Source organism: Streptomyces sp. NPDC003248 (assembly GCF_055563235.1).
Genome location: NZ_JBVHDT010000004.1, coordinates 288,358 through 401,577, shown reverse-complemented (window position 1 = coordinate 401,577; position 113,220 = coordinate 288,358). Strand labels below are relative to the sequence as shown.

Below are 113,220 nucleotides of genomic sequence, written 5' to 3'. Positions count from 1 at the left end.
CGAGGGCCGGAATCCGAAAGGGTTCCGGCCCTCGGTGCATAGTCGCTGCCTGGTCGGCGCGTGGTCGTGCGCGAGCCTCACCGCCGCCCGCCTGCCGCACCCGGCACTCCCCCCCCCCGCCTGCCGCACCCGGCGGAAGCCGCAGCCGTCCTCGGACAGACGGAAGCCCCGGCCCCCGTGGTGGGGTGCCGGGGCTTGCGGGAGTCCTGGCCGCTGCTGTGCCGGCCGTCCTGCGCCCTCGCGCGAAGCGGCCGTCCTACGCCCCCGCGCAGTTCGGGCATATGCCGCGGTAGGTCACTTCGACGTCCGAGACGGTGAAGCCGAAGCGCTCGGAGTCGGGGAGGTCCGCCAGCGGGTTGCCGCTCGGGTGCACGTCCCGGATCGCGCCGCACTGCGCGCACACCAGGTGGTGGTGCGGGCGGTGGGCGTTCGGGTCGTACCGCTTGGCGCGCTTGTCGGTGGCGACCTCGAGCACCTCGCCGAGCGTCACCAGCTCACCCAGCGTGTTGTAGACGGTCGCCCGCGAGATCTCGGGCAGCTTGGCCACGGCCCGTGCGTGCACCTCGTCGGCCGTCAGGTGGACGTGTTCGCCGTCGAGGACCTCGGCCACGACGCGCCGCTGCGCGGTCATCCGCCATCCGCGGCCGCGCAGCCGTTCCAGAAGGTCACTCATACGTTTCAGCCTAACAGCAGGGGGACCAGGTCCCGAATGGGTGTGACTTTGGAGCGTTGCTTGACTTAGACATTGTCCATTGTAGGATCGACCTCGGCTTCGGCCAAGCGACAGGAAGCGGCAGAAGCCAGGACCAGGCAGAAGTGACGTAGGTGCCCAGAGCGAAGCTCCGGGGCGCAGGTGCGCGCCCCGGCCCGTTCCACCGCCGCAGTTCCTGAGTTCCGTGATCCGCCCAGCCCTCTAAAGGATTACCCCCATGACCGAGAACCATGACGCGATCGTCACTGATGACAAGCCGGCGGAAGCAGGGAAGTGCCCGGTCGCGCACGGGCGCGCCGCGCACCCCACTCAGGGCGGCGGCAACCGCCAGTGGTGGCCGGAGCGCCTCAACCTGAAGATCCTCGCCAAGAACCCGGCCGTCGCCAACCCGCTGGGTGAGGAGTTCGACTACGCCGAGGCCTTCAAGGCCCTGGACCTCCCGGCCGTGAAGCAGGACATCGCGGAGGTTCTGACCACCTCCCAGGACTGGTGGCCGGCCGACTTCGGCAACTACGGCCCGCTGATCGTCCGTATGGCCTGGCACAGCGCGGGCACCTACCGCATCAGCGACGGCCGCGGCGGCGCCGGCGCCGGTCAGCAGCGCTTCGCGCCGCTGAACAGCTGGCCGGACAACGCCAACCTCGACAAGGCCCGCCGTCTGCTGTGGCCGGTCAAGAAGAAGTACGGCCAGAACCTCTCCTGGGCCGACCTCCTGATCCTCGCCGGCAACGTCGCCCTGGAGACGATGGGCTTCGAGACCTTCGGCTTCGCCGGTGGCCGCGCGGACGTGTGGGAGGCCGACGAGGACGTGTACTGGGGTCCCGAGACGGTCTGGCTCGACGACCAGCGCTACACGGGCGACCGTGAGCTGGAGGAGCCCCTCGGCGCCGTCCAGATGGGTCTGATCTACGTCAACCCCGAGGGCCCCAACGGCAACCCGGACCCGATCGCCGCGGCCCGCGACATCCGCGAGACGTTCCGCCGGATGGCGATGAACGACGAGGAGACGGTCGCCCTGATCGCGGGTGGCCACACCTTCGGCAAGACCCACGGCGCGGGCCCGGCCGACCACGTCGGCAACGACCCCGAGGCCGCCTCCATCGAGGACCAGGGTCTGGGCTGGAAGAGCACCTTCGGCACCGGCAAGGGCGGCGACACCATCACCAGTGGCCTCGAGGTCACCTGGACCAGCACGCCGACCCAGTGGGGCCACGGCTTCTTCAAGAACCTCTTCGGTTACGAGTGGGAGCTGACCAAGAGCCCGGCCGGCGCCCACCAGTGGGTCGCCAAGGACGGGGCCGGCGCGGGCACCATCCCCGACGCCCACGACCCGTCGAAGAGCCACGCCCCGACGATGCTCACGACCGACCTGTCGCTCCGGTTCGACCCGGCGTACGAGCAGATCTCGCGGCGCTTCCTGGAGAACCCGGACGAGTTCGCGGACGCCTTCGCGCGGGCCTGGTTCAAGCTGACCCACCGTGACATGGGCCCGGTCGTGCGCTACCTCGGCCCGGAGGTCCCCTCCGAGACGCTGATCTGGCAGGACCCGCTGCCGGAGCGCACGGGCGAGCTGATCGACGCCGGTGACATCGCCGCCCTCAAGGCCAAGATCGCCGAGTCGGGCCTCACGGTGTCCGAGCTGGTGTCCACCGCCTGGGCGTCGGCCTCCTCCTTCCGCGGCAGCGACAAGCGCGGCGGTGCCAACGGCGCCCGCATCCGCCTCGAGCCGCAGATCGGCTGGGAGGTCAACGAGCCCGACCGCCTGCGGTCGGTGCTGCGCACCCTGGAAGGCGTCCAGGAGTCCTTCAACGCCGCCGCCCAGAGCGCCGGCAAGCAGGTCTCGCTGGCCGACCTGATCGTGCTCGCCGGTGCGGTGGGTGTCGAGAAGGCCGCCAAGGACGCCGGCTTCGACATCGAGGTGCCGTTCACGCCGGGCCGGGTGGACGCCACGCAGGAGCAGACGGACGTCGAGTCGTTCGCCGCGCTCGAGCCGAAGGCCGACGGGTTCCGCAACTACGTCGGCAAGGGCCAGCGCCTGCCGGCCGAGTACCTGCTGGTCGACAAGGCCAACCTGCTGAACCTCAGCGCTCCCGAGATGACGGTCCTCGTCGGCGGTCTGCGCGTCCTGGGCGCGAACTACCAGCAGACGAAGCACGGCGTCTTCACCGAGACGCCGGGCGTCCTGACGAACGACTTCTTCGTCAACCTGCTCGACCTGGGCACGAGCTGGACGTCGACGACCGACGACCAGACCGTGTTCGTCGGCAGCGACTCCGCCACCGGCGAGGTCAAGTGGACCGGCACCCGTGCCGACCTGGTCTTCGGCTCGAACTCCGAGCTGCGCGCGCTCGCCGAGGTCTACGCGAGCGACGACGCGAAGGAGAAGTTCGTGAAGGACTTCGTCTCCGCGTGGGTCAAGGTCACGAACGCGGACCGGTTCGACCTGGTCTGAGCCGGGGGCCCCGCCTGAGCGTGGGGCTCGTCCGGGCGTGAGGTGAGCGACGGGCCGGATTCCCTTCGGGGGTCCGGCCCGTTCCCGTGTGCGTGCGCGCCCGTCCTCAGGCCGGTACCTGCTGCCGTGCCGGCAGCCAGCAGCGGATGATGTCGCGGACCGAGACGATGCCGGCCGGCTCGCCGCGGTCGAGGACGACGAGGTGCCGGAAGCCGCCGTGCGTCATGGCGCGGGCCGCCTCCTCCAGGGTCCAGACCGGGGTGGCGAAGACGACGGCGGTGGTGGTGTGGGCGTGGGCGGGCTCGGTGTCCGGGTCCTGCCCCAGGCCGACGGAGTTGAGGATGTCGCGTTCGGTGAGGATGCCGATGCCGCCGGCGTCCGGGTCGTGGACCACGGCCGCGCCGACGCGGCGGGCGGACATCAGGGCGGCGGCCTGGCGGAGGGTGTGGGCGGGGCCGATGGTGAGGACCAGTGTGCTCATGGCGTCGCGGACGAGCATGGGTTCCGGGTCACCTCCTGGAAGCGCTGCGACCACCGGGACGGTGCAGCGATTCACAAGTTCACAATGCGGGGGTGGCCTCAGCGTCTCAGGTAAAGCGCGGGTCAACAAGAGGGCGTGCGCGGCCAATTGAGGGCGCACACGCTCATCTGTGAGGTTTTAGGCGCGCCGGCCGAGATACCCCAGCAGCTCGTCGTGGAGCAGGCCGTTGGACGCGGCCGCGTCGCCGCCGTGCGGCCCCGGACGGCCGTCGAGGCCGGTGAAGGTGCCGCCGGCCTCCGTGACGACGATCGCGTTGGCGGCCATGTCCCAGAGGGAGAGCTCCGGTTCGGCGCAGATGTCCACGGCGCCCTCGGCGACCATCATGTACGGCCAGAAGTCGCCGTACGCGCGCGTGCGCCACACCGCGCGGGTGAGGTCCAGGAAGCCGTCGAGCCGGCCCTGCTCCTCCCAGCCGCTCAGCGAGGAGTACGCGAAGGAGGCGTCCGGCAGCTCCGCGACGCGTGAGACGTGCAGCCGCGTGGCGGAGGAGAGGCTGCGGCCGGTGTACGCGCCGTGTCCCTTCGCGGCCCACCAGCGGCGGCCCAGGGCGGGGGCGGAGACGACGCCGACGACGGGCTCGTAGCCGCCCTCCGCCGCCTCCATCAGGGAGATCAGGGTGGCCCAGACGGGGACGCCGCGGACGTAGTTCTTGGTGCCGTCGATCGGGTCGATCACCCAGCGGCGGGGGCCGGTGCCCTCCACGCCGTACTCCTCGCCGAGGATCGCGTCGCGGGGGCGGGCGCGCTGGAGGTGGCCGCGGACGACCTCCTCGGCGGCCTTGTCCGCCTCGCTCACCGGCGTCATGTCCGGTTTCGTCTCGACCTTGAGGTCGAGGGCCTTGAAGCGGGCCATGGTCGCGGCGTCGGCGGCGTCCGCGAGGACGTGCGCGAGGCGGAGGTCGTCGAGGTAGTCCGGCATGGGGAAACGGTATCCGCCGGGGTGGGGGCGGGGCCACGGGGGGTTGGACCGGCGCGGCCCGACGCACCGGACGGGTCCGGCTGACCGCATCGGACCCGGCCGGCCCGGATCGGACCTGGCCGCCCCGGATGGGACCCGGCTGGTCCGCAGGGGATCCGGCCGGCCCGGATCGGACCCGGCCGACTGCGTCGGACCCTGCCGGGCCGCACCGGCCCCAGGCGGGCTGTACCGGTCCCAGCTTGCCCGCACCCCACCCGTCCGATCCGCACCGGCCCCAGCCGATCGCACGCACCGGCCCCAGCCGATCGCACGCACCGGCCCCAGCCGATCGCACGCACCGGCCCCAGCCGATCGCACGCACCGGACCCAGCCGATCGCACGCACCGACCCGGCCGGCCGCCGTCGGACCCCTGCCCCTCCGCGAACCCTTGACAGTGCGCACAGGCCCGTCAAATCTGGGCGCAGAGTCGCTCGCCCCAGGGAGGCGATGATGCCGGCAGCCCGGGAATCCCTGCTCGACGCCGCCTTCACGGCCGTCACGCGCCGGCCGTGGGCCGCCGTGCGGATGGTCGACGTCGCCGCCGCGGCCGGGGTGTCGCGGCAGACGCTGTACAACGAGTTCGGGAGCAAGGACGGGCTGGCCAGGGCGCTGGTCAGGCGGGAGGCCGACGGGTACCTCGCCGGGGTCGAGCGGGCGCTGGCCGGTCACGGGGACACCCGGGACCGGCTGACCGCGGCCGCCGAGTGGACGGCGTCGGCCGCCCGGGGCAACGCGCTCGTGCGGGCCATGCTCACCGGTTGCTGGAGCGAGCGTCTGCCGTCACCGACGCTCTCGGCCGTGCCGTCCTCCACCTCCGTACCGGCGCAGCGGCGGGCGGACGGGCCGCTGCCCTCGCCCGGCGAGCTCGTGACGACCGTCCGCGACCGGGCCGTGGCCGTGCTCGCCGGCGGCCCCGGAGCGACGCCGGACACCACGGAAGTCGCCCGCTCCTGCGAGCTGGCCCTGCGCCTCGCGCTGTCCTGCGTGGCCGCGCCCCCCGGCGAGGGCGGGGTCGCCGACCTGGTCCGCGGCGCCCTGCACCGCCGGCCCACCGGCTAGCTGTATCGACCACGAGCGGCCCACCGGCCACCACCCGCCCACCCGCGACCACCGCCCCCGGCCACCACCGCCCCCGACCCCATTTCCTAGTGCGCCGACCCCGACAGCTGGAGTCCGATCACCCCGATGATCACCAGGCTGATCGAGACGATCTTCAGGACCGACACCAGGTCGCCCAGGAAGATCATCCCGTAGATCGCGGTGCCGGCCGCGCCGATGCCGGTCCAGACGGCGTACGCGGGGCCCACGTCGAGTTTCTTGAGGGAGAGGGTCAGCAGGCCGAAGCTGCCGAGGGCGAAGACGCAGAAGGCGATCGTCGGCCACAGCCGGGTGAAACCGTGCGACAGCTTCAGGCAGACGGCGAAGCCGGTCTCGAGCAGTCCCGCGACGATGACCAGCAGCCACGCCATGTGGTGTCCTCCCGTATGTGCGGCTCGGTGCGATTATGCACTTACCGGACTCACGCACCGACAAACAACGTGGAGGTCAGTCGCCTTCCGTGCGCTCCCGCGTGGACAGCAGCCGGCGCAGCGAGTACAGCCGCGCCGGGTCGGCGTGCCCCTCGGCCACCCAGGCGTCCAGCGCGCAGTCCGGTTCGTCGTGACTGCACGCGCGCGGGCAGCCCGCCGTGCCCGGCTCCAGGTCGGGGAAGGCGTGGATCACCCGGGACGGGTCGATGTGGGCGAGACCGAAGGAGCGCACGCCCGGGGTGTCGATCACCCAGTCGTCCGTGCCCGCCAGGGGGAGGGCCAGGGCCGAGGTCGTGGTGTGCCGGCCGCGGCCGGTCACCGCGTTCACATGGCCGGTCAGCCGACGCCGTTCCTCCGGGACCAGCGCGTTGACCAGGGTCGTCTTGCCGACGCCGGAGTGGCCGACGAACGCCGTGATCCGCCCGGTGAGGTGCTCGCGCACCCGGTCCGCCGCGTCGCCGTTCTCCAGTTCCCCGCGGCTGGTGACGACGTAGGGGATGTCGAGGTCGCCGTACAGCTCCAGCAGCTTGTCCGGCGGGGCCAGGTCCGACTTCGTCATGACCAGCAAGGGTTCCAGGCCGCCGTCGTAGGCCGCCACCAGGCAGCGGTCGATCAGCCGGGGCCGGGGCTCGGGGTCGGCCAGGGCCGTGACGATCGCCAGCTGGTCGGCGTTGGCGACCACCACCCGCTCGTAGGGGTCGTCGTCGTCCGCGGTGCGGCGCAGCACCGAGGTGCGCTCCGTGATGCGGACGATGCGCGCGAGGGTGTCCTTCGTCCCGGAGAGGTCGCCGACGAGGGCGACGCGGTCGCCCACGATCGCCGCCTTGCGGCCGAGCTCGCGGGCCTTCATGGCCATCACGATCCGGCCGTCCACCAGGCAGGTCAGACGGCCGCGGTCGACGGTGAGGACCATGCCCTCGGCCGCGTCCTCGTGCTTGGGCCGGATGTGCGTGCGCGGCCGGTTGCCCTTGCGGTTGGGGCGGCTGCGGATGTCGTCCTCGTCGGTGTGCTTCCCGTAGCGGCGCATGGCGAAAGTCCCTAGGCCCCGAGCATCCCGGTCCACAGCTCCGGGAAGTCCGGCAAGGTCTTCGCCGTCGTCGCCACGTTCTCGATCCGCACGCCCTCGACCGCCAGCCCGATCACCGCGCCGGCCGTGGCCATGCGGTGGTCGTCGTAGGTGTGGAAGACCCCGCCGTGCAGGGGGCGCGGGCGGATGTGCAGTCCGTCGGCCGTCTCCGTCACGTCCCCGCCGAGCTCGTTGATCTCCTTGGTGAGCGCGGCCAGCCGGTCCGTCTCGTGCAGCCGCAGGTGGGCCACGCCCCGCAGGGTGGAGGGGGAGTCCGCGAGGGCGGCGACCGCGGCGATGCCCGGGGTCAGTTCCCCGACGTCGCCGAGGTCGACGTCGACGCCGTGCACCGCGCCCGAACCGGTGAACACCAGGCCGTACTCGGTCAGCTCGCAGGAACCGCCCATCTCGGTGAAGATCTCACGCAGCCGGTCGCCCGGCTGGGTGGTGCGCGCGGGCCAGTCGGGGATGACGACCCTGCCGCCGGTGATCAGCGCCGCCGCGAGGAACGGCTGCGCGTTGGACAGGTCCGGCTCGATCGTCAGGTCCCGGCCGAGCAGCGCGCCCGGCGTGACCCGCCAGACGTTCGGCTCGCCGCCCGACTCCGGGGTGTCCACCTGGGCGCCGACCGCGCGCAGCATGTCCACCGTCATCCGGATGTGCGGCAGGGAGGGGAGCGTCGAGCCGGTGTGGCGGACCTCGACGCCCTGGTTGAAGCGCGGGCCGGACAGCAGCAGGGCGGAGACGAACTGCGACGACGAGGACGCGTCGATCTCCACCGGACCGCCGTCCAGCGCGCCCCCGCCGTGCACCGTCAGCGGCAGCGTGCCCCGGCCGTCGTCGTCGATCCGGGCGCCGAGCACCCGCAGCGCGTCGATGACGCCGTTCAGGGGACGTTCGTACGACCGGGGGTCGCCGTCGAAGCGGACCGGGCCGTCGGCGAGCGCGGCCACCGGCGGCAGGAACCGCATCACCGTGCCGGCGTTGCCGACGTCGACCGTGGCCGGGCCGCGCAGCCCCGCGGGCAGCACCCGCCACGCCTCACCGCCGCTCTCGGGACCGCCCGCCACGGTGGAGCTCGACGACACCGTCTCCTCGATGCCCACGCCCATCGCCCGCAGCGCGTCCGCCATCAGCAGGGTGTCGCGGGAGCGGAGGGGACGGCGCAGCCAGCACGGCTCGGAAGCGAGGGCGGCGAGGACGAGAGCGCGGTTGGTGACCGACTTGGACCCCGGCACGTGGACCGTCGCGTCGACGGCTCCGCTCGCGTGCGGGGCGGGCCAGAGGGCGGTGTGGGCGGGGTTTTCCGGCATGCGACCACTCTATAAGCAGGGCGGGATCCGGGTGCGGCGCCGTTGTGGCCGGTGCCGCCCCGCGGCGGGGACGCCGGTCGCACCCCGCGGCCCCGTGCCCCCGCGCCCGCGCGGACGCCCCGTTGACCGGCGCTCCTGGCCACGGCCCCTGCACGGCCTGGCGCCCCCCGCGCATCCGGGGCGGGCGCGTGTCACCACCGCCCCGGCGCCCCCGCGGGGACGCCTCCGGAAGCCTGCCCCCGTCGGGCGGCTCCCCGGAGCTCCCTCACCACCCCAACAGCCACCGCCCGCCCCCCATCAGGGAGCACAGGCTCACCGCGTGGAAGAGGAACAGCCACAGCCCCGCCGGTACGTGCGTCAGGCGCGCGAGCTGGTCCGCGTCCGAGTCGCCCGCCCCGCCCCGCGACCGCTTCGCCTGGAGTTCGAACGCCGGGCGCACCCCGCCCAGCAGCAGGAACCACACCACCGCGTACGCGAACGCCGCCTGCACCTGGGGGCCGGTCAGCCAGGAGACCAGCAGGAAGGCGCCGCCCGTGAGGATCACCGTCAGGGCGCCGTACGCGTTGCGGATCATGACCAGCATGGCGATCAGCAGCGCGGTCGCCAGCCACAGCAGCAGCGTGATGCGACCGGCGCCGAGCAGGGCCGCGCCGCCCAGTCCGAGCAGGGGAGGGGCGGTGTAGCCGGCGGCCGCGGTGAGGATCATGCCGAGGCCGTGCGGCTTGCCCCGGCTGACGGTCAGGCCGCTGGTGTCGGAGTGCAGCCGGATGCCGGTGAGCGTGCGGCCGGTGAGCAGGGCGACCAGGCCGTGGCCGCCCTCGTGGGCGATGGTGATCGCGTTGCGCGATATGCGCCACAAGGTGTGCGGCACCACTACGGCGAGGGCCGCCACCACGGTGGCCAGCACCACCCACAGGTCGGGGTCGGGCTGGGTTCCCGTGAGACGGTCCCAGAGGTCGGGCAGCGCGGTGGCGGCGGAGCTGTCCATGTGTCCCGGTGGCTCCCTCTCGTCTTGTGCCGGCCCCGTCCTGTGTCGACGGGGGCCGGCGGTGTCGGTGTCGGTGTCGGTGGGTCTCGGCGCTGTCGGCGCTGTCGGCGGTGTCGGGTGTCTGGGGTCGGTGGTCCGGTGCGCCGACGGGTCCCAGCGCCCGGCGTCCGGTGCCCCGGCACCCGGGCTCCCGGCGCCCCGGCGCCCCGCTCCCGGCCCGGGGGCGGTGGCCGGGGGGCGGGTGAGCCTGGCAGTGTGGCACGTATGTGCGGACGGTATGCAGCGAGTCGCAGGCCCGAGGATCTCGCAGGAATCTTTGAAATCGAGAAGTGGGAGCCCGAGGAGTCCCTGGCCCCCGACTACAACGTGGCGCCCACCAAGGAGGTCCACGCCGTCCTGGACCGTCCCTTGAAGGACGCCGGCGACCGGCGGCCGGTTCGCCAGCTGCGCAAGCTGAAGTGGGGGCTCGTGCCCTCCTGGGCCACGTCGCCCGAGGGCGGCGCCCGGATGATCAACGCCCGTGCGGAGACCGTCCACGAGAAGCCGTCGTACCGCCGTGCCTTCGCCGCCCGGCGCTGCATCCTGCCCGCCGACGGCTATTACGAGTGGGTCACCGGCCGGCAGGAGCGGGAGCTGGAGGTCGAGGGCAAGAAGAAGCGGCCCCGCAAGCAGCCGTACTTCGTGCTCCCGGCCGACGGCTCGGTGTTCGCGATGGCCGGGCTGTACGAGTTCTGGCGCGACCGCACCCTGCCCGACGACCACCCCCGGGCCTGGTGGGTGACCTGCTCGGTGATCACCACCGAGGCGGAGACGGCCCCGCTCGCCGTGGCCCCGGCCGACGGCCCGCACGCGCTCGCCGACATCCACCCCCGGATGCCCCTGATGCTCACCCCCGACCGCTGGGACGCCTGGCTGGACCCGGCGCGCACCGACGTCGAGGACCTGCGCCCCCTGCTGGAGCCGCCGCCGGCGGGTCTGATGCGCGCCTACCCGGTGTCCACGGCCGTCAGCAACGTCCGCAACAACGGCGCGGAGCTGCTGAAGGAGCTGGAGGGGCCCGAGGAGGGCACACTCTTCTGACCCGAGGAGGGCACCACTCCTGTGACCCGAGGAGGGCACACTCTTGTGATGTGACTGTGACGACCGAGACCATCCCCACCGACGCGGGGGACGCGCGCATCACCTGGCACCGGGCCGGGAAGGCGCGGCTGCTGCTGGCGGTGAGCCACGGCGCCGGCGGCGGCATCGAGGCCCGTGACCTCCGGGCGCTCGCCGCCGCCCTCCCCGCGCACGGCGTGACCGTGGCCCTCGTCGAGCAGCCCTGGCGGGTGGCCGGCAAGAAGGTGGCGCCCGCGCCGAAGACGCTCGACGTCGGCTGGCGAGGGATCTGGCCGGCCGTCGCGAAGGCAGGGCTGCCGGTGATCTCCGGCGGACGGTCGGCGGGCGCGCGCGTGGCCTGCCGGACCGCCGCCGAACTCGGCGCCCACGCCGTGCTCGCGCTCGGCTTCCCGCTGCACCCGCCGGGCCGGCCGGAGAGGTCCCGCGCCGCCGAACTCCTCGGCGCCGGGGTGCCCACCCTGGTGGTCCAGGGCGGCAACGACCCGTTCGGCAGGCCCGAGGAGTTCCCCGAGGGGCCGTACGAACTCGTCGAGGTGCCCCACGGCGATCACGGCCTGGCGGTGCCCAAACGGGCGGGGATCAGCCAGGAGCAGGCTCTGGAAACCGTCACCTCCGCCGTCGTCCGGTGGGCCGCGAGCCTGGGGTGACGGGCCGGGAATGCGGGGGGCCGGGACGCTGTTGACGCGGACAGAAGTGCTGAACACGCAGCACCGACGTCGTGGGAGAGGAAGTCCGCCGCATGGGTTCGACCATCTGCCCGCCCGCCGCCCACCACCACCCGGTGGACGGGCTGCGCCCGGGACAGCCCGATTCGAGCCGCAGCAGCCGCCCGGATCTGGACTGGACGGTGCTGCACGCGGCCAAGACCACTCCTTTCGGAGCGGCGGCAGGCACCGGTCGTCGTCTATCCTCCGAATCGAGTGGGGCCGGTGTCGGTCCCGCCCGCGATCTTGAGGAGGTGGGTCCGGTCACCGGTACCGACGCAGGGACCGACAACGGCCAGGCGGAGCTGCCCGAGGGCCAGGGCACAGGCGTGGAACCGGGCACGGAGTCGACCGCGGAGCGCAGCGCGCGCTTCGAGCGGGACGCGCTCGAGTTCCTCGACCAGATGTATTCGGCCGCGCTGCGCATGACGCGCAACCCGGCCGACGCCGAGGACCTGGTGCAGGAGACGTACGCCAAGGCGTACGCGTCCTTCCACCAGTTCCGCGAGGGCACCAACCTCAAGGCCTGGTTGTACCGGATCCTCACCAACACGTTCATCAACTCGTACCGCAAGAAGCAGCGTGAACCCCAGCGCAGCGCGGCCGAGGAGATCGAGGACTGGCAGCTGGCGCGCGCCGAGTCGCACATGTCGACCGGTCTGCGCTCGGCCGAGTCGCAGGCGCTGGACCACCTGCCCGACTCGGACGTGAAGGCGGCGCTCCAGGCCATTCCCGAGGAATTCCGCATCGCCGTGTACCTCGCCGATGTCGAGGGCTTTGCGTACAAGGAGATCGCGGACATCATGGGGACACCCATCGGTACGGTGATGTCCCGGCTGCACCGGGGCCGCCGGCAGCTGCGCGGCATGCTCGAGGACTACGCCCGAGAGCGCGGGCTGGTGCCGGCCGGCGCCGGCAAGTCGGACGAAGCGAAAGGCTCGGGCTCATGAGCTGCGGAGAGCCGCACGAGACGGACTGCAGTGAGGTCCTCGACCATCTCTACGAGTTCCTCGACAGTGAGATGCCGGACGTCGATCGCGACAAGTTCAAGCAGCACTTCAGCGAGTGCTCGCCGTGCCTGGAGAAGTACGGGCTCGAAGAGGCGGTGAAGAAGCTCGTCAAGCGCTGCTGCGGCCATGACGACGTGCCCTCCGACCTGCGCTCCAAGGTCATGGGCCGGCTGGACCTGCTCCGTAGGGGACAGGCCGTGCCCGAGCACGACGTGACGGCCACCCCGCAGGAATCCTGACGGCCACCCCGCAGGGCTCCTGACGGCGAACCCGCAGGAAACCTGACGGCGACCCCGCAGGGCCGTCACCCGAATGTGCTAATCCGCGGGTGATACGCCCGCAGAGCCACCCCCCGCCACCCTAGGCTCCGGAACCTGAACCGGAGCCTGTGGGAGGCGTGGCCGGGGGGAGGGTGGCATGGGAGAGATCCCGGCGCGGGCGCGGGTGTACGTCGTCTCCGTCACCCTCGGCGCGCTGCCCTGTCTGCTGCCGCTGCCGTCGGTGCGCGCCCCCTGGTGGGCGGTCCCGCTGCTCGCCGCCCTGTACGCGGGCGGTGAGCGGATCGCCCGCCGCCGCTTCGCCGGCACCTTCTACCCCGTGCTGCTCGCCGGGGCCTTCCTGCTGCCGCCGTACGCCGCCGCGCTCGTGCCGCTGCCCGGCGCGCTGCTCTCCGCCGTCGAGCAGCGGCCCCGCCTGCCGCGGCGGATCTGCCGTGCCGCCCACCTGGCGATCGCCGTGTGGGCGGCCGCCCATGTGCACGGCGCGCTGGACGCGCGGCACGCCGTCGAGACCTCCGACGTCCCCCAGGTGTTCCTGCCGGCCGGGGCCGCCGTCCTGGTGTTCTGCGGGGTGCTCGCCGCGCTCGACGGAACGATCCTGGCGCTGGCCGAGGGGCTGCCGCCGACCCGGGTGTGGCGCGGACTGTTCCTGGGGTCGCTCGGCCCCGTCGCGGTGCACGGGCTGGCCGGGCTGATGATGGCCGTCCTCTGGCACAGCCCCTACGGGCCGGTCGCCGCACTGCTCGTGCTCTTCCCGATGGCCGTCTCCTGGTGGATGTTCGCCCAGTACCACCGGGAACGGGCCGCCCATCAGGCCACGATCCGGGCGCTGGTGCAGGCCGTCGACATCAAGGACGGGTACACCCGCGGTCACAGCGAGCGGGTCGGACAGGCCTCCATGATGATCGCGCGCGAGCTGGGCATGGACGAGGGGCGGGTCGAGGTGCTCCGCTTCGCCGGCATCCTGCACGACGTCGGCAAGCTCGGCGTCCCCACCCGGCTGCTGCGCAAGGACGGGCCGCTGACACCCGAGGAACGGCGGGTGATCGAACTGCACCCGGAGTACGGGCACGAGATCACCCGGGGCATCTCCTTCCTCGGCGAGGCCCGCTCGGCGATCCTCCACCACCACGAGCGGGTCGACGGCAGCGGCTACCCCTACGGGCTGGTGGGCAGCCAGATCCCGGAGTGCGCCCGGGTGGTGGCGGTCGCCGACGCCTTCGACGCGATGACCTCCACCCGGTCCTACAGCAGGGCGCGTCCGGTGGCGGTGGCCCTGGAGGAGCTCCAGCGGTGCTCGGGCTCCCAGTTCGACCCCCGGATGGTGACCGCGCTGGCCCGGGTGATCGGCCGGGAGGGATGGCGGCCCGTGGTCACGGCCGACGAGCCCCGGCCCACGGCGCCGCCCCCCGCCCCCGTCCACGGCGGGTCCGGAGCGCGCCGATGACCTCCCGCCGCCCCCTGGTCGCCCTGCACGGCAGCGCCGCCGTCCTCGTCGCCGGCTCCCTCCTGGTCACCCTCCGCTCGGGCGTCGAGGAGCGGCCCGTCGCGCTCGCCTTCGGGGTCCTCGTCGCCGTCGGCGAGCTGACCCTCCCACCCGCCCGGCTCCTCCCGTCCCCGGGCGGGGCGGCCCCGAGGGGCGGGCCCGCGCCGCGCGAGGCCGCGCCCCTCGGGGCCGCCGGGGCGCTGTCGTACGCGCTGCTCGGCGAGTACGCCGGGCAGGCCTCGCACCACGGGGTCGCGCAGGTCGTCTCCGTCGTGTTCGCCGCCTCCCTGCTCGGCAGCGTGCCGCACCTCGCGCGCGGGGACGGGCCCGTCCTGGACCATCTGGCGCGCCGCGTCCTGGCCGTCGGCTTCACCGCCGTGTGCTTCCAGCCCCTTTACCACCACGGCGTGTTCGACCCCTGGAGCGGCCCGGCGTACGCCCTGCTGCTGCTCGCGCTGCTCGTCCTGACCGTGCTGTGCGACGCGGTGGTCGCGGCCGCGCTCGCGCACTCCCGCACCCGCTGGCCGTTCGCCCCGCTGCTCCGCGACGAGCTGCGGTCGGTGCCCGGGATCGGGTCGGCCGTGTGCGCGACGGGCGCGGTGATGGCGCTCGCGGTGGCCGTGGTCGGACTGTGGGCGCTGCCCGTGTTCTCGGTGCCGCTGCTGCTCACCCAGCACTCCCTGCGCCGGTACGCCGCCGTCCGCGCCACCTACCGGCAGACCATCGCCTCCCTCGCCCGCGCCACCGAGATCGCCGGGTACACCCCCGCCGGGCACGCCCGCCGGGTCGCCGCCCTCAGCCAGGCCGTGGGCCGGGACCTGGGGCTGACGGAGCCCGAGCTCACGGTGCTGGAGTACGCCGCGCTGATGCACGACATCGGCCAGCTCAGCCTGGTCGACCCGGTCCCGGCGGGGGCCACGGCCGGGCTGCCGGCCGCGGAGCAGCGGCGGATCGCGCTGCTGGGCGGGGCCGTCGTCCGGCAGACCGGGGCGGACGGGCAGGTCGCGGCGGTCGTGGAGCGGCAGGCCGACCCCTACCCCGAGCAGCCGGTCGCCGCCCGGATCGTGCGGGTGGTGAACGCCTACGAGGAGAAGGTGCGCGACGCCGGCCCCGGCGGACCGCTCACCGCGCTGGAGGAGCTGCGGCTGGGGACGGGGACGCACTACGCTCCGGAGGTGGTGGAGGCGCTCGCCCGGGTACTGGGCGATCAGGGGCGCGGCGGGTGAACGCCTCGGCCGGCAGGGCCCGCGGGCGCCGGCCGGGACGGTCTGACCTCCCCGCCGGTGGGTAACCCATGGGTAATGAGCGACCTTCCAGCCACACGTGGTTGGATGCGAGGGAGAGGGTGTCCGGGGGCACCGGCCAGCCCACACCACGGCACTGGCAGGCGGGAATCGTGAGGATCTTCGGCAAGGGACGGCACCGGCCCTCCGCCTCCTGGCGGCAGGCCACCGACCGCGCGTTCACCCTGATCGGCGACGGCCGGTACGAGGACGCGGGGGCGCTGCTGACACGTGCCGCCGATCTGGAGCCCTGGCTGTCCGAGTCCTGGTTCAACCTGGCCCTGCTGCACAAGTTCCGGCACGACTGGGAGCAGGCCCGCACCGCCGGACTGCGCGCGGTCGCCCTCCTCGACCGGGAGAGCGGCGCCCCCGACTGGTGGAACGTCGGCATCGCGGCGACCGCCCTCCAGGACTGGCCGCTGGCCCGCCGCGCCTGGCAGGCCTACGGGCTGAACGTGCCGGGTGGTGCCACCGTCGTCGGCGAGCCCCTCGGCATGGACCTGGGCAGCGCCGCCGTACGGCTGTCCCCGGAGGGGGAGGCCGAGGTGGTGTGGGGGCGGCGGCTGGACCCGGCCCGGATGGAGGTGCTGTCGATCCCGCTGCCGTCGTCCGGGCGGCGCTGGGGCGAGGTCGTCCTGCACGACGGGGTGCCGCACGGCGAGCGGACCACGTCCGCCGGGCACGCCTACCCCGTCTTCGACGAGATCGAGCTGTGGGCGCCGTCCCCGGTGCCGACCTGGGTGGTCCTGCTGGAGGCCGCCACCGAGTCCGACCGGGACGCGCTGGAACAGCTCGCCGGCGACGCGGGGTTCGCCGCCGAGGACTGGTCGTCGTCGGTGCGGCTGCTGTGCCGGATGTGCTCGGAGTCGCGGATGCCCTCCGACGAGGGCGACGGCGAGCACCTGGACCCGCACGACCACAGCGAACCGGGGCATCCCGGGCCGCTCGGGCACCGTACCGACGGGCAGTTGTGGGTGCCGGAGCGGGAGTGCGGGGTGGCCGCGCCGGCGTCTCTGGTGCGGGGCCTGCTGGACGGGTGGGTCGCCGACAGCCCGGACTCCAGGGATTGGCGTGATCTCGAAGAGGTCTGCTGAGGCCGGCTCCCGGCGGCCGGCCCGTCACCGCCGGTCGCGCCCGCGCGGCGGAACCGCACGCCGGACACGGCCGCGCGCCCCTTCCGGGCGCGTCCCCGTACCCTGTATCCGCAACTTCACCCCCCGTTTTGAGGAAGGCATCGTCGGTCATGGCGCAGCAGGACACCGATCAGCAGCACGCGGGCGTGCTCCCCGTGGACGACGAGGGCTTCGTCATCGACACCCAGGACACCGAGGAGCGGGAGCGGGCGTACCGTGAGCGCGGCACCTCGCGGCCGATCACCGTCGTCGGCAACCCCGTCCTGCACAAGGAGTGCAAGGACGTCACCGAGTTCGACGACGAGCTGTCGAAGCTGGTGGACGACATGTTCGCCAGCCAGCGCACCGCCGAGGGCGTGGGCCTGGCCGCCAACCAGATCGGCGTCGACCTCAAGGTCTTCGTCTACGACTGCCCCGACGACGAGGGCGTGCGGCACGTCGGTGTGGTGTGCAACCCCAAGCTCGTCGAACTGCCCGCCGACCGGCGCCGGCTGGACGACAGCAACGAGGGCTGCCTGTCGGTGCCGACCGCGTACGCGCCGCTCGCGCGGCCGGACTACGCCGAGGTGACCGGGCAGGACGAGAAGGGCAACCCGATCAGGGTGCGCGGCACCGGATACTTCGCACGGTGTTTGCAGCACGAGACCGACCACCTCTACGGGTACCTGTACATCGACCGCCTCTCCAAGCGCGAACGCAAGGACGCGCTGCGGCAGATGGCCGAGAACGAGCCTCGCTACCCCGTGGTCGCCAACGACTGAGCCGCGCTCCACGCTTCCGCACCCCAGACGCCTGGCCGGGATTCCCCCCGGCCAGGCGTCGTTCGTGTGTCCGACGCACGTTCGATCGCTGCTGCACATCTACTGATCCGCAATCGGTCATGCGGCGGGGGATTCTCGTCAGGTTGAGGGAGTGAATGCAGCAAATCCGTTCCCAGAGCGGTCAGTCGTAGGGCTGAATGGGATGAGCGGGGATACGCAACGGCGCACGCCCGGCATGGCGGGAGAGGTGTGCGCACCGGCGGCTGAGAGGGGTTGTTCGTGCCAGCTTTCCCATACAGCACCACATACAGCACCATATGCAGCACCACGGCGACGGTGACCGCGGTCGCGGTCCCGCCCACGCTCTCCCTCCCGGTCATCGAGGCGGTGTTTCCCCGGCAACTGCACCCGTATTGGCCCCGGTTGCAGGAGAAGACGCGCTCCTGGCTGCGGGAAAAGCGGCTCATGCCGGCCGACAAGGTCGCGGAATATGCCGACGGCCTGTGCTACACCGACCTGATGGCGGGGTACTACCTCGGCGCCTCCGAGGAGGCGCTCCAGGCCATCGCCGACTACAGCGCGTGGTTCTTCGTCTGGGACGACCGGCACGACCGCGACGTCGTGCACGGCCGGGCCGGCGACTGGCGGAGGCTGAGGGCGCGCCTGCACGCGGCGCTGGACGCGCCGGACGACCACCTGCGCCATGAGGATCCGCTGGTCGCCGGGCTGGCGGACAGCGTGGGCCGGCTGTTCTCCTTCCTCCCCGGCACCTGGAACGCCCGGTTCGCCCGGCACTTCCACGCCGTCATCGAGGCCTACGACCGGGAATTCCGCAACCGCGTCGAAGGACGGGTCCCGGCCGTCGAGGAGTATCTCGCGCTGCGCCGGCTCACCTTCGCCCACTGGGTCTGGACGGATCTGCTGGAACTGAGCGCGGGACACGAAATACCGGAACCGATACGAAAACACCCGGCCTATCGGCGGGCGGCCCTGCTGAGCCAGGAATTCGCCGCCTGGTACAACGACCTCTGCTCGCTCCCCAAGGAAATAGCGGGCGATGAGGTGCACAATCTCGGAATCAGTCTCGTCACCCATGAGGGAATGAGCCTGGAAGAAGCCGTGGAGGAAGTGCGGCGGCGCATCGAGCGATGCATATCGGAGTTCCTGGCCGTGGAGCAGGACGTACTGCGGCTGGCCGACCGGATCGACGACGGGACGGTCCACGGAAAGCAGTTGAGCACCGCCGTCGGTGCCTGTCTCGCGAACATGCGCAACTGGTTCAGCTCCGTCTACTGGTTCCACCACGAGTCGGGCCGCTACCGGGTCGACAGCTGGGACGACCGGTCCACCCCTCCGTACGTCAGCAACGAACCGGCAGGTGAGAAATGACCGTCGAGTCGGTGAAACCCGCGACGCCCGGCGCCCCGGAACTGCGAGAGCCGCCCCTGGCCGGCGGCGGGATTCCGCTTCTCGGCCACGGCTGGCGGCTCGCCAGGGGTCCGCTGGCCTTCATGACCCGGCTGAGCGACCACGGCGACGTCGTCCGCATCAAGCTCGGCCCCAAGACGGTCTACGCCGTCACCGACCCCGGCCTCACCGGGGAACTGGCCCTCGACCCCGACTACATCATCGCCGGACCCCTGTGGGAGTCCCTGGAGGGCCTGCTCGGCAAGGAGGGCGTGGCCACCGCCAACGGGCCGCTGCACCGGCGCCAGCGACGCACCATCCAGCCCGCGTTCCGGCTCGACGCCATCCCGGCCTACGGGCCGATCATGGAGGAGGAGACGCACGCGCTCGCCGAGCGCTGGAAGGACGGCCGGACGATCGACTGCACCTCGGAGGCGTTCCGCATCGCGGTCCGCGTCGCCGCCCGCTGCCTGCTGCGCGGCCGGTTCATCGACGAACGCGCGGAGCGGCTGTGCACCGCCCTCGCCAGCGTGTTCCAAGGGATGTACCAGCGCATGGTGGTACCGCTCGGGCCGCTGTACAAACTACCGCTTCCGGCCAACCGCGAATTCAACCGGGCCCTGGCCGATTTGCACCTCCTGGTCGACGAGATCATCACCGAACGCCGGGCATCCGGTCAAAGGCCGGACGATTTGCTGACCGCATTGCTGGAAGCGAAGGACGACAATGGCGACCCCATCGGGGAACAGGAGATCCACGATCAGGTCGTCGCGATACTCACCCCCGGCAGCGAAACCGTCGCGGCCACGATCATGTCTCTGCTGCTGGTCCTCGCCGACCACCCGGAACACGCCGACAAAGTGCGGGACGAGGTCGAGGCCGTAACCGGGGGGCGGCCCGTCGCATTCGAGGACGTGCGCAAGCTGGCGCACACCAACAACGTCGTCGTGGAAGCCATGCGCATGCGCCCCGCCGTATGGATTCTGATGCGGCGGGCGGTCACCGACACCGAACTCGGCGGGTATCGCATTCCGGCCGGTGCCGACATCGTGTACAGCCCGTACGCGCTCCAGCGCGACCCTCGTTCCTTCCCGCGGCACCTGGACTTCGACCCCGACCGCTGGCTCCCCGAGCGGTCGGGCGAGGTGCCGAAGTACGCCATGCGCCCCTTCGGGGTGGGCAAGCGCCAGTGCCCCGGCGACCACTTCTCCATGGCCCTGCTCACCCTGGTCACGGCGGTGCTCGCGGGCACGTTCCGCTTCGAGCAGGTCGCCGGCTCCGACGCCGCGACCCGGGTGGGCATCACCCTGCGCCCGAAGCGGCTGCTGCTGACGCCGGTACCCCGCTGACCGGTGCGCCTCCGGCGTACGGTCAGGCGGCCGAAGGCCCGCGGAACGTGCGCCGGTAGGCGTTCGGGGTGGTGTCCAGCGCCCGCACGAACTGGTGCCGCAGCGCCGCCGCCGTCCCGAAACCGGCGCGCCCGGCGATCGCGTCGACCGTCTCGTCCGTCGTCTCCAGCAGGTGCTGGGCGAGCAGGACGCGCTGGCGCAGGAGCCAGCGGTAGGGGGTGGTGCCGGTCTCCTGCTGGAAGCGGCGGGCGAAGGTGCGCGGCGCCATGTGCGCCCGGGCCGCGAGCTGCTCGACGGTGACCTCCCGGTCCAGGTGCCGCTCCATCCAGGCGAGCACCTCGCCCACCGTGTCGCACCGCGACCGGGGCAGCGGCCGCTCGACGTACTGGGCCTGGCCGCCGTCCCGGTGCGGCGGTACGACCATCCGCCGGGCGATCCGGTTGGCGACCTCGGGCCCCTGCTCCTTGCGCACCAGGTGCAGACAGGCGTCGATCCCGGCGGCCGTGCCGGCCGACGTGATCACGGGGTCGTCGTCGACGTAGAGGACGTCCGGCTCGACGCTCGTCCGCGGGTACCGCCGGGCGAGCTGCTCCGCGTGCCGCCAGTGCGCCGCGCAGCGCCGCCCGTCCAGCAGCCCCGCCGCGCCCAGCACGAACACCCCGGAACAGACGCTCAGCACCCGCGTCCCGCGGTCCACGGCCCGCCGCAGCGCGTCGAGCAGCTCGGGCGGGTAGTCGCGTGTCAGGTACGCCTCCCCGGCCGGCACGGCGATCAGGTCGGCGCTCTCCAGGCGTTCCAGGCCGTGCTCCGTGCGCACCCCGAAGCCCGCGGGGGTGGTCAGCACGGACCCCTCCCCGGAGGCGACCGCGAAGTCGTACACCGGCAGCCCCTCGTCACTGCGGTCGAGGCCGAACACCTCGCACACCACACCGAGTTCGAAGGGGTGCACACCGTCGAGGACGACCGCGACCACGTTCTCCAGCATGCCGCCAGTGTGCCGTGCGAGTGGCAGGATTTTGAAGGTGTACGGCAGTCCTGCCACTGCCATGAGCGTCACGGGCGCACGATGCTTACCCCCATGAACGCACTCGGCTCCTACCTCACGGTCCTGGTTCTCTTCCTCCTCCTCGCGGGTCCGGCGCTCGTGGGACTGGCCCGCGAACGCCGGATCGACCGTCAACTGAGGGCGGCCAGGACTCAGAAGTCCTCGTCCAGGTCGACCGTGCCCTCCACGGCCACCTGGTACGCCGACACCCGGCGCTCGAAGAAGTTGGTCAGCTCCTGAACGCCCTGCAACTCCATGAAGGAGAACGGGTTCTCCGAGCCGTACACCGGGGCGAAGCCGAGGCGCGTCAGGCGCTGGTCGGCGACGCACTCCAGGTACTGCCGCATCGAGTCGGTGTTCATGCCGGGGAGGCCGTCACCGCACAGGTCGCGCGCGAACTGGAGCTCGGCCTCGACGGCCTCCCGCAGCATGTCGGTGACCTGCTGCTGGAGCCGGTCGTCGAAGAGGTCCGGCTCCTCCTTGCGGACGGTGTCGACGACGTCGAACGCGAAGGACATGTGCATGGTCTCGTCCCGGAACACCCAGTTGGTGCCGGTGGCGAGGCCGTGCAGCAGGCCCCGGCTGCGGAACCAGTAGACGTACGCGAAGGCGCCGTAGAAGAACAGGCCCTCGATGCACGCGGCGAAGCAGATGAGGTTGAGCAGGAAGCGGCGCCGGTCGGCCTGGGACTCCAGGCGGTCCAGCTTCTCCACCGAGTCCATCCAGCGGAAGCAGAACTCGGCCTTCTCGCGGATGGAGGGGATGTTCTCGACGGCGGCGAAGGCGGCCGCGCGGTCGTCCGGATCGGGGAGGTAGGTGTCCAGGAGGGTCAGGTAGAACTGGACGTGGACCGCTTCCTCGAAGAGCTGCCGGCTCAGGTAGAGCCGCGCCTCGGGGGAGTTGATGTGCTTGTACAGCGTCAGCACCAGGTTGTTCGCGACGATCGAGTCGCCCGTCGCGAAGAAGGCGACCAGACGGCCGATCAGGTGCTGCTCGGCCGGCGTGAGCTTCGCGAGGTCGGCCACGTCCGAGTGGAGGTCGACCTCCTCCACGGTCCAGGTGTTCTTGATGGCGTCCCGGTAGCGCTCGTAGAAGTCCGGGTAGCGCATGGGGCGCAGAGTCAGCTCGAAGCCGGGGTCGAGAAGGTTCTTCGCGGTGGAGCTCATTACTGGCAGGCCTCGCAGGACTCGGGGTTTTCCAGGGAACAGGCGACGGCGTCCTCGGGCGCCGGCTGCTGGACGGGAACGGTGGCCTGCGCGGCGCGGGCGATGCGGGTCGCCGGGCGCGAGCGCAGGTAGTACGTCGTCTTCAGGCCCGACTTCCAGGCGTACGCGTACATCGAGGAGAGCTTGCCGATGGTCGGCGTCTCCAGGAACAGGTTCAGGGACTGCGCCTGGTCCAGGTACGGGGTGCGGGCGGCGGCCATGTCGATCAGGCCGCGCTGCGGGATCTCCCAGGCGGTGCGGTAGAGGGCGCGGACGTCGGCCGGGATCCAGGTGAAGTCCTGCACCGAGCCGCCCGAGTCGCGCAGCGCCTCGCGGGTGCGCGCGTCCCAGACGCCGAGCTCCTTGAGGTCCCGCACCAGGTAGGAGTTGACCTGGAGGAACTCGCCGGACAGCGTCTCGCGCTTGAACAGGTTGGACACCTGCGGCTCGATGCACTCGTAGACGCCCGCGATGGACGCGATGGTGGCGGTCGGCGCGATGGCGAGGAGCAGCGAGTTGCGCAGACCGGTGGCGGCGATGCGCTCGCGCAGGGCCGCCCAGCGGTCCGGCCAGCAGAACTCGACGCCGTAGTGGTCCGGGTGCAGGACGCCCCGGGCGGTGCGGGTCTTCTCCCAGGCCGGAAGCGGGCCGTTGCGCTCGGCGAGGTCGGCGGAGGCCTCGTACGCGGCGAGCATGACGCGCTCGGCGATCCGGGTGGAGAGGGCCTTGGCCTCGGGGGAGTCGAAGGGCAGGCGCAGCTTGAAGAAGACGTCCTGGAGGCCCATCGCGCCGAGGCCGACCGGGCGCCACCGGGCGTTGGAGCGGCCCGCCTGCTCGGTCGGGTAGAAGTTGATGTCGACGACGCGGTCGAGGAAGGTGACGGCGGTGCGGACGGTGTCGTCCAGCCGCTGCCAGTCGATGCCGTCGCCGTCGACGAAGGCGCCCAGGTTCACCGATCCCAGGTTGCAGACCGCCGTCTCCCCGTCGTCGGTGACCTCCAGGATCTCCGTGCAGAGGTTGGAGGAGTGCACGACGTGGCCCGGCGTCGCGGTCTGGTTGGCGGTGCGGTTGGCGGCGTCCTTGAAGGTCATCCAGCCGTTGCCGGTCTGCGCGAGGGTGCGCATCATCCGGCCGTACAGCTCGCGCGCCGGGATCGTCCTCCGCGCCAGGCCCGCCGCCTCGGCCCCGCGGTAGGCCGCGTCGAACTCCTCGCCCCACAGGTCGACCAGCTCGGGCACGTCGGAGGGGGAGAAGAGGGACCACTGCGCGTCGGCGTTCACCCGGCGCATGAACTCGTCGGGGATCCAGTGCGCGAGGTTCAGGTTGTGCGTACGGCGGGCGTCCTCACCGGTGTTGTCGCGCAGCTCCAGGAACTCCTCGATGTCCGCGTGCCAGGTCTCCAGGTAGACCGCGGCCGCGCCCTTGCGCCGGCCGCCCTGGTTCACGGCGGCGACGGAGGCGTCGAGGGTCTTCAGGAACGGGACGATGCCGTTGGAGTGCCCGTTGGTGCCGCGGATGAGGGAGCCGCGGGAGCGGATCCGGGAGTACGACAGCCCGATGCCGCCGGCGTGCTTGGAGAGGCGGGCGACCTGGTGGTAGCGGTCGTAGAGCGAGTCCAGCTCGTCCTTGGGGGAGTCGAGGAGGTAGCACGACGACATCTGGGGGTGCCGGGTGCCGGAGTTGAAGAGCGTGGGGGAGGAGGGGAGGTAGTCGAGGCGGCTCATGAGCCCGTAGAGCGCGGCGACTTCGTCCACGGCCCGCGTGGTGTCGTCCTCGGCGAGTCCGGCGGCGACGCGCAGCAGGAAGTGCTGGGGCGTCTCGACGACCTTGCGGGTGATCGGGTGGCGCAGGAGGTAGCGGCTGTGCAGGGTGCGCAGGCCGAAGTACCCGAAGCGGTCGTCGGCGTGCGGGTCGACCAGCGCGTCGAGCCGCGCGCCGTGCAGCGTGACGAACGCGGCCGTCCGGTCGGAGATCAGCCCCTCCCGGTGTCCCACGGCGACGGACCCGGTGAAGGAGGTCACGCCCTGGGAGGCGGCCTCGGCGCGGATGCCGAGGGTGAGCAGACGGGCGGCCAGCCGGGAGTAGGCGGGGTCCTCGGAGATGAGCCCGGCGGCCGCCTCCGTGGCCAGCTCGCGCAGTTCCGTCTCGTCCGCCCGCGCGGAGCGGCCCCGCAGGGCGGCGGCGGCGACCCGGCCCGGGTCGGCGTCGGGCAGGTCGGCGGTCAGCTCGGTCAGGGTCCGCAGCAGTGCGGTACCGGGGCCGTCGGTGTCCTGCGGGCCGGCTGAAGCCGGATCGGCTGGCGCGATGGTCACGTGGGGCTCTCCCTCGCTCGGCAAGGGGCCTGGCGGAGGGCAGGGGGCAGCACACGAGCGCGCACGGCGTCGCGTCCACCGGCCCACTCCACGAGGCCCGGACGTCAAGGCACCCGAGCCGGACGGCCGGGCGCACTGTCGGCAGGTCCTCGGACTGGACGGGTGGGCGCACATGGGTAGGGGCGCACACGAGTACACCGTTGCGGGACAGTTCCGGATTCGCACCGGATTCCCCTGCGGCGACAGCGAGCACGAGCATACATCTTGTGCTCGCCCGTCACGCCACCCCCAGATGTTGTGTTGCCGGTGATCTCAGAGCGTCAACCGGTAGGTCAGCAGAGTGAGGTCGTCCAGGTGCGGCACGGGATTCCAGTCCCGCTCGGGTGTGCGGACGAAGCCCAGCCGCTCGTAGAGCCGGTGGGCGGTGCGCATGGCCCGCTGGCTCGACAGCACGACGGCCGTGCAGCCCCGCGTGGTCCGCGCACGCTCCACACAGGCCCGCACGAGGGCCTCGCCGGCGCCCCGGCCGCGCTGCTCACGGGCGACCGCCAGCGCGCGGATCTCGGCCTCGCCGGGGCGGGCGATGTCGGCGACGGGCCCGGGGCCCGGTACGAAGGTGACCCCGCCCAGGAGCAGGTCGCCCGCCACGGCCACGAGGACGGTGGCGGCGGCCGCCCGCGCGGCCACGTCCTTCAGCACGGGCAGGTACGCGTCGCCCTCGCCGTGGTCGAGGAGTCCGTCGTCGAGATAGGCGCGGGCGGTCAGGTCGCCGAGGCCGGCGTGCTCGGAGGGTTCCGCTTCCCGGATCCGTAGGTCCATGGCGCGCAGTGTGCCCCACGCACACGACGGTGGGCCGCCGGATTTCTCCGCCGGCCCACCGAGAGCTCCGCCGCGTGCGACGTTCCGGCTAGTGGGACGTTCCGGCGGTCGCCGGCGGCAGCTCCACCTGGACGCCCGGGTCGCCGGCGTCCGCCGTGTAGTCCTCCGGGCTCGTCTCGTCGACGCCCTCCGGGGCCTTCAGCGCCTTCAGCACGAAGGTCAGGACCACCGTCACCACCACGTTCAGCACGAACGCCGTCAGACCGATGTACCCGATCTCGCCGATGCCGGGGATCTCCTTCGCCGACCCGCCGAAGTGCTTCTGGGTGGGGGAGGCCACGCCGTACGCGGCGAGCGTGCCGTAGAGCATGCCGGCGGCCCAGCCCGCGAGCAGCGCCCAGCGGTGGAACCAGCGGGTGAACAGGCCGCCGACCAGGGCCGGGAAGGTCTGGAGGATCCAGATGCCGCCGAGGAGCTGGAAGTTGATGGCGACCGTCTTGTCCATCGTCAGGACGAACGCCAGGGCGCCCACCTTCACCAGCAGCGAGACCAGCTTGGAGACGCGGGTCTCCTCCTTGGGCGTCGCGTCCGGCTTGATGAAGTCCTTGTAGATGTTGCGGGTGAACAGGTTCGCGGCCGCGATGGACATGATCGCCGCCGGGACCAGCGCGCCGATGCCGATCGCGGCGAAGGCCACGCCCGCGAACCAGGCCGGGAACATGTCCTCGAACAGCTGCGGGATGGCCAGCTGCCCGTTGGTGACCTTGATCCCGGCCGCGATCGCCATGAAGCCCAGCAGGGCCAGCAGGCCGAGCATCAGGGAGTACAGCGGCAGGATCGTGGTGTTGCGGCGGATCACCTCACGGCTCTTGGAGGACAGCGTCGCGGTGATCGAGTGCGGGTACATGAAGAGCGCCAGCGCGGAGCCCAGGGCCAGCGTGGCGTACGTCCACTGACCCGCCTCGGCCGGCGCCAGCGCGCCCCGCGGCTTGCCCGTCGCCGGGTTGGTCTGCGCGAACGCGTCACCCGCCTTGGCGAAGACGTCGTCGAACCCGCCCAGCTTGATCGGGATGTAGATGATCGCCACCGCGATCACGATGTAGATCAGCGTGTCCTTCACGAACGCGATCAGGGCGGGGGCGCGCAGCCCCGACGAGTAGGTGTACGCGGCCAGCACGCCGAAGGCGAGCAGCAGCGGCAGGTCCTTGACGAACCAGTTGGTGTTCTCGCCGCCGCCGACTCCCATCACGTCCAGCACGGCCTGGATGCCGACGAGCTGGAGCGCGATGTACGGCATGGTCGCGAGGATGCCGGTGACGGCCACGGCCAGCGACAGGCCCTTGGAGCCGAACCGGCCGCGCACGAAGTCCGAGGTGGTGACGTACCCGTGCTTGTGCGAGACCGACCACAGGCGCGGCAGGAAGGTGAAGATCAGCGGGTAGATGAGGATCGTGTAGGGGACCGCGAAGAAGCCGGACGCGCCGGCCGCGTAGATCGCCGCCGGGACCGCCACGAACGTGTAGGCCGTGTACAGGTCGCCGCCCAGCAGGAACCAGGTGATCCAGGTGCCGAACGACCGGCCGCCCAGCCCCCATTCGTCGAGGCTGTGCTCGTTCTCGGCCCGGCGCCAGCGGGCCGCGAGGAAGCCCATGACGGTCACGGCCAGGAAGAAGAAGACGAAGACGGCGAGTGCGACGCCGTTCACCTCGTTGTTCACCGGGACGCACCCCCGTCCGCGGCCTTGCGGGCGCGCTGGTCACGCCGCCACAGCTGGTACGCGATCATCGTGAGCACGGTGGAGATCAGCACCCAGGCCATCTGGTACCAGTAGAAGAAGGGGATGCCGATCAGGGTCGGCTCCACCTTCGCGTACGAGCCGACCCAGAGCATCGCCACGAAGGGCGCGAGCAGGCAGAGGGCGATGACGACGCGTACGGGCGTCACCACCGGACCTCTTGAGACGTGTGGTGCTTCCGGCATCGGGTGGCTCCATCCCCTCGTTGATCGCGCGTGCAACGCACGCGAAATGTAGGGGACGGATAAAGGTCAGCGGAAGACCTCGTCCGGATATCGGGACCTCCGCACCCGCCTACTCCTGCGGGCGCTTCAGCCGGGCCACGAACTTGTAGCGGTCCCCCCGGTAGACGGACCGCACCCATTCCACCGGCTTGCCCTCCTTGTCCAGGGAGTGCCGGGACAGCATCAGCATCGGCAGGCCCACGTCGGTGCCGAGCAGGCCCGCCTCGCGCGGGGTGGCCAGGGAGGTCTCGATGGTCTCCTCGGCCTCCGCGAGGTGGACGCCGTAGACCTCGGCGAGGGCGGTGTAGAGGGACGTGTACTTGACCAGCGACCTGCGCAGGGCGGGGAAGCGCTTGGCCGACAGGTGCGTCGTCTCGATCGCCATGGGCTCGCCGTTGGCCATGCGCAGCCGTTCGATGCGCAGCACGCGTCCGCCGGCGGTGATGTCGAGGAGCCCGGCCAGCCGGTCGTCGGCCGTGATGTAGCCGATGTCCAGGAGCTGGGAGGTGGGTTCGAGGCCCTGGGCGCGCATGTCCTCGGTGTACGAGGTCAGTTGCAGCGCCTGGGAGACCTTCGGCTTGGCGACGAACGTCCCCTTGCCCTGGATGCGCTCCAGCCGGCCTTCGACCACCAGCTCCTGGAGGGCCTGGCGCACGGTCGTGCGCGAGGTGTCGAACTCGGCCGCGAGGGTCCGCTCGGGCGGCACGGGGGTGCCGGGGGACTGGGTCTCCGTCATGTCGAGCAGGTGCTTCTTCAGGCGGTAGTACTTGGGCACGCGCGCGGTACGGACGGTAGCCCCACCCTCGTTCTCCGCACTGCTGACGTCGGTGCTCATGGCCTGCCTTCCCGGCTCCGGATGCCGAACGGCCGACATCCCCATCGGCCGCGGCTCACATCGTGGCACGGGTTCGTGGGCGGGGTGACCGGCGCGGGTGACCTCGCACGCTCCGTGATCCCCTCTGTATACCCGCGGGACCCGTCTTGGTCTAGTCCAGCACGCCGCTGGAGGGTGGTGGTCCGTTCCGCGCGGGGGCCTTCGGCGGGCGCCCCGGAAATTGAAAAGTCCCTGCATATCGCGGTCGCGTAACGGACGACTCGGCGCCTGTGAAGCACCCTTGACAGCCCTATTGGTCTGAGCCAAGCTCCCCGTACTGGTCTACACCATTGGTCCAGGTCCTGGCCCCACGGACGGTACGCGTTGACGCTCGACCGCGGCGGGGAGGCAGGGGGGTTTGTGGCATCCCTGAGGAGGATGGCGTGAAGCGCAAGCTGACAGCCGCGATCGGTATCGCGGGCATGATGGTCTCCATCGCGGCGTGCGGGGACAGCGACAACGGGGGCTCGGACAAGGGCGCCGAGGCCAAGGAGCTGACGGTCTGGCTCACCGTCGACGCCCAGAACAACTGGCCCGAGCTGGTGAAGGCCGCCGACGCGGCGGTGCAGAAGAAGCACCCCGGCCTCAAGATCGACCACGAGTACTACGGCTGGCCGGACAAGAACGCCAAGCTCGACGCGGTCCTCGCCACCGACAAGGCCCCCGACGTCGTCGAGATGGGCAACACCGAGATGCTCGGCTACATGGTCAAGGGCGCCTTCGCCCCCCTCGACGCCTCGCAGTTCGACAACTCCTCCGCCTGGCTGGACGGCCTCAAGGCCTCGGTGACCTACGAGGACAAGACCTACGGCGTCCCCTACTACGCGGGCGGCCGCGTCGGCAACTGGCGCAAGGACCTCTTCGCCGCCGCGGGCGTGAAGACCGCCCCGACCACCTACGCCGAGCTGACCGCCGCCCTGGACAAGGTCCAGAAGAAGGAGGGCGACACCTTCAGCGCCTGGTACCAGCCCACCCGCGACTGGTACGCGGCCATGTCCTTCGTCTACGACGCCGGCGGCTCCATCGCGACCGAGTCGGGCGGCGAGTGGAAGGCCAACCTCTCCTCGCCGGAGTCCCTCAAGGGCCTCAACGAGTTCAAGAAGATCGTCGACACCTACATGCACGGCGACAAGACCAAGGACGAGTCCGACCGCTACATCGTCTACGGCCAGGGCAAGTCCGGCATGATCTTCGCCCCCGCCTGGGAGGGCGCCACCGCCGCGGCCCCGGAGAACGACAAGACGGGCAAGCTCAAGGACAACGTCGAGAACTTCGTGCTGCCCGGCCCGTCCGGCAAGAACCTCCCGGTCTTCCTGGGCGGCTCCGACCTGGCCGTGCCGGTGAAGTCGGACGCGCAGGACCTCGCCGCCGAGTGGATCAACGCCTTCACCGGCCCCTCCGGTCAGAAGGGCCTGATGGCCAAGGGCAACCTGCCCAACAACAAGACCGACCTCGCGACCTTGAAGAACGACCCGGCGACGGCCGTCCCGGCCACCGCCGCCGAGTCCAACTGGTTCGTCCCGATGGCCCCCGGCTGGGGCCAGGTCGAGAAGGCCCAGGTGCTCCAGACCATGCTCCAGAACATCGGCACCGGCAAGAAGACGGTCGAGGAGGCCGCGAAGGAGGCGGACGCCGCGATCGACAAGGTCATCAACACCAAGTGACCTGAGCGCAGGGCCCCGGCCCCGACCCCCGGGGCCGGGGCCCTGCTTCCCGGACGACCGAGGGACCGCTGAGGAGCGCGCGGATGAGTGCCGCAGACACGACCACCCCTGCCAAGGTGCCGCCGACGCGGCCGTCACCCCCACCACGGGCCGACGCGGGAAAGCCACCGGGACGGCGGGGCGCGGCCGGCGCCGGCACCCCCTGGCTGCTGCTCGCGCCCTGTCTGCTGGTCCTGGCGCTGGTGATGGGCTATCCGCTGGTCCGCCTGGTCACCCTGTCCTTCCAGAAGTTCGGCCAGTCCCAGCTCTGGGGCTTCCAGCCCGCCGAGTCCGTCGGCTTCGACAACTTCTCGGGCGTGCTGGGCGACGGCGAGTTCTGGCAGGTCGTCCTGCGCACGATCGTCTTCGCCGCCGGCTGCGTGATCCTCACGATGGTCCTCGGCATGCTGATCGCGCTGCTCCTCCAGCGGGTCTCCGGCTGGGTGAAGACCCTGGTCAACATCGCCCTGGTGGCCAGTTGGGGAATGCCGGTCATCGTCGCCACCACCGTCTTCAAATGGCTGTTCGACTCCGACTACGGCATCCTCAACGCGGTCCTGAGCAGGCTCCCCGGGGTCGAGCTGATCGGCCACAACTGGTTCGCGAGCGGACCGCAGGGCCTCGCCGTCATCATGCTGCTGGTGATCTGGGGCGCGGTGCCCTTCGTGGTGATCACCCTCAGCGCCGGCCTCACCCAAGTCCCGGCCGAGCTGGAGGAGGCCGCCCGCCTCGACGGCGCCGGCGCCTGGGGCGTCTTCCGGTACGTCACCCTGCCCATCCTCAAGCCGGTCGTCGTGATGCTCACGACCCTGTCGGTCATCTGGGACATGGGCGTCTTCCCGCAGGTCTTCGTGATGCGGGGCGGCCACCCGGAGCCCGAGTTCCAGCTGCTGACGACGTACTCCTACGACCGTGCCTTCGTCGTCAACGACTACGGGCAGGGCTCGGCGATCGCCCTGATCACCGTGCTGCTCCTGCTCGGGGTGGTCGCCGTCTACATGCGCCAGATGCTGAAGATCGGAGAGGTCGAATGAGTACGGTGTCCGCTCCGAGGCGGTCGAAGGCCGGCTGGAACCTCCTCGGTCTCCTGGTCTTCGCCGTCGCCGGCTTCCCCGTCTACTGGATGCTCACCACGGCGTTCAAACCGGCGAAGGACGCCATCGACCCGGAGCCGAGCCTGCTGCCGACCGGCGTGACCTTCTCCAACTTCGGCCGCGCGCTGGACATCGCCGACTTCTGGGGCCCGGTCGGGCGCAGCCTGGCCGTCTCCCTGACGGTCGTCGCGATCGGCGTCGCCGTCGGCATGCTGGCCGCCCTCGCCATCTCCCGGTTCGCCTTCCGGGGCCGCAGGATCGTGATCGTGGGCATCCTGGCCGTGCAGATGGTCCCGCTGGTCGCCATGATCATCCCGGTCTTCCTGCTCCTGAACGACCTGAACCAGTACGACAAGCTGTCCGGCCTGATCATCACCTATCTGACCTTCATCCTCCCGTTCACGGTGTGGACCCTGCGCGGCTTCATCGTCAACATCCCCAAGGAGCTGGAGGAGGCCGCGATGGTCGACGGCTGCACCCGCACCGGCGCCTTCGTCCGCGTCGTCTTCCCGCTCCTGGCCCCCGGCATGGTCGCCACCTCGGTCTACGCCTTCATCCAGGCCTGGAACGAGTACCTCTACGCCCTGATGCTGCTCAGCCAGAAGAACCAGACCGCGACCGTCTGGCTCGGCAACTTCACCACCAAGCACGGCACCGAGTACGCCCCGATGATGGCCGGCGCCACCATGATGGCCGTTCCGATCGTCGCCCTGTTCCTCCTCGTCCAGCGCAAGATGGCCGCGGGTCTCACCGCGGGCGCGGTGAAGGGATGACGCCCCGATGACGACCATCGCCAGCGGCACCGACACGCTCACCCGGGACGCCCTGACCGTCCTCCAGCCCGGCTTCCCCGGCACCACCGCCCCCGACTGGCTGCTGCGCCGCCTCGGCGAGGGCCTGGCCTCGGTCGGCCTGTTCGGCCGCAACATCGACTCCCCGGACCAACTCGCCGCCCTCACCGCACAGTTGCGCGCCGAACGGGACGACGTCCTGGTCGCGATCGACGAGGAGGGCGGAGACGTCACCCGCCTGGAGGTGCGCACCGGCTCCTCCTTCCCCGGCAACCACGCGCTGGGCGCGGTGGACGACGTGGACCTGACCCGCCGGGTCGCCCACGAGCTCGGCCGCCGGCTCGCGGAGTGCGGGGTGAACCTCAACTGGGCCCCGTCGGCGGACGTGAACTCCGACCCGGCGAACCCGGTGATCGGGGTCCGTTCCTTCGGCGCGGACCCCGGCCTGGTCGCCCGGCACACCGCCGCCTATGTCACCGGCCTCCAGTCCGCCGGCGTGGCGGCCTGCACCAAGCACTTCCCCGGCCACGGCGACACGGCCGTCGACTCCCACCACGCGCTGCCGCGCGTCGACGTGCCCGCGGCCGTCCTCCCGGACCGCGAGCTGATCCCGTTCCGGGCGGCCATCGGCGCCGGCACCCGGGCGGTCATGAGCGCCCACATCCTGGTCCCGGCCCTGGACCCGGTCCGCCCCGCGACGCTGTCCCGCCGCATCCTCACCGGCCTCCTCCGCGAGGAACTCGGCTACGACGGTCTGATCGTCACCGACGGCATGGAGATGCGGGCCGTCGCCGGCACCTACGGCATCGAGCGCGGCAGCGTCCTCGCGATCGCCGCGGGCGCCGACGCCATCTGCGTGGGCGGCGGCCTCGCCGACGACGAGACGGTACGCCGTCTGCGCGACGCCCTGACCACCGCGGTGCGCACCGGCGAACTCCCCGAGGAGCGCCTGGCCGACGCGGCACGGCGGGTACGGGCCCTGGCCCGCTGGACGGCCTCGGCACCCACCGCGGACGCCGAGGCGGACCGGGACATCGGCCTGACCGCCGCCCGCCGCGCCCTGCGCGTCACCCGCGCCGACGGCTTCACCCCGCTCACCGGGGCCCCTTACGTCGCCGCCCTCACCCCGGTCGCCAACATCGCCGTCGGCGACGAGACGCCGTGGGGCGTGGCCGCCGAGCTCGCCCGTCTGCTGCCCGGCACCGGGACGGGCAGCTTCGCCGGCGAGCACGCGGGGCGCGCGGCGCTGGCCGCGGCGGGGGAGCGGCGCATCGTGGCCGTGGTCCGCGACGAACACCGCCACCCGTGGATGGCGGCGGCCCTGGACACGCTGCTCGCCGCCCGCCCCGACACGCTCGTCGTCGAGATGGGCGTCCCCCAGGCCGCTCCCCGCGGCGCCCTCCACCTCGCCACCCACGGCGCGGCCCGCGTCTGCGGCCGGGCGGCGGCGGAGGTCATCGCGGGCGCCCGGTGACCCACCGGTCCGCCGCACGCCGAAGGCGCCGGCCCCCTCCCGGGGCCGGCGCCTTCGGTCGCGCGCCGGGCAGGTGCCGGGCGCGCGGGCAGATGCCAGGTGTGCGGGCAGCTGCTAGATCCCCTGCCACTCCGGCTTGTTCGCGTACGTGTGCCGGAAGTACTCGGCGAGCTTGAGCTTGGCCGCGGCGGCCTCGTCGACGACGACCGTGGCGTGCGGGTGCAGCTGGAGCGCGGAGGCCGGGCAGACCGCGGCCACCGGCCCTTCGACGGTCGCCGCGACCGCGTCCGCCTTGCCCTCGCCCGTCGCGAGCAGCACCAGGTGCCGCGCCTCCAGGATGGTGCCGATGCCCTGCGTGATGACGTGGTGCGGGACCTGCTCGATGTCACCGTCGAAGAACCGGGCGTTGTCGACTCGGGTCTGCTCGGTCAGCGTTTTGATCCGCGTCCGCGAGGCCAGCGAGGAGCACGGTTCGTTGAAGCCGATGTGCCCGTCGGTGCCGATGCCGAGCAGTTGCAGATCGACCCCGCCGGCCTCGGCCAGCGTCCGGTCGTACGCCGCGCACGCCGCCGGGACGTCCTCGGCCGTGCCGTCGGGGCCGAGGAACGCGTCCATGCCGATGCCGAGCGGCTCCAGCACCTCCCGCCGCAGCACGGAGCGGTAGGACTCCGGATGGTCGGCGGGCAGTCCCACGTACTCGTCGAGCTGGGCGATCCGCGCCCGTGAGGTGTCCACGGCACCGGAGCGCACCCTGGCCGCGAGCGCCCGGTAGACCGGCAGCGGGGTGGAGCCGGTGGCCACGCCGAGCAGGGCGTCGGGCTTGCGCCGCAGGAGGTGGGCCATGGCCTCGGCGATGAGCTCGCCGCCCGACCTGGCATCCGGAACGATGACAACTTCCACGCTGGGCCTGCCGTTCTGGAAAGAGAGCTGAAGGGCTGGAAGGAGGAGCCGGAGGGGCTCGACACGGGCGACCGTGCGGCTATGTGGTTTAGACCAATTTTAGCAGAGAGGGGTCCCGCGGGCACGGCGCACGACGGCGGCCGGCCGGGGTGCGCGGCACCGTCCGGCGCACGCGGGCGGAGGCGCGACGGCGCGAGCGTGAGGAACTCGACGCGTTCGCGGAAATTGCCCCGCCCAACCGCCCCGCAGAGCAAGCCGCACAGGCTAGGCTGCGCTGTGGATACTAGGGCGTCCGACTAGTCCCCCGATTCGGGCCGCGGGCACGCTGACCGATTCCGGCGCATCACCTCCGGCGCATGGACACGGACAAGTGGTCCAGTCCACAATCGAGTGGACGTCGTGCGAAGGAGCACCACCGCACTTCCGCCTTCCCCGCACAGGAGGGCGGACCGAGGATCCGGAGCTCTCTGCCCTGACTGCCCCGGTTCCTCACCTTTCGGCCGACCGGGACCGCACACCCCACGGCCGGGATTGCTCCGGGCTGCGGTGCCGGGAGGGCTGAGGGTCCCTCTCAGGCGCCGCGGCCCGCGGGTGTTTTTCGGCCGGGTCCGGCGCACGGGTACGCTCGCAGACGTGCCCTCCATGAACGAACTCGTACGCCAGCACACCGCACTCGGCGACTCCGACCTCGAGTGGCTCCACCTGCTGGTCTCGGAGTGGCAGCTGCTCTCCGACCTCTCCTTCGCCGACCTGGTCCTGTGGGTGCCCACCCGCGACGGCACCCGCTACGTCTCCGTCGCCCAGATGCGCCCCAACACCGGCCCCACCTCCTACCAGGACGACATGGTCGGTCACCTCGTGCCCCGCGGCCGCCGCCCGCTGCTGGACGCCGCCCTCGACGAGGGCCGGATCGTGCGCGAGGGCGACCCTGAGTGGCGCGAGGAGGTCCCCGTCCGGGTCGAGTCCATCCCCGTCCGGCGGGAGGGCCGTGTCCTCGGCGTCATCGCCCGCAACACCAACCTGCTCACCGTGCGCACCCCGAGCCGCCTGGAGCTGACCTACCTCCAGAGCGCTTCCGACCTCGCGCAGATGATCGCGGCCGGTTCCTTCCCGTTCCCCGACCAGCAGATGGACATGGACGCGGCCCCCCGGGTCGGTGACGGCCTGATCCGCCTCGACGCGGACGGCATCGTCCAGTACGCCTCCCCGAACGCGCTGTCCGCCTACCACCGCATGGGCCTCGCCTCCGACCTGGTCGGGCAGCACCTCGGCCAGATCACCGCCGAACTCGCCCCCACCCGCGGCCCGGTGGACGAGGCGCTCGCCAAGGTCGCCAGCGGCTGGGCGCCCCGCGAGTTCGAGATCGAGGCCCACGACGGGGTCATCCAGTTCCGCGCGATCCCGCTCAAGCCCAAGGGCGCCCGCATCGGCTCCCTGGTCCTCCTCCGGGACGTCACGGAACTGCGACGCCGCGAGCGGGAGTTGATCACCAAGGACGCCACCATCCGGGAGATCCACCACCGGGTGAAGAACAACCTCCAGACGGTGGCGGCCCTGCTGCGCCTCCAGGCCCGGCGCATCGAGTCCGAGCGCGGCCGGGAGGCCCTGGAGGAGGCCGTGCGCCGGGTCGGCTCGATCGCCATCGTCCATGAGACGCTGTCCCAGAACCTGGACGAGCGGGTGGAGTTCGACGAGATCGCCGACCGCGTCCTCGCCATGGTGGCGGAGATCTCCCCGGGCAAGGTCACCGGCCGCCGCAGCGGACGCTTCGGCATCCTGGACGCGGAGGTCGCCACCCCGCTCTCCATGGTCCTCACCGAGATCCTCCAGAACGCGCTGGAGCACGGGTTCCGCGAGGGCGACACCGGCACCGTCGAGGTCTCCGCCGTCCGGGGCGGCTCCACCAAGGAGGCCCGGCTGCTGGTCACCGTCCAGGACGACGGCGTCGGCCTGCCCGCCGGCTTCGACCCGCACACCTCCGGCAACCTCGGCCTTCAGATCGTACGGACGCTGGTCGAAGGGGAGTTGGGCGGCACCTTCGACATGGTCCCGGCGCCGGAGCGAGGTACGCAGGTGATCCTTGACATCCCGGTGCGGGCCCAGAAGTAGCGCCGGAGAAGCAGGGCCGGAGAAGCAGGGCCGCAGAAGCAGGGCCGGGGCTCGAAGGCGGGACCGGGTACCGAAGGCGGGACCGGGCCCCGAAACAGGGGGGGCCGGAAAGCGGGGCCGCCCCCAGGTACACAGCACGAAGCCCCGGACCGTTCCAGGTCCGGGGCTCGAATGCTCGTTGCCAGCGATTGCTGCGCATCGGGGGTACTGCGCGCTGCGGCTCGGGGGCGGGAGTTGCGTACTCGCTGTACGCGCCGCCAAGCTCAGGCTGTGTGCGGGGCGGGTGTTGTCAGGCGGAGGCCTGACGGGCCCGGTTGCGGGCGGCGCGGCGCTTCATCGCGCGGCGCTCGTCCTCGCTGAGACCACCCCAGACGCCGGAGTCCTGGCCGGACTCGAGCGCCCACTGCAGACACTGCTCGATAACGGGGCAGCGACGGCAGACGGCCTTGGCTTCCTCGATCTGCAGCAGCGCAGGACCGGTGTTGCCGATGGGGAAGAAGAGCTCGGGGTCTTCCTCGCGGCAAACGGCGTTGTGACGCCAGTCCATGGCTGCTACCTCTCCTTGGTAATACGTGCAAGTTGCTTGTGAATGTGAACGCTTTCACGAATCCCTCAACAAGTGAAGGGCCACCAGCCAGGTTTCCTGGCGTGGTCCTGTGGATTGAAGAGGGGTTCTGGTGATCAGTGGAGGCTGGTGTTGCGGGCCGTCCCGATCGCCACGTAGAGACTCGCAAACCTCAGCGGCGGATACAACCCCTTCCGGAAAGTTTTTTTTGATTCCTCGGTGTCGACTAGGTCACAGCCGTACTTCCATGGGGTGGATCCTGGCCTAAACGTTCGAGTGAAAGGACTTCAGCCCTTTCTGCTCACACAATCACACGCAGTGCACGGCGTACGCCTGTGAACGTCACGCTGGTACGCAGCCCAAGGTGGTCACCGTCCATCTGGAGAGGGAGCGGCACCTTCGAATGCAAGGTGAACTGGTCCAGATCGTGCAGTGAGACGGCGTGCTTGCCGTAGGGGCCCCGCTGGGGGGACGAAGTGAGCAACTGCGTCCCATACCGGACAACCGCGGCGGTGGACAGGCGGCTGAGACCGAATACGTCGAGCCCGGTATCGAACGAAGCCTTAGGTGACGCGTACACCGGGCGATTGCCCAGATAGGTCCACGGAGCCGTGTTGCAGACGATGGACAGCACCAAATCGGTCACCGGCTCGGCGCCCGGACGCTCCAGGGTGATCGAGCCGTGCCGGCGCTGCGGTTCGCCCAGGAGCTGGCGCACGGCCTGGCGGACGTAGAGAGCGTGTGTGGATTTCCTGCCGCGTTCGCGGTGCTGCTCGACCCGGCCCACCACACCCGCGTCGAAGCCGAGCCCGGCGTTGAAGGTGAACCAGCGGGCCGGCACCGCCTCGTCCTCCGTGCCGGGCGTGCCCGAGGTCAGCCCCAGCCCGACCGTGCGCTCCCGGCCCTCGCGCAGCGCGTCCAGCAGGGCGCCGGTCGCCTCCACGGGATCGTTGGGCAGACCGAGGGCGCGGGCGAAGACATTGGTGGAGCCGCCGGGGACCACGGCGAGACCGGGCAGGCGCTCGGGGTCGGGCCCGTCGTGCAGCAGGCCGTTGACCACCTCGTTGATCGTGCCGTCGCCGCCCAGGGCGACGACCATGTCTATGTCCTCGCTCTGCGCGGCCTGCCGGCCCAGATCGCGCGCGTGCCCGCGGTACTCGGTGGTGACCGCCTCGAGCTTCATCTCGCTCGCGAGCGCGTGGATGAGGACGTCACGCGTCCGTGCACTCGTAGTGGTTGCTGCCGGGTTGACCACGAGAAGTGCACGCATGGAGGGCAGCGTACCTACTGGGTGGTACCCGGGCCCAGGCCGTTCGGAGATCGGGTGGGGGAGCCCGCCGTGAGCCTCGACACGGACGGGTCCCGGCCCCGCACGGGTACCCGCGGGCGTGCCCGCACGTGCGGGCTACCCTTCAGGGGTGAGCCGTGAGCAGACCCCCGCCGCCCCCGAAACCGCAGGCCCCCGCCCGCGCCGTCTGACGTACGCCGCCGGGCTCACCGCCCTGGAGGGGCTGGCGCTGCTGGTCGGCGGTGTGTGGGTGCTCGTCCTCGGGATCACCGGGGATCCGGACGACCGGCAGCAGGCCGTCACCGGCGGGGTGACGCTGATGGTGCTCGCGCTGCTGCCGCTGCTCGCCGCCCGCGGACTGCTGGGCCGTCGCGGCTGGAGCCGGGGTCCGGCCGTCATCACACAGATCATCGCGCTGCCCGTCGCCTACAACCTGCTCCAGGCCGACAGCATGGCGATCCCGGCCGGGATCGCGCTGGCGGTCGTGGCGGTCGCGGCACTGGTGCTGCTCGTCAACGGCGAGACGACCCGGGCCCTCGGGATCCGGGGGCCCGGCAGCGCGCGGATCCCGGAGCACGCGGAGAACCCGGAGAACGCGCGGGACAAGGGCGACGGCTCGAAGCCGGAGAACGCCCGGAAGCGGAAGTAGGGCCCGGGCCTACTCCTCCACGAGCAGCTTCTCCCGCAGCTGCGCCAGCGTCCGCGCCAGCAGGCGTGAGACGTGCATCTGGGAGATGCCGACCTCCTGCGCGATCTGCGACTGGGTCATGTTGCCGAAGAAACGCAGCAGCAGGATCCGCTTCTCCCGGGGCGGCAGGTCCTCCAGCAGCGGCTTGAGCGACTCGCGGTACTCGACGCCCTCCAGCGCCTCGTCCTCCGCGCCCAGCGTGTCCGCCACGGCCGGGGACTCGTCGTCGGTGTCGGGGACGTCGAGGGACAGCGTGGAGTACGCGTTGGCGGACTCCAGGCCCTCCAGGACCTCCTCCTCCGAGATCGCCAGTTTCTCGGCGAGCTCGTGGACGGTGGGGGAGCGGCCGTGCAGCTGGGACAGCTCGGCCGTCGCCGTGGTCAGCGAGAGCCGCAGCTCCTGGAGTCTGCGCGGCACCCGCACCGCCCAGCCCTTGTCGCGGAAGTGCCGCTTGATCTCGCCGACGACCGTCGGGGTCGCGTACGTGGAGAACTCCACTCCGCGGTCCGGGTCGAAGCGGTCGACCGACTTGATCAGCCCGATGGTGGCGACCTGCGTGAGGTCGTCCAGCGGCTCACCGCGGTTGCGGAAGCGGCGCGCGAGGTGCTCGACGAGCGGCAGGTGCATGCGGACCAGCTGGTTGCGCAGCTCCGCGTACTCCGGGCTGCCCTCCCTCAGGGAGCGCAGCTCGAGGAACATCGCCCGCGCCCCGCTGCGGTCCTGCGGGGCACGGTCCTGAGGCACGCGAACCTGGGGTGCGCGGTCCTGGGTCGCGTGCCGTGTCCCCGGCACGCCCTGGTCGTCGTCTCGCTCGTGCTCGCTCATCGTCCCGCCCGTCGCCCTCTGTCGAGCCCTCGCCTCCGCCCGGCCGGGGGTCGCCCCGATCCGCCTCTCCCGAGGTGAGCCCTGAACGGCACTGTCCGGGGAGCCGGCCGGCGTGGAGGACACGTCGTCCTCCGGGTGCGGCCGGGCCTGCTCGGGAATGCCGTCGACACCGTCCGTCATGCGTCGGGAACCGCCCGGCGAGACCGGATCCCCGGCGCTCCCGGCCGGCAGCCCCCGTGTGCCGCGCTCTTCGTCCCGCACCGGACCGTCCCCGTTCCTCACGCCGGCCCGGGTCCCGCGCCGCGCTGTTTGTAGAGGCTGATCGAAACGGTTTTGTCCTCGTCCACGGCGGAGGAGACCTTGCCGGCCAGGGCGGACAGCACGGTCCAGGCGAAGGTGTCGCGCGAGGGCGCGTGGCCGTCGGTGGTCGGCGCCGAGACGGTGACCTCCAGCGAGTCGTCGACCAGGCGGAAGACGCAACTGAGCACCGAGCCGGGCACGGCCTGCTGGAGCAGGATCGCGCATGCCTCGTCCACCGCGATGCGCAGGTCCTCGATCTCGTCCAGGGTGAAGTCCAAACGGGCCGCGAGGCCGGCCGTGGCCGTCCGCAGCACCGACAGGTAGGCACCCGCAGCCGGCAGCCGGACTTCCACGAAGTCCTGGGTCGCGGGCTCGCCTGCGATCTGGGACACCCTCACCTCCAAGGTGGTACAAGTCTTCGGGGGCCGAGGGTCGCCCCCCGGGGTAACGCGTGTGTGGTGCAGCGGTGACGCTACCGCGCCCTCAAGTGTCCTGTCCCGGGACCCCAACCCCCTGGCGTCACTCACAGTAAAGCTGTGAACACGCTCCGTGTCTAGGGGGTCTGCGGACCCAAAAGGGAAGACGGTGCGCCGGGTTGACGTACCCAGGCGTCTGATGCCCGAACCGTACCCGCCGGACGGCCGGACCGTCCCGGGCGCCCCTCAGACGAGGACGTGGTCGACGAAACACCAGCGCCAGTCCTCGCCGGGTTCGAAGGTCCGCATGACCGGATGGCCGGAGTCCTTGTGGTGCCCCGTGGCGTGGCGGCCCGGCGAGGAGTCGCAGCAGCCCACGTGGCCGCACGTCAGACACAGCCGCAACTGCACCGGGTGGGTGCCGTCCCGCAGGCACTCCGTACAGGTCTCGCTGAGCGGAACCGGATCGGGGTGCGGCAGCGCGTCGGCGTGCGTGCACTGTTTCATGATTGCCAGATTACGACGGGCGTGCGGACGCCCGCGCGGAAAAACGAGGGTGGGCGGGACATGGACGTGATGCCACTGCTGTTGCTGGTGGCGGGCAGTACGGCGATCGCCGCGGCGGCCCGGCGCACCCCGGTGCCGGCCCCGCTGCTGCTGGTCGGCGCCGGCCTGGCCGTGTCGTACGTGCCGGGAGTGCCCGACTACGCCCTCGACCCCGAGATCGTCCTCCCCCTCCTGCTGCCGCCGCTGCTCCACACCTCGGCGACCGACAGCTCCTACCTCGACCTGCGCGCGCAGGCCCGGCCCGTGGCGCTGCTGTCGGTCGGGTACGTCCTCTTCGCGACGGTCGTCGTCGGCTGGGCCGCCCACCTGCTCGTGCCCGGGCTGCCGCTGACCGCGGCGCTGGTGCTGGGCGCGGTGGTGGCGCCGCCGGACGCGGTCGCGGCCACGGCGGTGGCGCGCCGGCTGGGCCTGCCGTCCAGGATCACCACCATCCTCCAGGGCGAGTCCCTGCTGAACGACGCCACCGCGATCACCGCCTACAAGGTGGCCCTCGCCGTCGTCGTCGGCGAGGGCGTGTCCTGGGCCGGCGGCATCGAGGAGTTCCTGGTGGCGGCGGTCGGCGGCACCGCCGTCGGCCTGATCCTGATGGCCCCGCTGCACTGGCTGCGCACCCACCTGAAGGAACCGCTCCTGCAGAACACCCTGTCCCTCCTCATCCCGTTCGTCGCCTACGCGGCCGCCGAGCAGTTCCACGCCTCCGGGGTCATCGCCGTGGTCGTCGTCGCCCTCTACCTCGGGCACCGCGCGTGGGAGGTCGACTTCGCCACCCGACTCCAGGAGGAGGCCGTGTGGAAGATGGTCGCCTTCATCCTGGAGTCGGCCGTCTTCGCCCTGATCGGCCTGCAACTGCCGGTGGTCCTCAGGGGCCTTCGCGCCTACGAGGGCATGGACGCCGCCTGGTACGCGGTCGCCCTCTTCCTGGTGGTCGTCGCGTGCCGCTTCCTGTGGGTGTATCCGGCGACCTTCCTGCCGCGGCTGCTGTCGGCGCGCATCCGCGCGCGTGAGGAGAACCCGACCTGGCGCGGCCCGGTCGTCATCGCCTGGGCCGGCATGCGGGGCGTGGTGTCGCTCGCCATCGCCTTCTCCATCCCGCTCACCGTCGACCACGGCGAGGAGCCCTTCCCGTACCGCGACCTCATCCTCTTCCTGACCTTCACCACGGTCATCGGCACCCTGGTCGTGCAGGGCCTGACCCTGCCCCCGCTGATCAGGCTGCTGAAGTTCCCCGCCCGCGACCCGCAGGCCGCGACGCTCGCCGAGGCCAACGCCCAGGCGCAGGCCTCCCGGATCGCCGAGGAACGCCTGGACGCCCTCCTCGCCGACGAGCGCAACGCCCTGCCGCAGCCCCTCGCCGACCGCCTGCGCACCGTCCTGGAACGCCGCCGCAACGCCGTCTGGGAACGCCTCGGCCAGGTCAACGCGGTCACCGGCGAGACCGTCGACGACACCTACCGCCGCCTGGCCCGCGAGATGATCAGCGCCGAACGCGAGGTCTTCGTCCGTCTCCGCGACGGCCGCTACATCGACGACGAGATGCTCCGCGCGCTGCTGCGCCGACTGGACCTGGAGGAGGCGGCCGCCCACCGCGAGGCGGAGTAGGCGCGCCTGCCGCTCCGGTCAGCCGTCGAACGGCGCCCCCGTCACCACGGCCACGAGCCGGGTGCCCCGCGCGAAGGCGCCCTCCCCGGCGAGGACCACAAGTCCGTAGAGCAACTTGGCGACATAGAGACGTTCGACCGGCAGGCCGTGACGGCTGCCGAAGTCCTCGGCGAAGGCGTCGAGGGCGGGGCCGGTGCGGGCGTAGCCGCCGAAGTGGAAGCGGTCGTCCAGGCGCCAGTCGCCCCGGGGACCGCCGAAGGCCGCCGTCTGGAGCGCCCGCACCTCGTCGCCGAGGAAGCCGCCCCGGAGGACCGGCACGCCCAGGGCGCGGGTGCCGGGGGCGAGGCCGGCGGCCAGGCCCGCGAGGGTGCCGCCGGTGCCGCACGCGACGGCGACGACGTCGGCGTGGCCCGTGAGTTCCTCGCCCAGCGCCCGGCAGCCGCGGACCGCCGCCGCGTTGCTGCCGCCCTCGGGGACGACGTACGCGTCCTCGGCGCCGGCCGCGCGCAGGACGGCGGCGAGGGTGTCGGGCTCGGTCTTGCGGCGGTAGGCCGAGCGGTCGACGAAGTGCAGCCGCATGCCGTCGGCCGCGCAGCGGGCGAGGGAGGGGTTCAGCGGCCGGTCCGCGAGCTCGTCGCCGCGTACGACGCCGACGGTGGGCAGGCCCAGCAGCCGGCCGGCGGCGGCCGTGGCCCGCAGGTGGTTGGAGTAGGCGCCGCCGAAGGTGACGACCGTCCGGCCCGCCGCCGCCTCCAGGTTGGGCGCGAGCTTGCGCCACTTGTTGCCGACCAGCTCCGGGTGGATCAGATCGTCCCGCTTGAGCAGCAGCCGCACGCCGTGCCGGGCGAAACGGTCGTCGGACACCTCGTGCAGGGGGGAGGGCAGCCGGGGGCGCAGGGCGGCGGCGGGGTCGGTCACCCGCCCATTGTCGAACACCGTTCGGTGCGCGAAAAACGCGCTGTGCCCATTCCGCCGTTGATCCATTCCCGCTCTTTCGTGTAATAGCACGAGCACTCTGAGCGGTGGAAGGGTTGGCCCCGAGACAAATGCATCGGCGCATTTCGGCGCCCGTGCATGATCGGGAGGGCATTTCTCTATGTCGGTAGGCGAAGAGGTCCGCACCACGCAGGTCAAGCCGCAGCAGAGTCTCGGCACCGCGGCCGCGCGGAACCTGGCCACCACGACCAAGTCCGTGCCGCAGATGCAGGAGATCAGCTCCCGCTGGCTGCTGCGGACGCTGCCTTGGGTGGACGTGCAGGGCGGCACGTACCGGGTGAACCGGCGGCTGACGTACGCGGTCGGGGACGGCCGCATCACGTTCGTCAAGACCGGCGACCGTGTCGAGGTCATCCCCGCCGAGCTGGGCGAACTGCCCGTACTGCGCTCGTACGGCGACGAGGAGGTGCTCTCGGAGCTGGCCTCCCGCTGCCGCCAGCGGGAGTACGCCGCGGGCGAGGTCATCGCCTCCTTCGGCAGCCAGACCGACGAGGTCTACCTGCTGGCGCACGGCAGGGTCGAGAAGATCGGCACCGGCCCCTACGGCGACGACCAGATCCTCGGGGTCCTGGCCGACGGCGCCTATTTCGGCGACCAGGCGCTGCTCGACGCTGACTCCATCTGGGAGTACACCGCGCGCGCCCACACCGCCAGCACGGTGCTGATCCTGTCCCGCGAGGACTTCGAGCAGGTCGCGGAACGCGCGGACTCCCTGCGCGAGCACCTCCACCAGCAGCGCACGATCCCCCAGCAGCGCACCAACAAGTACGGCGAGAAGGCCGTCGACCTCGCCGCCGGCCACGCCGGCGAGCCGGACATCCCGCACACGTTCGTCGACTACGACGCCCGGCCCCGCGAGTACGAACTGAGCATCGCCCAGACCGTGCTGCGCATCCACACGCGCGTCGCCGACCTGTACAACCAGCCGATGAACCAGACCGAGCAGCAGTTGCGGCTCACGGTCGAGGCCCTGAAGGAGCGCCAGGAGCACGAACTGGTCAACAACCGGGACTTCGGACTCCTCCACAACTGCGAGTACGACCAGCGGATCCAGCCGCACGACGGGGTCCCCAGCCCGGACGACATGGACGAGCTGCTCAGCAGGCGCCGCGGCACCAAGCTCTTCCTCGCCCACCCGCGCGCGATCGCCGCGTTCGGCCGCGAGCTGAACCGGCGCGGCCTCGTCCCGGAGACGATCGACGTCGGCGGCAACCGGATCCCCACCTGGCGCGGGGTACCCATCTACCCGTGCAACAAGATCCCGGTCACCGAGGCCCGGACCAGCTCGATCATCGCCATGCGTCTCGGCGAGCAGGACCAGGGAGTGATCGGCCTGCGCCAGTCCGGCATCCCCGACGAGATCGAGCCGAGCCTGTCCGTGCGGTTCATGGGAATCAACGAACAGGCCATCATCAAGTACCTGGTCACGGCCTACTACTCGGCCGCCGTGCTGGTACCGGACGCGCTGGGCGTCCTGGAGAACGTCGAGATCGGCCGCTGGCAGTGACCCCTCCCGTCCGGACGCCGCGTCCCCGCCCCCCGGGGCGGGTACGTCCTGGGCGTACGCGCCGGGCGGCAGCGCATCCGCCACCGTTCGCGGACCCTGCGAGGGGGACTCGATGACCGACTTCGTGACGGAGACCAGGCCGTGCTCCGAGGAGACGGGTGGAAGGCGGGAGCCCATCGCAAGCCGTGGCGACAGCGGGTCCGCAGCGTTCGACGGGCAGGAGGCGACGGCGATCCTGGAGGAGGCCCGGGCCTCGGTCGACCCCGCCCTGCGCGCCGCCCTCGACGCCCTGCCCCGCGCACTGCGCCGGATCGCGCGCTACCACTTCGGCTGGGAGCACGCCGACGGCACACCGGCCGCCGGCAACGCCGGCAAGGCGATCCGCCCGGCGCTCGTGCTCACCGCGGCCGACGCCCTCGGCGGCCCGGCGGCCCGCGCGGCGGCCGTACCGGCCGCCGCGGCGGTGGAACTGGTCCACAACTTCACCCTGCTCCACGACGACGTCATGGACCGGGACACCACACGGCGTCACCGCCCCACCGCCTGGACCGTGTTCGGCGACGCCGACGCGATCCTCGCCGGGGACGCGCTCCAGGCACTGGCCCTCGGACGGCTGGCCGGGGACCCCCACCCGGCGTCCGCGGCAGCCGTCGCCCGCCTCGCCGCCTGCGTGGTGGAGCTGTGCGCCGGGCAGCAGGCGGACACGGCCATGGAGAAGCGGGCCCCCACCGAGGTCACCCTCGACGAGGTGCTCACCATGGCCGAGGCCAAGACCGGCGCGCTGCTCGGCTGTGCCTGCGCCCTCGGTGCCCTGTACGCCGGGGCGCCCGAGGCGGACGTCGAGGCGCTGGACGCGTTCGGCCGCCAGGCCGGGCTCGCCTTCCAGTTCATCGACGACGTGATCGGCCTGTGGGGCGATCCACGGCACACCGGCAAGCCGGCGGGCGCGGACCTCGCGGCCCGCAAGAAGTCCCTGCCGGTGGTCGCCGCGCTCGCCTCCGGCACCCCGGCCGCCGCGGAACTGGCCGAGCTGTACACGGCCCCCTACGACCAGGGCGACCTGGAACGGACCACGCGCGCCGTCGAGCGGGCCGGCGGGCGCGCCTGGGCGCTGGAGCAGGCGGCCGACCGGATGGCCCGGGCGATGTCGGAACTGGCCCGGGCGGTCCCGGAGCCCGAGTCGGCGGGCGGGCTGCTGTCCCTGGCGGAGTTCGTGACGCGGCGCACCACATGACGGCGCCGCCCCGGTGACCCCGGGGCGCCGGTCGGTGCGGCTCCTGACCCCGCACGGCGCCGGGGCCCGGCCCGCGGGCCCCGCCCACCCCACGGTGCCGCGGGACCCGCCTCGGCGCGTCCGGGGCCGCTCCCGCCCCGCCCGGTCGCCGGACCGGCCGTTCCCGTCTCGCCCCCCTGTGTGCCGGCCCGGCCGGCCGGAGTCCTCACCCGTGTCCACGCACGACAGCGGTGACCGGCCTACCCTGGTGGCATGGACAGGGAACATCAGGTCTGTCCCGCCTGCGGGCAGCCCGTGGACACCGTCGTCCGGCGCCACAAGACACTGGGCGCCTGGGTCCCGCGCTGGGTCGCGGGCCCCTGCCACAACCCCGACTGCGAGGCCTACGCCGAGGCGGGTACGGAACTGCACGGCCACCAGGAGCGGCACGGCCACGCCGGGCACGCCGGCGGTTTCGGTCCCGGCGGACCCGGCCACGGGGACACCGGCCGGCCCGGCGGCCCCGGACACGAGCCCGTCGCAGGCCGGGATCCGGGTGCCTCGGCAGACCGCACCGACCGCACCGACCCGGACGAGGACGTCGGGATCCCTCCCGCCCCGATCTCCTGACGCATGGGCGAGGGCCATCGTGGTTTCCTGGCCGGACAACGGGGAGGGGTGGGCATGACAGAGGCAGGTGAGCGACGCCGTCGCCCATGGCGCTGGGCCGTGGTCGTCTGGGCGGTGACGGCGGCCGTCGGAGGAGGTCTGACCCTCTGGCTCCAGGACACCGCCGCACCGACGGGACCGAGTGGCTGGCAGCGGGCCGACGTCCCCACACCGCTGCTGGTGAGCGAGACGACCGACGGCCCGTGCCGGCCGTACGGGTCGGACCCGCCGGACACGGCGGTCCTGTGCGCCCACGCGGAGAGGCGCTAGGCCCCGGCCGCCGCCCGCGGCAGCCCGCCCGTCTCCGGGTCACGCCCGGTCAGGCGGTACAGGCCGCCCGTCGGGTCGCGCATCACCGTCCAGTGGGAGTGGGAGGCGACGAGGGCGGCACCGAGCCGTTCGTGCCGGGCGCGGACCGCGTCGATGTCCGGGCCGCAGGCCAGGTCGAGGTGGGCGGAGAGCGGGCGTTCGTCGTCCAGCCGTTGGAGGAGGAGACGGACCGGCAGTCCGGCGGGCGGCGTGACGGAGTGGAACTCCGGCCGGGAACCCGGCCGGGACGTCCAGTCCGGCAACAGAGCCGTCCAGAAGGCGACTTCGTCGGCGAACGCGGACGGCGGGACGTCCAGGCACACCTGGTCCAGACGGCTGCCGGACACCACGGGCGGCCGTACGGACTCCCCGTGCCAGGGCACCGCGCAGAACAACTGACCGGCGGGGGAGCGCAGGACGGTCCAGCCGTCGTGCGGAGCGACCGTCTCGGCACCGAGCGGCAGCGCGGCACCGACGAAGCCGGGCACGTCCTCGACACAGAGGTCCAGATGCGCTCCACCCCCGCCCCCGGAGACCCGCTGCGCCTTCACGCACCCGTTCCCGCCCTCCGGATGCAGCGTGACGAACTCCCCCCGCTCGCCCCGCGCTTCGGACAGGCGCGTGGCCGTGACGGCCGTCCAGAACACGCAGGCCCGCTCGAAGTGCTCGGCGGGCCGGTCGACGAAGGCGTACGCCCAAGGGACGGGGATGCTCATGAGGGCGATGGTAGGCGCCGGCCACCGCGACCCGGCCGGCCTCACCTCCGTGATGCCGAAGGGGCCCGGTCGTGCGACCGGGCCCCTTGGTGTTGTCCCTCCGCCCGCGGTGGTGCACCGACCGCCGGCCGCGGGACGGCCTGAGGGTGTCAGGCCTTCTTGGTCTCCCAGAAGATCTTGTCGATCTCGGCGATGAGCTCCAGGGCCTTCTCGCCGGTCTTCGGGTCCGTCGAGGCCTTGGCGGCCGACAGGGCCTTCAGGGTGTCGTTCACCAGCTGGTGCAGCTGCGGGTACTTCTCGAAGTGCGGGGGCTTGAAGTAGTCGCTCCACAGCACGGAGACGTGGTGCTTCGCCAGCTCGGCGCGCTGCTCCTTGATGACAGTGGCGCGAGCCTGGAAGTGCGGGTCGTCGTTGGCGGCCATCTTCTCCTGCACGGCCTTCACCGACTCCGCCTCGATGCGGGCCTGGGCCGGGTCGTACACGCCGCAGGGCAGGTCGCAGTGGGCGCTGACCGTGACCTTGGGGGCAAACAGGCGGGAAAGCATGGAGCATTCCTTCCTCGTGATCGTCTTCTCAGGTGGGACATTACTCCCTGCGAGACGGGTTTTCGCGAGTGCCCCCATGGGCTTAGGACAAAAGTCCGGGGTCAGACTGAGACTGGTGGACGAACGGACCAGGGGAGGTGTCGGTGATGCCGGAGCCGTCGCAGGAGACCGGGCGGGGGAGGGCGGCCGCGCCCTTCGGGCTGGCCGAGGTGACCGGCCCGTCGATGGTGCCCACGCTGCACCACGGGGACCAGCTGGTGGTGCGGTACGGCGCGCGGGTCAGGCCCGGGGACGTCGTCGTGCTGCGGCACCCCTTCCAGCAGGACCTGCTGGTCGTCAAGCGGGCCGCCGAGCGCCGCGACGGCGGCTGGTGGGTGCTCGGGGACAACGCGTACGCCGGAGGCGACAGCACCGACTACGGGACCGTGCCCGACGAGCTGATCCTCGGCACGGTGCGGTTCCGCTACCGGCCGCTGAAGCCGGATCAGCGCTCGCCGCTCGCGGTGCTGCGCTGGGCGCTGTCGGCGGCCAGGCCGGTGCTGGCCGACCGGTCGGCCTCCAGGCGTTTGCGGGCGCGGTAGGCCGCCACGTTGGCGCGGGTGGCGCAGCGGTCGGAGCAGTAGCGCCGGGAGCGGTTCGTGGAGGTGTCGAGGTAGGCGTTGCGGCAGGGCGCGGCCTCGCACAGGCCGAGGCGGTCCACGCCGTACTCCGTCAGGTGGAACGCCAGGCCCATCGCGGCGATGGCCGCGTATCCGGCGGTCGCGTTCGACGGGTGGTCGGCGAGGTGCATGTGCCACAGCGGGCGCCCGTCGTCGTCGCGGACGTCGTGCCCGGAGATCTGCGGGCTCACCGGGAACTCCAGCAGCAGGGAGTTCAGCAGGTCCACGGCGAGGGTCTCGTCGCCGCCGTCGGCCGCCTCGAAGACCGCGCGCAGCCGGGTCCGTACCGAGCGGAAGCGGGTGACGTCCGCGTCGGTGGCGCGGCGGGCCGCCGACTGGTTCACGCCGAAGAGGTCACGGACGGCCTCCACCGAGGTCAGCGTGTCGTTGCCCCGGGCCGGCTCCTCACTGTTGACGAGGCGCACGGCGTAATCCGAGTAATAGGCCAGTTCCACTTGTAGTCCTTACGGAGGCGCTCTATGGTCGGGAGGCGGACGGAGTAACGGCCGTTCGTGGATCCAGGGTATTACGTGACCGAGGGGACGGAGGGGTTCGATGACGGACGGGCAGGCCATCACGACCGGTACCGACTGGGCGGCCTGGCAGGAGAGCTGGGACCGGCAGCAGGAGTGGTACATGCCCGACCGGGAGGACCGCTTCCGGATCATGCTCGACATGGTCGAGGCGCTCGTCGGCACCGCGCCGCGCGTCCTGGACCTCGCCTGCGGCACCGGCACCGTCACCGCCCGGCTGCTCGCCCGCTTCCCCGGCGCCACCAGCACCGGCGTGGACCTCGACCCGGCCCTGCTCGCCATCGCCGAGGGCACCTTCGCGGGCGACGACCGGGTCACCCTGGTGACCGCCGACCTCAAGGACCCGCACTGGCGGGCGGCACTGCCGTACGACTCCTACGACGCCGTCCTCACCGCCACGGCCCTGCACTGGCTGCACCGCGAACCCCTCGCGGCCCTCTACGGCCAGATCGCGGAACTCGTCCGCGACGGCGGTGTCTTCATGAACGCGGACCACATGATCGACGAGACGACGCCCCGGATCAACGCGGCCGAGCGCGCCCGGCGCCACGCCCGTATGGACCGGGCCAGGGAGGCCGGCGCCGTCGACTGGGCCGAGTGGTGGCAGCTCGCCGCCGCCGACCCCGTCCTCGCCGGGCCCACCGCCCGCCGTTTCGAGATCTACGGCGAGCACGCCGACGGCGAGATGCCCTCGCCGGCCTGGCACGCGCGCGTGCTGCGGGAGAAGGGGTTCGCCGAGGCCCGCCCGGTGTGGGCCTCGCCGGCGGACACGCTGCTCCTCGCCCTCAAGTAGGACGCGCGGCGACCGGGACGGGCAGGGGGGCGGGCACGCGGAAGGGGCGGCACGGGAGACCCGTACCGCCCCTGCGCGCCGGACCGCGATCGGTCACAGCACCTTGGACAGGAAGGCCTGCGTCCGCTCGTGCTGCGGGTTCGTCAGGACCTCGCGCGGGTTGCCGGACTCGACCACCACACCGCCGTCCATGAAGACCAGGCTGTCGCCGACCTCGCGGGCGAAGCCCATCTCGTGGGTGACGACGACCATCGTCATACCGGACTCGGCCAGGTCGCGCATGACGTCGAGGACGTCGCCGACCAGCTCCGGGTCGAGGGCCGAGGTCGGCTCGTCGAACAGCATCAGCTTCGGGTCCATGGCCAGGGCCCGGGCGATGGCCACCCGCTGCTGCTGGCCGCCGGACAGCTGCGAGGGGTAGTTCTGCGACCGGTCGGCCAGGCCGACCCGGTCCAGCAGTTGCAGGGCGCGCTCCCTGGCCTCGGCCCGGCTCACGCCCTTGACCTGGACCGGGGCCTCCATGACGTTCTCCACCGCGGTCATGTGCGGGAACAGGTTGAACCGCTGGAACACCATGCCGATGTCCCGGCGCTGGAGCGCGACCTCGCTGTCCTTGAGCTCGTACAGCTTGTCGCCCTTCTGGCGGTAGCCGACCAGATGGCCGTCCACCCAGAGCCGGCCTGCGTTGATCTTCTCCAGGTGGTTGATGCACCTCAGGAAGGTGCTCTTGCCGGAGCCCGAGGGGCCGATGAGGCAGAACACCTCGCCGGACCGCACCTCCAGGTCGATGCCCTTGAGCACCTCGACCGCGCCGAAGGACTTGTGGACGCCCTCGGCCTTCACCATGGCGGTCATGCCGCACCAGCCCTTCCGCTCGTCAGCGACGTCAGGTTCGCCTTGACCTTCTGCCACGGGGTCGGCGGCAGGCTGCGGGACGAACCACGCGCGTAGCGGCGCTCCAGGTAGTACTGGAAGACGCTGAACACGCTGGTCATGACCAGGTACCAGAGGGAGGCCACGAAGAGCATCTCCATCACCGCGTACGAGGTGGAGCCGATCGTCGAGGTGGCCCGCAGCAGCTCGTTGTACGTCACCGCGTACACCAGCGACGAGGTCTTCAGCATGTTGATGAACTCGTTGCCCGTCGGTGGCACGATCACCCGCATCGCCTGCGGGATGACGATCCTGCGCAGCGTCTTGCCGTGGCTCATGCCGAGCGCGTGCGCGGCCTCCGTCTGGCCCTCGTCGACGGCCATCAGACCGGCGCGGCAGATCTCCGCCATGTACGCGGCCTCGTTCAGGCCGAGGCCCAGCAGGGCGCACATGAACGGCGTCATGACGTCCGTCATCTCGTCCTTGTAGATCGGACCGAGATTCAGGAGGGGGAAGATCAGCGCCAGGTTGAACCACAGCAGCAGCTGGACGTAGACCGGCGTACCGCGGAAGAACCAGATGTAGACCCAGGCCACCCAGCTCGTCACCGGGTTCCTGGACAGCCGCATCACGGCCAGCACGATGCCCAGGACCACACCCACGACCATCGCCAGGACGCTGATCAGCAGGGTGCGGCCGGCGCCCGCGAGGACCGTGGAGTCGAACAGCTTGTCGCCGACCGCCGCCCACTGGATCTTCTCGGCCGTGGCGAAGGCGTTGACCAGCAGGGCCACCAGCGCCAGGACCACGACGGCGCTCACATAGCGGCCGTAGTGGCGGACCGGGATGGCCTTGATCGCCTCGGGCGGAACGGTTCCGCTCTCCTTGGTGACGCCGGCCGTCGGCTGCGCGCCCGCCGGTGTCTTGTCGAACTTGTCAGTCACGGTGACTGCCCTTCAGTGCTGCCCGGACGGTCACTTGCCGCCGTTGATCGCGGCCTTGTCGATGGCGCCGCTCTCGGCGCCCCACTTCTCCAGGACCTCCTGGTACGTGCCGTCCTCGATGATCGCGTTGACGGCCGCCTCCAGCGCGGCGGTGAGCTGCTTGTTGTCCTTGTTCACGGCGATGCCGAACGGGCCGGCGTCGACCTGCTCGCCGACGACCTCGAAGGCCTTGCCGCCGTCGGCCTTGCGGGCCAGGTCGACCGCGACCGGGTAGTCGTTGACGCCGGCGACGGCGCCGCCCGACTTGACCCGGGTCTGGGCCTCGGTGTCGTTCTCGAACGACTCGATCGTGATCTTCTTCTTGCCGCCGTCGGTACAGGCCTTCGACTGCTTCTGCAGGGCCTCCTCGTACGTCGTGCCGCGCTGCACGGCGGCCGTCTGGCCGCAGAGGTCCTCGATCGAGCCGATGTTCTTCGGATTGCCCTTCTGGACGTACACGGCGGTGCCGGCCGAGAAGTAGTCGACGAAGTCGACACCCGGGCCGAGCTTCTTGCCGCTGTCGTCCAGACCCTCCTGGCGCGCCTTGTTGTCCGTGATGGACGACATCGCGACGTCGTAGCGGCCGGAGTTCAGGGAGGTGATCAGGCCGTCGAAGGAACCGGAGGTGAACTTGAACTCCACGCCCAGCTTCTCGCCCAGCGCGGCGGCGATGTCGGGGTCGACACCGACGATCTTGCCGCTCTCCTGGTACTCCATGGGGGCGTACTCGGCGTTGGTGCCGACCTGGATGACGCCCGCCTTCTGGATCTTGGCAGGCAGCTTCGAGAAGAGCGGCGCGGCGTTCCCGCCGGCCGACGTCTCGGAGGAGCTCCCGCCATCGGTCTGGTCACCGCAGCCGGTGAGCAGCAGGGCGCCCGCGACCGCGAGGGAACCGACCGCGGCTAGCCGGGTGTGCGCGGCGGTGGAACGGCGGATGGAGCGTGCGGTCATGGTCAGTGCCTCCGGCGGATGGGTGGAGATGCCGATGGGTCGACGAGAACACACACCTTTGGGTGTCGCGACCTCGTGCGATTACGGCATCTTGCCATTCGGACGGCGCCGTTCAGGGGGCCGTCCATGTCAAAATCGGATAACGGGCGGCCCTCGAACCGCACCGGTCCGGTGCCACACGACCGGGTCGGGCCGCACCTTCTGCGGGAATCCATCCGTCCGGCCGCAATATCTCCGGTATATCTCGCCATCCGGTCGGCCGTGGTGCGGTGTGTGAGTCTTTTCGCGTCCGTGTCAAGGGTTCGGCCGGGAAATCCCCCTCCCCGCGACCATGAGTCATGTCACTGGCATATGACAGTGCGAGAGGGCTGTGGGAGTCCTGCAAGAACCAGCATGTGACCTTGCACGGATTGGACTCGTCGTCGGTGCTGTCCGTCCGGTAAGAAGGTTCTTTACACCCCTCATCCGGGGCTCAGGGCGCGTGTGCGGCGCGCCCGACGCGCAGGCGCCCGTACGTGTCACCACCGCTGGGCCCTGCGCGGTGCCCGCCCACTCCTCAACCAGGAGTGGCCACCCTCAACCATGAACACCTAAGGGGTAAGACACAGTGGCAGCGGAGATCGTCAATCCTCGCAGCGAGAGTGAGACCGACCATACGGGCCAGGAGGGCGGTGCGGAGCCCCTCGACTCGTTCGACCCGGCGTTCGCGTTGCACCGCGGCGGAAAGATGGCCGTGCAGGCCACCGTCCCGGTCCGTGACAAGGACGACCTGTCCCTCGCCTACACCCCCGGCGTCGCCCGCGTGTGCACCGCGATCGCGGAACAGCCGGAGCTGGTGAACGACTACACCTGGAAGTCGTCCGTCGTCGCCGTCGTCACCGACGGCACGGCGGTCCTCGGGCTCGGTGACATCGGGCCCGAGGCGTCCCTCCCGGTGATGGAGGGCAAAGCGATCCTGTTCAAGCAGTTCGGCGGAGTCGACGCGGTCCCGATCGCGCTGGCCTGCACGGACGTGGACGAGATCATCGAGACCGTGGTGCGCCTCGCGCCCTCGTTCGGCGGAGTGAACCTGGAGGACATCTCGGCGCCGCGGTGCTTCGAGATCGAGCGCCGGCTCCAGGAGCGGCTCGACATCCCGGTCTTCCACGACGACCAGCACGGCACGGCGGTCGTGACGCTGGCGGCGCTGCGCAACGCGGCGCGGCTGAGCGGGCGGACCATCGCGGACCTGCGGGCCGTCATCTCGGGCGCCGGCGCGGCCGGTGTCGCCATCGCGAAGATGCTGGTCGAGGCCGGTATCGGGGACGTCGCGGTCACCGACCGCAAGGGCATCGTCTCCGCTGACCGGGAGGACCTGACCGACGTCAAGCGCGAGCTGGCCGGGTTCACCAACAAGGCCGGGCTGACCGGGTCGCTGGAGACCGCGCTGGCCGGCGCGGACGTCTTCATCGGCGTCTCCGGCGGTACGGTCCCGGAGGAGGCGGTGGCCTCGATGGCGAAGGGCGCGTTCGTCTTCGCCATGGCCAACCCGAACCCCGAGGTGCACCCCGACGTCGCCCACAAGTACGCGGCGGTCGTCGCGACCGGGCGCTCGGACTTCCCGAACCAGATCAACAACGTGCTGGCGTTCCCGGGCATCTTCGCCGGCGCGTTGCAGGTGCGGGCGTCCCGGATCACCGAGGGCATGAAGATCGCGGCGGCGGAGGCGCTGGCGGGTGTCGTCGGTGACGACCTCGCCGCGGACTACGTCATTCCGTCGCCCTTCGACGAGCGGGTGGCGCCGGCGGTCACGGCCGCCGTCGCCGCGGCGGCTCGTGCCGAGGGTGTCGCGCGTCGCTGACGCGGGTCGGCGAACGGCCCCGCCCGGGCTCGGGCGGGGCCGTTTCCCTTTCCGGCTTCCTTTCCGGCTCCCTGTTCCGGCCCGCCGTCCGTCCGGGTGGCACCGGGCGGGTGGCACCGGGCGGGGGTGCGGGCGGTGCGGCAGTGCAAGAGGGCATTGCTCACAGCGCCGCCCGGTTTCCGTCGGGGGGCGCGGACCCTATCGTCGTGTGCATGTTCGCCGTCTACGCCGCTCGCATCGACCGTGACCAGCCGCTGAACGGCCTGGAGTCGGGGGAGCGCCCGGCTCCCGGGGTCCGGCCCGGCTGGAGCACCGTCCGGGTCCGGGCCGCCTCCCTCAACCACCATGACCTCTGGTCCCTGCGGGGCGTGGGCCTCACAGAGGACAAGCTGCCGATGATCCTCGGCTGTGATGCCGCGGGCGTCGACGAGGACGGCAACGAGGTCGTCCTGCACTCCGTGATCGGGCAGAGCGGGCACGGGGTCGGCCCCGACGAACCCCGCTCCATCCTCACCGAGCGCTACCAGGGCACCTTCGCCGAGCAGGTCGCCGTGCCGACGTGGAACATCCTGCCCAAGCCCAAGGAGCTCTCCTTCGAGGAGGCCGCCTGTCTGCCCACCGCCTGGCTGACGGCCTACCGCATGCTCTTCACCAACGCCGGGGTCCGCCCGGGCGACTCGGTCCTCGTCCAGGGCGCCGGGGGCGGTGTCGCCACGGCCGCGATCGTCCTCGGCCGGGCCGCCGGGCTGCGGGTCTTCGCGACCAGCCGGGACGAGGCCAAGCGGAAGCGCGCCCTGGAACTCGGCGCCGTCGAGGCGGTGGAGCCGGGGGCGCGGCTGCCGCAGCGGGTGGACGCGGTGATCGAGACCGTCGGGGCCGCCACCTGGTCCCACTCCGTGAAGTCCCTGCGGCCCGGCGGCACGCTCGTCATCTCCGGTGCCACCAGCGGTGACCGGCCCTCCCATGCCGAGCTGACCCGCATCTTCTTCCTCGAACTCAAGGTCGTCGGCTCCACGATGGGAACCAAGGACGAGTTGGAGGACCTGCTCGCCTTCTGCGCCGCCACGGGTGTCCGCCCCGTCATCGACGAGGTCCTCCCCCTCGACCGCGCCCGTGAGGGCTTCGAGCGGCTCGCGTCCGGCGACCAGTTCGGCAAGATCGTCCTCACCTCGGGCTGAGCAGGCCGGCAGCTGCGCGCCGGCCGTCGGCTCACGCCATGGGCGCCCGCAGTATCGCCCCGATGTGGGCCGCCGCCGTCGACAGATGGCGGCGGGCGTCGCGGAGCTGGTCCGCCGTGACGCCGTGGTCGCGGGCCGCGTCGCGGATGTCGTCGCGGAAGCGGTCCAGCAGACGGTCCAGGTCGCGGGCCGGGTCGCCGCTGGGGGCCTCATGGGCCCAGTCCGGCTCGTAGTCGGCGGGGAAGTCCGCCGGAGTCTCCGAGTACGCGGGCCCCTTGGCCGTCGCACCGTCCGGGCCGGTGCTGTCGCTGCCGCGTCCGAACCCGAAGTCCTTGCCGAACTCCTTCCCGACGTCCTTGCCGAACTCGCCGAACTCCTTGGCCAGCTCGGTCAGCCCCTCCCGGACACCCGTCGGCCAGTCGCCCCGGGCGAAGTGGTCCTGGACCTGTTCCTGGACGCGTCGCGCTATGCGCTGCATCTCCTCCTGGGCCTGGGCGCGCGCCCGGTCCTGGGCCTCCTTGGCCTGACGCCGGGCCCGCTGGGCCTCCTCGCGGGCCCGCCGGCTCTCGTCCTTGGCCCGGCGTGCCTGCTCCTTCCACTCCTGCTTGACGCGGCGCATCTCCTCCTTGGCGGCACGCCACGCCTCCTTGTCGCCGTACTCCCCGGGCTCCCCGAGGCCGCCGGGGGCCGGCCCGGAGCCCTGGCGTGCCTGGGAGGCCGCCGCCCGCATCTCGCGGCGCAGATCACCCGCGGCGCCGCGTACGTCGGCCCGGATCTCCGCGGCGAGCTCCGCGACCGATTCGCGGATCTCCAGCTCCAGGTCGGCCAGTTCGCCGCTGCGGTCGGCCAGCTCGGCGCGGCCGGCGTCGGTGATGGCGTACACCTTGCGGCCGCCCTCGGTGGTGTGGGTGACCAGGCCCTCGGCCTCCAGCTTGGCCAGGCGGGGGTAGACCGTGCCCGCCGACGGCGCGTAGAGCCCCTGGAAGCGCTCCTCCAGGAGGCGGATCACCTCGTAGCCGTGGCGCGGAGCCTCGTCCAGGAGCTTCAGCAGGTAGAGACGCAGGCGGCCGTGGGCGAAGACGGGGGGCATGTCAGAGCACCTTCTTGTCGGTCGTGCTGTCGGCCGGGCCGTCGGAGGAGGTCGCGTCGGCCGGGCCGCCTGAGGCATTCTCCCCCGGAGCCGAGGGTGTTCCGCCGGGCGGAGCCGCGGGTGTTCCGCCGGTGGGATCGGCCGCCTCCGGTTCCCAGGGCTCGTCCTCCGTCCGGGGGCGGCGCAGCAGGGCGATGGAGCCGGAGACCGTGGTCGCCTTCAGGCTGCCGTTGCCCGCGCCGAGCCGGCCGGTGATGCGCTTGGCCCCCCAGTGGCCGTTGACCCGCAGGTCCTCGAAGGCGTTGGAGACGGCGCCGCTCGCGGTCTGGGCCTCCACTTCCGCGTCCGCCGGGTGGGGCAGCCGGATGGCGATCTCACCGGAGACGCTGGCCAGGCTGACGGTGGTGGGGCGGCTCGTCGGATCGAGGTCGACGATCATCGACCCGCTCACCGAGTCGGCTTTCACGGAGGATCCGGCCTCGACCACCGTCAGGTCCCCGGACACCGAGTTGAAGCGGAGGTCGCCGGTGAGGGCCTGGGCCTCCACGTTCCCCGAGACCGTGTCGGCGCGCACCGGGCCCGTGAGCCTCACCAGGGTCGTGTCCCCGGAGACGCCCTTCACCTCGGCGTGCCCGTCGATGCCGGAGACGACCGTGCCGGCGCTCACCGCGCCCACCGCGACACGGGTGTGCGCGGGCACGGTCAGGGAGACGACGGCGCTGCGCCGCCAGCCCTTGGGGTCGAGCCATTTGAGGAAGCCCTTCCAGGGCAGGTCCTCGTAGGCCACCGTCAGGGTCCCGTCGCGATGGGTCACCGCCAAGGGCGGTCCCTCGATGTGCGAGACCTCAAGACGGGCGGGGCCCTCGTCGGTCCCCACCACGTTCACCGTGCCGTCGACCACGCGGACGTGCAGTTCGCGCACCGGCTCGTCGAAAGAGAGCTTGCTGGGCTCGGCGACGGACCACTCGGACATGGCAGACCTCCTCGACGGCGCGACGCGCCATATCGCGTCCCCTGTCAAACACGATATATCGCGGCAGTGGGAAGTCAAGACACTCGATGCGGTGAACAGCGCCGTCGAGCCGCCGGCCCGCAGGCCCGCACGGACCGGCCCAACGGCCACGCCGCCGCGCAGACGGACAGGCGACCAGACGCCGAAGGGCGCCCCGAAGGGCGCCCACACGTACGGCGAGAGGGGCCGACGGACCGCCGCCGGCCGCCCCGGCGGCGGCTACTCGTCGTCCGGCGGCTACTCGTCGTCCTCGTCGTCCAGCCGGGCCAGCCACGTCGCCAGCCGCTCCACCGGGACCTCGAAGTCCGGGTTCAGGTCGACGAACGTCCGCAGCTGCTCGGCGAGCCACTCGAAGGTGACCTCCTCCTCGCCGCGCCGCTTCTCGAGTTCCTCGATGCCTCGGTCGGTGAAGTACACGGGTTGTTCTCCTGGGGGATGGGCCTGGTCCGCGGGTGATACGACTCCAGGGTATGCGGCACCGCTGCCCGCCGGACCCGCCGCCGGCGCACACGGCAGCGGCCCCGCCGCCATGGAGGCGACGGGGCCGCTGCACGCGCTGCCGGTGCTCAGCGGTGTTCGGAGGCTCAGGCCTCGAACACCTCCCGCACCAGCTGCTCCTGCTCCGCCTGGTGCCGCTTGGCCGAGCCGACCGCCGGGGACGAGCCGTGCGGCCGCGAGATGCGGCGCAGGCGCTCGCCGTGCGGGACGTCGGCGCCGACGGCCAGGTCCAGGTGGTCGATCAGGTTCAGGGCGATGAACGGCCAGGCGCCCTGGTTGGCCGGCTCCTCCTGGGCCCACAGGTACTTCTCGGCGTTCGGGTACTTGGCGATCTCCGCCTGGAGCTCGGCACCCGGCAGCGGGTACAGGCGCTCGATGCGGATGATCGCGGTGTCCGTGACGCCGCGCTTCTGGCGCTCGGCCTCCAGGTCGTAGTAGACCTTGCCGGCGCAGAAGACGACCTTCTTGACGGCGTTCGGCTCGACCGAGGCGTCGCCGATGACCGGGCGGAACTGGCCGCTCGTGAACTCCTCCGCCTTCGACGCGGCGGCCTTCAGGCGCAGCATCGACTTCGGGGTGAAGACGACCAGCGGCTTGTGGTGCGGGTTGTGCACCTGCCACCGCAGGAGGTGGAAGTAGTTCGACGGCGAGGTCGGCATCGCGACCGTCATGTTGTTCTGCGCGCAGAGCTGGAGGAAGCGCTCCGGGCGGGCGGACGAGTGGTCCGGGCCCTGGCCCTCGTAGCCGTGCGGGAGGAGCAGGGTGACGCCGGAGGTCTGGCCCCACTTCTGCTCCGCCGACGAGATGAACTCGTCCACGACCGTCTGCGCGCCGTTGACGAAGTCGCCGAACTGCGCCTCCCACATCACGAGCGCGTCGGGGCGGGCCAGCGAGTAGCCGTACTCGAAGCCCATCGCCGCGTACTCGGAGAGGAGGGAGTTGTAGACGTTCAGCCGCGCCTGCTCCTCGGAGAGGTACATCAGCGGCGTGAACTCCTCGCCGGTCTCCCGGTCGATGATCACCGCGTGGCGCTGGCCGAAGGTGCCGCGCTGGGAGTCCTGGCCGGCCAGGCGGACCGGGACGCCCTCCAGGAGGAGGGAGCCGATGGCGAGGGTCTCGCCCATGCCCCAGTCGATGGTGCCGTCCTCGACCATGGCCGCCCGGCGCTGGAGCTGCGGCAGCAGACGCGGGTGGGCGGTGATGTGGTCGGGGATGTTGACCTGGGACTCGGCGATGCGCTTGACGATCTCGGCGGAGACCGCGGTGCTCACCGCGACGGGGAAGCCGTCCTGCGGCGCCTCGGAGTCGCCGGACGTCGGCTGGGAGGTGGCCTCGCGGACCTCCGTGAAGACCTTCTCCAGCTGGCCCTGGTAGTCCTGGAGCGCCTGCTCCGCCTCTTCCAGGGTGATGTCGCCGCGACCGATGAGGGACTCGGTGTACAGCTTGCGCACCGAGCGCTTCTTGTCGATCAGGTCGTACATCAGCGGCTGGGTGAAGGCCGGGTTGTCCGACTCGTTGTGACCGCGACGGCGGTAGCAGATGAGGTCGATCACCACGTCCTTGTTGAACGCCTGGCGGAACTCGAAGGCGAGCCGCGCGACGCGGACCACGGCCTCCGGGTCGTCGCCGTTCACGTGGAAGATCGGGGCCTCGATCATGCGGGCCACGTCCGTCGCGTACATGGAGGAACGCGAGGACTCGGGGGCCGCGGTGAAGCCGACCTGGTTGTTGATGACGATGTGGACCGTGCCGCCGGTGCGGTAGCCGCGCAGCTGCGACATGTTCAGGGTCTCGGCCACCACGCCCTGGCCCGCGAAGGCCGCGTCGCCGTGGATCGCCACCGGCAGGACGGTGAAGTCCGTGCCGCCCTTGTTGATGATGTCCTGCTTGGCGCGCGCGACGCCCTCCAGGACCGGGTCCACGGCCTCCAGGTGCGAGGGGTTCGCGACCAGGGAGACCTTGATCTGCTCGCCGTCCAGGCCGGTGAAGGTGCCCTCGGCGCCCAGGTGGTACTTCACGTCGCCGGAGCCGTGCATCGACTTCGGGTCGAGGTTGCCCTCGAACTCGCGGAAGATCTGCGCGTACGACTTGCCGACGATGTTGGCGAGGACGTTCAGGCGGCCGCGGTGGGCCATGCCGATGACGACCTCGTCCAGGCGGGACTCGGCCGCCGAGTCGATGACCGCGTCGAGCAGCGGGATGACGGACTCGCCGCCCTCCAGCGAGAAGCGCTTCTGGCCGACGTACTTGGTCTGGAGGAAGGTCTCGAAGGCTTCCGCCGCGTTCAGCCGGCGCAGGATGCGCAGCTGCTCCTCGCGCTCCGGCTTGCTGTGCGGGCGCTCGATGCGGTCCTGGATCCACTTGCGCTGCTTGGGGTCCTGGATGTGCATGAACTCGATGCCGGTGGTGCGGCAGTACGAGTCGCGCAGCACGCCGAGGATGTCGCGCAGCTTCATCAGGGACTTGCCGGCGAAGCCGCCGACGGCGAACTCGCGCTCCAGGTCCCACAGGGTGAGCCCGTGCTCGGTGATGTCGAGGTCGGGGTGCTTGCGCTGCTGGTACTCCAGCGGGTCGGTGTCGGCCATGACGTGGCCGCGGACCCGGTAGGAGTGGATCAGCTCGAAGACGCGGGCGGCCTTGGTGACGTCGTCGTCGTGGCTGGCGTCGATGTCCTTGAGCCAGCGGACCGGCTCGTAGGGGATGCGCAGGGCCTCGAAGATGTCGTCGTAGAAGCCGTTCTCGCCCAGCAGCAGGTTCGCCACCGCGCGCAGGAACTCGCCGGAGGCGGCGCCCTGGATGACCCGGTGGTCGTAGGTCGACGTGAGCGTCATGACCTTCGAGATGCCGAGCTTGTTCAGGGTGTCCTGGGAGGTGCCCTGGAACTCCGCCGGGTAGTCCATGGAGCCGACGCCCATGATCACCGACTGGCCGGGCATCAGGCGCGGGACGGAGTGGACGGTGCCGAGGCCGCCGGGGTTGGTCAGGGAGACCGTGACGCCGGTGAAGTCGTCCATCGTCAGCTTGTTGTCGCGGGCGCGACGGACGATGTCCTCGTAGGCCTGCCAGAACTCGAAGAAGTTCAGCGTCTCGGCCTTCTTGATGGCGGCCACGACGAGCTGGCGGTCGCCGTTGGGCTTCACCAGGTCGATGGCCAGGCCGAGGTTGACGTGCGGCGGCTTGACGAGGGTCGGCTTGCCGTCCTTCTCGCCGAACGACCAGTTCATCGACGGCATGGCCTTGATGGCCTGCACCATCGCGAAGCCGATCAGGTGCGTGAAGGAGATCTTCCCGCCCCGGGCGCGCTTCAGGTGGTTGTTGATGACGATGCGGTTGTCGAACAGCAGCTTCACCGGGACGGCGCGCACGGACGTGGCCGTGGGCAGTTCCAGGGAGGCGTTCATGTTCTTGGCGACGGCGGCGGAGGGGCCGCGCAGCGTCACGAACTCGGGGCCCTCGGGAGCCGCGGTGGCCGGCGCGGCCGGCCTGGCCGCGGGCGCGGCGGGCTTCGCGGGCGCCGGGGCGGCGGCCGCGGGCTTCGGGGCGGCGGCGGCCGGCGCGGGAGCCGGGGCGGCGGGCGCGGCCGGGGCCGGGGCCGGAGCGGCCGGGGCAGCCGGAGCGGCGGGTGCCGCGGGTGGGGTGGTGGTCCCTGCGGCCCCCGCGGCCGCAGTACCCGCCGGAGCCGGAGCGCTGGCGGCCCCCGGCTTGTAGTCGGCGAAGAAGTCCCACCAGGCACGGTCTACGGAATTCGGGTCCTGGAGGTACTGCTGATAGATCTCGTCGACGAGCCACTCGTTCGCGCCGAACGCGGCAGCGGGATTCTTGCCCGCTTGGTCTGCGTCGGTCGAGATGCTCGATGCGTTACTGGGGGACTGTGGCGACACGGCGGCAACCGCCCTCTTCCGCTTCACAAGGTGATGGACAGCGGGAATAAAGGCTACGCCTCCCAGCCCGCGAAGGTCAGGCCGGGCAGCTCCATCGTCGCGTATGTCACATCGACAACGGTGTTTCGGGGCTGGAAATGGCGGGAAACAAGCGCGGTTGACGTTCAAAACGGGTGCGTCGATGCAGGTCGCGCACGCTGAGCGTGCGGACCGCGGCCGGCCTGGGCCGGTGCTGTGCCTGATCACACGTGTCCATCAGCCGCTCGTCGGTGCGGACACTCGTGGATCTTGGGGCTCCGCTTCGCACTTTACGTCAACTTGGCACGGATGGCTCTCCCGGAAGGGTGACAAGAATCCGGCAACCCCGCTCGGATTCGGCCACTCCGATCCGGCCGCCGTGGAGATCGACCGCCCAGCGGGCGATCGCGAGTCCCAGTCCCGTGCCGCCGTCGCTGCCCGGGCCGTGCGGCCGGCGGACGGCCCCCCGGTTGAACCGCTCGAAGACACGGCGCCACTCCGAGCGCGGGATGCCGGGCCCCTCGTCCAGGACCTCCAGCTCCAGCGACTCCGGCAGCGGCCCGCGCCGTGCCTTCACCGTGACCCGGCCGTGCGGCGGACTGTGCTTGACCGCGTTGTCGATGAGGTTGGCGACGACCTGGTGGATGCGCTCGGGGTCCGCGTGCGCGGTCAGCTCCGGCGGCGAGACGTCCAGGTGCAGATGGACGTCGGTGCGCGTGTGACTGCCGCCCGAGCCCATGGTCGCGCGGGCGGAGGCCACCATGTTGGCCTCCTTGAGCACCCCCGACAGGTACGGCCACACCTCGAAACGCCGCTTGCGCAGCGGTACGACGCCGTTGTCCAGCCGGGACAGGTCCAGCAGCGTCTCCACCAGCCGGCCGAGCCGCTCCGTCTGTTTCAGGGCCGTGCGCATCGTCTCGGGGTCGGCCTCGGCGATGCCGTCGACCACGTTCTCCAGGACCGCGCGCAGACCCGCGATGGGGGTGCGCAGCTCGTGCGAGACGTTGGCCACCAGCTCCTTGCGCTGACGGTCCTGCGCCTCCAGCTCGTCGGCCATGATGTTGATCGTCTGGGCGAGGTCGCCCAGCTCGTCCCGGCGGTTCTCGCGCACCCGGCGGGTGTAGTCGCCGTGCGAGATGGACCGGGCGACCGTGTTCATCTCGTCCAGCGGCGCGGTGAGCGAGTGCGCCACGAACTGGGTGATGAGCAACGTGGCGATCATCGAGAAGATGGTGATGAAGCGCAGTTCGGTCGCGGTGCGCAGGGCGATCAGCACCAGCCCGGTGGTGATCAGCACCGAGATGACGACCAGCGCCCCCAGCTTGGTGTTGATCGAGAACGGTCGTACGCCGCCCCAGGGCTCCCCGGGGCCTCTCGGTGCGTCCGGCCCGCCGCTCATGGCGTCGGCGTCTCCAGCGCGTAGCCGACGCCGTGCACCGTGCGGATCCGCTCGGCGCCGATCTTCCGGCGCAGTGCCTTGATGTGGCTGTCGACGGTCCGGGTGCCGGAGGCGTCCGCCCAGTCCCACACCTCGGCCAGCAGCTGCTCACGGGAGAGCACCGCGCGCGGGGTGTTCGCCAGGCAGACCAGCAGGTCGAACTCGGTGGGCGTGAGGTGCACGTCCTCGCTGCGCACCCGCACCCGGCGCTGGGCGTGGTCGATCTCCAGCTCGCCGAGGCGCAGGATGCCGGAGCGGGGCGTGGCCGCCGCGAGCGCCGCCCGTTCCACGCGGCGCAGCAGCACGTGCACGCGCGCCGCCAGCTCCCGCATCGAGAACGGCTTGGTCATGTAGTCGTCGGCGCCCACGCCGAGCCCGACCAGCATGTCGGTCTCGTCGTCGCGCGCGGTGAGCATCAGCACCGGCACCGGGCGGGCGGCCTGCACGCGACGGCAGACCTCCAGGCCGTCGAAGCCGGGCAGCATGATGTCGAGGATCAGCAGGTCGGGCTGCCAGGCCTCCGCCGTGTCGACGGCCGCCGGGCCGTCACCCGCCGTTTGCACGAGGAATCCCTCGGCGCGCAGGCGGGCCGCGATGGCGTCGACGATCGTCGGATCGTCCTCGACCACCAGAACGCGGCGCTGTGCGCCCGGGGTCGCCGTCGTGCCGTTGTGCGAGGTGTGTGTCTGCTCCATCGCCCGCCCCTGAGGTGTGCTTTTCCGGGACCTGTGGGGTGATCCCTTGATTGCGCATGACTGCGGTTGACGCCTCAATGATCGACGTCAGGGCAGCAGCGTACGGGGAGTCACCACGCCTTTGCTATCCGGGTACGACGGCGAGGTGCACGACGTCCGGCACGCCTCGGGCAACCGGGATCTCTTCGGTACGCACCCGCTGGAACCCGGCATTTCTCAAGGTTCCTTCGAATTCAGGCGACGGCTGGGCGGACCACACGGCCAGTACCCCGCCGGGCCTCAACACCCTTGCGCAGCACGCGAGTCCGGCCTTCGAGTAGAGCCCGTCGTTGCCTTCGGTGACGGTCCAGTCGGGCCCGTTGTCGATGTCGAGACAGAGCGCGTCGAACGTGGCGGAAGTCTCATTGACGTAGTCGAGCAGATCCGCTTCCACGATCGTCGTGCGCGGATCGGCGAGGGCGGTGCGGGAGATCGCGGCGAGCGGGCCGTCGAGGTGCCAGTCGACGACGGCGCGTTCCCGCTCCACGACCGTGACGCGTCCCCAGCGGGGGTCGGCGGCGGCGTGCGCGAGCGAGAACCCGACGCCCAGGCCGCCGATCAGCACGTCGGGTGCGGGGCGTCCGTCCAGCGCGGTCAGGGCGGCGTCGACGAGCAGCCGCTCCGAGCGGCCGTCGGAGGTGTCCATCAGGAAGCAGCCGTTGGCGATGATCTGAAGCAGCTCCCCGTGCCGGCGCAGCACGACCTCGCCGTACGGACCCTCGCGACGGTCCAGGACTTGGGGCCGGCCGTCGGGTTCGGTGGACATGTCGGGGGAGAGGGGCATCGTCCCATCCTGGCATCGGAGGCGGGGGAGGGCGGGGGATTTCCGGGGGCCCGTCTCAGGCCCGGCCCCCGGTCCCTGGTCCGGCTCGGTCCCTGGTCCCCGGCCCGGCTCGGTCCCCGGCTCGGTTCCTGGTCCGGCTCGGTCCCTGGTCCGGCGGTCCCCGGCCTGGCTCGGTCTCCGGCTCGGTCCCTGGTCCGGCGGTCCCTGGCCTGGCTCGGTCTCCGGCTCGGTCCCTGGTCCGGCGGTTCCTGGTCCGGCCCGGCCTCAGGTTCGGCCCCCGGCCCCGCCCCGGGCCCCCGCCCCCCCCGGGCCCCCGGCCCCGGTCACGAGTCGCCGTCCCCGCCCGTCCCCAGGTACTTCGCGCTCGTCAGCGGTGCCGCCACCGTCCAGCCCAGCGACTCGTACAGCGCGCGCCCCGCCGGTGTCCCCACGAGGACGCCGGTCTCCGTGCCCTCGGCCGCCGCGGCGGCCGCGAGCGTCCGCATGACGGCGCTGCCCAGGCCGCGGCGGCGGTGCCCGGGTGCGGTCTCGATGTGGTCGAAGACGGCGGTCGCGCCGGTCGGAGCCACCTGGCCCCGCGCGGCGAAGGAGCCGTCGGGCGCGGCGACCATCACGCGCGTGACGCCACCCCGCGTCCACACGCGCAGCCGGTACCCGTCGGGCGCCCCGGCCGGCCCCGCCTCCGCCGGTCCCGGCCTCGGATCTCCTTCCGGCGGCGTGCGCAGCGGCAGCGTCATCAGCCACCCCGGCTCCGGGTCCACCCACCAGCCGGGGCCCAGCCATCCCGCGGTCACCGCCGGGTCCTGGAAGACCTTGAGCCACACGCCGGCCCCGGTCACCCCGTCCGCGACCTCGCGCACCACGCCTTCCTCGACGTCGTCCCCGATCCGGGCGAGGACGTGCCGCGACACGTGCCCGGCCTGCCCCACGTCGACGGTGAACCCCCAGGGCCGCCGCACGGGCGGAGAGGCCCCGCGCGACACGACCCACCCGTCCACCCAGGCCCGTACGATCCCGCCCACCCGACCTCCGTAATAGCCAGTAAAGGCATTCACCGCTTACGCGAAACGACTGTACGGCGCCGCACGCCGGGCCCGGCAGACGTGATCGCTCACAGCGAACGACCGTCCGGGAACATTCGAGGCCGCCCGTGCATTGAGTCGGCATAACTCAACTTGACTGCCGAAGGGGAGATCATGGCTGCTGAGTCCGCAGCGTTCACACCGCTCACCCTGCCCGTACTGCCGCTCGACGACGAGGTCGTGCTGCCCGGGATGGTGGTTCCGCTGGACCTCAACGACACCGATGTGCGCGCCGCGGTGGAAGCGGCCCAGGCCGCCGCCCGCTCGGAACCCGGGAAGCCCAGGGTGCTCCTGGTGCCGCGCATCGACGGCACGTACGCGAGCACCGGTGTGCTCGGCACCGTCGAGCAGGTCGGCCGGCTGGCCGACGGCGACCCGGGCGCGCTGATCCGCGGCCGCGGCCGGGTCCGGATCGGCGCCGGCACCACCGGCCCCGGCGCGGCCCTGTGGGTCGAGGGCACGCGGCTCGACGAGAAGGTGCCCGAGCCCCTGCCCGGCCAGGTCGCCGAACTGGTCAAGGAGTACAAGGCGCTGGCCACCGCCTGGCTGCGCAAGCGCGGCGCCTGGCAGGTCGTCGACCGCGTCCAGGCCATCGACGACGTCTCCGCGCTCGCCGACAACTCCGGCTACTCGCCCTTCCTGACCACCGAGCAGAAGGTCGAGCTCCTGGAGACGGCCGACCCGGTGGCCCGGCTGAAGCTCGCCACCCAGCAACTGCGCGACCACCTCGCCGAGCAGGACGTCGCCGAGACCATCGCCAAGGACGTCCAGGAGGGCGTCGACAAGCAGCAGCGCGAGTTCCTGCTCCGCCGTCAGCTGGAGGCCGTCCGCAAGGAACTGCGCGAGCTCAACGGCGAGAGCGAGGGCGAGGAGTCCGACGACTACCGCTCCCGGGTCGAGGCCGCCGACCTGCCGGAGAAGGTCCGCGAGGCCGCCCTCAAGGAGGTCGACAAGCTGGAGCGGGCGAGCGACCAGTCGCCCGAGGGCTCCTGGATCCGCACCTGGCTCGACACCGTCCTCGAACTGCCGTGGAACGAACGCACCGAGGACGCCTACGACATCCAGGGCGCCAAGGCGGTCCTCGACGCCGAGCACGCGGGCCTGGAGGACGTGAAGGAGCGGATCACCGAGTACCTGGCGGTGCGCAAGCGCCGCAGCGACCGGGGTCTCGGCGTGGTCGGCGGACGGCGCGGCGGTGCGGTGCTGGCCCTGGTCGGCCCGCCCGGCGTCGGCAAGACCTCGCTGGGCGAGTCGGTCGCGCACGCCATGGGCCGCGCCTTCGTCCGCGTCGCCCTCGGCGGTGTCCGGGACGAGGCGGAGATCCGCGGTCACCGGCGCACGTACGTCGGCGCGCTGCCCGGCCGGATCGTCCGCGCGATCAAGGAGGCCGGTTCGATGAACCCGGTCGTCCTGCTCGACGAGATCGACAAGGTCGGGTCCGACTTCCGCGGCGACCCGGCGGCGGCCCTGCTGGAGGTCCTGGACCCGGCGCAGAACCACACCTTCCGCGACCACTACCTGGAGGTCGAGCTCGACCTGTCGGACGTCGTCTTCCTCGCCACCGCCAACGTCCTGGAGGCCATCCCCGAGGCCCTGCTCGACCGTATGGAGCTGGTCCGCCTCGACGGCTACACCGAGGACGAGAAGGTCGTCATCGCCCGTGACCACCTGCTCCCGCGCCAGCTGGAGCGGGCGGGCCTGGACAAGGACGAGGTGACCCTCGACGAGAGCGCCCTGCGCAAGCTGGCCGGCGAGTACACGCGCGAGGCCGGCGTGCGCACCCTGGAGCGGTCCGTCGCCCGGCTGCTGCGCAAGATCGCCGCGCAGCACGAACTGGGCGAGCGGGAGCTGCCGTTCACCGTCACCGAGGCGGACCTGCGCGGCCTGATCGGCAGGCCGCACCACGTGCCCGAGTCCGCCCAGGACCCGGCCGAGCGGCGCACCTCGGTGCCCGGTGTGGCGACGGGTCTCGCGGTCACGGGCGCGGGCGGCGACGTGCTGTACGTCGAGGCGTCGCTGGCCGACCCGGAGACGGGCGCGGCGGGCCTGACCCTGACCGGTCAGCTGGGCGACGTGATGAAGGAGTCGGCGCAGATCGCGCTGAGCTTCCTGCGCAGCCACGGCGCCGAGCTCGAACTGCCGGTCGCCGACCTGAAGGACCGGGGCGTGCACATCCACTTCCCGGCGGGCGCGGTGCCCAAGGACGGCCCGAGCGCGGGCATCACGATGACGACGGCCCTCGCGTCCCTGCTGTCCGGACGGCTGGTCCGTACGGACGTGGCGATGACCGGCGAGGTCTCGCTGACCGGGCGGGTGCTGCCGATCGGCGGCGTGAAGCAGAAGCTGCTCGCCGCGCACCGCGCCGGGGTGACCACCGTGATCATCCCCAAGCGCAACGAACCCGACCTGGACGACGTCCCGGCGGAGGTCCTGGACAAGCTGGACGTCCACGCCGTCACCGACGTCCGCCAGGTCCTGGAGCTGGCGCTCGCCCCCGCGACCAGCGGGGTGACGCCGGAGGTTCCGGTCGCGGCGTGACGGACGCGTCCGGAGAGGAAGGCCCGGGTCCCCTGAGGGAGGCCCGGGCCTTCGCCCACCCGGCCGCCACCGAGCCACGGAGTCGCGGAGTCGCGGAGTCGCCAGTCAGCGAGTCGCAGGCCAGGTGCATGTCACGGCCGCCCTCGGCCCGGGGTGCGGCTACGCACGTAGAATCGGTACGGAACCGGATCAGGAGCGCTGACGTGCACGAGGACGGAAACGGCGACGGACGCGGGGGCGCATCCGAGGTGTCGCGAAGAGGTGTGGACCAGGAGTTCCTGTCCCTGGAGCGGGAGCTGACGGTGCTGCTGCGCCGCGCCCGGGCCAACCAGGGCGAGATGGCCCGCGAGGTGCACCCGGACCTGGAGCCCGCGGCGTACGGCCTGCTCGTCCGGCTGGAGGAGTGCGGGCGTCAGCGGGCGACCGAACTCGCCGCCTACATCGGCGTCGGCAAGGCCACCATGTCCCGCCAGCTGCGCGCGCTGGAACAGCTCGGCCTGATCGCCCGCGCGCCGGACCCGGCGGACGGGCGCGCCTGGCTCGTCGACCTGACCGAGGAGGGCCGCACCCGGGTCGGCCGGGTCCGCGAGGCCCGCCGGGCGCGCTACGTCAGCCAGCTCGCCCACTGGGACCGCGGGGAGGTGGCGGAACTGGCCCGCCTGCTCCACGAGCTGAACCAGGGCATGGCCAAGCAGGCCTGAACCGGCGCACGGGCCGGCCCGCCGCCTGAACCAGCGCCCGGCCGAGCCGGCCCAAGCAGGCCCGAACCCGTGCGGGGCCTTGTCAGGCCATGCCCAGGCAAGGCCCCGCCCCGCCTCACAGCTCCACGAAGACCGCCGTCGCGTCGTCGTGCCGTTTGGCGCGGCCCAGGAACTTCCGTTCGGTGTCCGCCCGCTCCAGCTCCCGCACCCGTTCCACCAGTGCGCGAGGGCCGTCCTTGCGGACGTGGCCGAACAGGTCCGCCCAGTCGCCCTCCCGGAACGTGTCCACCCACCGCGTCACCCCGTCGCTGAGCGCCGCCAGGGCGGCCACCTCGGTGCGCGGGACGGCGCCGGCGACCGCGCGGGCCGCCACCGCCGGGTCCGCGGCGGCGGTGAAGAAGCCGCCCTCCTTGTTGCGGACCCGCGTGTCGCAGATCTCCGCGCTCGCCAGCAGCGCCGGCGGCACGAGCGCCAGGCGGTCGTCCAGGACGGGGACGACCGCGCCGTCGGGCGAGGCCAGCAGGAGCGCCGAGTCGGACAGGACCAGGTACTCCACCGAGTCCGGTGACCAGCGGGCGAGAACCACCGTCGCCTGGGGCGTACGCGGGTGAGAAAGGTCACAGGTGCCGGAGTGGGCGTCGGCGGTACGCGCCAGGGCGAGGGAGAGCGCCTCGGCCAGCGGCACATCCGGGAGTGAAACGGTCAGTTCGGTCAGGGCGCCGCCCAGACGCGCCGTGTACCAGGGGACGGAATGGAGACAGCCCGTGCCGCTCCGGGGCGGCGTCACGCCGTCCAGCAGGACGAGTGAACCGCCCTGACCGGAGGCGGGAAGTCCGACGCTCGCGAAGTCCTCGTTGGGGTAGGCCCGATCACCGGGCTCCGACACAAGTTCCGTGCGCATCCCGCCAGTCTGCACGACCCCTTCACACCCTTCGCGAAAGGCTGGCAACACTCCCCGGGTGGGCGCACCGTCGCAGGTCAGGCGCCTGTTTTGGGCGGGAATAACGCACTCCGGGAAGGCGTGGCGGCGAATATTGCCAAAGCCCGCCGCCCACGTCCAACCGGCGCCCCGCGCAAGGGCCTCGCGAGTGCCGGAGTGACTTGCCCCTCAACTCCCCTCCGATGTTCACTCCTTCGGGTGGCGGGGCAGTCGATGCGCGACCCCTGCCCACCGGCACTGGGAGGGTCGGGGACCGTACCGGACGTACGCACCCGTTGACGGAGCGTCATCCGGCCCATGGGTAACACGAGTCAGGAATGCGAGCACCGGTGCAGAAGACGCGGCCTCGGCGCACAGGCAGCAAGACGGCCTCCGAGGGGGGCGCGGAGCGCACCCCTGTCGGGAAGGGCCGTCCGACCCACGTACGCAACCGGCTGATCGTCGCGGTGGCCGTGGTGGCCGCCGCCGTCGCGGGCGCCGGAGCGCCCTCCGTCCTCGACGCCTCCGGGCAGTTGAAGGACGCTCAGGATCTGGTGACCCTCGCGGAGCGGACCCAGGACGCGCTGGTCCTCGCGCAGTCGATCGCCGACGAGCGGGACGAGGTCACGGCCTACGTCGCGGCCGGCCGTACCAAGGCCTCGGCGCCCTCCACGCAGAGCAGTACCCGCGTGGACCGGCAGGTGCGGGAGCTGACCGCCGACGCAGACACGCCCGCCGGGCTCCGTACGGAGCTCGACGGCCTCGCCTCCGTCCGGCAGACGGCCCTCACCGGCAAGAGCACGGCGCTCGAGGCGCACCAGGCGTACTCCGCCGCCATCACCGCGCTGCACGGTCTCGCCGAGCGGCTCGCGGAGCAGATGCCGCCCCGCGCGGGCTCCGGCGCCCACGCCCTCGCCGACCTCGACACCGCCGTCCAGCAGGCCGACGCGGCCCGCGGACTGCTGCTCGCCGCGCTGAACGTGCCGACGTCCACCGAGAGCGTCTACGACCCCGTCACCGGCGTGTCGTCCACCGAGACGGTCTCCTCCGGCGGCGACGCCAAGCGGCGGGACGCCCTCACGGCCGCCGCCCAGCAGGCCCGGCTGCGCTCCGACGCGGCCCTGACCGCCTTCCGGGAGAACGCCCCGCAGCAGGCCGTCGACTCCTACGACTCCACCGTCACCGGCGGTGACGTGGAGGCCGCCGAGAAGTACCTGGCGGCCCTCACCGACCAGCCGGAACTCACCGACGACGAGCTCGACACCAGCGTCAAGAAGCTGGACGCCGCGCTCTCCGCCCGCGTCGACCTGATGCGCGGCGCCGAGTCGTCGCTCTACGACCGCCGCACCAAGGACCTCGCCCAGCTGCGCGACGACGACGTCACCGCGCTGGAGATCCGCATCGCCCTGCTCGGCGCCCTGATACTGGTCGCCATAGGCATCGCCACCGCCATGGCCCGCAGCCTCACCCGCCCGCTGGCCGTGCTGCGCCGCGGCTCGAAGCGGCTGGCCGACGCCGAGAACCCGGCGGCCGAGGAGCCGCTGCGGTTCACCGGCCGCAACGACGAGTTCGCCCAGGTCGTCCGCTCCGTCAACGCCCTGCACGCGCACGCCGTCGCCCTCCACGAGCGCGTCACCACCCTGGAGTCCGACCGCAAGCACCTCGTCGGCCAGCGCCAGAAGATGGCCGACGCCCGCGAGGGACTGCGCGCCGAACTCGCCGACGCCGCCGCCCGCCTGGAGCGGCTGCGGTCCAGCATCAGCGGCACCTTCGTCAACCTCTCCCTGCGCACCCTGGGCCTGGTCGAGCGGCAGCTCGCCGTCATCGAGGGCCTGGAGGAGCGCGAGCAGGACCCCGACCGCCTGGCCACGCTGTTCAAGCTCGACCACTTCGCCACGGTCATGCGCCGGCACAGCGAGAACCTGCTGGTGCTGGCGGGCACCGAGCACGTCCAGCAGCACGCCGGCCCGATCCCGCTGGTGGACGTGGTCCGCGCCGCGGTCAGCGAGATCGAACGCTACGAACGCGTCCGCATCTCCGCGCTCCCGCCGCACGCGCACGTGGCCGGCTTCGCCGCCGACGACCTCAGCCACCTGCTGGCCGAGCTCATGGAGAACGCCACCTCGTTCACCCCGCCGGACCTGCCCGTCGAGGTCTCCGGCTGGCTCCTGGAGAACGGCGAGGTCATGCTCTCCGTCCAGGACGAGGGCATCGGCATGACCGAGGAGCGCCTGACCCGCCTCAACAGCCGCCTCACCGAGTTCGACCCGGAGACCCCCTACGACCAGGAGGGCGAGGAGGGACTCGGCCTCGGCCTCTACGTCGTGGCCCGCCTGGCCCACCGGCACGGGGTGCGGGTGCAGCTGCGCGAGCAGAAGAAGGGCGGTGTCGCCGCGGTCGTCGTCGTCCCGACGCCGCTGCTGGCCACCGCGCCGGCCGCCGCGGTCCCGGCGTCCTCACCGGCGTCCTCCGCGGGCCCGTCGTTCTCCCTGCCCGGCGCGGACGCCGAGGCCAACTCCAACGTCCTGCCGGGCCGCTCCAAGGAGTCCGGCGACAGCGGCGACCCCCTGGTCGCCCTGGCCGAGAAGGCGGTCCGCGAGGCCGAGTCGTCCACCGGCGACCCGACCCCGGACCGGTCCCCGGCCGCGGCCGAGTCGCCCACCGGCGACCAGGCCCCCGCACACTCCCCGGCCCGACCGGCGCAGTCCCCGGCCGAGTCCCGCACCGACGCGCGGACCACGCCGGAGCCGTACTCCCGGGCCGAGACCACGATGGAACTCCTGCTGCCGGACCCGCCCGGGGAAGCGGACGGCACGCCGGAGGAACAGGGCCCCGCCGCACCGGCCACCCCGCGACCCGGGGCCACCGACGGCGCGGACGCCCACCAGGGGGCACCCGCCTCGGGCCAGGACACCTCACCGGGTGCACCCGCCGCAGGCCAGGACGCCTCACCGGGCCGGCCGGCGCCCACCCCCGGCGGTGGCGCGGACGGCACGGACGGGCACGGGCCCGACGCGGGCGAGGCCGAGGCGGAACACACCCGCACCCCCGACGCCCCGGAGGAGCTCCTCACCGACAAGGGCCTGCCCAAGCGCACTCCCAGGATCACCGCACCCACCACGGCCCCACGCCAGCGGACCGGCTCTGTCGACGCCGACGCCCTCCGCCGCCGGCTGGGCGGCTTCCGTCGGGGGGCGGAGGCCGGCTACCGCGACGTCGAGGCGGAGATCGCCGAACAGACGGGGCAGAACGCGGCACCGTCATCCCAAGCAGCACACGCACACGCCGAAGAAGACACGGGGGGCACAGTCGAGGAGGCAAGCAGTTGACCGCGCCCAGTACCTTCGGACTGAGCAGTGAAGCCCGTAACCTGCACTGGCTGTTGACCAACCTCGTGGAGGAGGTGCCAGGCATCCAGTCCGTCGCGGTCGTCTCCTCCGACGGCCTGCTCCTGCTCTCCTCGGACCCGGGGCGCAACGACGCGGCCCGTCAGGTGCAGGAGGCGAAACCCGCCGGTCCGCGCGGGTCCGCCGCCGACCTCGCCACCATCGTCTCCGGCATCGGCAGCCTCACCATCGGGGCCGCCAAGCTCATGGACTCCGGCTCGGTGAAGCACACCATGGTCGCCATGGAGGAGGGCAGCCTCTTCGTGATGTCGATCAGCGACGGCTCGCTGCTCGGCGTCCACGGCTCCGCCGACTGCGACATGAGCGTGGTGGCGTACCACATGGCCCTCTTCGTGGGCCGCGCCGGACATGTGCTGACCCCGGAGCTCCGCAGCGAGCTACGGCAGTCCCTGGAGTCCGCGACGGCGGGGAGCACCCGATGAGCAGCTCTCCGAAGAAGGCCGCCGCGCTCCCGGTCCGCGGCGGCGACCGCAAGCCCGCCCGGGTGCGCCCCTACTCGCTCACCGGCGGCCGCACCCGCTTCGGCCACGTCCTCCTCGTCGAGACGTTCGTGGCCACCACGGCCGAACTCGAGGCGCCCGAGGAGCGCAGGGAGCTGACGAACGGTTCCCTCACCACCCGGGTGATGCCGGAGCTGAGGGCCATCGTCGAACTGTGCCGCCGTATGCGTACGGTGGCGGAGATCGCCGCGCTGCTGAAGATGCCGCTCGGCGTGGTCCGCGTGCTCCTCAGCGACCTCGCGGACCAGGGAAAGATCCGTGTGTACGGCACCGGGACCGGTCACGGTACGGGCCGTCCCGACCGCGCTCTGCTGGAAAGGGTGCTGAGTGGACTCCGTCGTCTCTGACGCCGCTCGTGGCGTCTCCCCGTTCGTCGAGCCCGCGACCGACGAGCCGTTGCAGCCCTGGCAGACGGACCGCACCCGGGCCCCCATCGCGACGAAGATCGTGGTGGCCGGCGGCTTCGGTGCCGGAAAGACCACCCTGGTCGGCACCGTCTCGGAGATCGAGCCCCTCCAGACGGAGGCGCTGATGACCGAGGCCAGCGAGGCCACCGACGACCTCACGGGCACCCCCGAGAAGGTCACCACCACGGTGGCCATGGACTACGGCCGCATCACGCTCGACGACGACCTGGTGCTGTACCTCTTCGGTACGCCGGGCCAGCAGCGGTTCTGGTTCATGTGGGACGACCTGGTGCGCGGCGCGATCGGCGCCGTCGTCCTCGCCGACACCCGCCGTCTGAAGGACTGCTTCCCGGCCCTGGACTACTTCGAGAGCTGCGGACTGCCGTACGTCGTCGCCGTCAACCACTTCGACCACAGCGAGCGGTTCGATCCGGAGGACGTGCGGGAGGCATTGACGATTCCGCCGCACATACCTGTAATGATCATGGATGCGCGCCGCCGGATCTCGGTGATCGAGACCCTCCTGGCCCTCGTCGGCCACGCGCTCGACGAAACCCCCGAGTAAGGCCCCCGGGCCACCTAGGAGACACCCCCGCATGCGGAAGATACTCGTCGTCGGAGCCGGTCAGTCCGGTCTTCAGCTCGCCCTCGGCCTCCAGTCGCACGGGTACGAGGTCACCCTGATGTCCAACCGGACCGCGGACGAGATCCGGTCCGGCCGGGTGATGTCGACGCAGTGCATGTTCCACACCGCCCTCCAGCACGAGCGCGACCTCCAGCTGAACTTCTGGGAGTCCCAGGCCCCGAGGATCGAGGGTCTCGGCGTCTCGGTGGCGGCCCCCGGCTCGCACGACCCGGGCCCGACCCAGCGCGTGATCGACTGGGTCGGCAAGCTCGACGGGTACGCCCAGTCGGTCGACCAGCGGGTGAAGATGGCCGGCTGGATGGAGACGTTCGCCCAGCGCGGCGGCCAGCTGGTGATCCACGGCGCGGCGGTCTCCGACCTCGACTACTTCGCCCGGGCCTACGACCTCGTGCTGGTCTCGGCGGGCAAGGGCGAACTCGTGCAGATGTTCGGCCGCGACGCGTCCCGCTCCCCCTACAGCGAGCCGCAGCGCGCCCTCGCGGTGTCCTACGTCCACGGTATGGGCCCGCGCCCGGAGCACCCGGAGTTCGACGCGGTCCGCTGCAACCTGGTGCCCGGCGTCGGCGAGCTGTTCATCATGCCGACGCTGACCCTCTCCGGCCGCGCGGACATCCTGTTCTGGGAGGGCATACCCGGCGGCCCGCTCGACGTCTTCAAGGGCGTCAAGGACCCGGCGGAGCACCTCTCCCTGACCCTGGAGCTCATGGAGAAGTTCACGCCCTGGGAGTACGCGCGGGCCACCGAGGTCGAACTGACCGACGCCGGCGGCACCCTCGCCGGCCGGTACGCGCCCACCGTCCGCAACCCGATCGGCCGCCTCCCCGGCGGCGGTCTGGTGCTCGGCGTCGCCGACGTGGTCGTCGCCAACGACCCGATCACCGGACAGGGCTCCAACTCGGCGTCCAAGTGCGCGGCCGCCTATCTCGCCTCGATCCTGGAGCGGGGCGAGAAGGAGTTCGACGAGGAGTGGATGCAGGCGACGTTCGACCGGTACTGGGAGACCGCCCAGCACGTCACCAAGTGGACCAACGCGATGCTGGCCCCGCCGCCGGAGCACATCCTCAACCTCATCGGCGCGGCCGGTCAGCTCCAGCCCGTGGCGAATCGATTCGCCAACGGGTTCAACAACCCGGCGGACTTCGAGAACTTCTTCTACGACCCGAAGAAGACCGAGGGCTACCTGATGGAGGTCTCGGGCGCCGCGGGCGCGTGAGCCCTCGGCGACAGGTCCCGGGCCGGTCGGTGCCCGGCCCGGCCGATGCCCGGGCCGGCCGCCGCCCCCGGGCCGCCGACCCGCCGACCCGCTGACCTCGGGCCGTCGACCCGCCGACCCGCTGCCGGGCCGCCGCCCCGCCGACGACGGCCGCCGACCCGGCCGTCGGCCGCAGGGCCGTTCGGCCAGTTCCGCCGTGCGGCCACCGTCTCGGTTCGGGCGCCCTCCCGGTTCGGCCACCGTCCTAGGTCGGCCACCGTCCCATGTCGGCCGCCGTGCCCGGTCGTCGGCCACCGCCGCTGGGTCAGTGTGCCGAGCCCCGGCCGCCAGGGCGGCGGGGAGCTTCGTCACCACTGTCGGGTCACGGGCCTCCGTCCGTGGTCCGGCCGTAGGGCGGCAGTCCGCTGCACTTGGCCGCTCAGCCGTTCGGCCGCCGGGCCGGTCGACTGTTGCCCCGGCCCGGCCCGGCGCGCGCACCCGCGCCACCAAGGCGGCGGGGAGTTCCGTCACCGCCCGCCGCTGTCGGGTCACAGCGCCTCCGTCCCCGGTCGGCCGTAGGACCGTGCGGCGACCCCGGTCTCCGGTCGGACACCGGGGTGCACGGGCCCGGTCTCCGGTCGGACGGGGTGCACGGGCCCGGTCTCCGGTCGGACATCGGGGTGCACGGCCTTGGGTTCCGGTCGGCCGTCGGGAGGTGTGGGCTCTGTCGCCGGTGGGGCGTCGGGTGGCGCGGCTGCCGTTTCCGGTGGGGTGCCGGGTCGGGGGGGACCCGTCTCCGGCCCGCCGTCGGGGGAGGCTCCCGCCCCGGCGTCGGGGCGTACGGCTCCCAGGACCGGGGCGGCGGCGAGGGGGGTGACCTTGACCCGGCCGCCGGGGCGCGGGGCCTGGACCACGCGGCCCTTGCCCAGGTACATCGCGACGTGCGTGGCCTCGGGGAAGTAGATCACCAGGTCGCCGGGGCGCAGCTCGTCCAGCGGGACCCTGGGCAGCCGCGCCCACTGCTCCTGGCTGGTGCGGGGGATCGGTGCCCCGGCGGCCCGCCACGCCTCGGACGTCAGGCCCGAGCAGTCGTAGGACGCCGGGCCCTCCGCGCCCCACTCGTACGGCTTGCCGAGCTGCCGCACGGCGTAGCGCACCGCGCGGCCGCCCTCCTCCGAGGGGTTCCGGTCGTCGTTCAGCGCGCCCGACGCCATGAGCGTCTCCTGCGCCTCGGCGACGCCGTCGCGCTCCAGCTCGGCGAGGGCGGTGAGCTGGCCGGCGGTGAGGGAGGCGAGCAGCTTCTCCACGGCGTGCAGGCGGCGGCGCACGTCGTCGCGTTCCTTCTTCCGGCGTTCGGTGAGGGTGAGCTGGGCGTCGAGGGCCGCGCGCGCCCGGCGGGCCAGTCCGTCGGCCTTGCGTTCGCTGCCCTCCAGCCGCCCCACCGTCTCGGCCCGCTCCCGCGCCAACTGGCCGATCACATGCCCCTGGTCCAGGGCGTGCTGCGGATCGCGGGCCAGCAGCAGCCGTACGTAGGGGGAGAGGTCGGTGGTGTTCTGGTACTGCTGCCGGGCCAGGCGTCCGGCGGCGCCCCGGCTGTCCAGCAGCGTCAGACGGGTCCTCGCCAGTTCGTCGCGGAGCCGGTCGGCCTCGGCGCGCCGTTCCTTCAGCTTCTCCTCGGTGGCGTTGTAGGCCTCGGTGGCCTGCTCGGCCTCCCGGTACAGCCGCTGAAGGTCCGTCAGCAGACCGGCCACCGACCGCTCGGCGGGCTCCGGGGGCCGGGGAACGGCCGTGGCGGCCTCGGGGATCAGCAGGGTCTGCGCGGCCAGTGCCGCCGTGCAGACCGTTCCCGCCAGACGGGACATCCTTCCTGACACGTCATCACCTCCGCCGCGGGGCGGCCCCTCCACCCCGCAGGGCGAGCATCAGGGGTGCGCGGGCGGGTCGCGTGGCAGGCCTGCTCGGTTCGGCCCAACGGGTTCACCCGTCGGCGTCACCCCGCTTGCCGTCCGGGGCGGTGTGGGGCTTGGACCACGGCCACCTCGGCCGGCCGGCCGCGCGTCCCTCGGGGTCGAACTCGTACTTCCAGCCGCGCGGCAGTCCGAGCCGGCCGCCGTGCCCGCGCGGCACCCGCCGGTAGACGAGGACGGTCGGCGGACCGCCCGCCGCGTCGGGGACGGGGATGCGGTACGTCTTCGGCGGCTGCCCGGTGAGGCCCAGCAGCACGGGGAGGACGCGGCCGTCCATGGGCCCGCCCTCGAAGGGGGTGTCTTCGCTCTTCACGGCACCAGTGTCGATCAGGTCCCCGCCGCGAGCGCACCGTGCACCACGTCGGCGGTCTGCGCGTCCCGGGCCGCGGTCACCGTCAGGACGGCCACGAACTGCTCCACCAGCCAGTCCCGCAACTCCTCGGCGGGCGGCTGCTTGTCCTCGTCGAGCCAGATGAGCGAGGCCGCCTCGACGGCGGTGATCCACATCCGGACGGTCATCCGCAGCCGGGGGCCGGGGGCGGCCACCCCGAGGTGGCTGTAGATGTGCTCGGCCGCGGCCCGCCGCACACCGTCCACCAGGGCGGTCGTACGGGAGGTCTCGACGACGCTGCCGCCCTGGAGGAGGGCGCTGAACCCGGCGTCGTGCTGGTCGACGAAGGCGAGGTAGCGGTCCAGGGCGCGGGCGAGGCGGGGCAGGAGGGGGCCGTCCTGGGGTTCGTCGAAGCAGTGCTGGAGCACTTCGGCGGCGGACCGCAGCGCGGCCTCGTACAGCTGCTGCTTGCCGCCGGGGAAGTACCGGTACACCAGGGGCCGGGAGACTCCGGCCGCCTCCGCCACGTCGTCCAGGGAGACGTCCTCGGGGGCGCGGTGCGCGAAGAGGGAGAGCGCGGCGTCGAGCAGCTGACTGCGGCGCTCCTCGACGCTGAGCCTGCGGTAGGCGGGGGCGGCGGGGGTCATGACGTGCAGCGTAATCGCCCGCCCCCGCCGGGCGCCCGGCCAGGTGGCCATGGGAGCGAGGTCAGGCCAGCAGTCCGGACGACCGCCACAGCCGCCGGCCCACGCCGCGCAGCACGCCGATGTCGTCCAGGAAGTCGGTCAGCTTCCGCGCCCCGTTCTGCATCACCTCGCGGCGGTGGCCGCTGGCCTTGACCTGGGCCATCGCCTCCCGCTTGTCCAGGCCGACGTTGGTGTAGACCTCGGGGTTGACGAAGGCGACGGAGAACACGCGGGCGAACTCCCCGGAGGTCACGCGCGTGAACTCCTGGGACCACTTGGGCGCGGTCATCATCTGGCGGCGAAGCTCCTCACGGGCGTACCGCACGTGCCGGGCCTCCTCCACCACGTGGATGCGGGTGACGCCCCGGATCAGGGTCTGGACCCGCTCGTCGGGGAAGGTCAGCCGCTGCATCCAGTCGAGGACCTCCTCGCCGAGCAGGGTCGCGGTGAACGACCCGGGCGTGGTGGAGATCGTCTTGAACAGGCGGCCGAGGTTCTGGTGGACACGGCTCACCGGGTACCAGGGGGTGCCGCCCTGCGCGATCAGCCGGGCGAACATCTTCGAGTGCCGGCACTCGTCCTCGATCTCGGTGAGCGCGTACCGCACGTGCGCGCTCGTGGCCGACTTGTCGTAGATGTGCCGGCACAGCAGCTGCATCAGGATGATCTCGAACCAGATGCCGAGCGAGGCGAGGGCGGCCGCCTCGTGCTGGGAGAGCAGGATCCGCTGCTCCTCGCTCATCCGTTTCCACATCGGCGTGTCGTACAGCGACACCAGCTCCGGCGGCCAGAACCACTTGCCCTCCTCGAAGGGCGCGTCCCAGTCCAGCTCCTTGTCCGGGTCGAACGAGTGCTTGGCGGAGGAGGCGAGGAGCCGCTCGGCCACCTGCTCCCGGTCCTTGAGCAGCCCGAGCGCATCGCGCAGCCCGTCGAGCGCGTCGGCTTCCGTGAGGGTCGTCATGGCTCTTATGAGACTGCTTGTCAGCAAGACCGTCAATCCCTCGCGCACGACTTGTTGACCCGTCGTCTACCCCGTTCGAACGCGCGGCAACGGGCGGCTGTCCCGAACCGGTGGATCCGACGGGCATCGCCCCACGCGGCCGATGACCGCCGGGAAGGCGCCGGGCGCCGGTACCGCTGAGCGGCACCGGCGCCGGCGCCGATGGGCGGACTACTGGGCCGAGCAGCCCAGCCCCTCCGGCACCTCGAAGGCGACCGGCTGCGCCCCCTGGGCCGGGAACGACGTGCGCAGGGTGAAGGCGTACGGCGTCGGGCCGTGCGCGCGCAGGTGCAGCAGGCGGGCCTCCGCCTCCGCGACCGTCGGGCGGTGGCCGGCCGGGACCCACCACAGGGTCGTCATCGCCTCCTGGACCCGCTCGAACCACTCCCGCCGCCGGGAGAGCATCTCGCGGTGCTGCCCCTGGTACATGTAGGCGGTCAGGGCGTCCGTGTCCCGCCACACCGACATGTTGACGATCAGCCAGTCGTCGCCGAAGACCGCGATGTCGGTCGCGTTGCCCCCGTCCGACTGGAGCCGCCACACGAAGCCGGCCGCCGCGTCCGCGTCGGCGTTGACGGGGTCGAGGGCGTCGACGAAGTCCTTCAGTTCGGGGGAGTCCAGCGGGAACTTGAGCCGGGCGAGGTTGACTTGGGCGAGCTCGAATGCGGTGGCGTCAGTCATGACCGAACCGTAGGACGCACCTGTCCGGTCCGGAACCCCCCGTCTCACGAGGTGAGCACCGCCTCCATCACCGCCCGCGCGATCGGCGCCGCCAGCCCGCCCCCGGTGATGTCCCGCCGGTTCGCCGCCGAGTCCTCCACCACCACCGCGACCGCCACCTTCGGCTCCAGGTCCCGGTGGCCCTGCGCCCAGGACACGAACCAGGCGTACGGCGTGCCCGCGTTGCCGATGCCGTGCTGGGCGGTGCCGGTCTTGCCGCCGACGGTCGCTCCGGGGATCGCGGCGTTCGTGCCGGTGCCCTCCCGCACCACGTCCGTCATCAGCTGCCGCAGCCGCCGCGCGGTCGACGGGTACATCACCTGCCGGGCCGGGCGCGACCCGGCCGTGGCGACCGTCGTCCCGCCCCGCCGGGTGGTGCGTTCCACGAGGTACGGCGTCCGCAGCTGCCCCCCGTTGGCGACGGCCGCCGCGACCATCGCCATCTGGAGCGGAGTGGCCCGCGTGTTGTACTGCCCGATCGAGGACAGCGCCAGCTGCGCCCGGTCCACCGAGGTGTCGAACGTGCTCGGCGCCACGGAGAACGGGATGCGCACGCCGTCGGAGGAGGTGCTCCCGGGCGCGTCGAACCCGAACGCCTCCGCCGTGGCCGCCATGTTCGCCACCCCCACATCCACACCCAGCTTCGCGAACACCGTGTTGCACGACCACATGAACGCGTCCCGCAGCGAGGCGTCCTCGCACCCCCTGGACGCGTTCGCCAGCCGGGTCGTCGTCCCGGGCAGGGTGTAGGGGGCGGGGGAGTCGGTCGGCGCGTCGAGGTCCCGGATCACGCCCGCGTCCAGCGCCGCCGCCGTGGTCACCACCTTGAACGTCGACCCCGGCGGATACGTCTGCCGGACCGCCCGGTTCAGCATCGGCCGGTCCGGGTCGGCGTTCAGCCGCGTCCACTCCCGTTCCACCGCGGGCCCGTTGCCCGACAGCACGGCCGGGTCGTACGACGGCGCCGAGAACAGCGCGAGGATCCGTCCCGTCGCCGGCTCCACCGCCGCCACCGCGCCCTTGCGCCCGGCCAGCCCCTGGTACGCCGCCCGCTGTGCCCCCGCGTTCAGGGTCGTCACCACGTTCCCGCCGGCGGGCCGCGTCCGGGTGACGTCGTTCCACAGCGGGAACGCCCGCAGCAGCGGATCCGCGCCGGAGAGGACGCCGTCCTCGGTGTGCTCCAGGAACGTCGTCCCGTACACCTGCGAGGCGAACCCGGTCACCGGCGCCCACAACGGCCCGTTCGTGTAGGTCCGTTCGTACCGCAGCTGCTCCCCGGTGTCCCGGGAGCCGGTGACCGGCTCGCCGCCGACCAGGATGTCGCCGCGGGGCTGGCCGTAACGGGCGATGGAGGCGCGCCGGTTGGCCGGGTTGTCCTCGTAGGAGGTGGACCGGACGACCTGGACGCGGGCCGCGTTGACGAGGAGGGCCAGCAGGAGCAGGACGCAGAAGACGGCGGCGTGCCGGATGTGGCGGCTCACGGTGCCGCCTGCCCGTCGTACTGCCGCCGTGCCGAGTCGCTGATCCGGATCAGCAGCGCCACGATCGCCCAGTTGGTGACGACCGACGAGCCGCCCTGGGCCAGGAACGGCATCGCCATGCCGGTCAGCGGGATCAGCCCGGTCACCCCGCCGGCGATCACGAAGACCTGGAGCGCCACGATCGAGGCGAGGCCGATCGCGAGGAGCCGGCCGAAGGGGTCGCGCAGGGCGAGGCCGGCCCGGTAGCCGCGCTCCACCAGCAGGCCGTACAGGAGGAAGAGGGCGGAGAGGCCGGCCAGGCCCAGTTCCTCGCCGGCCGTCGCCAGGATGAAGTCGGACTTCGTGGCGAAGCCGATCAGGACGGAGTGGCCGAGGCCCAGGCCGGTGCCGAGCATGCCGCCGGCCGCGAAGGAGAACAGCGACTGGGCGAGCTGGTTGGGGCCCTGGCCGGCCTCGATCGACGCGAACGGGTGCAGCCAGTCCTCGATCCGGCTGTGCACGTGCGGCTCCAGCCGGCCGACGGCGACCGCGCCGAGCGAGGCCAGCAGCAGCCCGACCGTGATCCACCCGGTGCGGCCGGTGGCGACGTAGAGCATGACGACGAACAGGCCGAAGAAGAGCAGCGAGGTGCCGAGGTCGCGTTCGAGGATCAGGACACCGACGCTGAGCAGCCAGATCGCGACGATCGGACCGAGGACGCGGCCGGTGGGCAGCTGCATCCACCAGATCTTCCGGCCGGCGTGTGCCAGCGCCGTGCGGTTGGCCGCCAGGTACGCGGCGAAGAACACGGCGAGCAGCACCTTCGCGAACTCGCCCGGCTGGATGGAGAAGCTCGCGACGCGGATCCAGATGCGGGCGCCGTTGACCGCCGGGAACAGGATCGGCAGCGCCAGCAGGCCGAGCGCGCCGACCACGCTGACGTACGCGTACCGCTGGAGCAGCCGGTGGTCGCGCAGCGCGGCCACCACGAAGGCGAACAGGGACACGCCCAGCGCGGACCAGACCAGCTGGGTGGGCGCCGCCCGGTCGTCGGGGGTCTCCAGGTCCAGCCGGTAGATCAGCACCAGCCCGATCCCGTTGAGCAGCACCGCGATGGGGAGCAGCAGGGGGTCGGCGTACGGGGCGCGCAGCCGTACCGCCAGGTGCGCCAGGAGCGCGAGCACGCCGAGCCCGGCGCCGTAGCCGGCGGCACCGGGCGGGACGGTGCCGTTCCGGGCGATCCCCACGGCGCAGTACCCGTACACCGACAGCAGGACGGCCAGGAGGATGAGGGAGAGTTCGACGCCGCGGCGCCGGGGGAGGCGCGCGGCGGGCGCCGGCGTCCCGACCGTCCTGGCGATGGCTTCGGCTCCGGCTCGCGTCATGTCCGGAACCTACCCAAATGAGGCTCCTTGTGAGCCTTGGTGTGGGTCTCGGCGTGAGTGTGCCGCGCGGCTGCCGGGTTCCGGGGGGTGGGCGGGCACGGCCGGGCGGGTGCGGGCGGCGGGCCCGGGCGCATGGTCACCTCCACGCGGGCGCACACGGTACCGATCTGACTGTTCGCCACGTTAGGTGCGATGCGTGCGGGGCGCCTGCCGCACTGGGCCATCGGAGGACATGCGGGGGCGGGGAGAAACGATTACTCGGTCAGCTCCTCCAGCAGCCGGGCCGTCGGCAGGCCCGCCCTCAGGTAGGCGACGAACAGCTCGTTGTGCAGGGCCCAGGGCGAGCGCCGCGACCGGATCAGCCGGATCGCCTCCTCCGCCGAGAGGCCCCGGCGGACCAGGGTGTGGGCGACGACCAGCCCCGAGCGGTTGTAGCCGTGCCAGCAGCGGACCAGGACCGTGCGCCCCTCGTCGAGCGCCTCGCCCGCCGCCTGGGCCAGCCGTATCACGCCCGCGAGCTGGGTGCCGTCCAGCGGTCCGTCGGGGATCGGCCACACCTGGTGCCGGACACCCCGGTCGGGCCCGTGCCCCGGCACCCGCAACAGGGTCTGGACCAGATCGAACTCGTCCCGGACGACGGCGAACTCCCGCTGCCCGGTGCGACCGCGGAACTCATGGCCGCCCATCCACAGACCGGGCGTGATCTCGTTCCACGGAGCCTCCGGAGCCGGTACGTCGGGTTGCTTCCTGCGGGTCCGCAACGGCGCCTCCCCCCCACGTCCCTGACGGCATTCCCAGCTCTTCCCCCGGGCAACCGCCTTCTTGCCCCTGGAGCGCCCCACCTGTTCCCATGGTCATAGGGGTGATGGTGGATGACCGGACTGCGCGTCGTACCGACCTGGCGCCACGGCCAGGAACGGCTCTACGTCTGCCTGACCGACGGCCGGAACATCGCCTGGTACGACCGGGAGGCCGGCCGGGTCAACGTCCTCGCCGACGACCGCAGGGCCGACGTCCTGGAGGCCCTCGGCCCCTTCCTGACCGGCCCCGTCACCGTCGGCCCGCCCCCGGTGCCCACCCCCGCGGAGCTGGCCCGCCTCGCCCTCCACCCGGACGACGACCTGGCCCCCAACCGCCCCGGCGAGGCCCTGCTGGTCGCCCTGGAGCGCGACCCCGGCCCCGCGCACCGGCTGCGCCTCGACCCGCGCCGCCGCGCGCTCGCGGCCGAGCAGGCCGTCGGCGAGGTCCTGGACGGGCTCGACGGCGCAGGCTGGCACACCCTGCACTCCGTCCCGCTGCCCGGCGGCGACCGCATCCACCACCTGGCCATCGGCCCCGGCGGCCTGCTCGCCGTCCACGCGCTGTACGCCCGCCGGCAGCGGGTCCTGGTGGCCGACCCGGAGGTCGCCCTGGGCCGCCACGACCCGTCCCCCCTGCTGCGCCGCGTCCGCGCCGACGCGGACCGCGCCTCCTACGTCCTGACCGCCGAGGTCCGTCCGGTCCTCGCCCTGGTGGCCCCGGCGGACGTCCGGATCACCGCGCCGCCGCGCGAGGTCCGCGTCCTGCGGGACACGGAACTGGCCGCGCTGGTGCGCGCGGGCGGCGTGCTGAAGCCGGCCGACGTGGAGGGCCTGCACGCCATGGCCCGGGACCGCGGGACATGGAGCGCCGCCGGCTGACGGCGGCGCCGGGACCTGTCACCGGTGTGCTGGGCGGCCTGGCCGGGGTGGTGGGGCGGCTCCGGCGGTCTGCCGGTCCGGTGGGCGGCCTGGCCGGGGTGGTGGGGTGGCTCCGGCGGTCTGCCGGTCCGGTGGGCGGCCTGGCCGGGGTGGTGGGGCGGCTTCGCCGGTCTGTCGGTCTGTCGGTCTGATGGGCGGTCTCGCCGGTCTGCCGGTCTGCCGTGCTCTAGGTCTGACGGGCGGCCCGGCCGCAGCGATGGGCGTGCCTCGCCGATGCCGGTCGCGGTCATCGGCTGCTTCGCGGTCATCGGCTGGTGCGGGGCCGCCGGCCGGAACGCTCAGGTCACCTCGCCGGCGGCACCGTCGTCGAACAACTGGTCGAGCAGGTCTCCGTGGTCGCGGACGCGCGCGATCACGTCCTCCGCGTGGAAGGCCAACTGCTCCGGTGCCCCGCACTCCTCGACCTCCTCCCAGGTGACGGGCGCCGACACCGTGGGCTCCGGCCGGGCCCGCAGGGTGTACGGCGTGGCGGTGGTCTTGCGCGCCGCGTTCTGGCTCCAGTCGACGAAGACCTTGCCCGGGCGGAGGCTGCGCGTCATCCGGTGGACGACCAGGCGGGGCATGGTCCGCTCCGCCTCGACCGCGAGCCGTTTGGCGTAGTCCGTGACCCGTTCGGAGGACGCCCCGCGCACCGCCGCCAGCAGGTGCAGGCCCTTCGCCCCCGAGGTCTTGGCGTACGCGGCGATCCCGTCCGCCGCCAGCCGCTCCCGCAGCCACAGCGCGACCTCGCAGCACTCGACGACGGTTGCCGGCGCGCCGGGGTCGAGGTCGAGGACGAGCCGGTCGGCCTCCTCGGCGTTCCGGATCACCCACTGGGGCGTATGGAACTCGGTGACCAGGTTCGCCGCCCACATCAGGCTGGCCAGGTCCTGCACGAGCACCATCCGGGAGGGCCCCTCCGCCCGCGGCACCTCGGCGGTGGTCACCCACCCGGGCGTGCCGGGCGGCACGTTCTTGGCGAAGAAGAGCTGTCCGTCCGGCCCGTCCGGGTAGCGCAGGAAGGACAGCGGCCGGTCCCGCAGATGGGGCAGCAGGGCGCCCGCGACCGTCGCGTAGTAGTGCAGCGTCTCGCCCTTGGTGAAGCCGGTCGCCGGATACAGCACCTTCTCCAGATTGCTCAGCGCGAGCCGCCGCCCCTCCACCTCGGTAATCGGCGTCATACGATGAGAATCACATGAATCGCCGGAAATGTTCTCTCGTATCGCATGCGCCATCGCATGCCGAATGCCGGGAAAGGTGCCGCACGTGCGATCCATATGGAACGGTGCGATCTCCTTCGGCCTCGTCAGCATCCCGATCAAGCTGGTGAACGCCACCGAGAATCACGCGATCTCCTTCCGCCAGATCCACACCGAGGACGGCGGCCGCATCCGCTACCGCAAGGTGTGCGAGCTGGAGGACCGCGAGGTGAGCCAGGCGGAGATCGGCAAGGGGTACGAGGACGCCGACGGCACGATCATCCCGATCACCGACGAGGACCTGTCCCACCTGCCGTTGCCCACGGCGAAGACGATCGAGATCGTCGCCTTCGTGCCGGCCGACCGCATCGACCCGCTCCAGATGGACGCCGCGTACTACCTCCAGGCGGGGGGCGCCCCGGCGGCGAAGCCGTACACCCTGCTGCGGGAGGCGCTGAAGCGCAGCAACAAGGTCGCCATCGCCAAGTACGCGCTACGCGGGCGGGAGCGGCTGGGCATGCTCCGCGTGGTCGGCGACGCGATCGCGATGCACGGCCTGCTCTGGCCGGACGAGGTGCGCGCCCCCGAGGGCGTCGCCCCGGACACCTCCGTCAGCGTCCGCGACAAGGAACTCGACCTCGCCGACGCCCTGATGGACACCCTCGGCGAGGTCGACCTCGACGACCTCCACGACGAGTACCGCGAGGCCGTGGAGGAGGTCGTCGCCGCGAAGGCGGCCGGCGAGACACCCCCGGAGGCCGCCGCGCCCGAGGCCGGCGGCAAGGTGCTGGACCTGATGGCGGCCCTGGAGAAGAGCGTGCGGGCGGCGAAGGAGTCGCGCGGCGAGGAGCCGGCGGCGCAACCGGAGCAGGCGGAGGTCAGACGCCTTCCGCAGCGGCAGCCGGCCGGTACGGCGCCGAAGGAGACGGGCGGCAAGAAGTCGACGTCGACCGCGAGGAAGACCGCCTCCTCCTCGGCGAGGAAGTCGACGGCCTCCAAGAGCACCGCGAGCACGGCCAAGGGAGCGTCGAAGAGCACGGCGAAGAGCGCGGCGAAGAGCGCGGCGTCCGGCCGGGGCGCGGCCGCGAAGAAGACGACGGCGAAGACCGCCGGGAAGAAGACGGCGGACAAGACGGCGGCGGAGCAGGCCGCGGCGGAGCAGGCGGCGGCGGAGAAGGCGTCAGCCGGGAAGGCGTCAGCCGGGAAGGCGGCGGAGAAGAAGACGGCCGGCCGCAGGCGTTCGGCCTGACCTTGACCTCGGCGCGTGGATGGTCTGAACTTCTGATCACCACCGACGGGGGGCGCGGCGTCCGGTGGGACGTGCAGCGGCCGGCCGGGCCGCGGTCGGCGCCCCCGCCCGCCTTCGCGCCCAGGAGTGACCGCCCCCATGCCGCCGCCGCGCTTCGACCGACGAGTCCGCACGCTGGTCGAGGTCCGGGGCGGGCCCGACGACTGGGAGGAGGCGGAGCAGCGCTTCCAGGCCCACGGCTGGCCGGTCCGCGGCTCCTCCCCGGCCGGACGGGAGCCGTACGGCGCGGGCCTGGACCCCGACCCCGGGGCGCGGGTCTTCGACGTCGAGGTGCGCCTGTTCGGCAAGGCGGCGGGATGCGAGCGCGGGGCGGCGGCCAGGGTGCGCAAGACCCTGCGCGGTGCCGGCCTCGAAGCGTACGTCCGGTACGCCCGACTCCTCCGCCGCGACCGCGAGATGTACACGCAGTGGCGGATCGTCGACTCCGCCGCCCGGCGGTCCGCCCCGCCGCACTCCTGGCGTCGCCGCGCCGCCCGGCTCGCCACCCGCTGGGGCCGCCACGACGCCGGCGGCGTCGTCACGGGACAGCCGGGGCACGCCCTGCGCGTCGCCCGGGCGCACACGCCCGGCGTGCCGCAGGTGGGGGTCCGCCCGCTCGACGGGCGCTGGCGGGTCCCGGGGAGCTACTGGCCGGAGGAGGAGACGGAACGCCGGCTGACCCACGTGGTGGCCTGGTCGCTGGGCACGGCCGCCGCCCTGGTCTTCGCGGACGGCCGCACCGGGTTCGCCCGGTGGTTCTGGCTGGGCGCGGCACTGGCCGGCGCGGTCTGTGCCGCGCGGACGGGCGCACGACTCTCCAGGTCGGGCCGGCGGCACGGCATCGTGGCCGCCGTGGTGCTGTGCGCGTTCCTCTCCGCGATCGGCCTCGGCCTCCTCGACGGTGAGGGCCGGGGCTGGACCCCCGCACAGATCCTCATGACCGCGCTGGTCGGTGGCGTGGTGGCCGGCCTGTGGCTGCTCGTACGGCAGTGGACCTGGGGCGAGTGGGTGGCCTGGGCGGTCCCCCTGGCCGTGACCCTGGCCCTGTCCTCCTTCCTGGCCGCGGGGTCCGTGCTGCACGCCCTCTACGCCGACGGGCTGTCCTTCACACCGGGCGACTTCGAGGTGCCGGCGGTCTGGCAGGTGCTCGCGGCGGTCAAACTGCTCACCCTCCTCAGCCCGGTCCTGGCGGTCCCCGCCTGGTGGGGGATCGCACGGCACCGGCACCACTTCTACGCGATGCCGGCCGAGCGCATGAACGTCGCCCTCAACGTCCTCGTGTTCGTCTTCGTGCTGCTCGGCGGGGCCCTGCTGGCACTGCGCTCGGCCGAGACCGCGGTGGACCGGACGGTCGCCGCCGCGGAGCGTCACGCCACGCCGCCGTCCTACTTCGGCGTGGAACCGGAGTGGACGTGCGTCCAGCCCGTCGTCCCGCCGGCCCGCCTGTCGGGCGAGGGCGCCCCCCTGGACCCCTCCCGTCCGTACCTGTCCTTCGGGGTCACCGGCGGCACCGCCGTCCTCTGGGACCCGAGGACCGAGGAGCCGCTCGAACTCCGGGCCTCCCAGGTACGACTCGTCCCGGACGAGACGCCGGCCGGGCCCTGCCCGACGGGGTGAGCCGGGGGCAGGCCCTGGCACCGGCTGCCCTTCGAGTTCAGGCGGTCTCCTCCACCTGACGCCCGTCTCCAGGACCCTCGGCCGCGGCCGCCCCACCCGCGTCCTCCGCAGAGGCCGGCGGGCCCCCGCCCGCCCGTCCCCCCAACAGCACCAGCCCCGACCCCACCGCCAGCCCCACCGCGGCCGCGACGGGAAACCGGCCGCCGTCGGTGAACCCGTGCCCGGCGAAGAACGCCAGCGCCCCGGCGCTCACCCCCACACCGGCCCACATCCGCCACGCCCGTGCTCCCCGCGGCCCGGCCTCGGGGAGCACCCGTCCCGCCCACGCCGACAACACCCGCTCCAGCGGCCGCAGCACCCGTACGACACCCGCCAGGACGACCGCGAGCACCACCAGCCACGGCACCCGCATCCCCCACCAGGCCGCCGACCCGTAGCCGGGCTCGGGGGCGAGGCCGGTCAGGTAGAAGGCCGCGGCGACCACGAGCACCGGCAGCATGTGCCACAGGTAGAGGGTCATGCTGACGGCCCCCAGACCCCGCACCGCGCGCCACACCCGCTCCCGCTCCAGCAGCCGCCGCACCGCGGGCGCCACGAGCAGACACACCCCGACCTGCGCCACCGCCCACGCCAGCATGGCCGCCGACGGCGGGTCCGTGTTGCTGGGCTCCTGGCCGGTCACCAGGATCAGGCTGACCGGGTAGGGCCCGAATCCCACCAGCGCGGCGAACCCGGCCCCGCCGCCCACCGCGAGGGCGAGCGGCAGCGCCCGCCGCCCGCCCAGCCGGCCGTCCCGCCAGCAGAAGCCCAGCTGGTAGACCACGCCCCACACCAGCACGTAGTCGAGCGCCCCGACGTACGGCGCGCCCGCCGCCCCGTCCAGGACGCCGACGAGGAGGGCGGCGGCGGCCATCCCCGCCGGGACGCGCAGCCGCCACCGCCGGTGCAGGGCGTGCAGTGCCGGGGTCAGCGCGCTGAGCAGCAGGTAGACCGGCAGGAACCAGAACTGCATGGCCATCGCCCACCCCACCAGCGCCAGCGTGCCCGGGTCCACGCCGAGCACCGAGCACACCCCGACGGCCACCAGGACGAGCCCGCTGTAGACACCGGCCGGCAGCAGCAGCCGTACCGCCCGCCGCCCGACCCACCCGGCGGCCGTCCCCCCGCCGGCCCGCGCCCGCGCCCAGGACCCCGCCGCCGCGTGCCCTCCGGCGAGGAAGAACAGCGGCATGATCTGGAAGCCCAGCGTCAGCCACTGCGTCCACGGAACCGCCGCCAGCAGCTCCGGCGCGCCGATCGTCCCGTCCGGATGCCGCTCCAGCCCGGTGATCAGCCAGTGCCCGAGCACCACCAGCAGGATCGCCCACGCCCGCAGGAAGTCGACGTACCGCTCCCGTCCCATGCCCGGCATGCTTCCGCACCCCCGACTTCCCTACGCCACCGGTCACTTGTCGCAACCGATCCGTGGCCGGCGCGACATCTACCGCTACCGCTCATGGGTGGAGATTCCCCCCTTCGCGAGGGAAGGGCCGCCGATGGCCGTGTCCGAGCGTGAGGAGAGCGCCACTTCGCGGCGCGGCGGACGGTCCGCCACGGTCGAGTGACGATCCCTCAGGTGTTTCGCCACCCCCCTCCCATCTCGTCCCTTGCGCAGGGGATCTTGACGCCCCGAATGTTACCGGTAACATCGCCTGGCGTCGGAGTTCGTCATCGGCCGCCCACGCCGCCGTGGGCCTTCCCCTGGAGCCCGCGTGACCGACCGGACGACACAGCGTCGCGCCCCCGCCGCCGTCCCGGCCTTCACCCCCACCGCCGTCGTCGCGTCCTGCGTCGGCTTCGTCCTCATCGGCGCCCTCCAGGCCTTCTACGGTCCCGCCATCCCGGCCCTGCGGGAGGAGTTCGGCCTCACGCCCTCGGCCGCCGGTCTCGCCCTGAGCGCCCACTTCATCGGCGGAGTCGTCGGCGTCCTGCTCTTCGACCGCCTGTACGGCCGGACCGGCAACCGCCGGATCCTCGGCGCCTCCTACCTGCTGATGGCGCTCGGCGCGGCGGGCTTCGCGCTCGCGCCCACCTGGCCCCTCGCCCTCACCGCGGCCCTCCTCGCGGGCCTCGGCTTCGGCGGCATCGACTACGGCCTGAACCAGCTGTTCGCCGTCGGCTTCGGCCATCGGTCCGCCGCGCTGCTCAACATCCTCAACGCCCACTTCGGCGTCGGAGCGATCCTCGGCCCGGCCCTGGTCGGCGCGGTCGGCGCCGACCGACACGAGGCGGTCTTCCTGGCCTTCGCCCTGGCCGACCTGCCCCTGCTGCTGTGCCTGAAGGGCGTACGCGACCGGGCCCCCCGACCGGGCGAGGCCGACGCCGACGCCGAGTCCGCGGCCACTTCCGGTTCCCCGGCACTGGCCCGCAGCCTGGCCTCCGTCCTGGCCGTCTTCGTCGCCCTCTACGTCCTGCACGTGGGCATCGAGGCCGGCGTCGGCGGCTGGGAACCCACCCACCTGGAAGCCGTCGGCTACGGCGCCGGCATCGCCGCCACCGCCACCTCCGTCTACTGGCTGATGATGACCGCCGGCCGCTTCCTGGTCGCCCCGCTGGCCCTGCGCTTCTCGGCGCCGGCCGTCATCACCGTCTCCTGCGCCGGCATGACCGCCTGCCTCCTCCTGGCCGCCGTACCCGCCCTGGCGCCCTACGCCTACGCGGGCGTCGGCCTCTTCATCGCGCCGATCTTCCCCACCGGCCTCCCCTGGCTGCACCGGGCGGCCCCCCGGGCCCGCCGGGCCGGCGCCGTCGTCATCGCGGCGTCCATGGTGGGCGGCGTGGCGGCCGGCCCGGCCCTCGGCAAGGTCATCGAGTGGTCCGGCACCCAGGCCGTACCCCTCCTCCTCGCCGCCCTCTCGGCCACCTGCCTGGCCGCCACGCTGTGGCTGACCCGGGCGACCCGCTCGGCAGCCCCCTAGCGAGCCGCGGGCGCCCGACGATCCCGCACCCCCGCACCGGGCCGGGCGGTGAGCCCTGGCGCGTCCAGGTATCTCCGCACCACCCCCCAAGCGCCCACGCCCCGGACCTCACCCAGCAGGCAGCCCCCGAACCCACCCGCGAAGGAAAGGCCCGCCATGCCCGCCCTCACCACCACCCAGGACGGCTTCCTCCTCCACGGCCGGCCCCTGAGGATCATCTCCGGCGCCCTGCACTACTTCCGCGTCCACCCCGACCAGTGGCCCGACCGCCTGCGCAAGGCCCGCCTCATGGGCCTGAACACGGTGGAGACGTACCTCCCCTGGAACCTCCACCAGCCCGAACCCGGCCCCCAGCGCACGCTCTACGGCCCCGCCCCCGTCCTGCGACCCGGCACCAACGACCTGCTCCTCCTCGAACTCCACGCCACCACCACCCCCCGAGCCCACCTCACGGACACCCCCGACCTCGGCCACCGGCAAGAGTGACCCACTCTCCCGGAGACGGGCGTCGGCCCCTCCGGCCGCCCGCCTCGCCCGCCCCGCCCGGCCTATCCTGTGGTCTGCCGGAACCGGGGCGGCGCAGGGCGGGTTCCCCGCTGAAGGAGAACCGGTCCCCGCAGAAGAAGAACCACCCCCCCGCAGAAGAAGAAAGAGCCCCTCGATGACCACCCCCGACGCCGCCCCCGGCGCAATCGTCGCTGCGGCTGCGGCGGCAGCTGCCGACGACGACGGTGGCGGCCCGGCCGGCAAAGGACAGGAGCCCGGCAAGGGCAAGGTTCAGGGCCAGGGGCGCAGCCGGCGCAACTTCGCGGGCGCGCGTCCCGTGATGGGCGACGTGGCGAAGCTGGCCGGCGTCTCCAAGCAGACGGTCTCGCGGGTGCTGAACGACCACCCGGCCGTCCGGCCGGAGACCCGCGAGGCGGTCCTCGCGGCGATGCGCACGCTCGGCTACCGCCCGAGCCGCAGCGCCCGCTCGCTGGCCAGCGGCCGCACCCGGATGCTCGGAGTGATCTCCTTCGACGCGGCCCGGTACGGCCCGGCCTCGACCCTGACGGCCGTCAACACGGCGGCGCAGGAAGTCGGTTACCTGGTCAGTTCGATCGCCCTGGACACGGCCGACCGCGACACGGTCGTCCGGGCGGCGGACCGGCTGTCGGCGGAGGGCGCGGACGGCGTGATCGCGATCGCGCCGCAGCTGTGGGTGGCGAGGGGGCTGGCCGAGGCCCGTCTGGACACCCCGCTCGTCGTCCTGGACAACGACCTCGGCGACGGCACTCCCGTGGTCACCTCGGACGCCGTCTCCGGCGCCCGCAAGGCGACCGGCCACCTCCTCGCCCTCGGCCACGCCACGGTCTGGCACGTGGCGGGCCCGTCCGGCTGGACGTCCGCCGACCGCCGCGCGGACGGCTGGCGGGCCGTCCTGGAGGCGCACGGCGCCGAGGTCCCCGCTCCCCTCACCGGCGACTGGAGCGCCGACTCCGGCTACGAACGGGGCCGCGAACTGGCGAAGAACCCCCAGGTCACCGCCGTATTCGTGTCGAACGACCAGATGGCCCTGGGGGTCCTGCGGGCCCTGCACGAGGCCGGCCGCCACGTCCCCGGCGACGTCAGCGTCGTCGGCTACGACGACATCCCGGAGGCCGCCCACTTCCTGCCGCCCCTGACCACGGTCCGCACGGACTTCTCGGACATCGGCACCCGCTCGCTGCGCGTCCTGCTGAACCGCATCGACGCGCCGGAGACGCCGCCGCCCCCGCTGACGGTCGTCCCGGTGGAGCTCAGCGTCCGCGCCAGCACGAGCGAGCGGGCACGCGGACCCCGCTGACGGCCCGGGGCCACGCGGTCACGTGGCCGCCCGCTCGCCGTTCACTTCCGGTAGCCGAGGATGGTCATCATGCCGGACTCGGCGTGGTACTGGTTGTGGCAGTGGAGCATCCACAGTCCCGGGTTGTCGGCGTTGAAGTCGATGACGAGTTTGCGGTGCGGCAGCACCAGCGCGGTGTCCTTGCGGGCCCCGGCCGAGTCGATGCCGGCGAGGGCGAAGGTGTGGCCGTGCAGGTGCATCGGGTGCCACATGTCGGTGGCGTTGGCGAGGGTCACGCGGACCCGTTCCCCTTCCTCGATCGGGAAGCGCTGTTCGATGTCGTAGGGCCGGTGGTCGAAGGACCAGTCGAACTTCTCCATGCTGCCGGTCATCCGGAAGCGCAGCTCGCGGTCCGGGGCGCGGTCCTGGAAGGCCACGGACTCGTCGGGCACCATCCGTCTCGCCGGCACGAGCCGGCCGTCGAGTTCCCGGGGGCGCACGGAGGGCCCGGGCAGCTTCCCGCCGCTCGTCCGCAGGACCGCCAGGGCCCGTCCCTTCTTCCCCTCGGCGAGGGCGACCAGCGGGAACACGCCGTCCTTGACGGTGACGAGGACGTCGTAACGTTCGCCCATGCCCAGGATCAGCGCGTCCGTCAGGGTGTGCTCGACGGGGTAGCCGTCGGTGTGGGTCACGGTCATCCGGTGGCCGCCGAGCGCGACCCGGAAGGGGGTGTCGCCCCCGGCGTTGATCAGCCGGATCCGGATCCGGTCGCCGGGCCGCGCCCGGAACACCGAGGGCGCCCGCGACAGCCGGCCGTTGGCCAGGTAGTACGGGTAGTCGACATGCCCGCCGTCGCTTCTCAGGATGGCGCTCCGCACCCCGTGCAGGATGCGGGAGGGGCCGGTGGCCTTTCCGCCTCCCGGCCGGCCGGTGCCGGAGGGCCCGCCGTGTCCGGACCCCGTGTGCAGGTCGTCCTCGCCCATGTCCATCGGCACGCGCCGGCCCTTGCTCAGCTGGGTGAGCACGCCGTCCGGAGTGGAGCCGTCCACACCGTCCACCCAGTCGTCCAGAACGACGACCCATTCCTTGTCGTACGACAGCGGCTCCTTGGGGTCCTCGACGATCAGCGGGGCGTACAGACCGCGGTCGAGCTGCATGCCCGAGTGCGAGTGCAGCCAGTACGTGCCCGGGTGCGCCACGGCGAAGCGGTAGGTGAAGTCCGCGCCGGGCCTGATCGAGTGCTGGGTGAGGCCGGGGACGCCGTCCATGTCGCAGCGCAGACGGATGCCGTGCGAGTGGAGCGTCGTCGCTTCCGGCAGGTGGTTGGCGAGCGTCATCTCGAGGATGTCGCCCGTCGACACCCGCACCTCCTTGCCGGGCAGCGAGTCGCCGTACGCCCATGATCTGACGGTCCGTCCGCCCAGGTCGAGGGAGGTCTCGGTGGCCGTCAGCCGGAACTTGCGCACGGGTCCCTTCCCGCGCGCCTCCTCGGCGGCGACGACCTCGGGGTCGGACGGGTTCACGTATCCCTCGGGTCCCTTGGGTACGAAGCCGCCACCGTCGTGACCGTCGGTCCTGCCCGCCGAGTAGGGGTGGAGCCCCGAAGGCGATCCGGACGCCGAGTGAGGGCCGGGCCCCGCACCCGCGCTCGTCCCGGACTCCGGCCGACGCTCGGCCCCCGGGCGCGAGCCGGAACCGGAACACGAGGTCAGGGCTCCCGATCCGACGGCCGCGATCGAGGCACCGAGCAGGCTACGCCGCGTATGAGTGTGCATAACCACATAACACCTGTCTTATGGGCGTATCCGGGCGAACCGGAACGGCGCGTCTCATGAATCCCGTGCCCCGCCCACCCGATCGATGGCCACGACCTCACGGAGCGAGGTGGTCCGGGGCGGGGGCACCACCCGCCCCGGAGCCCGTCGCGGAGCCCGTTCCCGGGCCCGTTCCGGGGCCCGTTCCCGGGCCCGTTCCGGGGCCCGTTCCGGGGCCCGTCGCGGAGCCTGCCCGGAGTTCGTCCCGGAGCCTGCCCCGGAGCGCGTCCCGGAGCGCGTCCCGGAGCGTGGAACTTTCCCGCCCTGACAGCGGCCGCACTGTCGGAAATCCGGCGTCGACGGCCGCCGGCTCGCCTCACGGGCCGGGGGCGCCGCATAGTTCCCAGGTCGTTCGGCGGTCGTTCGGAGGTCGCTCGGAGGTCGCTCGACGATCGTGCGACCGAAGGTGGCCCGCAGGCGGTCGCGAAGGAGCCCGAAGTGAGTGCAGCAGTGATGGGGGAACTGATGGAGAAACACCGCGACCGGCGTACGGCGACGCTGGTCATGGCCTGTCTGGGGGTCTTCGTCGGCTACTTCCCCGTGACGACGGTCTCGGTGAGCCTGCCGGTGATCCAGCAGGCGCTGGACGCGTCGACGGCCGACCTGTCCTGGGTGTCCGACGCGTTCGTCCTGCCGGTCGCCGCGCTGATCCTCACCGCCGGCGTGTTCGGCGACGTCCACGGACGCAAGAAGGTCTTCCAGACAGGCCTGGCCTTCTGCGCGCTCGGCGCCGCGGTCGGCCTGTCCGCGCAGTCCGTCGAGATGGTCTGGATCGGCCAGGCGCTGGCGGGCGTGGGCGCCGCCGCGCTGCTGCCGATGACGCTCGCACTGATCAGCCACGCCGTCCCGGACCCCCGGGAACGCGGCAAGTACATCGGCCTGTGGACGACGTCGATGATGGGTTCCCTGGCCGTCGGCCCGCTCGTCGCCGGTGTCATCGTCGAGCACGCCGCCTGGCGCTGGATCTACCTGCTGCCCCTTCCCCTGTCGCTGATCACCATGGTCGTCGCGGCCTTCGTCCTGACCGAGTCCCGCTCCCCGGTCGAGCGCAAGCTGGACTGGCCGGGCCAGACCACCGCCACCCTGGCGATCGTCGCCCTGGTGTACGGCGTCATCGAGGGCGGGGCCACCTCGTTCGCCGCGGCCCGCGTCGTCACGGCCCTGGTGGTGGCGGTCTGCTCCGCCGTGGCGTTCGTCCTGATCGAACGGCGCAGCCCGAGCCCGATGCTGGACGTGTCGCTCTTCCGCAGCCCCGCCTTCACCGGGTCGGCGCTGGTCGTGATGATCAGCTTCCTGGGACTGCTCGGCTTCTTCTTCGTCCTCAGCCTCTACCTGGGCATGGTGCAGCGGCTCAGCACCCTGGAGGCCGGCCTGCGGCTGCTGATGACCACCGCGCTGCCCATGATCCTGGGCACCACGGTCGGCCGGCTGATGCGCTACCTGTCACCGCGCACGCTGATCACGAGCGGACTCGCCCTCACCGCCGTGGCGCTGTTCTCCCTGATGAACGTCGGCGCCGACACCTCCTTCGCCTCCCTGGCCTGGCGCCTGGCACTCCTCGGCCTGGGCCTGGGGCTGGCCTTCCCCTGCATCACCGCGACCGCCGTCTCCTCGGTACCGCACCACCAGGCGGCCATGGCGGCGGCCGGCAACAACGCCTTCCGCCAGGTCGGCGGCGCCCTCGGCCCCGCGATCCTCGGCGCCCTGCTGACCGGCAAGGCGGTCGCCGCCCTGCCCGGTCACCTCGCCGCGGCCGGCCTGACGGATGCGACCGGCCGCCGGATACAGGACGCGGTGGAAGCCGACGGCCTCGGAGCCGTCGCCGCCCTTCCCCTGGGCCGCGACACCGCCCCCGCCCTGAACGCCCTCTCCCGGTCCTTCCTCGACGGACTCCAGCTGTGCCTGCTCGTCTCCGGCGTCATCATGCTGTTCGGCGCCGCACTGGCAGCCTGGCTGCTCCGCCCCCGCCCCCGCGCCGACACCCCTCCCAGGGGCCGGATCACCGCCCGGCGCGACGAACGCACCACCACGAACGCCACGACCACGACCCCGAACGCCACGACCACGAACGCCACGACCACCAACGCCACCACGGCGACCGACTCCCGCTAGCGGCGGAACGGCCGCAGCCCTGAAGCCGCGCACGCCGCCGGACCGGAGACGTGTCGCGGCCCCTGCGGCCCTCAGGCCGGGGCTGCCGTCGGCAGTTCCACCCGCCGCCCCACCCCCACTTCCTCGGCCCCCTCGTGGCTGACGACCGCGAACGCCCCGGCGGGAACCCCGGGCAGCATCGCCACACGGGACGCCACCGCCAGCAGCTCCTCCTCGCAGGCCCCGGTGACGAAGAAGACGTAGACGTCCTCGACCTGCTCCCCGTCGTCGTAGACCTCGACGTCGCCCTCGTCCTCGACATCGACCAGGAATTCCTCGACCTGGTCGATCCAGGAGGACGGGGAGGCACCGTCCGACGGGTTAGGGACCGACGACAACGGCACGTGGACCTCAACGATCATGGTGGACACCCGGCCATCCTTCCTCACGCGAGGCCCGAACGGTACAGGCGGCCGTCGCACGCCACGAGCACCGCGAGCACGGCGAGCACGGCGAGAACCGCAAGGACCGCAAGGACCGCAAGAACCGCGAGAGCTAGGATCCGGGCCATGGCCCTGACCGTGAACGACGTGAACCGCTTCGAGGCGTCGAGGCCCCGCCTGGAGGCCATCGCCTACCGCCTCCTCGGCTCCGCGAGCGAGGCCGAGGACGCCGTGCAGGACACGTTCCTGCGCTGGCAGGCCGCCGATGTCGACCACGTCGAGGTCCCCGAGGCCTGGTTGACGAAGGTCCTCACCAACCTGTGCCTCAACCAGCTCACCTCGGCCCGCGCGCGGCGCGAGACCTACGTGGGCCAATGGCTCCCCGAGCCGCTGCTCGCCGGAGACCCGATGCTGGGCCCGGCCGACACCGCCGAACAGCGGGAGTCGGTCTCGTACGCGGTCCTCGCCCTCCTGGAGCGTCTCTCGCCCAACGAGCGGGCGGTGTACGTGCTGCGGGAGGCCTTCGACTACCCGCACCGGGAGGTCGCCGAGATCCTGGGCATCACCGAGGCCGCCAGCCAGCAGATCTTCCACCGCGCCAAGAAGCACGTCGCCGACGGCAGGACCCGCACCGAGACCGACGAGGCCACCACGCGCCGGATCGTCGAGGAGTTCCTCGCGGCCGCCACCAGCGGCCGGACCGAGCCCCTCGTGCAGCTGCTCACCCAGGACGCCGTCTCGATGGGGGACGGCGGCGGGAAGGTTCCGGCCCGCGCCAAGGCGTTCGAGGGCGCTCTCGCGGTCGCGAAGTTCATGCGGGGCCTGTTCGCCCCCGGCAAGGCCAAGCGCTCCCTGGTCGGCGGCTCACTCGAGATGTACCCCACGACCGCCAACGGCGGCCCCGCCGTGGTGGCGGTCGTCGACGGCCGTGTCATCGGCGTCATGTGCCTGGAGATCACCGCCGAGGGCATCGCCGCGTTCCGCAGCCAGGTCAACCCCGACAAGCTCGAACGCGCGACCCGGCGGTGGTCGGCCACCGACCACGGCGAACCCCTGCTGGTCACCTTCTGACCACGCGGTGAGGCACGGTGAGGCACGGTAAGGCACGGTGAGGCGCTGTGAGGCGCTGTGAAGCACCGCAGAGCGCTGTGACGTGCTTCACACTCCACACCTGTCAGGAAACGGGAGGCCACCCGGTTCAAGTGGCGAACCCGCCCCAGACAGCAGTCAGGAGTACGGACATGCAGCACCGCATCGTCGTCCTCGGAGCCGGATACACGGGAGCCATCACCGCCGGCCGCCTCGCCAAGCGGCTGCACCGCGACGACGTCGCCGTCACCCTCGTCAACGCCGAGCCCGACTTCGTCGAACGCGTACGGATGCACCAGCTCGCGACCGGCCAGGACCTCAGGCCCCGGCCGTTCAGCGAGATGTTCGCCGGCACCGGCGTCGAACTGAGGCTCGGGAAGGTCACCGCCGTGGACGTCGACCGCAGGACCGTCGCCGTCCACACCGCGAACGGCGCCGAGGAGATGACGTACGACACCCTCGTGTACGCCCTCGGCAGCGGCTGGACCGACCAGGGCGTCCCCGGCGCCGCCGAACACGCCCACGAGATCGCCAGCCGCCCAGGAGCGCTGCGGCTGCGCGAGCGCCTGGCCCGTCTGGACGCCGGACAGCCCGTGGTCGTGGTCGGGGGCGGTCTCACCGGCCTGGAGGTCGCGACCGAGATCGCCGACGCGCGTCCGGACCTCGCGGTCGCCCTCGCCGCCCGGGGCGCCCTCGGCGACTGGCTCTCCGCCAAGGGCCGCCGGCACCTGCGGAAGGTCTTCGACAGGCTCGGCATCACCGTGCACGAGCACACCGCCGTCACCGCCGTCGGGGCCGACCACGTCACCACCGCCGACGGCACGTCCGTCCCGGCCGCGGTCACCGTCTGGACGACGGGCTTCGCGGCCCACCCGATCGCACGGGCCACCACCCTCAAGACCACCGAAACAGGCCGGATCGTGGTCGACGACACCATGCGCTCGCTCTCGCACCCGGACGTGTACGCCATCGGCGACGCGGCCCTGGCGACGGGCGCCGGCGACCAGCCCCTGCGCATGTCGTGCGCCTCGGGCGTCCCCACCGCCTGGCAGGCCGCCGACTCCATCGCGGCACGCCTGACCGGCGGCAAGCTCCCGAACGTGCCGCTGCGCTACTTCAACCAGTGCATCTCCCTGGGCCGCAGGGAAGGCCTGATCCAGTACGTCACCGCCGACGACCGCGCCGTCGACGCGACCCTCACCGGCAGGCTCGCCGCCCTCTACAAGGAACTGATCTGCAAGGGCGCGGCCTGGGCCGTAGCCAACCCGACCCTCGCCCTCCCGACCCCCCGCCGCCACGCCGTCCCCCAGCCCCCGGCGGCAACCGACCGACGCGCCGCACAGGCCACCGAAGGGGTGCCGTCGCGGCGGATCACCGGACCGGACCAGCGGGCGGACGTCCGCTGACGGCCGTACAAGCAGCGCAGGAGTCCGGCGTCGACGTCGGTGACACCCGGGTCACCGCCACCGTCCACGGCACGGAACGCTACGAGGCGGAGCCGGCCCTGGACGAGCCCGGCGGCCGCGCCCGCCCCGGAGGAACTCGCGCACTGGCTGGCCGGCCACGTACCCGGCGACGCCGACGACTTCACCGACATCGATCCGCTCGACTGCGAAGACGTCCTCGGCGACCCGGGAATGACCGCCCTGCGGAAACTGGCGGTCGAGGCATGGCGGGGCAACCGCATGCGCACAGGCTTCGGTGGCCCTCGGAGTGTCCCTGCCGCGGTTCGCGCGCGAGGACGGTGGCCGTGGGTGAGGTGTCAGCTCTCAGGCAGTGCCTGTGCCTGTGCCTGTGCCGGTGGGGCGGGCGCGGAGAGCGCACGCAGATCGTCGAAGGCCTGGAGGAGCTGTGCGTCCAGGCTCTGTGAGGGGTCGTCGATCCAGGCTCGGGCCGCGTGGTGGAAGGCGGCCCAGCCGGTCTGAGCGGCCAGGGCGGCCAGCCGGTCGGCGACATCGCGCTGACGCAGCGCCTCCGCCACGGCGTCGGTGAGCGACGCGGCCTTGGCCAAGTCGCGTTCGCGGAGCGCGGGTGTCTTGGCGATGACTTCGAGTCGTGGTTCGGAGAAGGGGCGGTTGTCCTCGAGGATCCGTCCGGCTTTCCGGAAGGCGTAGAGCAGTATCTCGAGCGGCTGGAGACCTTCGGGCGCTTCGGCCACCTCCCGCATCAGCGCGGCGCGCAGGTCGGCTTCGCCGTCGAAGAGCACCTCACGCTTGTCCGGGAAGTGCCGGAAGAACGTGCGCTCGTTGACGCCGGCCCGGGCGGCGATCTCAGCCGTGGTGGTCTGGTCGAACCCTCGTTCCCGGTACAGCTCCAGGGCCGCCTGCTGAAGGCGGCGGCGCGCTTCTGCTCCGCTCCGTGGCACCCCACGACGATACCGCACACGTCAGTGACCGGCACTACTTGACGCCAGTGACTGGCGCTACCGTAGAGTCAGTGACTGGCGCTAAGTAGTGCCAGTCACTGGCATGTGGGGAGAACGTTCCATGCGTGTATTCGTCACCGGTGGTTCCGGCCTGACCGGCCCCGCCGTCGTCGCCGAGCTCATCGCGGCCGGCCACACCGTCACCGCTCTGGCGCGCTCGGACGCCGCCGCCGCCCGGCTGGAGTCGCTGGGCGCCACACCGCACCGCGGCTCCCTGGACGACCTCGACAGCCTGCGCCGCGGCGCCGAGGCCGCCGACGGAGTCCTGCACATGGCCTACGGCGGCGACTTCTCCGACCTCGACGACATGATGCGGCGGGACCGGACCGCCATCGAGGCGCTCGGCCGGCCGTTGGAACACTCGGGCAAGCCCTTGGTCACCACCTCGGGCACGCTCGTCATGCCCGCCGGCCGGGAGAGCACCGAGAAGGACGAGCCCGACACGGCCGGGATCGCCGCCTTCCGCATCGCGGGCGAGCGAGCCTGCCTGGGCTTCACCGCCCGGGGAGTACGCACCAGCGTGGTCCGGCTCGCTCCTACCGTCCACGGCCCCGGCGACCACGGCTTCATCGGCATGCTCATCGCCACCGCACGACAGACCGGCGTCTCGGCCTATGTCGGCGACGGCGGCAACCGGTGGCCCGCGGTACACCGGCTCGACGCGGCGGTCCTGTTCCGTCTGGCCTTGGAGAAGGCTCCGGCAGGCAGCGTGCTGCACGGAGCGGCCGAAAGCGGCGTCACCCTGAAGAGCATCGCGGAGACGATCGCCCGGGGCCTGGATCTGCCCGCGGTCTCGCTGACCCCCGACCAGGCCGCCGCGCACTTCCCGAGCCCGTTCATGGCCACCGTCTACGCTTTCGATGCGCCCGTCTCCAGCTCGCACACCCAGGAACTGCTCGGCTGGTCGCCCACACACCCGACACTGCTCGAAGACCTGAAGCACGGCGACTACCTGCCCCCGCCGACCCCCTGACCCCACCACACCCGCTGTCGGACCGGAGCCATGGCGAACAACTCTCCGGCCTTCTCCGGCCGACAACGGCGAGGGCCCATCACTGTCAGACGTCCTGGGCGAGTCGCTCCGGCAGGATTTCGGAGCGCTGGACGATCCGTTCGTAGTCCGGCTACGAGCGCGCGAGCGGCCGGCGGCTGCGGGCCTTGTTCGGATGCCTCTACTCGGCGGCATCCGCCTGCACATACGCGAAGACCCCGTCCTCAGCGAAACCGCTGATGGCGGGGTCTTTAGGCACCTTCTTCGAGGTGCCCCGGCAGGATTCGAACCTGCGCACACGGCTCCGGAGGGGGCTTCCGACTTGTGGAAATGTGCAGGTCACAGAACCTAAAGGAGCCTGCTGAGATCACCCTGTCCACAGGTAGTCCACGGCCTGGCGCTGGAAGTCAGGCCAGGCGTGGGACGTAGCACCCGTCACGAGGTCATAGCAGGAACCAGTAGTTCCCGCCCGCGACACCGATGGCAGCGGCCAGGAACACGAGTGCTCCCCGATGAGTCTCGACACGTATTCGACAGCGCACCCAAACCCTGCCGACGCCCTCGCGGTGTGTGGACGAACCTCGGTCTCTTGTAAGTACCCTATGCAACACTGTCTCCCGGTTTTGATCAATGGGGGATCGATGGACGAGATAGGACAAGTGGTCGTTGCCGCTGGGCATCTAGCGCTTAAACCGCGAGGCCGTCGGTGGGGCCATGCCTCCCTGTGTGTCCTGGACGCCGTCTTCTCTATCAACGCTCACTACGAGCGGCACACGGTCCCGACCTGCCACCGCTACGCGGGCTGGGCTGGCATCTCAGACCCGCTGTCAGGTAGTGCGCAACTCCCTGTCCGCGACGAGCAACCGCTACAGGGCTTCGTTACGCACATCCAGACCCACGGCGAAGCGGCGTTTTCTTCGGAGATCTTGCAGAACAGGCAGCGCACACGGGCAAACCGCGATGCTCCGCTGAAGGTGGAGGCTGCCCGTCAATACGCCGAGATCCTGGTATCCCACGGCATTTCAACCCTCGCTGAAGCCAACGGGTCGCTGGCTGACGTGGACAAGCTAAAGGCCGTTGAGCGTGACCTCGCGGGGGTTCCCGGCCACGGCTCCGGCGCACGTCTCGCCTACCTGTGGATGCTCTTGGGGGACGACGGCCGCATCAAGCCGGACCGGATGGTTCTTCGATGGCTGCAAGCAGTGCTGCAGCGCACGGTGACCACGGCCCAAGCGATCGAACTCATCACTGAGGCTGCGGCACGCTTGAGGTGCACACCGTGGGAGCTAGACCACGCGATCTGGGAAAGGCAGCGGAAGGTCTGACCGCTCGATAGCCATTCGCGCCCGACTCCGGAGGGCGTCGGCTTCAGCCGTCTGGGCTGGTCAAGGGGATGGGTAGGTCTCGGTAGCCACTGCTCGTCCACCACCTGTCCGATGGGTGCGGGGCCAAATGCCCTGACCCCCCGGTGGGTTGTCAGACCTCAGTGTCATGCTTGCTCCCGATGCTCGCCTCGCTTCATGCGTCGGTCGCACCGATAGCACGCACACAATCTGACAGAAGGTACGCAAACCACTGATGGACTCCGCCTTCACAGTTCTCGCCACTCCTGGACAGTTCACCGCTCACAAGGTCTACGAAGTCCTCCGTGACCACAGTGGGGGCCCTCTGGAGTTTGACCGAATTCTCACGGAATTGGGTGACGAACAGATCGCCGGCAGCACCCTCGCGCAAGATCAGCTGCTTGAAGCGTTGTTGAGGGATGACAGATTGCGTTCGGCGCGAGGATATCGACAGCGCTTTTCGATGTCCGGGAGGTCTATTCGCCTCCGCCCTCCCGGTAACCGAGCTGAGCTGGCCATTGAACAAGAAAATGAGCAAGTCAAGGAGCAGCTGCTGAAGCAGTTGCGAGAAGTTCCTCCGGAAGTTTTCGAGCACATCGTAGCTGATTTGTTCACTGCGATGAGATACGAAGACGTAAAGGTCACTAGAAGGTCTAAGGATGGTGGCGTTGACGTCCGTGCCACTCTCGTTGCAGGCGGCGTTATGACAGTACCTACCGCGATTCAGGTGAAGCGTTGGTCGAAACCGGTAACGGTCAAGGAAGTCAGAGAACTCAGGGGCACGCTGAGGGCTGGTACTCAAGGGATCATCGTGACCACCGGAAAGTACACTAAAGATGCCCCCAAGGAGGCCCTAGATAATGCCCTAACTCCAATTCACCTGATCGATGGCCGGTTGTTGAGTGATTTGCTAACCGAGCACGGCATTGGCGTCCAGGCGTCGCGTCTTTCCCTCCTCTCCCTCGACTTGGAGGCATTGGCAACTATTACAGGCAAGGCTGGTAGCCCCATTCAAGGAAGCTCCTCCCAGCCGTCTCGGCATGCTCAGCCGCGCTATTATATCGAGAAGATGCCATCGGATCGAGGCAAGGATCTCTTGGACTGCATCGTTTCTATGACCGACCTTGCCGACGGTCAGCCGAGTTGGGATGACTACGTCGCCAAATTCCAGGAGCGGTTTCCTACGATTACGCGCTCCGATGAGGCGCGTCGACGGTCGCGTGTCCTGGTTTCCCTGGGGCTAGTGGATGTTGAGAATGACCACATGAACTTGACCCTGGCTGGTCGGAAATTGCTGGAATATCCTGATTCAAGCTTCCTCCTCGAGCTGTTTCTAAGCCGTATCGTGGGTGCCCGAGAAATCGAAGAACTATCCAGGTCTCTCACAAGGGCGGATCTACGCAAAAAACTCCAGGATGGATCCCTGGCGGGGCTTACCCCTACTCAAGCGACATTGGTCGAGAAGTGGCTCAGTCACATAAAGAGGCCTGCCGCATCCCGATAGCACGCACGGTGGCAGACGCGGCGGCGGCGAGCGTCAGGTGCTGCACCCCTCGCGTGTGCTCATAGCCGGGGTACGTTTACCGTCGTAAGGACTGGCCAGCGTGCGTGACAACCGTCCACCGCCAGACAGCCGCCTGCCGGCGCTTTGGGGGCACCTTTGTCGTTGCGTGGGTGCGCCGGACCAATGTCTTCTACCCTGCTGATGGTGTCGTTACCTGGACGCAGGTGTCTGTTATGCAGCAAATCTGGGGTAGTGAGCGTCGCCGGACGGCGATTGGGCGGATGACGCTGTCGGTGCCCGCGCGTCAGGCGCTGGCGGACCGCCAGTTGGTACCTGAGCGGACGATCCTCGACTACGGCTGTGGCCGTGGTGACGATGTCAGAGCTTTGCAGCAACTGGACTGCCAGGTGGCGGGGTGGGATCCGTATTACCGCTCTGGCACGCAACTGGTCGCCAGCGACGTGGTGTTGCTGACCTATGTGTTGAACGTGATCGAGGATCCGGTAGAGCGTCGACAAACCTTGGAGCAGGCGTGGGAGCTGGCCTCGATGCTCCTGGTGGTCTCAGCCAGGCTGACATGGGAGAAGTCAAAGGTCCACGGTCAGGCATTCGGTGACGGCCTGCTGACGAGTCGCCAGACGTTCCAGCATCTATATGCTGCGAGTGAGCTGCGGGAGTACGTGGAGCAGGTGACCGGCGGGCGGGTGGTGGCGGCTGCGCCCGGAGTTGTCTACGCGTTCCGGGACGAGCGCGCCCGTCTGAGCTATCTGGCGCGGCGTGTGATACCGGATGCCGAGTGGCTTGCTTCCGAGGACACTGCCTCAGCTGTGAGTGCGGTGGTGGACTTCTTCGAGCGCAGGGGACGTCCGCCGCGGATTGAGGAGATGCCGCGGACCGTTGCGGAGCTCTTGGCTCATCTGCGGCCTGGCGACGTCAAGCGCCTGGTGCGGGATGGTGCTGATCCTGAGCGGGCCACTGCGGGGGGGGGAAGCGATCGACGTTGAACACGTTGCTCTACCTGGCGGTGGAGCTGTTCAACGGTCGTGGGCCGTTCGGGAGTCTGCCAGTGGGCTTGCAACAGGACGTGCGCACGTTCTTCAGTTCCTACAAGGAGGCGTGTCAGCGGGCTGACCGACTGTTGTTGAAGCTCCGCGACGACGGCTACGTGCGCAATGCCATGAATGCCTCCATTGCCGGCAAGGTGACACCGACGGCGCTGTACGTGCATCGACGCGCGCTGGAGCGGATCCCGACGGTATTGCGCTTGTACGAGCACTGCGCATCGATCGCTGCCGGTCGCCCGGAGCAGTGGACCGTGGCCAAGCTCAAGCACCAAGGGCGAGCGGTGTCGTGGCTGGACTACCCGGACTTTGACAAAGACCCGCATCCGCGGATCCGGTCCTCCTACATGGTGGACCTGCAGACGCTTGAGGCGTCCCATCTCTCATACGAGAGCTCGGCCAACCGGCCGCTGCTGCACCGCAAGCACGAGTTTCTGGCACCGGATGATCCGGACGTGCCGCGATACCGCCGGTTGACCGAGTCTGAGATGCGGGTGGGGTTGTATGAACGGCCGCATCTGATCGGGACCGAGAACGGCTGGGAGGCCGAGCTCGTCAGGTGCGGCCGGCAGCTGCGCGGACACCGGCTGGTGCGTCGCTCCGAGGCGTAGGGCTGGTCAACCTTCCTGAGGCTGCATGCTGGCGATGGTCTCGGCGAGCGGGAGGGGGTCGAAATCGGCTGCCTGGGAAGGGAACCAGGAAAGACGCAGCCCGTTGGCAGCCACGGCGTCGTCCAGGCCCATCGCCTGAAGGACGTGGCTGGGGGTGTAGGAGGCGCTGGTGCAGGCCGAGCCGGTGGCGATGGCGACCTGGTCTTTGAGGCGGACGATGAGTGCTTCGGCATTCAGCTCATCGAAGCTGACGTTGAGGATGTGGGGGACGCTGTGCTCGGGGTCTCCGTTGAGGCGGAAGCGTGTCGTGCTGAGTGCAGCAAGGATCCGTTCGCGCATCGCCTTCGCCCCCCGCTCCCACGTTTCCCGGCTCTCGGTGAAGACCTTCGCGGCCTCGCACAGGCCCATGATCAACGGCACTGCGAGGGTGCCGGGGCGCAGTTTGCGCTCCTGCCCACCGCCGAACATGATCGGCTCCAGCGGCACCTTGTCCCATCCCCGCCGACGGGTGATAAGAGCGCCGACGCCCTTCGGGGCGCCGATCTTGTGGCCGGAGATGCTGATCAGGTCGATGGGCGCCATCAGGTCGGCGGGGACCTTGCCGTAGCCCTGAGCGGCGTCGACATGCAGATAGGTGGGGGTGACGCGTAGCTTCTCGGCGAGTTCGGCGACCGGTTGGATGACGCCGGTTTCATTGTTGACGTGCATCAGCGACACCGCCAGGGTGTCTGGACGCAGCCGCTCCAGCACGGCGTCGGCGGTGATGCGGCCGCTGGGGCCAGGGGAGAGGAAGTCGACCTCGAAGCCGCGGGTATCACGTAGGTGCGTCAGCGGCTCCAGTACCGCCTTGTGCTCGATGGCGGAGGTGATGATGTGCTTGCGACCCGTGAGCTCGCCGTGCGGCGCCAACCCGAGCAGAGCGATGTTGTTGGACTCCGTCGCCCCGCTGGTGAAGATCACTTCTTCCGTCTTGGCGCCCACGGTGCCGGCGATGAAGGAACGCGCCTGCTGCACCGCCTTCTTGGCGCGTGCACCGTACTCGTGGGTGCGGCTGCCGGCGTTGCCGAAGTCTTCGGTCATCCAGTGCAGCACCACCGCGGCAACCCGCGGGTCCACCCGTGTCGTCGCCGCCACATCCAGATACGCCACCACGGCGCTCACCCGCCTCTTTGCACACTTGCATAACGGTCGTACGTCAAGTGGTTAACGTACACGCTGGGACCGCAGCGCACGAAGCCATCACCCCAGTACGTCAACATCGTCCTTGCAGTGCTTGTTCCTGTTTCGCTTCGCCGACTGTAGACGCATGGTCGAAGGCGTGGTACGTCATTTTGTGCACCTGAGTACGTCGAGGCGGAAGCGACGTACGTTTCTCAGGACACGTACGCGCACGCTAGAGTGCGCGGGTGCAGACTGAAGCGGCGAGCAAAGCTGCGGGGCGGGCTGTCTCGCGAGCGTCTAATGGCTTTGAGTACACCTTCCCCGCGATCCGCGGGGTGCAGGCGGGGCGGGAGTTTTATGCGTCGATGTGCCCGCTGCGGCTCATCCCGAAGATCTTCCTCTTCGACGAAGATGATCTCCCCGCCGAACTGAGAGCCCAGCGCGTCCTGAACAAGGGACGCCTGCCGGCGCTCGCCCGCTACATCCTGGACAACCCCGAGGACTATGTCTTCAGCGCCCTGACCGCCTCCGTGGACGGAGACATGGTCTTCGATAGCCAGGGAGCCGAAGGAGTCGCGCACCGTACCGGGCAGCTGCGCATCCCAATGGACGCACGCTTCCTCATCAACGACGGGCAGCACCGCCGCGCCGCCATCGAGCTGGCATTGAAGGAAAACCCCGACCTGGGGGACGAGACCATCGCCGTGGTCTTCTTCCACGACACGGGACTCGCGCGCTCTCAGCAGATGTTCGCCGACCTCAACCGGCACGCCGTCCGTCCGGCGCGCTCGATCGGCGTCCTGTACGACCACCGGGATGTCAACGCACAGATCACCCGGACCCTCACCGAATGCTCGGCCATCTTCAAGGGCTTTGTGGAGATGGAAAAAAGCACCCTGTCCGCCCGCTCTCGCAAGCTGTTCACCCTCAGCGCCTTGTACTTCGGCAACCAATCCCTGCTCCAAGGCCTCGAGCTGAAGCAGGACGAGGCGACTGGGCTGGCGCAATCGTTCTGGGAGGCCATGGACGCCGCGCTGCCCGAATGGGCGATGGTGCGTGACAAGCGGCTGTCCGCGCAAGAGATGCGCCGAGACTTCATTCACAGTCACGGCATCGCCCTGCATGCGCTGGGCCGTATCGGCAACTCGCTGCTGCGAGAGTCCATCAAGGTGACTGTGTGGAAGAAGCGTCTGGTTCCGTTGAAGCACGTGGACTGGAGCCGGGCCAACGCCGACTGGGAGGGGCGCGCCATCGTCGGCGGCCGCGTCTCCAAAAGCCACCAAAACGTGACACTTACCGTTAATTACCTGCGTAAGCATCTGGGCCTGGAGCTGAGCCCGGAAGAACAACGCGTGGAAGACGCATACCTGCGAGGCGAGGCATGACCACCATCCCCCTCAACCTCGGGCTCACCCCCGTACGCCGCAAGCCCTTCAACGGGCGTTCGCTGGACGAGGTCGTCACCGAGCTCACTGAGGAGATCCGCGAGCTCTATACCGCCGACCAGGTGCCCTGGGTCATCGGCTACAGCGGAGGCAAGGACTCCACCGCCGTCCTGCAGTTGGTGTGGATGGCACTCGCAGACCTGCCCGCCGAGCAGCGCACCAAGGCCGTGCACGTCATCTCCACTGACACCCTGGTGGAGAACCCAGTTGTCGCTGCCTGGGTCTCTGCCTCCCTGGGCACCATGCAGGAGGCGGCACAGGCACAGAGCCTGCCGATCGAACCACACCGCCTCACGCCGGAGATAAAGGACACCTTCTGGGTGAACCTCATCGGGCGCGGCTATCCTGCCCCGCGCCCGAAGTTTCGCTGGTGCACCGAGCGACTGAAGATCAAGCCGTCGAACAGCTTCATCCGCAGCGTGGTCGCTGCCCACGGCGAAGCGATCATGGTGCTGGGCATTCGCAAGTCAGAAAGCCAAGCCCGCGCCCGCGCCATGGAAAAGCACGAGAAGCGACGCGTGCGCGATCGCCTCTCACCCAACGCCAACCTGCCCAACTCCCTCGTTTACAGCCCTGTTGAGGACTGGACCAACGACGATGTGTGGGAGTTCCTGATGCAGAAGCCCAACCCCTGGGGCTACAACAATCAGGACCTGCTCACCATGTACCAGGGCGCCTCCGGGGACGGCGAATGCCCCCTCGTTGTCGACTCCACCACCCCCTCCTGTGGCTCCAGCCGCTTCGGCTGCTGGACCTGCACCCTCGTCGAGCAGGACAAGTCCATGTCCGCCATGATCCAGAACGACGAGGAGAAGGAGTGGATGCTCCCCCTGCTGGATCTGCGCAACAAGCTTGATGCACCCTTCGGCCACTATCAGGAGGGCGACCCCGATCTCCCACCCGGCCGCAAGGCACCCTTCCCACGCCCGGACAAGCCGGCCCGTGACTTCCGCCGGATGAACGGCAAGGTGATGCTGTTCAACGATGGCGCCATCCACGGCCCCTATCTGCAGTCCTACCGCGAAGAGTGGCTCAAGGAGCTGCTTCAGGCGCAAACATGGATCCGTGCCCACGCTCCCGAGCACGTGCAGAACATTGAACTCATTACGCTCGACGAACTCCATGAGATCCGCCGGATCTGGGTGTTCGACAAGCATGAGGTCGAGGACAGCCTGCCGCAGATTTACCAGGACGCCACCGGTGAGCGGTTCCCGGGCGGCCCCCTGGATGAGCAGCTTGTCATGGGCTCCGACGAGATGGATGTCCTCAAGCAGGTCTGCGACGGCGACGACCTGCACTACAACATGGTCCGCGAACTTCTCGCCGTCGAGCGGAAGTACCGCACCATGGCTCGCCGGTCCGGCCTCTTCCAGGCCCTTGAGCAAGCCGTGCAGAAGGGCTACTACGACAACCACGAAGACGCCGTTGAATTCGCTACGCGCAAGAAAAAGTGGCGTGACGACATCGCCGAGAACCTGACCTTCGACGACGAAAACGAACTCGATGCTCCTGCGTAAGATCACCCTCGAAGAATTCGGGGCCTACCGCGGCAAGCAGTCTCTCGACCTCACCCCCAAGAAGAACAAGCCGATTATCCTGATCGGCGGGTTGAACGGGTGCGGCAAGACGACCCTGCTCGACGCCATCCAGCTGGCGCTCTACGGCAACCGCGCCCGCTGCAGCGGCCGCGGCACCAAGGCTTACGACGCCTACCTGCGCGAAAGCATCAACCGCAAGGCCGACCCCAGCCGCGGCTCTGCCATCACTCTCGAGTTCACCGTCATGACCAGCGGGCACGAGCACTACTACCGCGTCG

Annotated in this window: 100 protein-coding genes, 1 pseudogene and 1 riboswitch (1 of these 102 only partly in view); of the genes and pseudogenes, 51 read left to right on the top strand and 50 right to left on the bottom strand. The window is 71.6% G+C overall.

The features are described from left to right. Positions 1–256: 256 nt before the first annotated feature. Complete coding sequence (locus ACZ3KJ_RS13455) at positions 257–673, bottom strand: Fur family transcriptional regulator (RefSeq protein ID WP_467526681.1); 417 nt, start codon at positions 671–673, stop codon at positions 257–259. Positions 674–929: 256 nt separating this feature from the next. Here ACZ3KJ_RS13455 and katG point away from each other — a divergent pair, with 256 nt between their 5' ends. Further along, positions 930–3,164 (top strand): catalase/peroxidase HPI, encoded by a 2,235-nt coding sequence (gene katG / locus ACZ3KJ_RS13450; RefSeq protein ID WP_467526679.1) that lies wholly within the window; start codon positions 930–932, stop codon positions 3,162–3,164. A 106-nt stretch (positions 3,165–3,270) separates the two neighbouring features. Here katG and ACZ3KJ_RS13445 read toward each other — a convergent pair whose 3' ends face one another. Both ACZ3KJ_RS13445 and hisN read right to left on the bottom strand, forming a co-directional pair. Beyond that, entirely contained in the window at positions 3,271–3,663 is a 393-nt protein-coding gene (locus ACZ3KJ_RS13445) for a CBS domain-containing protein (RefSeq protein WP_389514057.1), read from the bottom strand. A 159-nt stretch (positions 3,664–3,822) separates the two neighbouring features. Next, complete coding sequence (gene hisN, locus ACZ3KJ_RS13440; protein ID WP_467526676.1) at positions 3,823–4,623, bottom strand: histidinol-phosphatase; 801 nt, start codon at positions 4,621–4,623, stop codon at positions 3,823–3,825. Positions 4,624–5,110: 487 nt separating this feature from the next. On the opposite strand from hisN, the gene ACZ3KJ_RS13435 reads away from it, so the two are divergent. Continuing rightward, a complete protein-coding gene (locus tag ACZ3KJ_RS13435) occupies positions 5,111–5,722 on the top strand; it encodes a TetR/AcrR family transcriptional regulator (protein WP_467526674.1) in 612 nt (203 codons plus the stop codon). An 86-nt stretch (positions 5,723–5,808) separates the two neighbouring features. Here the strand turns inward: ACZ3KJ_RS13435 and ACZ3KJ_RS13430 are convergent, their stop codons facing one another. The 4 genes from ACZ3KJ_RS13430 to ACZ3KJ_RS13415 form a co-directional block, all read right to left on the bottom strand. After that, on the bottom strand, positions 5,809–6,132 hold the full coding sequence (locus tag ACZ3KJ_RS13430) for a DMT family transporter (RefSeq protein WP_397959525.1): 324 nt from the start codon (positions 6,130–6,132) through the stop codon (positions 5,809–5,811). A 76-nt stretch (positions 6,133–6,208) separates the two neighbouring features. After that, on the bottom strand, positions 6,209–7,219 hold the full coding sequence (gene rsgA / locus ACZ3KJ_RS13425) for a ribosome small subunit-dependent GTPase A (protein ID WP_467526671.1): 1,011 nt from the start codon (positions 7,217–7,219) through the stop codon (positions 6,209–6,211). Positions 7,220–7,230: 11 nt separating this feature from the next. Beyond that, complete coding sequence (gene aroA / locus ACZ3KJ_RS13420) at positions 7,231–8,571, bottom strand: 3-phosphoshikimate 1-carboxyvinyltransferase (protein WP_467526669.1); 1,341 nt, start codon at positions 8,569–8,571, stop codon at positions 7,231–7,233. A 265-nt stretch (positions 8,572–8,836) separates the two neighbouring features. Beyond that, positions 8,837–9,559, bottom strand: coding sequence for a M50 family metallopeptidase (locus tag ACZ3KJ_RS13415; protein ID WP_389514066.1), 723 nt, complete (start codon positions 9,557–9,559; stop codon positions 8,837–8,839). Positions 9,560–9,823: 264 nt separating this feature from the next. Here ACZ3KJ_RS13415 and ACZ3KJ_RS13410 point away from each other — a divergent pair, with 264 nt between their 5' ends. The 10 genes from ACZ3KJ_RS13410 to ACZ3KJ_RS13365 all read left to right on the top strand — a co-directional run bounded on the left by ACZ3KJ_RS13410 (position 9,824) and on the right by ACZ3KJ_RS13365 (position 20,089). Next, a complete protein-coding gene (locus ACZ3KJ_RS13410; protein WP_467526667.1) occupies positions 9,824–10,639 on the top strand; it encodes an SOS response-associated peptidase in 816 nt (271 codons plus the stop codon). 56 nt (positions 10,640–10,695) lie between these two features. Next, the gene (locus ACZ3KJ_RS13405; RefSeq protein WP_467526832.1) at positions 10,696–11,325 is read left to right on the top strand and encodes an alpha/beta hydrolase family protein; all 630 of its coding nucleotides are present in this window, start codon (positions 10,696–10,698) and stop codon (positions 11,323–11,325) included. Between the two features lie 311 nt (positions 11,326–11,636). Further along, positions 11,637–12,332 carry an RNA polymerase sigma factor SigR gene (sigR, locus tag ACZ3KJ_RS13400; RefSeq protein ID WP_389514428.1) on the top strand — a complete coding sequence of 232 codons (696 nt, stop codon included), beginning with the start codon at positions 11,637–11,639 and terminating at the stop codon, positions 12,330–12,332. Then, the gene (gene rsrA, locus ACZ3KJ_RS13395; RefSeq protein WP_467526665.1) at positions 12,329–12,631 is read left to right on the top strand and encodes a mycothiol system anti-sigma-R factor; all 303 of its coding nucleotides are present in this window, start codon (positions 12,329–12,331) and stop codon (positions 12,629–12,631) included. The genes sigR and rsrA overlap by 4 nt, the downstream gene beginning before the upstream one ends. Before the next feature lie 178 nt (positions 12,632–12,809). After that, positions 12,810–14,117 (top strand): HD-GYP domain-containing protein, encoded by a 1,308-nt coding sequence (locus ACZ3KJ_RS13390; protein WP_467526663.1) that lies wholly within the window; start codon positions 12,810–12,812, stop codon positions 14,115–14,117. Further along, positions 14,114–15,382 (top strand): HD-GYP domain-containing protein, encoded by a 1,269-nt coding sequence (locus ACZ3KJ_RS13385; RefSeq protein WP_467526661.1) that lies wholly within the window; start codon positions 14,114–14,116, stop codon positions 15,380–15,382. Before ACZ3KJ_RS13390 ends, ACZ3KJ_RS13385 begins: the two co-directional genes overlap by 4 nt. Positions 15,383–15,552: 170 nt before the next feature. Continuing rightward, on the top strand, positions 15,553–16,533 hold the full coding sequence (locus ACZ3KJ_RS13380; protein ID WP_467526830.1) for a tetratricopeptide repeat protein: 981 nt from the start codon (positions 15,553–15,555) through the stop codon (positions 16,531–16,533). Positions 16,534–16,682: 149 nt separating this feature from the next. Beyond that, positions 16,683–17,333, top strand: coding sequence for a peptide deformylase (def, locus tag ACZ3KJ_RS13375; RefSeq protein ID WP_467526659.1), 651 nt, complete (start codon positions 16,683–16,685; stop codon positions 17,331–17,333). Between the two features lie 279 nt (positions 17,334–17,612). Beyond that, positions 17,613–18,722 (top strand): epi-isozizaene synthase, encoded by a 1,110-nt coding sequence (gene cyc1 / locus ACZ3KJ_RS13370; RefSeq protein ID WP_467526658.1) that lies wholly within the window; start codon positions 17,613–17,615, stop codon positions 18,720–18,722. Beyond that, positions 18,719–20,089, top strand: a complete 1,371-nt coding sequence (locus tag ACZ3KJ_RS13365) for a bifunctional albaflavenone monooxygenase/terpene synthase (RefSeq protein WP_467526656.1) — start codon at positions 18,719–18,721, stop codon at positions 20,087–20,089. The genes cyc1 and ACZ3KJ_RS13365 overlap by 4 nt, the downstream gene beginning before the upstream one ends. A 22-nt stretch (positions 20,090–20,111) precedes the next feature. Here the strand turns inward: ACZ3KJ_RS13365 and ACZ3KJ_RS13360 are convergent, their stop codons facing one another. The 7 genes from ACZ3KJ_RS13360 to ACZ3KJ_RS13330 form a co-directional block, all read right to left on the bottom strand. Next, positions 20,112–21,074 (bottom strand): GlxA family transcriptional regulator, encoded by a 963-nt coding sequence (locus ACZ3KJ_RS13360; protein WP_467526655.1) that lies wholly within the window; start codon positions 21,072–21,074, stop codon positions 20,112–20,114. A 212-nt stretch (positions 21,075–21,286) separates the two neighbouring features. Then, complete coding sequence (locus tag ACZ3KJ_RS13355; RefSeq protein ID WP_467526653.1) at positions 21,287–22,300, bottom strand: ribonucleotide-diphosphate reductase subunit beta; 1,014 nt, start codon at positions 22,298–22,300, stop codon at positions 21,287–21,289. Beyond that, positions 22,300–24,651, bottom strand: coding sequence for a ribonucleoside-diphosphate reductase subunit alpha (locus tag ACZ3KJ_RS13350; RefSeq protein ID WP_467526651.1), 2,352 nt, complete (start codon positions 24,649–24,651; stop codon positions 22,300–22,302). Before ACZ3KJ_RS13350 ends, ACZ3KJ_RS13355 begins: the two co-directional genes overlap by 1 nt. Before the next feature lie 123 nt (positions 24,652–24,774). Beyond that, a riboswitch (cobalamin riboswitch) is annotated at positions 24,775–24,910 on the bottom strand. Positions 24,911–24,963: 53 nt separating this feature from the next. Continuing rightward, positions 24,964–25,470, bottom strand: coding sequence for a GNAT family N-acetyltransferase (locus ACZ3KJ_RS13345; protein ID WP_467526650.1), 507 nt, complete (start codon positions 25,468–25,470; stop codon positions 24,964–24,966). Positions 25,471–25,558: 88 nt separating this feature from the next. Next, a complete protein-coding gene (gene mctP, locus ACZ3KJ_RS13340) occupies positions 25,559–27,187 on the bottom strand; it encodes a monocarboxylate uptake permease MctP (RefSeq protein ID WP_467526648.1) in 1,629 nt (542 codons plus the stop codon). Continuing rightward, positions 27,184–27,450: a DUF3311 domain-containing protein gene (locus tag ACZ3KJ_RS13335; protein ID WP_467526646.1), complete on the bottom strand. Its 267-nt coding sequence runs from the start codon at positions 27,448–27,450 to the stop codon at positions 27,184–27,186. Before ACZ3KJ_RS13335 ends, mctP begins: the two co-directional genes overlap by 4 nt. A 109-nt stretch (positions 27,451–27,559) precedes the next feature. Further along, the gene (locus ACZ3KJ_RS13330; protein WP_467526644.1) at positions 27,560–28,324 is read right to left on the bottom strand and encodes a GntR family transcriptional regulator; all 765 of its coding nucleotides are present in this window, start codon (positions 28,322–28,324) and stop codon (positions 27,560–27,562) included. A 422-nt stretch (positions 28,325–28,746) separates the two neighbouring features. Here ACZ3KJ_RS13330 and ACZ3KJ_RS13325 point away from each other — a divergent pair, with 422 nt between their 5' ends. From ACZ3KJ_RS13325 to ACZ3KJ_RS13310, 4 genes are all read left to right on the top strand, one after another. Continuing rightward, the gene (locus ACZ3KJ_RS13325) at positions 28,747–30,027 is read left to right on the top strand and encodes an extracellular solute-binding protein (RefSeq protein WP_467526642.1); all 1,281 of its coding nucleotides are present in this window, start codon (positions 28,747–28,749) and stop codon (positions 30,025–30,027) included. Between the two features lie 83 nt (positions 30,028–30,110). Continuing rightward, positions 30,111–31,100: a carbohydrate ABC transporter permease gene (locus ACZ3KJ_RS13320; RefSeq protein WP_467526640.1), complete on the top strand. Its 990-nt coding sequence runs from the start codon at positions 30,111–30,113 to the stop codon at positions 31,098–31,100. Continuing rightward, positions 31,097–31,933: a carbohydrate ABC transporter permease gene (locus tag ACZ3KJ_RS13315; RefSeq protein WP_467526638.1), complete on the top strand. Its 837-nt coding sequence runs from the start codon at positions 31,097–31,099 to the stop codon at positions 31,931–31,933. Before ACZ3KJ_RS13320 ends, ACZ3KJ_RS13315 begins: the two co-directional genes overlap by 4 nt. 7 nt (positions 31,934–31,940) lie before the next feature. After that, the gene (locus tag ACZ3KJ_RS13310) at positions 31,941–33,425 is read left to right on the top strand and encodes a glycoside hydrolase family 3 protein (RefSeq protein WP_467526636.1); all 1,485 of its coding nucleotides are present in this window, start codon (positions 31,941–31,943) and stop codon (positions 33,423–33,425) included. Positions 33,426–33,539: 114 nt separating this feature from the next. On the opposite strand, the gene nagB is transcribed toward ACZ3KJ_RS13310, so the two are convergent. After that, positions 33,540–34,325 (bottom strand): glucosamine-6-phosphate deaminase, encoded by a 786-nt coding sequence (gene nagB, locus ACZ3KJ_RS13305; protein ID WP_467526635.1) that lies wholly within the window; start codon positions 34,323–34,325, stop codon positions 33,540–33,542. 633 nt (positions 34,326–34,958) lie between these two features. On the opposite strand from nagB, the gene ACZ3KJ_RS13300 reads away from it, so the two are divergent. Then, positions 34,959–36,434 (top strand): sensor histidine kinase, encoded by a 1,476-nt coding sequence (locus ACZ3KJ_RS13300; protein ID WP_467526634.1) that lies wholly within the window; start codon positions 34,959–34,961, stop codon positions 36,432–36,434. Between the two features lie 289 nt (positions 36,435–36,723). Here the strand turns inward: ACZ3KJ_RS13300 and ACZ3KJ_RS13295 are convergent, their stop codons facing one another. Both ACZ3KJ_RS13295 and ACZ3KJ_RS13290 read right to left on the bottom strand, forming a co-directional pair. After that, positions 36,724–36,981 carry a WhiB family transcriptional regulator gene (locus tag ACZ3KJ_RS13295; protein WP_003992873.1) on the bottom strand — a complete coding sequence of 86 codons (258 nt, stop codon included), beginning with the start codon at positions 36,979–36,981 and terminating at the stop codon, positions 36,724–36,726. A 319-nt stretch (positions 36,982–37,300) separates the two neighbouring features. After that, positions 37,301–38,269, bottom strand: coding sequence for a diacylglycerol/lipid kinase family protein (locus ACZ3KJ_RS13290; protein ID WP_389514106.1), 969 nt, complete (start codon positions 38,267–38,269; stop codon positions 37,301–37,303). A gap of 148 nt (positions 38,270–38,417) precedes the next feature. On the opposite strand from ACZ3KJ_RS13290, the gene ACZ3KJ_RS13285 reads away from it, so the two are divergent. After that, positions 38,418–38,936, top strand: a complete 519-nt coding sequence (locus ACZ3KJ_RS13285) for a hypothetical protein (protein ID WP_467526632.1) — start codon at positions 38,418–38,420, stop codon at positions 38,934–38,936. Positions 38,937–38,945: 9 nt separating this feature from the next. Here ACZ3KJ_RS13285 and ACZ3KJ_RS13280 read toward each other — a convergent pair whose 3' ends face one another. From ACZ3KJ_RS13280 to ACZ3KJ_RS13270, 3 genes are all read right to left on the bottom strand, one after another. Continuing rightward, positions 38,946–40,082, bottom strand: a complete 1,137-nt coding sequence (locus ACZ3KJ_RS13280; RefSeq protein WP_467526631.1) for an RNA polymerase sigma factor SigF — start codon at positions 40,080–40,082, stop codon at positions 38,946–38,948. Next, positions 40,079–40,492: an ATP-binding protein gene (locus ACZ3KJ_RS13275; RefSeq protein ID WP_004925829.1), complete on the bottom strand. Its 414-nt coding sequence runs from the start codon at positions 40,490–40,492 to the stop codon at positions 40,079–40,081. Before ACZ3KJ_RS13275 ends, ACZ3KJ_RS13280 begins: the two co-directional genes overlap by 4 nt. A gap of 270 nt (positions 40,493–40,762) precedes the next feature. Then, on the bottom strand, positions 40,763–41,023 hold the full coding sequence (locus ACZ3KJ_RS13270; RefSeq protein WP_389514110.1) for a UBP-type zinc finger domain-containing protein: 261 nt from the start codon (positions 41,021–41,023) through the stop codon (positions 40,763–40,765). Between the two features lie 60 nt (positions 41,024–41,083). On the opposite strand from ACZ3KJ_RS13270, the gene ACZ3KJ_RS13265 reads away from it, so the two are divergent. Further along, positions 41,084–42,682 (top strand): Na+/H+ antiporter, encoded by a 1,599-nt coding sequence (locus tag ACZ3KJ_RS13265; RefSeq protein ID WP_467526628.1) that lies wholly within the window; start codon positions 41,084–41,086, stop codon positions 42,680–42,682. Between the two features lie 18 nt (positions 42,683–42,700). On the opposite strand, the gene ACZ3KJ_RS13260 is transcribed toward ACZ3KJ_RS13265, so the two are convergent. Beyond that, on the bottom strand, positions 42,701–43,600 hold the full coding sequence (locus ACZ3KJ_RS13260; protein ID WP_467526626.1) for a 1-aminocyclopropane-1-carboxylate deaminase/D-cysteine desulfhydrase: 900 nt from the start codon (positions 43,598–43,600) through the stop codon (positions 42,701–42,703). Positions 43,601–43,778: 178 nt separating this feature from the next. Between ACZ3KJ_RS13260 and ACZ3KJ_RS13255 the strand changes: the two genes are divergently transcribed. The 4 genes from ACZ3KJ_RS13255 to ACZ3KJ_RS13240 all read left to right on the top strand — a co-directional run bounded on the left by ACZ3KJ_RS13255 (position 43,779) and on the right by ACZ3KJ_RS13240 (position 47,337). Next, the gene (locus ACZ3KJ_RS13255) at positions 43,779–45,185 is read left to right on the top strand and encodes a family 2B encapsulin nanocompartment shell protein (RefSeq protein ID WP_467526624.1); all 1,407 of its coding nucleotides are present in this window, start codon (positions 43,779–43,781) and stop codon (positions 45,183–45,185) included. 112 nt (positions 45,186–45,297) lie between these two features. Further along, on the top strand, positions 45,298–46,419 hold the full coding sequence (locus ACZ3KJ_RS13250) for a family 2 encapsulin nanocompartment cargo protein polyprenyl transferase (RefSeq protein WP_467526622.1): 1,122 nt from the start codon (positions 45,298–45,300) through the stop codon (positions 46,417–46,419). Positions 46,420–46,671: 252 nt separating this feature from the next. Beyond that, on the top strand, positions 46,672–47,028 hold the full coding sequence (locus tag ACZ3KJ_RS13245; RefSeq protein WP_467526620.1) for a hypothetical protein: 357 nt from the start codon (positions 46,672–46,674) through the stop codon (positions 47,026–47,028). Positions 47,029–47,082: 54 nt separating this feature from the next. Then, complete coding sequence (locus ACZ3KJ_RS13240; RefSeq protein ID WP_467526618.1) at positions 47,083–47,337, top strand: hypothetical protein; 255 nt, start codon at positions 47,083–47,085, stop codon at positions 47,335–47,337. On the opposite strand, the gene ACZ3KJ_RS13235 is transcribed toward ACZ3KJ_RS13240, so the two are convergent. After that, entirely contained in the window at positions 47,334–48,092 is a 759-nt protein-coding gene (locus tag ACZ3KJ_RS13235; RefSeq protein WP_467526617.1) for a VOC family protein, read from the bottom strand. The two genes, ACZ3KJ_RS13240 and ACZ3KJ_RS13235, sit on opposite strands and share 4 nt — an antisense overlap. A gap of 149 nt (positions 48,093–48,241) precedes the next feature. After that, positions 48,242–48,637, bottom strand: coding sequence for a superoxide dismutase, Ni (sodN, locus tag ACZ3KJ_RS13230; RefSeq protein WP_385061796.1), 396 nt, complete (start codon positions 48,635–48,637; stop codon positions 48,242–48,244). Positions 48,638–48,783: 146 nt separating this feature from the next. Between sodN and sodX the strand changes: the two genes are divergently transcribed. After that, the gene (gene sodX, locus ACZ3KJ_RS13225) at positions 48,784–49,218 is read left to right on the top strand and encodes a nickel-type superoxide dismutase maturation protease (RefSeq protein WP_467526615.1); all 435 of its coding nucleotides are present in this window, start codon (positions 48,784–48,786) and stop codon (positions 49,216–49,218) included. On the opposite strand, the gene ACZ3KJ_RS13220 is transcribed toward sodX, so the two are convergent. Continuing rightward, positions 49,122–49,751, bottom strand: a complete 630-nt coding sequence (locus ACZ3KJ_RS13220; protein WP_467526614.1) for a CGNR zinc finger domain-containing protein — start codon at positions 49,749–49,751, stop codon at positions 49,122–49,124. The genes sodX and ACZ3KJ_RS13220 overlap by 97 nt on opposite strands. Positions 49,752–49,851: 100 nt before the next feature. On the opposite strand from ACZ3KJ_RS13220, the gene ACZ3KJ_RS13215 reads away from it, so the two are divergent. Beyond that, positions 49,852–50,622: a class I SAM-dependent methyltransferase gene (locus ACZ3KJ_RS13215; RefSeq protein ID WP_467526612.1), complete on the top strand. Its 771-nt coding sequence runs from the start codon at positions 49,852–49,854 to the stop codon at positions 50,620–50,622. 93 nt (positions 50,623–50,715) lie between these two features. Here the strand turns inward: ACZ3KJ_RS13215 and ACZ3KJ_RS13210 are convergent, their stop codons facing one another. Genes ACZ3KJ_RS13210 through ACZ3KJ_RS13200 form a run of 3 tightly spaced genes read right to left on the bottom strand, consistent with a single transcriptional unit; the run spans position 50,716 to position 53,429 of the window. Continuing rightward, positions 50,716–51,477, bottom strand: a complete 762-nt coding sequence (locus ACZ3KJ_RS13210) for an amino acid ABC transporter ATP-binding protein (RefSeq protein WP_389514128.1) — start codon at positions 51,475–51,477, stop codon at positions 50,716–50,718. Beyond that, positions 51,474–52,439 (bottom strand): amino acid ABC transporter permease, encoded by a 966-nt coding sequence (locus ACZ3KJ_RS13205; protein WP_467526611.1) that lies wholly within the window; start codon positions 52,437–52,439, stop codon positions 51,474–51,476. Before ACZ3KJ_RS13205 ends, ACZ3KJ_RS13210 begins: the two co-directional genes overlap by 4 nt. Positions 52,440–52,469: 30 nt before the next feature. Beyond that, a complete protein-coding gene (locus tag ACZ3KJ_RS13200) occupies positions 52,470–53,429 on the bottom strand; it encodes an ABC transporter substrate-binding protein (RefSeq protein ID WP_467526609.1) in 960 nt (319 codons plus the stop codon). 607 nt (positions 53,430–54,036) lie between these two features. On the opposite strand from ACZ3KJ_RS13200, the gene ACZ3KJ_RS13195 reads away from it, so the two are divergent. Together ACZ3KJ_RS13195 and ACZ3KJ_RS13190 are read left to right on the top strand one after the other, a co-directional pair. Next, positions 54,037–55,269, top strand: coding sequence for an NAD(P)-dependent malic enzyme (locus ACZ3KJ_RS13195; protein WP_467526607.1), 1,233 nt, complete (start codon positions 54,037–54,039; stop codon positions 55,267–55,269). Positions 55,270–55,481: 212 nt separating this feature from the next. Beyond that, positions 55,482–56,447 (top strand): zinc-binding dehydrogenase, encoded by a 966-nt coding sequence (locus tag ACZ3KJ_RS13190; RefSeq protein WP_467526606.1) that lies wholly within the window; start codon positions 55,482–55,484, stop codon positions 56,445–56,447. Positions 56,448–56,478: 31 nt separating this feature from the next. Here the strand turns inward: ACZ3KJ_RS13190 and ACZ3KJ_RS13185 are convergent, their stop codons facing one another. From ACZ3KJ_RS13185 to ACZ3KJ_RS13150, 8 genes are all read right to left on the bottom strand, one after another. After that, the gene (locus tag ACZ3KJ_RS13185; RefSeq protein ID WP_467526604.1) at positions 56,479–57,537 is read right to left on the bottom strand and encodes a PadR family transcriptional regulator; all 1,059 of its coding nucleotides are present in this window, start codon (positions 57,535–57,537) and stop codon (positions 56,479–56,481) included. Position 57,538: 1 nt separating this feature from the next. Next, entirely contained in the window at positions 57,539–58,510 is a 972-nt protein-coding gene (locus ACZ3KJ_RS13180; RefSeq protein WP_467526603.1) for a DUF4097 family beta strand repeat-containing protein, read from the bottom strand. A gap of 276 nt (positions 58,511–58,786) precedes the next feature. Next, positions 58,787–58,966: a DUF6104 family protein gene (locus ACZ3KJ_RS13175; protein ID WP_003992906.1), complete on the bottom strand. Its 180-nt coding sequence runs from the start codon at positions 58,964–58,966 to the stop codon at positions 58,787–58,789. 167 nt (positions 58,967–59,133) lie between these two features. Continuing rightward, positions 59,134–62,928: a multifunctional oxoglutarate decarboxylase/oxoglutarate dehydrogenase thiamine pyrophosphate-binding subunit/dihydrolipoyllysine-residue succinyltransferase subunit gene (locus tag ACZ3KJ_RS13170; protein WP_467526601.1), complete on the bottom strand. Its 3,795-nt coding sequence runs from the start codon at positions 62,926–62,928 to the stop codon at positions 59,134–59,136. A 313-nt stretch (positions 62,929–63,241) separates the two neighbouring features. After that, the gene (locus ACZ3KJ_RS13165) at positions 63,242–64,345 is read right to left on the bottom strand and encodes a HAMP domain-containing sensor histidine kinase (RefSeq protein WP_467526600.1); all 1,104 of its coding nucleotides are present in this window, start codon (positions 64,343–64,345) and stop codon (positions 63,242–63,244) included. After that, a complete protein-coding gene (locus ACZ3KJ_RS13160) occupies positions 64,342–65,079 on the bottom strand; it encodes a response regulator transcription factor (protein WP_058923261.1) in 738 nt (245 codons plus the stop codon). Before ACZ3KJ_RS13160 ends, ACZ3KJ_RS13165 begins: the two co-directional genes overlap by 4 nt. A 124-nt stretch (positions 65,080–65,203) precedes the next feature. Further along, positions 65,204–65,902, bottom strand: a complete 699-nt coding sequence (locus ACZ3KJ_RS13155; RefSeq protein WP_467526598.1) for a spermidine synthase family protein — start codon at positions 65,900–65,902, stop codon at positions 65,204–65,206. 323 nt (positions 65,903–66,225) lie between these two features. Further along, positions 66,226–66,924, bottom strand: a complete 699-nt coding sequence (locus tag ACZ3KJ_RS13150; RefSeq protein WP_467526596.1) for a GNAT family N-acetyltransferase — start codon at positions 66,922–66,924, stop codon at positions 66,226–66,228. Between the two features lie 174 nt (positions 66,925–67,098). Here ACZ3KJ_RS13150 and lon point away from each other — a divergent pair, with 174 nt between their 5' ends. Beyond that, positions 67,099–69,522 carry an endopeptidase La gene (gene lon, locus ACZ3KJ_RS13145; RefSeq protein WP_467526595.1) on the top strand — a complete coding sequence of 808 codons (2,424 nt, stop codon included), beginning with the start codon at positions 67,099–67,101 and terminating at the stop codon, positions 69,520–69,522. Positions 69,523–69,725: 203 nt separating this feature from the next. Further along, positions 69,726–70,223 (top strand): MarR family winged helix-turn-helix transcriptional regulator, encoded by a 498-nt coding sequence (locus ACZ3KJ_RS13140; protein WP_467526593.1) that lies wholly within the window; start codon positions 69,726–69,728, stop codon positions 70,221–70,223. A 115-nt stretch (positions 70,224–70,338) separates the two neighbouring features. On the opposite strand, the gene ACZ3KJ_RS13135 is transcribed toward ACZ3KJ_RS13140, so the two are convergent. Next, the gene (locus tag ACZ3KJ_RS13135) at positions 70,339–71,124 is read right to left on the bottom strand and encodes a hypothetical protein (RefSeq protein WP_467526591.1); all 786 of its coding nucleotides are present in this window, start codon (positions 71,122–71,124) and stop codon (positions 70,339–70,341) included. A 368-nt stretch (positions 71,125–71,492) separates the two neighbouring features. Here ACZ3KJ_RS13135 and ACZ3KJ_RS13130 point away from each other — a divergent pair, with 368 nt between their 5' ends. The 5 genes from ACZ3KJ_RS13130 to ACZ3KJ_RS13110 are packed head-to-tail and all read left to right on the top strand — an operon-like array spanning position 71,493 to position 77,315. Next, the gene (locus ACZ3KJ_RS13130; RefSeq protein WP_467526590.1) at positions 71,493–74,471 is read left to right on the top strand and encodes a sensor histidine kinase; all 2,979 of its coding nucleotides are present in this window, start codon (positions 71,493–71,495) and stop codon (positions 74,469–74,471) included. After that, complete coding sequence (locus ACZ3KJ_RS13125) at positions 74,468–74,971, top strand: roadblock/LC7 domain-containing protein (RefSeq protein ID WP_467526589.1); 504 nt, start codon at positions 74,468–74,470, stop codon at positions 74,969–74,971. Before ACZ3KJ_RS13130 ends, ACZ3KJ_RS13125 begins: the two co-directional genes overlap by 4 nt. After that, positions 74,968–75,396 (top strand): DUF742 domain-containing protein, encoded by a 429-nt coding sequence (locus ACZ3KJ_RS13120; protein ID WP_389514157.1) that lies wholly within the window; start codon positions 74,968–74,970, stop codon positions 75,394–75,396. The genes ACZ3KJ_RS13125 and ACZ3KJ_RS13120 overlap by 4 nt, the downstream gene beginning before the upstream one ends. Continuing rightward, positions 75,377–76,021, top strand: coding sequence for a GTP-binding protein (locus tag ACZ3KJ_RS13115; RefSeq protein WP_467526588.1), 645 nt, complete (start codon positions 75,377–75,379; stop codon positions 76,019–76,021). The genes ACZ3KJ_RS13120 and ACZ3KJ_RS13115 overlap by 20 nt, the downstream gene beginning before the upstream one ends. A 31-nt stretch (positions 76,022–76,052) precedes the next feature. Further along, positions 76,053–77,315, top strand: a complete 1,263-nt coding sequence (locus ACZ3KJ_RS13110; protein WP_467526587.1) for a styrene monooxygenase/indole monooxygenase family protein — start codon at positions 76,053–76,055, stop codon at positions 77,313–77,315. A gap of 527 nt (positions 77,316–77,842) precedes the next feature. Here ACZ3KJ_RS13110 and ACZ3KJ_RS13105 read toward each other — a convergent pair. The 8 genes from ACZ3KJ_RS13105 to ACZ3KJ_RS13070 form a co-directional block, all read right to left on the bottom strand. After that, positions 77,843–79,168: a C40 family peptidase gene (locus ACZ3KJ_RS13105; protein ID WP_467526586.1), complete on the bottom strand. Its 1,326-nt coding sequence runs from the start codon at positions 79,166–79,168 to the stop codon at positions 77,843–77,845. A 103-nt stretch (positions 79,169–79,271) separates the two neighbouring features. Beyond that, complete coding sequence (locus ACZ3KJ_RS13100) at positions 79,272–79,574, bottom strand: hypothetical protein (protein ID WP_467526585.1); 303 nt, start codon at positions 79,572–79,574, stop codon at positions 79,272–79,274. A 14-nt stretch (positions 79,575–79,588) separates the two neighbouring features. After that, entirely contained in the window at positions 79,589–80,239 is a 651-nt protein-coding gene (locus ACZ3KJ_RS13095; protein ID WP_467526584.1) for a TetR/AcrR family transcriptional regulator, read from the bottom strand. 61 nt (positions 80,240–80,300) lie between these two features. Continuing rightward, a complete protein-coding gene (locus ACZ3KJ_RS13090) occupies positions 80,301–81,239 on the bottom strand; it encodes an AurF N-oxygenase family protein (RefSeq protein ID WP_467526583.1) in 939 nt (312 codons plus the stop codon). A gap of 210 nt (positions 81,240–81,449) precedes the next feature. After that, a complete protein-coding gene (locus ACZ3KJ_RS13085; RefSeq protein ID WP_467526582.1) occupies positions 81,450–81,959 on the bottom strand; it encodes a DUF3291 domain-containing protein in 510 nt (169 codons plus the stop codon). 44 nt (positions 81,960–82,003) lie between these two features. Beyond that, positions 82,004–83,479 carry a penicillin-binding transpeptidase domain-containing protein gene (locus ACZ3KJ_RS13080; RefSeq protein ID WP_467526581.1) on the bottom strand — a complete coding sequence of 492 codons (1,476 nt, stop codon included), beginning with the start codon at positions 83,477–83,479 and terminating at the stop codon, positions 82,004–82,006. Beyond that, complete coding sequence (locus ACZ3KJ_RS13075) at positions 83,476–84,843, bottom strand: FtsW/RodA/SpoVE family cell cycle protein (RefSeq protein ID WP_467526580.1); 1,368 nt, start codon at positions 84,841–84,843, stop codon at positions 83,476–83,478. Before ACZ3KJ_RS13075 ends, ACZ3KJ_RS13080 begins: the two co-directional genes overlap by 4 nt. Before the next feature lie 254 nt (positions 84,844–85,097). After that, entirely contained in the window at positions 85,098–85,604 is a 507-nt protein-coding gene (locus ACZ3KJ_RS13070) for a protein-tyrosine phosphatase family protein (protein WP_467526579.1), read from the bottom strand. 111 nt (positions 85,605–85,715) lie between these two features. Here ACZ3KJ_RS13070 and ACZ3KJ_RS13065 point away from each other — a divergent pair, with 111 nt between their 5' ends. Beyond that, positions 85,716–86,522 carry a nuclease-related domain-containing protein gene (locus ACZ3KJ_RS13065; protein ID WP_467526578.1) on the top strand — a complete coding sequence of 269 codons (807 nt, stop codon included), beginning with the start codon at positions 85,716–85,718 and terminating at the stop codon, positions 86,520–86,522. Between the two features lie 338 nt (positions 86,523–86,860). Here ACZ3KJ_RS13065 and ligD read toward each other — a convergent pair whose 3' ends face one another. Next, the gene (ligD, locus tag ACZ3KJ_RS13060) at positions 86,861–87,742 is read right to left on the bottom strand and encodes a non-homologous end-joining DNA ligase (protein WP_467526577.1); all 882 of its coding nucleotides are present in this window, start codon (positions 87,740–87,742) and stop codon (positions 86,861–86,863) included. Positions 87,743–87,827: 85 nt separating this feature from the next. On the opposite strand from ligD, the gene ku reads away from it, so the two are divergent. Further along, a complete protein-coding gene (gene ku / locus ACZ3KJ_RS13055) occupies positions 87,828–89,009 on the top strand; it encodes a non-homologous end joining protein Ku (RefSeq protein ID WP_467526576.1) in 1,182 nt (393 codons plus the stop codon). 138 nt (positions 89,010–89,147) lie between these two features. Continuing rightward, positions 89,148–90,665, top strand: a complete 1,518-nt coding sequence (locus ACZ3KJ_RS13050; protein WP_467526575.1) for a hypothetical protein — start codon at positions 89,148–89,150, stop codon at positions 90,663–90,665. Positions 90,666–90,702: 37 nt separating this feature from the next. Here the strand turns inward: ACZ3KJ_RS13050 and ACZ3KJ_RS13045 are convergent, their stop codons facing one another. Next, complete coding sequence (locus tag ACZ3KJ_RS13045; protein ID WP_467526574.1) at positions 90,703–92,067, bottom strand: acyltransferase family protein; 1,365 nt, start codon at positions 92,065–92,067, stop codon at positions 90,703–90,705. 349 nt (positions 92,068–92,416) lie between these two features. Between ACZ3KJ_RS13045 and ACZ3KJ_RS13040 the strand changes: the two genes are divergently transcribed. From ACZ3KJ_RS13040 to ACZ3KJ_RS13030, 3 genes and pseudogenes are all read left to right on the top strand, one after another. Next, positions 92,417–93,622: an MFS transporter gene (locus tag ACZ3KJ_RS13040; RefSeq protein WP_467526573.1), complete on the top strand. Its 1,206-nt coding sequence runs from the start codon at positions 92,417–92,419 to the stop codon at positions 93,620–93,622. A 156-nt stretch (positions 93,623–93,778) separates the two neighbouring features. Further along, positions 93,779–93,973 (top strand): annotated as a pseudogene (locus ACZ3KJ_RS13035) (beta-galactosidase); the annotation flags it as partial. A gap of 475 nt (positions 93,974–94,448) precedes the next feature. Further along, positions 94,449–95,447 (top strand): LacI family DNA-binding transcriptional regulator, encoded by a 999-nt coding sequence (locus ACZ3KJ_RS13030; RefSeq protein WP_467526829.1) that lies wholly within the window; start codon positions 94,449–94,451, stop codon positions 95,445–95,447. 41 nt (positions 95,448–95,488) lie between these two features. Here ACZ3KJ_RS13030 and ACZ3KJ_RS13025 read toward each other — a convergent pair whose 3' ends face one another. After that, positions 95,489–97,201, bottom strand: coding sequence for a multicopper oxidase family protein (locus ACZ3KJ_RS13025; protein ID WP_467526572.1), 1,713 nt, complete (start codon positions 97,199–97,201; stop codon positions 95,489–95,491). A gap of 492 nt (positions 97,202–97,693) precedes the next feature. On the opposite strand from ACZ3KJ_RS13025, the gene ACZ3KJ_RS13020 reads away from it, so the two are divergent. Further along, a complete protein-coding gene (locus tag ACZ3KJ_RS13020) occupies positions 97,694–99,352 on the top strand; it encodes an MFS transporter (protein ID WP_467526827.1) in 1,659 nt (552 codons plus the stop codon). Between the two features lie 71 nt (positions 99,353–99,423). Here the strand turns inward: ACZ3KJ_RS13020 and ACZ3KJ_RS13015 are convergent, their stop codons facing one another. Next, positions 99,424–99,753: a hypothetical protein gene (locus ACZ3KJ_RS13015; protein ID WP_467526825.1), complete on the bottom strand. Its 330-nt coding sequence runs from the start codon at positions 99,751–99,753 to the stop codon at positions 99,424–99,426. Between the two features lie 147 nt (positions 99,754–99,900). Between ACZ3KJ_RS13015 and ACZ3KJ_RS13010 the strand changes: the two genes are divergently transcribed. Beyond that, positions 99,901–100,845: an RNA polymerase sigma-70 factor gene (locus tag ACZ3KJ_RS13010; protein ID WP_467526571.1), complete on the top strand. Its 945-nt coding sequence runs from the start codon at positions 99,901–99,903 to the stop codon at positions 100,843–100,845. A gap of 170 nt (positions 100,846–101,015) precedes the next feature. Then, positions 101,016–102,269: an NAD(P)/FAD-dependent oxidoreductase gene (locus ACZ3KJ_RS13005; protein WP_467526570.1), complete on the top strand. Its 1,254-nt coding sequence runs from the start codon at positions 101,016–101,018 to the stop codon at positions 102,267–102,269. Between the two features lie 356 nt (positions 102,270–102,625). Here the strand turns inward: ACZ3KJ_RS13005 and ACZ3KJ_RS13000 are convergent, their stop codons facing one another. Continuing rightward, positions 102,626–103,228, bottom strand: a complete 603-nt coding sequence (locus ACZ3KJ_RS13000; RefSeq protein ID WP_467526569.1) for a TetR family transcriptional regulator — start codon at positions 103,226–103,228, stop codon at positions 102,626–102,628. A 121-nt stretch (positions 103,229–103,349) separates the two neighbouring features. On the opposite strand from ACZ3KJ_RS13000, the gene ACZ3KJ_RS12995 reads away from it, so the two are divergent. The 5 genes from ACZ3KJ_RS12995 (at position 103,350) to ACZ3KJ_RS12975 (ending at position 108,798) form a co-directional block, all read left to right on the top strand. After that, positions 103,350–104,261 carry an SDR family oxidoreductase gene (locus ACZ3KJ_RS12995; protein WP_467526568.1) on the top strand — a complete coding sequence of 304 codons (912 nt, stop codon included), beginning with the start codon at positions 103,350–103,352 and terminating at the stop codon, positions 104,259–104,261. Positions 104,262–104,920: 659 nt separating this feature from the next. Continuing rightward, positions 104,921–105,604 carry a hypothetical protein gene (locus ACZ3KJ_RS12990; RefSeq protein ID WP_467526567.1) on the top strand — a complete coding sequence of 228 codons (684 nt, stop codon included), beginning with the start codon at positions 104,921–104,923 and terminating at the stop codon, positions 105,602–105,604. Positions 105,605–105,857: 253 nt separating this feature from the next. Beyond that, the gene (locus tag ACZ3KJ_RS12985; protein WP_467526566.1) at positions 105,858–107,126 is read left to right on the top strand and encodes a restriction endonuclease; all 1,269 of its coding nucleotides are present in this window, start codon (positions 105,858–105,860) and stop codon (positions 107,124–107,126) included. Positions 107,127–107,230: 104 nt separating this feature from the next. Further along, positions 107,231–108,130: a DNA phosphorothioation-associated putative methyltransferase gene (locus ACZ3KJ_RS12980; RefSeq protein ID WP_467526565.1), complete on the top strand. Its 900-nt coding sequence runs from the start codon at positions 107,231–107,233 to the stop codon at positions 108,128–108,130. After that, the gene (locus ACZ3KJ_RS12975; protein WP_467526564.1) at positions 108,127–108,798 is read left to right on the top strand and encodes a DNA phosphorothioation-associated putative methyltransferase; all 672 of its coding nucleotides are present in this window, start codon (positions 108,127–108,129) and stop codon (positions 108,796–108,798) included. Before ACZ3KJ_RS12980 ends, ACZ3KJ_RS12975 begins: the two co-directional genes overlap by 4 nt. A gap of 6 nt (positions 108,799–108,804) precedes the next feature. Here the strand turns inward: ACZ3KJ_RS12975 and dndA are convergent, their stop codons facing one another. Then, positions 108,805–109,959 (bottom strand): cysteine desulfurase DndA, encoded by a 1,155-nt coding sequence (gene dndA, locus ACZ3KJ_RS12970; protein WP_467526563.1) that lies wholly within the window; start codon positions 109,957–109,959, stop codon positions 108,805–108,807. 245 nt (positions 109,960–110,204) lie between these two features. Between dndA and dndB the strand changes: the two genes are divergently transcribed. The 3 genes in view from dndB to dndD are tightly spaced (each overlapping or abutting the next) and all read left to right on the top strand, a layout consistent with a single transcriptional unit that may run on beyond the window. Further along, the gene (gene dndB / locus ACZ3KJ_RS12965) at positions 110,205–111,344 is read left to right on the top strand and encodes a DNA sulfur modification protein DndB (protein ID WP_467526562.1); all 1,140 of its coding nucleotides are present in this window, start codon (positions 110,205–110,207) and stop codon (positions 111,342–111,344) included. After that, positions 111,341–112,921 carry a DNA phosphorothioation system sulfurtransferase DndC gene (dndC, locus tag ACZ3KJ_RS12960; protein WP_467526561.1) on the top strand — a complete coding sequence of 527 codons (1,581 nt, stop codon included), beginning with the start codon at positions 111,341–111,343 and terminating at the stop codon, positions 112,919–112,921. The genes dndB and dndC overlap by 4 nt, the downstream gene beginning before the upstream one ends. Further along, on the top strand, positions 112,908–113,220 hold the 5' end (the start) of the coding sequence (gene dndD / locus ACZ3KJ_RS12955) for a DNA sulfur modification protein DndD (RefSeq protein ID WP_467526560.1). Its footprint extends 1,715 nt past the window's final position; 313 of the gene's 2,028 nt are visible here — the first part of the coding sequence; it begins with the start codon at positions 112,908–112,910; its stop codon lies beyond the right edge, outside the window. Before dndC ends, dndD begins: the two co-directional genes overlap by 14 nt.

Excerpts from the sequence above, each read along its gene's own strand:
- sodX (WP_467526615.1), top strand. The coding sequence starts at position 48,784 with ATGCCGGAGCCGTCGCAGGAGACCGGGCGGGGGAGGGCGGCCGCGCCC.
- ACZ3KJ_RS13015 (WP_467526825.1), bottom strand. The coding sequence starts at position 99,753 with ATGATCGTTGAGGTCCACGTGCCGTTGTCGTCGGTCCCTAACCCGTCG.
- ACZ3KJ_RS13185 (WP_467526604.1), bottom strand. The coding sequence starts at position 57,537 with ATGCCCCCCGTCTTCGCCCACGGCCGCCTGCGTCTCTACCTGCTGAAG.
- ACZ3KJ_RS13330 (WP_467526644.1), bottom strand. The coding sequence starts at position 28,324 with ATGAGCACCGACGTCAGCAGTGCGGAGAACGAGGGTGGGGCTACCGTC.
- ACZ3KJ_RS12990 (WP_467526567.1), top strand. The coding sequence starts at position 104,921 with ATGGACGAGATAGGACAAGTGGTCGTTGCCGCTGGGCATCTAGCGCTT.
- ACZ3KJ_RS13120 (WP_389514157.1), top strand. The coding sequence starts at position 74,968 with ATGAGCAGCTCTCCGAAGAAGGCCGCCGCGCTCCCGGTCCGCGGCGGC.
- ACZ3KJ_RS13075 (WP_467526580.1), bottom strand. The coding sequence starts at position 84,843 with ATGACGCGAGCCGGAGCCGAAGCCATCGCCAGGACGGTCGGGACGCCG.
- ACZ3KJ_RS13430 (WP_397959525.1), bottom strand. The coding sequence starts at position 6,132 with ATGGCGTGGCTGCTGGTCATCGTCGCGGGACTGCTCGAGACCGGCTTC.
- rsgA (WP_467526671.1), bottom strand. The coding sequence starts at position 7,219 with ATGCGCCGCTACGGGAAGCACACCGACGAGGACGACATCCGCAGCCGC.
- ACZ3KJ_RS13270 (WP_389514110.1), bottom strand. The coding sequence starts at position 41,023 with ATGAAACAGTGCACGCACGCCGACGCGCTGCCGCACCCCGATCCGGTT.
- ACZ3KJ_RS13215 (WP_467526612.1), top strand. The coding sequence starts at position 49,852 with ATGACGGACGGGCAGGCCATCACGACCGGTACCGACTGGGCGGCCTGG.
- ACZ3KJ_RS13345 (WP_467526650.1), bottom strand. The coding sequence starts at position 25,470 with ATGGACCTACGGATCCGGGAAGCGGAACCCTCCGAGCACGCCGGCCTC.
- ACZ3KJ_RS13110 (WP_467526587.1), top strand. The coding sequence starts at position 76,053 with ATGCGGAAGATACTCGTCGTCGGAGCCGGTCAGTCCGGTCTTCAGCTC.
- ACZ3KJ_RS13235 (WP_467526617.1), bottom strand. The coding sequence starts at position 48,092 with ATGAGCATCCCCGTCCCTTGGGCGTACGCCTTCGTCGACCGGCCCGCC.
- ACZ3KJ_RS13415 (WP_389514066.1), bottom strand. The coding sequence starts at position 9,559 with ATGGACAGCTCCGCCGCCACCGCGCTGCCCGACCTCTGGGACCGTCTC.
- ACZ3KJ_RS13045 (WP_467526574.1), bottom strand. The coding sequence starts at position 92,067 with ATGGGACGGGAGCGGTACGTCGACTTCCTGCGGGCGTGGGCGATCCTG.
- ACZ3KJ_RS13095 (WP_467526584.1), bottom strand. The coding sequence starts at position 80,239 with ATGACCCCCGCCGCCCCCGCCTACCGCAGGCTCAGCGTCGAGGAGCGC.
- def (WP_467526659.1), top strand. The coding sequence starts at position 16,683 with ATGGCGCAGCAGGACACCGATCAGCAGCACGCGGGCGTGCTCCCCGTG.
- ACZ3KJ_RS12995 (WP_467526568.1), top strand. The coding sequence starts at position 103,350 with ATGCGTGTATTCGTCACCGGTGGTTCCGGCCTGACCGGCCCCGCCGTC.
- ACZ3KJ_RS13445 (WP_389514057.1), bottom strand. The coding sequence starts at position 3,663 with ATGCTCGTCCGCGACGCCATGAGCACACTGGTCCTCACCATCGGCCCC.
- ACZ3KJ_RS13090 (WP_467526583.1), bottom strand. The coding sequence starts at position 81,239 with ATGACGACCCTCACGGAAGCCGACGCGCTCGACGGGCTGCGCGATGCG.
- ACZ3KJ_RS13190 (WP_467526606.1), top strand. The coding sequence starts at position 55,482 with ATGTTCGCCGTCTACGCCGCTCGCATCGACCGTGACCAGCCGCTGAAC.
- ACZ3KJ_RS13435 (WP_467526674.1), top strand. The coding sequence starts at position 5,111 with ATGATGCCGGCAGCCCGGGAATCCCTGCTCGACGCCGCCTTCACGGCC.
- ACZ3KJ_RS13455 (WP_467526681.1), bottom strand. The coding sequence starts at position 673 with ATGAGTGACCTTCTGGAACGGCTGCGCGGCCGCGGATGGCGGATGACC.
- ACZ3KJ_RS13365 (WP_467526656.1), top strand. The coding sequence starts at position 18,719 with ATGACCGTCGAGTCGGTGAAACCCGCGACGCCCGGCGCCCCGGAACTG.
- ACZ3KJ_RS13390 (WP_467526663.1), top strand. The coding sequence starts at position 12,810 with ATGGGAGAGATCCCGGCGCGGGCGCGGGTGTACGTCGTCTCCGTCACC.
- ACZ3KJ_RS13410 (WP_467526667.1), top strand. The coding sequence starts at position 9,824 with ATGTGCGGACGGTATGCAGCGAGTCGCAGGCCCGAGGATCTCGCAGGA.
- ACZ3KJ_RS13240 (WP_467526618.1), top strand. The coding sequence starts at position 47,083 with ATGACAGAGGCAGGTGAGCGACGCCGTCGCCCATGGCGCTGGGCCGTG.
- ligD (WP_467526577.1), bottom strand. The coding sequence starts at position 87,742 with ATGACGCCGATTACCGAGGTGGAGGGGCGGCGGCTCGCGCTGAGCAAT.
- ACZ3KJ_RS13290 (WP_389514106.1), bottom strand. The coding sequence starts at position 38,269 with ATGCGTGCACTTCTCGTGGTCAACCCGGCAGCAACCACTACGAGTGCA.
- ACZ3KJ_RS13165 (WP_467526600.1), bottom strand. The coding sequence starts at position 64,345 with ATGAGCGGCGGGCCGGACGCACCGAGAGGCCCCGGGGAGCCCTGGGGC.
- ACZ3KJ_RS13010 (WP_467526571.1), top strand. The coding sequence starts at position 99,901 with ATGGCCCTGACCGTGAACGACGTGAACCGCTTCGAGGCGTCGAGGCCC.
- ACZ3KJ_RS13355 (WP_467526653.1), bottom strand. The coding sequence starts at position 22,300 with ATGAGCTCCACCGCGAAGAACCTTCTCGACCCCGGCTTCGAGCTGACT.
- ACZ3KJ_RS13360 (WP_467526655.1), bottom strand. The coding sequence starts at position 21,074 with ATGCTGGAGAACGTGGTCGCGGTCGTCCTCGACGGTGTGCACCCCTTC.
- ACZ3KJ_RS13250 (WP_467526622.1), top strand. The coding sequence starts at position 45,298 with ATGACCGACTTCGTGACGGAGACCAGGCCGTGCTCCGAGGAGACGGGT.
- hisN (WP_467526676.1), bottom strand. The coding sequence starts at position 4,623 with ATGCCGGACTACCTCGACGACCTCCGCCTCGCGCACGTCCTCGCGGAC.
- aroA (WP_467526669.1), bottom strand. The coding sequence starts at position 8,571 with ATGCCGGAAAACCCCGCCCACACCGCCCTCTGGCCCGCCCCGCACGCG.
- ACZ3KJ_RS13210 (WP_389514128.1), bottom strand. The coding sequence starts at position 51,477 with ATGACCGCCATGGTGAAGGCCGAGGGCGTCCACAAGTCCTTCGGCGCG.
- ACZ3KJ_RS13385 (WP_467526661.1), top strand. The coding sequence starts at position 14,114 with ATGACCTCCCGCCGCCCCCTGGTCGCCCTGCACGGCAGCGCCGCCGTC.
- ACZ3KJ_RS13020 (WP_467526827.1), top strand. The coding sequence starts at position 97,694 with ATGGGGGAACTGATGGAGAAACACCGCGACCGGCGTACGGCGACGCTG.
- rsrA (WP_467526665.1), top strand. The coding sequence starts at position 12,329 with ATGAGCTGCGGAGAGCCGCACGAGACGGACTGCAGTGAGGTCCTCGAC.
- ACZ3KJ_RS13310 (WP_467526636.1), top strand. The coding sequence starts at position 31,941 with ATGACGACCATCGCCAGCGGCACCGACACGCTCACCCGGGACGCCCTG.
- ACZ3KJ_RS13025 (WP_467526572.1), bottom strand. The coding sequence starts at position 97,201 with ATGCACACTCATACGCGGCGTAGCCTGCTCGGTGCCTCGATCGCGGCC.
- ACZ3KJ_RS13085 (WP_467526582.1), bottom strand. The coding sequence starts at position 81,959 with ATGACTGACGCCACCGCATTCGAGCTCGCCCAAGTCAACCTCGCCCGG.
- ACZ3KJ_RS13155 (WP_467526598.1), bottom strand. The coding sequence starts at position 65,902 with ATGCCCCTCTCCCCCGACATGTCCACCGAACCCGACGGCCGGCCCCAA.
- ACZ3KJ_RS13320 (WP_467526640.1), top strand. The coding sequence starts at position 30,111 with ATGAGTGCCGCAGACACGACCACCCCTGCCAAGGTGCCGCCGACGCGG.
- ACZ3KJ_RS13065 (WP_467526578.1), top strand. The coding sequence starts at position 85,716 with ATGACCGGACTGCGCGTCGTACCGACCTGGCGCCACGGCCAGGAACGG.
- sodN (WP_385061796.1), bottom strand. The coding sequence starts at position 48,637 with ATGCTTTCCCGCCTGTTTGCCCCCAAGGTCACGGTCAGCGCCCACTGC.
- ACZ3KJ_RS13245 (WP_467526620.1), top strand. The coding sequence starts at position 46,672 with ATGGACAGGGAACATCAGGTCTGTCCCGCCTGCGGGCAGCCCGTGGAC.
- ACZ3KJ_RS13315 (WP_467526638.1), top strand. The coding sequence starts at position 31,097 with ATGAGTACGGTGTCCGCTCCGAGGCGGTCGAAGGCCGGCTGGAACCTC.
- ACZ3KJ_RS13335 (WP_467526646.1), bottom strand. The coding sequence starts at position 27,450 with ATGCCGGAAGCACCACACGTCTCAAGAGGTCCGGTGGTGACGCCCGTA.
- katG (WP_467526679.1), top strand. The coding sequence starts at position 930 with ATGACCGAGAACCATGACGCGATCGTCACTGATGACAAGCCGGCGGAA.
- ACZ3KJ_RS13135 (WP_467526591.1), bottom strand. The coding sequence starts at position 71,124 with ATGCGCACGGAACTTGTGTCGGAGCCCGGTGATCGGGCCTACCCCAAC.
- ACZ3KJ_RS13265 (WP_467526628.1), top strand. The coding sequence starts at position 41,084 with ATGGACGTGATGCCACTGCTGTTGCTGGTGGCGGGCAGTACGGCGATC.
- ACZ3KJ_RS13180 (WP_467526603.1), bottom strand. The coding sequence starts at position 58,510 with ATGTCCGAGTGGTCCGTCGCCGAGCCCAGCAAGCTCTCTTTCGACGAG.
- ACZ3KJ_RS13200 (WP_467526609.1), bottom strand. The coding sequence starts at position 53,429 with ATGACCGCACGCTCCATCCGCCGTTCCACCGCCGCGCACACCCGGCTA.
- ACZ3KJ_RS13160 (WP_058923261.1), bottom strand. The coding sequence starts at position 65,079 with ATGGAGCAGACACACACCTCGCACAACGGCACGACGGCGACCCCGGGC.
- ACZ3KJ_RS13295 (WP_003992873.1), bottom strand. The coding sequence starts at position 36,981 with ATGGACTGGCGTCACAACGCCGTTTGCCGCGAGGAAGACCCCGAGCTC.
- dndC (WP_467526561.1), top strand. The coding sequence starts at position 111,341 with ATGACCACCATCCCCCTCAACCTCGGGCTCACCCCCGTACGCCGCAAG.
- lon (WP_467526595.1), top strand. The coding sequence starts at position 67,099 with ATGGCTGCTGAGTCCGCAGCGTTCACACCGCTCACCCTGCCCGTACTG.
- ACZ3KJ_RS13005 (WP_467526570.1), top strand. The coding sequence starts at position 101,016 with ATGCAGCACCGCATCGTCGTCCTCGGAGCCGGATACACGGGAGCCATC.
- ACZ3KJ_RS13050 (WP_467526575.1), top strand. The coding sequence starts at position 89,148 with ATGCCGCCGCCGCGCTTCGACCGACGAGTCCGCACGCTGGTCGAGGTC.
- ACZ3KJ_RS12985 (WP_467526566.1), top strand. The coding sequence starts at position 105,858 with ATGGACTCCGCCTTCACAGTTCTCGCCACTCCTGGACAGTTCACCGCT.
- ACZ3KJ_RS13030 (WP_467526829.1), top strand. The coding sequence starts at position 94,449 with ATGGGCGACGTGGCGAAGCTGGCCGGCGTCTCCAAGCAGACGGTCTCG.
- ACZ3KJ_RS13255 (WP_467526624.1), top strand. The coding sequence starts at position 43,779 with ATGTCGGTAGGCGAAGAGGTCCGCACCACGCAGGTCAAGCCGCAGCAG.